Here is a 91,203-nt window from a genome sequence, read left to right as displayed (position 1 = left end):
CGTGCTTCCAGAATTTTTTCCTTTAGTTCCGGAGTAGCCTTATCTGCATCTAAATATGCAAATTCGCTCGCGCTCTCCAAAATCTCTTCCTGCACTTCTGCTTCCGAGTTCGAATCTGATTCTTTGTCAACGGCAAACGCAGGAACAGCAAGGGCCATCAACATAATAAGCGTCATGGTCATGGATAAAAATTTTTTCATGAAAATACGCTCCGTTCACATTCATCCGATTGATTTTAGGTTCTGTTGTCAGGATCTTAGCTTTCATAGTACATCGGTCTCACCACCAATCCGGAGTGTTTATAATAAGGTCGAATACTGTCTGGCATTCAACTCTTATCCCAAGGGGATGTATCCCCTTGGGTCTGCATATGCAGACCCGTCTTTGCCCTTCTTCATGGGCAGGTTGCCGTAACCGATGCGGATGGTTCCGACACTCCATTGATTGAATATGTCAGTTTAAGAACATAGCTCTTTCCACTCTTCACCGCACAATCCTCGGAAATGTAAGCTTTGCCCTTTCCTGATGCGCTCCAAGAATCCACATAAGTACTCCCTTGATACAGGGTCAGCGTTGCTTTGACTTCATCGGTATTCTTACAGTTCTGAAAATTCATCCTTCACATCAATACTTGCAAGGCAGAATTTTCAAAATACATGTCATGTATCAACACTTGTGTCATACCAAGATTCATCATTGAGAACCCACTCTAATGCATGGTATCGCCATTTCACACAGGTTCCAAGCATATACTTTTCCTTTGGAGTTAAATTGTAAAAAGGTATTCCTCGAACAGCAAAATCCCCCTTCATTCTCCGAATTCTTTTTGCGCACATAACTTCTTGTTGTGTAAATGTTGAAGCAATTGCGTCAACCACGGACATTCCTTTGGTCGTGTCAAATTTTCGCTCGATCTTACTTCTCCAATACCAAAGCATAAGAATATCACGCTGGCTGGCAATCTCTTCTTCATTCCGCAATCTTCCAGTTTGGGAAAGATAGTCTTTAGATTGTCCTATTAAGAGCGCATGAAAATCAGACTGCATGAACTTTCCAATTGGAGTTAGTTTTTCCACGAATGAACAAGCCCATAAAATAGGTTCAATGGATTCACATTCAAATGAACGTTGACCTCGGATGGTAGTTTCAACAGTCTCAATTTCTTGGTTCAATAATTGCATATCTCTACGACTCATTACTGTGTCAAGGCCGTGGGAAACAATCCATGATGCTTCTAGACATTGCTGTTGCTTCCGCTCTTCAATACTGTGAAAACGCCCTTCCGAATATCCGTTTTCCCAAATCAATCGGTCATTGAAGACAAGTTGGATTTGGGCACGTTCTACGAGTTCCTGCACCGACTTTATATGCTCACCTTCTTTAATTAGTTTTTAAAATATGTTGAATACCCACCAATATTATTGGGATGCATTACATCCTGAAACAGGCTAGACATATGCTGACTCTTTTCAACCAGTTGAATTACGTTTGAGTTATCAACGGGATGATGCCATTGCAGGTCGGGTGACGGATTCAGATAGTGACTGGGAGAACGTGTTCCTCCACTACTCATATAATCCAAAACATCATATCCCAACATTTTGTCATAGGCTTGCTTCAAATCCGGATTTTGAGAAATAGCATTGAGGTCATTATACTGCCAGCTATCCTCTTCGCCCTTGGTCGGACCGCTCTGCTTGAGCAGGTTGCCTAGCGTGTCATAGCTGTAGGTATAGGAAAGCGTATCGTAGGGGTAGATTTCCAGCTTGCGGGTGCTGCCGGTGAGCCGGTTAAGGGCATCGTAGGTATATGTCGTGCGGCTCTTGAGGTTTTCCGTAGCATCGCTGTCCCGCTGGAACTCCGTCAGTTGGTTTTTTCCTCCTTTATTTGCATTTGAGAATCAAAAATTGATATGCGACAAAATAAGGGGCAGGATGAGTGATTTTGCCCCTTATTTTGTCAATGTCACATTAGCAAAAAGCGTAAAGAACCAAAAACATTCCTAATGCTATCACGCTGGCAAGTATAGTTACAATCCAAACTCGCCAGATTCTTTTTTCTCGCACGCCACGAACTCCCCATAAACTCAATTCTGCTATGCCACACAAGAGAAGATACTCTGCAAACAGTAATACATTTAGTTCCTGAATATTTGCTGTTTTCAGGAAGTATAGCGCAGAAAAAAGCACGGATGAGAATGCCGAATATATTCGCAGGAGCAAGCTGCCTAATCTGACGGTTAAGGGACGAACCATTGGATATAACAAAGTACTTGCTGCTTTGGGAATTACCACTTGTAGTTCACCCATGGTATCCCTGTTTATTTCAGATATTATCCACGCACACGCACTTCCGCTATATATGGAAAGCAAAGACATGTAACATTTCTCCTTTTAATGCGTGCAAGCAACCTTCATGAAATAGTTATTGTTTGTGGCATTGGAATTAGTAACGCTTGCTTTCTTTGCATCTGTGAGATTAACCGCAGATACTTCAGAGAACTTTTTAATAACATTAGATGAAATTGCAGCATTGATAGGTGCAATAATTGCCGTCTTCACCACTCCCATAGCAAAGTTCTTCGAGATAACACGCTGTGTTGGCTGGGTAATAAACGATTTTACAGTACCCATACCAAATTGTTGGTTAACCATTTTGATTCCCGTTCTTGTTATAGGGGCTTTTGCTCCCGGTCCCCCAATTAAACCTGCAGTCACCCCGCTTACAACTCCCGAAACAATTGCATTCGTTGCCATCTGCCATTTAGAAATTTTCCCGCCATTCGAGTTATCAATTTTGTCTCTTGCGACCGAAGCAGCAGCGGCAGTCACACCGCTAATTACGCCAACGGCAACTGCCCCAAGATTACTTCCCAATGTTGCACCAGTAATTGCCCCTTCCACAAAACTAACCGCAGTTTTTGAGATACTGATATGTCCAGTTTCTTTCTTCGATTGATATGCAGTTACCGCCGCGTTAATGATGCCTCCAGCAAGTGCGCCGACTGCCATAAGCGGAATACGCCCTGTTGGATCAACCTGATTTACCGCGTTATCCTCGACATACAAGTACTGCACTAACGTCGTTGGATCAGCGATGAAGCCCTTTACTGGATCAACCGCATCAAACCGCTTGTTCTCCGCATCGTACATTCTGGCCTTTGCGTAGAACTGGTTCAGGACATCATCATACTCATGGGTGGCGTAGGTAATCTCCGGCAGTAGTCTGCGGAAGCCGCCGTCCACGGTGATGTCTGTGTAACGGCGCACCTCGCCCCAATCGGTGTAGTCTGCCCGTGCGGTCACACGGCCATACTGATCGGAGAGATTCACCACGCTGCCAAGGCGGTCGGTGTGGACGTAGGCCATATTGACGCATTTCTTGATGCTCTGCCCCCACCAGTTGCTGCCTTCGCCAATCGTCATGACCTGCAGCTTGTCCAAACCGTAGGTGTAGAAGAAATCGTAGCCGTCCTGCTCGGACTTCATCAGCACCCGCTGGTCGATGTCCAGTCTGGTATAGTCAATGACATAATCCGTCTTGACCACTTCCGGCTTTTCAATGCCCGTCTCCACGCTGGGCGTCTGGCAGTGGAAGTCCGTGTAGCCGTGGCTGTTGTCCTCAAGAATCTGCTCTGTGCCGACCCGCACGCCGAGACCGTTGAAGGTATATGCGCTGACCTCGCCGGTCTTGTTGGTACCCCGCACCATGCGGTTCGTCTCGTCATAGAGATAGGTCGCAACGGTGATATTCTTGAACTACGCTCGCTTTAAACCGAGCAATTTCAATCTTGTACATTGCTTTTAGTTGAGCGGTCAGCATATATCCTTACCACTTGGTAAGGATATTCCCGCAACAAATGTCACACCAAATTTGCTGGCGTATCCTTCCTTTCAAATTCTGCAGATTTATATGGCGTTTTAACTTTTCTCCAGCGTCTTTCAATTTCTCACTATTCTTTATTTGGCGGGGAGATTAATGATATACCTCCCTCCCCGCCAAATCGCAGTTCATGCCTCACATCTTACTTTATCAACCACGCAAATAATTAATAAAGGTTATGAGCCATGACATCGCTATAAATATTATAATGGCAGTTAAATAGATTCGGATGGTTTTCTTTCTTTCCTTTGGTTTCTTAGGTAGTATTCTTTTTCGCGGAATGTCATGGATAATACTTAAAGCTTCATTTTTCCAGTTCATAACATTCACCTTAGCCGTAGTCATAGATGCGGGTGATCTTCTGCTCGTAGCCGCACACATGCTTGCTCACCATCTGGTTGAGGTCGTTATACTGGTAGGTATCCTCTTCGCCCTTAGTGGGGCCGCTCTGCTTCAGCAGGTTGCCGACAGCGTCATAGGCGTAGGAAACCGTATTGCCCTTGTGGTCCGTCATCTTCTGGAGGCGGCCAAGGAGGTCCAGTTCAAAGGTATTGGTTCCGGTCCAGTCATTCATCTGCACCAGTTCGCCAACCTTGTTGTACTGATAGGAAGCCTCTTTTGCCCCATTGTAGTTGATTTTCTTCACCAAATCAAGGGCTGTGTAGGAATACTGCGTCACATAACCGTCTGCATCGGTCTTGGAAACCATGTTTCCATTCCCATCGTAGACATAGATGGTGCTGTCACCCAGGGCATTAACTTCGCGGGTAACGAGGTTCCGACCATCATACTCATACAGCGTAATTTCGTGAGAGTCCACACCATTGAGCGTATCCACGCGGTGGAGGTCAGTAGACACCAACTGGTCGTTTTTATTGTAGCTGAACACAGACTCCGTTCCCAGTGCGTCAATTCAGAGTTTACGATAGAAAACATGTATTGGTTAAGCATCCGCTGTCAACACAATCTGTCTTGTCACTTCAAAATCGCACACATGAACGCTTTCGTAGGGATGATACCGGACTGTCAGGTAAACGGCAGTCCGGCTGGCCGGACGGAGTTCTGCTGAAGCAATGCTTTCCAACAGGCTCTTCTCGGTGGGAAACTGCTCCACAGGCAGATACCGGGCCAGCGTGTCCGGGTTTGCCAGCAAATCGTCCCAACTCTTTCCACCGTCATTTGTCCTCATCAGGACGCAGGCGTTCTCTTCGCTGCTTCCCAGAAGAATTCCCTCCTGCTCACTAAAGAAAAACAGTCCAGAAACTGTGCACGCAAGCGGACAGCCGACCTTGTCCCAGTTTTTTCCGCCGTTCGTGGTGTGGAAAAGCTGGCCCTCAGAAGCTGCCCAGCCATCAGACTCGCTGCTGAAATGATATGCGCTGGTGTTTTGGGGTACGGAATCCATCTTAGGCACAGCAGCATCGTCCTTCAGCACGCCTGCTGCCTCCAGAACATTCGCACAAGCCCAATGGCTCTCTGCCAAATCTGAAAAGGGATTTTCGACAGTCAGCAGTTCCGTCACAGATTCATCCCGTCCGAGCATCCGGTTGATGGCTGTGACAGCTTCAGCGCGGGTGATCTCACGTTCCGGGTGGAACAGCCCATCGGCACCGCCCTGTAACCAGCCCAGAATCTTCGTGCTGTATATGTACGTTTCGGCCCAGTAATCAGCAGGAACATCTGCAAACACAAATTCTTCCCCATACTGCCCCACAGGTGCCGCAAACTGACAGCGATGCAGCAGAACGGCGAACGCGGCCCTGCTGATCGGCGCATCCGGGCGGAAGGTTCCGTCCGCATAGCCGGTGAGAATACCGTAGCTGGCAAGATATGCAACCGCCTGGGCGCAGTCTTTTCCTGCTGTGTCTGAGAACGGGGCTCGGTAACTGTCGGCCTTATTGCCAGCGTCCAGCAGGGTGTATAGCATCTGTGCCAATTCGCCGCGTGTCAAGGGGGCGTTAGGACGCGCAAGCCCACCGCTCACGGGCAGGTATGCCAGATGCCTCGTTGTTTGGAGCTTCGGCCATTCATCCGGCTGAGCCGGGGCCAAGCCTTTCCGCAAATTCTCCATGGAAAAGGCGGAGGATACCCGTCGAAAGGCATCCAGAAAATCTCCGCCGGTGGGAGCGCCTCCTCCTGGCGTCTTCCATAGAAATACCTGGTTCTTTCCCATGGCGATGATCTGGTACGCCATATCATCGTAGTGTCCGGAGAAGAAATCAGACCGTGGGGAAACCACTACAATGGAGCCGATCTCTCCCCCGTATTTTTCACGGGAGGGAACGTGATAAAAGTTCACGCCGGTATCGGTTTCCTCGGCAATGGCCTCGCCCTGACGAACGCCGGGAACCGTGATGGAAAATCCAAGCTGGCTGCTTTGATACTGGAATAATGCAGGGGCGGCTGCTTGGGCCGGGATGCCCAGCAGCAGGCTTATTGCCAGTAAAATAGAGATCCGTTTCATTTACAGCAATTCCTCCTTTGAGAATTGTCACACATGGTGACCTTGTTCCCATGGAATGATCTCAGTTCCCCGGTTCAATTACAAAATCGCCATCACCGAGGTCATACCGTGTGCTTCCATCCGGTAGAGTTTCACCCTGCATATCCTCAAGATACACCTCTTTGGGTTTTCCCTTAAATCCGGTTATACAAAACACCGCAACAGTAACAACCAACACCATCACCAAAATACCTACGGCCCTACTTTTCATAAAGAATCCTCCTTATTGTTTTTTTCATGGGTAGGTTCTGGCTCTCTATTATCAAGACGCAGATGGCAGGGGCTTTCTTACACGTTTTTGCAGGTTTTCTTTATTTTTCTGTTTTCACCAAGGAAACGCTTTCGGCCATGTGCAAAATATCCTCAGCGCCAAGAGCTGCGCTAACGGCAAACAACATGTTTTCATCTGGAACAATCCAAGTAATAGTACTATCTGCCCCCTCCGTATCTCTGGTGAGATATAGCTGTCCTTCTAAACCATTCACAGTAACAGGAATGATATCTGCGTTTTCTATTCCAAAATTACTGCTTGCTCCCTGTTGCATATAGATATATTGCAGGTAAATCCACGAAGCGTTTTCATCATTTACATTCTGATATATAATACTTACATAAGAGGGCCACTCCACACGTTCGGTCTCAGCATATCCTTCTGGCAAATCTGTAACCTCATATTGGGGCATTTCATCGGCAATCTGTTCTCCCGAAAATCTATACACCACATGGGTTTCATACCATTCCGTGACCCAGCGCACCACTGCGGCCCGGACCGTGGGACTGACTGCCATCAGGCTCCCCAGGCTCAGCGAGAACACCAGCAGGATCACGGCAATCTTTTGCGCCACATTCTTCCACAGGGGCCGTGCCCGCTTTTGAGCCCACTTCAACGGATCTGATAACATCGCCGCTATTTGCCGCTGATAATGGCGCGTTGGTTTGAAAGCAGGCACATCATCGGTTTCTTTTTCACAATCCCGCTTGATTGCATCCAGCAGGACATGCTGCATCATCCTGTCCAGTTCTCGGTCCGTCATACGCAAAATCCCTCCTTCTCAACAATTTCGCGCAGCAGTGTGCGCCCCCGCGTTGCACGGGAACTAACAGCTGTTTCGGAGATACCCACCCTCTTGGCGATCTCCTTATCCGTGTAGCCATGGAGCATCTTCAGTTCCAACACAGAGCGGTACGTTTCCGGCAGCCGCGTAAACAGATCTATCAGTTCCGTATACCCAGATATATCGTTGATATCCTCCGTAAGTCTGTCCCAGTCTTCCAAAGAAACCGTCCGGCTGTTCTTCCGAAGAATGGCCCGCGCTTCATTCTTCACTATAGAAATGATCCAGAAAGGCAATTCCTCACATGGAATCTCGAAAATTTTCTCAAAATGCCGGATCATCTGCATGAATGCGTTTTGTACCGCATCCTCAACATCACGCTGCTCTTTCAAAATGCGCATCGCTGCCCGTTCCATTTGGACATGATATTTCTCATAGATCTCAATAAATTTTTGCTTATCTGCATCGCTCTCTAACGCAGCTAACAGAACTGCCAGCATAATAACACCACCTCATTCTTTATGAAAAAGTGCGTATACCCACCATTTTATAAATGCATTTGAACCGCGATTTCTCACATTGTTTTCAAATATTTTTAGAAAATTTTTTTAAGCTGTTGCCAGTATAACATGGTGTGCCTAAAATCGCTACAGTCACTACTGCTGTATATAGGTCGTTCAATACAATTATACTGTTGCTATAAAAAGGCACAGGCTGGAGATAAATCTCCAGCCTGTATCTTCGTTCATAATTCTATAAAGCATTTGCGCATGGACATGGCAAGTTTACTCCGCCCATACACTTGCATTACAGGTCACTTTTCTAATTGTTCTATGCAAACAATGACATTTGCATTCGTCATCGGATTGTGAACATATGAAATTCTAATATTTTTGGAAGTATCTGATATAATTCCATGGTCAAAAATTGTATCATGATAGCCAAATGAAATATCAGAATAACCATATTCAAACCAAACGCCATTAACGCTAAATGCCTCACGCTTATTATATATGTTTGTGGGCGCACTAAACTCTTCAACATTACCTTCAACGACACTATAATGCCCCATGTAATATGGGAGAAGTTGCGTTGCAAAAGCATAAATGTGTCCGACAAGCATAATACATTGAATTATTGCAAAAACCTTAAGTCCTCGTACAGATCTCACAAAACATAGTTTTTCTTTTATTGCCGGAATAAAAGAAAGCATAAGCAGTGAAAAGAATAACATTATCGGCCAGAGAAACCATACGGGTCTAAAGTCACGCAGGCTCGCAGAGAACAATACAACGTTCATTTAAAGTGACACTCCTAATGTATAGCTAAGAATATTCCGTACAGTAGTACAGGTAACCGTTTTAAAATAGTCCCTTATAGTGTTGTAGTACGAATCAAATCCGAAGATTTTTTGCACAGATGTATGGGAGATCAAAAAATGCAATTCCGCCGCACTTCCCGCACTACTTAAAGTTGGCAACAATTGTGAGACTTTGCTACCCACCTTTGAACCGCGAATTCTCACATCGTCTTTTAATATTTTTCAAATAAATTCTTTGAGCTGTTGCCAGTATAACATGATATGCCACAAATCTCTACATCCTCATGTACCATGTGGAATGTTTAATGACTACGCTGTTACGGAAAGAAGCAGACCGAAGATAAATCTTCAGCCTGCTTCTCCCTGCATAACTCCACAAATGTTTTCTTCCTGTGCCAGTCACCAGATTGCTTCTTTTGTCATAGTCACAGGATATCCCTTTAATCATTGCTGTATAACATGATGCATCCAAAATCACTATAGTCACCACTGCCGTATAGATCGTTCAATGCGATTACACTAACTCTATAAAAAGACACAGATTGGCGATAAATCTCCGATCTGTGTCTTCTTGATGCGTCCGGCAACGGTAATGCCATTTCAAAGGTGTATAAATTTTTTATCTCACATTATAAAAGTCTAAATAAATTTTTCTTTGATTGCATTGATTGCATTTCTGTTATGGATTTCATTATTTCTAATGTGTGCTTCTATCGCTTTATAATTTTCGTCATCTATCATCGCCAATAAATCTTCTAACTGCTCATTGACTTGTAATTCTACTGGCGTAGGTAGTAAACCGGTCGCCGCTGCTCGAGCAGAGAGGGCAGACTTCCGCTGAGATAATAATAACTGTATTTGTTGTGATGCATAGTCCCAGTTTTTTGCTTCTAATGCCATATACATTATGTTTGCGTTTGGACGCAGTGGGGCTTTCCCGCAAATTCTTCTTTCTACTTCTAGAATATTGGGAAGAGCCGATTCGCATGATTCCGACTTCTGGAAGAACGGGTACAACCAAGAAACATATTTATTTTTTAATTGGATAATACATTTGTCAATTTCTGGACGCTCCCGAGGGGTATACGGTTCTCCGGGATCTATTCTTTCTTTCAGTTGATACACAGAGTAGGTTTCAAATCCAATATCAGAAAAGTTGGAGAAAGGGCTACATATTGGTATGATGTCGAACCTTAATGTGGCAGTGTGCCCGGTAGATGAGCGATATAGTTCAAACCCCTGCATTACATCATTGACTATTCGAATATATCCATGAGGATATCTTTCAAATCCGGCTGGTTTGACGATGCAGTCAAAAGATTGAAAGAACTGTTTTCCCATGTAATCCATATTACATCTCCTTATAAGGAGGGGCGCTCTCTAAGGAGCGCCCCCTCCTATGCACTTTGTTTTAGACAAGACCGAGAGCGATTGCCGTTTTAGGTGCCGCTGCAGGCATAAAATAGCAAACACCCCCAACTACGACAAGTATACCGGCCATTTTTAAATCTGCTAGTATTTTCTCCGTCTTCAGATGATACGTGTACTCATAAGTAATGATACCATTCTGGTAATATCCGTAGCTCACATCATATTCAACATATTGCGTGTCATAATAGAAACACCCATATACTTGTGCCAGAGATATTGGGGAGCATTTTTGCTCTTCCATCAAAAGAGAAACCAGCAATAGCAGAGGATTGATATCCGGTTTTCAGATCGAGTACCGCAACGCTTTGATCCGCGTTCACCAAAAGCGCATAGCGAGTACCTACATCTACGAGCCCGGCTGTTTTGCCATCTTGTGTTCTGATGGAAAGGTTATTTGCAGTCTCTGTTACACTCCCGGTTTTGACATCGCAACTCCAAGCAGAAAAACAGTTTTCTTTTTGCATCGTTAGAATTACGGTAATATGTGCTTATTTTGATTACTCATTTGCCAGCAAGGACAATACTTCCTGTAGGGCTTCTTCCGATAGAACCGCGCTAACCCCGCTGATGCCAAAAATCTGTCCCGATTGCGAGTTCATATGGTATGATTGTCCATCTACGATAAAAACGAGATCAACAGGAAAACTTGCATCTTCAATGTCATATTTTTGTGTCTTAATTATCTGTGAAATACTTGTTGAAGCAGCTTCATCAAGTACCACCGTCTTAACTACATCTTGTCCGTCAGGTGTCATTTCACCAAGATATTTAACATAAACTGTGCCTTTTACCCAGTTTGTCTGATTCAAGCTATTGTCGGTAAGCCAGTCTGAAAGAAGAATTTTTATTTGTGGTATGCTGTCATATAAAGAAAGGTACTCATCGGCAATTTTGGCATTCCCAGAATCATATTGCACATCAGATGCCAATACCAAACGAAATGTATGCGTGGCCGTTGTGGCAATCGTATACCCTGGTTGAGCATAGGAAAAATCCATCGGGAATTGTCCATCAATACATTCAACCCAAAATAGAGAGCCCTTCAAATTCGTTCCGTTATCAGTTTCTTCCTCTCTCGCTGCAAGGCTATATACTTTGATATCACCATCATCTAAAATATCATAGCCGTATTTTCCAGACCATTCGTCAGGTAATATCAGCGAAATTCCAAAATCACTAATATCAATAATCTCTTGGTTTTTTTCAACATAAATCTTCTCAGAAAAGGCCAATGCTCCTACGCTAAAGCTACAAACCATTAGGGCGATAACGGCAGCAATCGTTGCAAGCTGCCGGATACTTCTTCTCCGGTGTCCCCGTCTATAATTTGGTATCTGTTCAGCTTGCCGGATCAGTTTATCGTTCACATTTCCGATTCTGTCAGAAAACTGCTTTTCATTCATAGGTCAACACCCTCGCTTTCTAAATAGCTTCGCAACTTTTTCCGTATGTTGAACAGCATAGATTTAATTTTACTCTGGCTATACCCTGTGCATCTGCAAATCTCCTCAATCGAATCAAAATACCAGTATCGGCATAAAAAAATGTTGCGCTTTTCTTCCCCTATCTGACAAAGGAATGTGTCGATAAGCTGCTCGATGCGCCGATTTTCTGCTTCACTTTCAACATACTCCTTGCCAGAAACACAGTCACCAAGTTCTTCAAATGAACAAATCGCCTCTGGCTTTCGCTTTTCTGCGGAGAGGTATTCATACTTTTTCAGGGCAAGATTTCTGGTAATTCTACTTGCGAATACGGAAAACGGTGACGGCCTTTCTTTGGGAATGGCATTCCATAAGCCTAAATATGTATCGTTCACACATTCCTCGCTGTCCTCATGGTTTAGTAGGATATTACTGGCAATGCGAAAAAAGAGCTTTCCGTATTTTGAGGAGGTTTCTGTAATGGCATCCTCGTTCCTCTCCCAATATAGCCCAATGATTTTTTCATCTTCCATAGGCGACCTCCATTGTGGTACCGCGGTCTAAAAGCGCTTTCACTACCGTCTATATCCTGGGCGATATGGCCATGCGGGGTAAGAACAGTGCACTACTCGCGCTGGTTGCCCAGTTGAAGGGCAAGAAGATTTTGTTTCGCGGTAACCACGATGACCTGTCCGACTATCGCTATCAGCGGCTCTTTGAGGAAATCACTGACTACCGGGAGATTGCCGATTCCTTTGATGGAAAGACATACAAGCTCTGCTTGATGCACTATCCCATCCTGATGTGGAACGGCCAGCATCGCGGATCGATTCTTCTCTACGCCCATACTCATAATACTGTGGAAGAGGCATTCTTCCAGAAATGCGTCAAAGAGCTCAACGAGAACAAGAAACTGAATGTTCAACAAGGAAAGCCCATTCGCGCCATCAATGTCGGCTGCATGATGCCTTACATGGGCTACGAGCCGAGAACGCTGAAAGAAATCCTATCCGCGCATGAATAAGAAAGGAGTGCTGCCTGTGCTGCCAAAAGCACTGTTTTTGAGCACGATTGAGAAGATACGCCAGCAGGAGGCTCGTATTGATGAGTTCGATAAGGCCCTCAGTAAAATGTGCGATGGTTTTCCTGCCTTCGACAAGGACAATCTCTACCTGCTCGCACTGCGCGATTTGCTGAAGTACACTATGCAAGACCAGTATGACAATATCGGCTGGTGGTTATACGAAGCGCCGGATGCCGGTTACACCGTATCCTGGGAAGAAGCCGGCAAGGAAGTCTCTGTTGATTTGACTGAGGCCGGCGCCCTCGAAGTAAAGAAGTCGGGATGCGAGTTTTTAATTTATAAACAAAATGACGATAATTTAAATCGAAACCAAAGAAAAATCGAATATAACAAAACGAATACTCAAAAATAGCAGGAAAGTGTGAACAAAGATCGCTGATTTTGTAAACGTTGGCACTCGTATATTGACATTGCTAAAAACGGGGTTATAATGAACACGATCTTAGGGAGAGGGATAAAGAGATCCCCCCCAAGAAATCAAATCAAATTATAAATACTCAAGCTCCGGACCGGGAGCTTCTCCCGGAACCGAGAGCGGGAATTGAATGGAGGAACAATTTATGTTACCCAGTATTTTTAGTGAGAACCTGTTTGATGATTTCTTTAATAGCGCAATGTTCCCGAAGGCCGAACATGAGCTGTACGGCAAGCATGCGAAGAACCTGATGAACACCGATGTGCGGGAGGTCGAGAACGGTTACGAGATCGACATGAACCTGCCCGGTTTTAAGAAGGACGAGGTAGAGATCCAGCTGCAGGACGGCTGCCTGACCGTCGGCGCCGCCAAGGGACTGGACAAGGACGAGGAGGATAAGAAGGGCCGTTATATCCGCCAGGAGCGTTACGCCGGTTCCCTCAGCCGCAGCTTCTATGTGGGCGAGGATGTGGAGCCTCAGGATGTGAAGGCCAAGTATGAGAACGGCGTTCTGAAGCTGTTCGTCCCCAAGGCCGAGGTCAAGCAGGTGCCTGCTCAGACCGCTATCGCCATTGAGTGACCAAATGGCCGGGGCCCGCAAGGACGGGTCCCGGCCGGTTTCTTTTAACGGCGGTCCTGCGTCGTATTTCCGTCCGGGTTCCGGGCGGGGATACGAAACAAGATCGAATGGATCGACGGGAGGAAAGTTGGATCCCCCTCTTTTTCCTTAGGAGGCATGATGTATGAATAAAACCGTTTCCCGCGTGCTGTGGATCGTGGCAGGTGTGCTGCTGATCGTGGCGGGTGGTGCGTGTATGCTCCATCCCGGCGCTACCCTGAGCGGGCTGTCCTTCCTGTTAGGAATGGCCATGTTATTTTCCGGTGTGGTAGATATTATGATTTTTGCCACGGCGGGCAGCAGTATTTACGGTTCCGGATGGTTTTTGGTGGATGGCATCCTTACGGTGCTGCTGTCCATCTTCCTGCTGTGCAACCAGATGTTCACCATGATGACTCTGCCCTATATTCTGGGTATGTGGCTGTTGTTCTCCGGCATCACGAAATTTGTAAACTCCTTTGATCTGCGCCGGTTTGGAGTGCGGGGATGGGGCTGGGTGACAGCCTTCGGCCTGCTGATGGCGGCGGCTGGATTCCTCTCCTTTATGGACCCCTTGGCTGCGGCGGTGACGCTGTCCGTTCTGGCGGGGCTGTTCCTGATGATCCAGGGCGTGGTTTCCATCGCGTTCGGGTGTCTGTCCGGACGGTTCTGGATGTAAAGCTTAACAACAAAAATCCACGGTCGCACAGGCTGACTATCTTGTTGAAGAGGTTGCGCATAGAGATGCCTTGAAGGCAGTGCACGGCAGTCATGACTCATGGGAGGAAACACAATGAGTACGCAATATGAATTTATGAAACGACAGGTCGTTGAAGAAGTGGCTGCTCTTCAGGAAAAGCTAATCGCAATCCAGGCGGATTGCATCAACCGGATCAAAGAAATCCCCGTCACTTCTGACCTGGAGGACACCATGGATGAACTGCTTAATAAAATCTCAAATCAGTTCCTCTTTCAGATTGAGGAACCGGAAAGTGCGTCCGTCGTGATCGGCACAGCAAGAGCCGGTCATTTTTCCTGGAGAGTCGAGAATGGGTTTCGAGACATTTTCTCCGTAGAGCAGTGGCTCCGCGACAATCCCGAGTTCAGCATCTATGATGAATACGGTACAGCTATTACATGGGAGCAATTCAAAGAGGCTGTAGCCTGGTGTAATGGGTGAAAACTGCACTTGAAACGGTTTGTGCATTCTGACATATTGGGACCGCATTTTTTTGTACAAGGAGTCGATGACCATGGAGTACAGGGGCCTTTATGTTTCTGCAACACCAGATTGTGAGCCTAATGAAGGCGGATACTATTGTCAGGTATATGCCGACGAGGATTATGGCGACCAGATCGACGACTTTTGTATCCATCCAGATGAGCTTGAAGAGAATGATGATATTAAGCACTGGGGCAAGGTCAATATCGACGGCAGCTACCGATACTATGTTGAGAATGGTGTCATCTCTCCAGAAAACAGCGATATTTAACCACAAGTTGAATGACAAACCGAAAGAGTTGTGGTATAGTACAGTCAGAAACCAAGAACAAATCTCTACAGAAAGGACGCAGAACTATGAAGACTATTTCTTCCGCTATCTTCTATATGAGCGAATGGCAGGCTATCTTCCAGTGCGAGGAATATAGCTTTTGCGAAGCACGCCCATATCAAGATAAGCAGAAGAATATGATCGGATTGAGTACCTGTTGACCTGAAAGAATCGGTCTATCAGGATCTCCTTCTCTGAATTATTGAAGCCGCTTGTCTTGAGTGCAGACAAGCGGCTTTTTCATGCCCATGAGGCCAAATAATTCAGATAGGAGGTGTATTTGAGAATGAACATTCCAACGATCAACCTTGCTCGCACAGGCACCAATATTGTGATGCTTCGCAAAGCAGCGGGGCTGACGGTGCATGACCTACAAATGGCATTCGGCTTCAATTCCCCGCAGGCCATTTACAAGTGGCAAAACGGCACTGCGCTGCCGACTGTAGATAATCTTATCGCCCTTGCTGCACTGCTGCATGTGCGTATTGATGATATCCTCATTACCGATCACTCGGTTGCTTAATATGCAGGGAGAACTTCTCCCTGCCATACGGTCCGCTCGTCTAAATGGTTAGGACACAGCCCTTTCACGGCTGCAATGACCGGTTCGAGTCCGGCGCGGATCTCCATAATACTGGGATATTGCTAAGCGGCTAAGGCACCGGCCTTTGATGCCGGCCACTGTTGGTTTGAATCCAACTATCCCAGCCATGATACGGTACTCAAGAGGTTGAAGAGGACAGCCTGCAAAGCTGTTAATCGTCGGTTCGAATCCGACCCGTATCTCCATCTGGTGCCTTCGTCTAATTGGTTAGGACGCAAGCCTCTCAAGCTTGTAATGCTGGGTTCAAATCCCGCAGGCATCACCATCATCATACAGGGGTATAGTTTAACCGGAAGAACAGCGGTCCCCAAAACCGCCCGTGGGTGTTCGAGTCGCCCTATCCCTGCCAATATACTGGGGTGTCGCCAAATGGTCAAGGCACCGGTCTCTGACACCGGCATTTGTTGGTTCAAGTCCAGCCACCCCAGCCATATTTGGAGAGTGAACCCGGAAGGCCCGGGGACCGCCCGCTAAGCGGATCGTATCAGAAGTGATATCAGATTCGAGTTCTGCGCTCTCCGCCATATGGGTCAGTGCGCGTAGTTGGCGATCGCAGCGGTCTGTAAAACCGTGACATCTGAAACATCGTTGGTTCAATTCCAACCTGACCCACCAAAATAGAGGGGTACCCGCTTCTGGGTGCCCCTCTTTCATAATGGTCACATCATTGGCCGGGTGGTCGTAAAACAGTAAAATGAAAAAATGGTGAAAACCTTGAGTTTTCAAAGGGTGCGGCGTGACTTCGGTCACGCCGTTTCCTCTTTCATCAGCTCATTCAGCGGGATGAAGCCCAGCCCATCGTACTGGATGTGAATGTGCTGCACACGCTTCCCGCTGGATTTGTCCGGTGCGTCCACATAGATGGCGGACACCAGTTCCCGCAGAGCGTAGCCGTCCAGCTTATCGATGCCCACATACTTGTGCGCCGTCTGAATGAACTTCTCAACGTTTTCGTTCTGTCGTTCCTGTACTTCAATTTCCTGTCGCAAAGTTACGCACTCGGTCTCCAACTGCTTCTGCTCCGTTTCATAGGTCAGGCTCAGCATATCGAAGCGCTCATCACTCAGCCGTCCGCAGGCGTTGTCCTCGTAAATCCGGATGAACAGCCGTTTCAGTTCAGCGATGCGGTTTTCGTTCCGTTCCAGCCGTTTCCTTCGGATGCGGATCTGCTCACTGCTTTCCAGCCGGAGTTGTTCCTCCATCACTGCACGGAAATGTGCCTCATGCCGCAGAATGTAGCCCGTCACAGCCTGAATGTGTTTCAGGACTATGTGGCTGAGTACGGTTTCCCGGATGTAATGAGTACCGCACTTGTCCTTGTGCTTCTAATGGAGAGAACAGTCAAAGAACGCGCCCTCCGGTCAGTAATTGTTCGTCGCCCCTTAATACAGCTTCTCACCGCAGTCGGCACAGTACACCAGCCCGGAAAAGATGCTGCTTCGGCCTGTACGGGTATTGCGATGCCGCTGCTGGCGCACCTGCTGTACCTTCTCAAACACGGCTTCCTCGATGATGACCTCATGTGTATTGGGGAAGATGGCTTGCTTCTCAAGGGGATTGTCCCGCTGCTTCTTGTCCCAGATGGAGTTGGTATAGGTCTTGAAGTTCACCGTACAGCCCGTGTACTCCCGCCGTTCCAGAATCGCCACAACGGTACTGCTGTGCCAGTCGCAGGGGTCCTCCGGTTTCTTGTTTGGGGTCTTGATGCCCTGCAAGGCCCTGTATGCGCTGGGCGTTAGCACCTTGTCCGCTTTCAGTTGGTTGGCGATCTGCATGGGACCACGGCCCTTCATACACAGGTCGAAGATGCGTTTCACCACATCAGCGGCTACCGGGTCAACCACCCAGCGGCGGGGGTTCTCCAGGTCTTTTACATAGCCATAGGGCACATTGGTGGTCAGGGGTACGCCTCGCTCACCCTTGGCTTTCTGGACGGCTCTGATCTTGCGGCTGGTGTCCCGGGCATAGAACTCGTTGAACCAGTTTTTGATGCCCGCAAAATCGTTGTCCACACGGTTAGGGTCAATGGTGTCGTAGTTGTCGTTGATGGCGATGAAACGAACACCGTTCTGCGGAAAGGTGAAGTTGGTGTAAAGCCCGGTCAGCGCGGAGTTGCGGCCCAGTCTGGAAAGGTCTTTGGCGATCGCCACGGCCACCCGTCCCGCCTCGATTTCGGCCAGCATGGCCTGAAAGCCGGGACGGTCATAGGTCACACCGCTTACACCGTCATCCACGAAAAAGGTTGGGTTGGGGAAGTGATGCTCCCTGGCATACTGCAAAAGCATGGCCTTCTGAGACGAGATTTGTCAAGGTTATTTTCTCCCGCTGAATACAAATGTCCAACTTTACTGTGAATAGCTCAGATATAATAAACACAGAGCCGCAGAATGGCCAGGGTTGCCATCACCGCCGCAATGATTAGGATGGTGTTTCGGTTTTCTCCGGCCACTCCGATGTCAATCATACTGGCCAGGGCAGTAGGCAGCAGCATGGCTGTCACAGCGGAGAGCAGCATCAGCGCCAAGAGGGCGGCCACATGCTTTCCGCTGAGTTTTACACGGGAAAAAATCGTACCCATAGTTTTCCTTTCTGCTCGTCGTACTCGCATTTTAGCTTGACAGGGCAAATAGCAAATGATAGTATAAATGAAACGATAGTATCATAGATGCTATGAATATCACAGAAGCAGGCGTTGTCAATAGTCCGAGCGAAAGTGGAACAAATGACAATCCTTGTTTCAATGATACGCAATTAAAGGAGACGTTTCTTATGCGAAGGACAACGGCTACAACAGACTATCTGAAAGAATGTATGGGTACAGCGTTGCTGGAACTAATGAAAGAAAAACCCATTGAAAAAATCAGTATTGAGGAGATGACTGCCAAGGCAGATGTAGGTCGCTCCACTTATTTCCGTTATTTCAAAAGTAAAGATGAAGTTCTGTCTTTCAAAATCACATGTCTGTGGAAGCGCTTTTCCGACGAACACGGTGCTACCAACTTCGCCACTGGTAGTTATGACGGCATCAGGCTGTTTTTTGAATTTTGCCTTTCCACTCGTCCTATTTGTGATCTGCTCTACTCAGCTGATCGCCAATATGTGATTCTAAACTTCTATTTACAAGAAGCGGCATCCATTGTCGCTAATGCCGATGCCAAAACGCACTACTTTATCCAATTTATTACATATGGATTGTTTGGGCTTATGAATGCGTGGGTATTACGAGGCTATAAAGAAACCCCACAGGAAATGGCACAAATAGTTTGCGATTGGGAAGCATCTTCGGAGGAGAAATAACATAGAGGGGGGTAAACATATGGGAAAAATCATTCGACGCATTCTAACAATTATTCCAGCGGTGGCTTTACAATCGCTCTGGCTTTTGCTGTTGATGAAATGGCTGACCCCTTACGCACCGATTATTGTGTCACTGCTTTCCGTTGCAGCGTTTTTCTTGGTGGTATTTATTATTATAAAGAGAGATGAAACCGCTTATAAATTGCTTTGGCTGCTGGTTATTCTGTCACTACCTTTGGTAGGAGCGTTACTATATCTGCTCTTTGGAAATAAACGGACGGCCCGCCCTCTAAAAAGGCGCTTGCAGCAAGTTCAAAAGAGTTGCAATCCGCAGCCTCTTCCAATAAAAGAAGCGCCCTTTGACGGCGAAAAACGCATGGGGCAAACAGTGCGGTGGCTGGAAGAAAAAACGCAATATCCGATGTGTGCAGTTGAGCAGGTTCGTTACTATCCGTTGGGCGATAATATGTTCCCTGATATGCTTGCCGATTTGAAAAATGCAAGAAACTCGATTTACGTAGAATACTTCATTATTGAGCCGGGGCATATGTGGGACGCAATCGTGAACGAACTGGAAGTAAAAATGGAGCAGGGCGTTGATGTACGTGTGATATACGATGATCTTGGCAGTATTTCTTCGTTCAATTTCAGTAATGTCCGTGAACTGAAAAAGAAAGGCATTCCATGTATTCCTTTTAATCCTTTCCTTGCCTTAAAAGGAACTGCAAACTATCGCGATCATCGCAAAATGCTGATTATTGACAACGAAGTTGCTTATAGCGGAGGTATCAACTTATCAGATCGGTATATCAATTTGGAACATCCCTATGGACACTGGAAGGACACAGGCTTTCGGATTACTGGTGAGCCAGTAAAAAATTTTACCCATATGTTCTTGACCTTTTGGAACGCATTTTCGCTGGAAAAAGAAGCAGGACAGCTTGCAATGCCCACATATCCCAAAAGGTATCCTGCGCCGCCGCACACATTTGATGGTTATGTGCTTAGTTACTACGATTCGCCCCTTAACCATGAAGCTACCAGTAATCAGCTCTTTATTGACTTGCTTTCTCAAAGCACGGATTACGCATGGTTTTTTACACCGTATCTTATGCTTGGCGATGACTTGATGGATGCAATGATTTCCGCTGCTCAACGTGGTGTAGACGTGCGGATCATTATGCCCGGCATCCCTGATAAGAAGCTGATTTTCCGTATGTCTCGGAGCTTTTATCAGGTGTTGCTGACTGGCGGCATCAAGATTTATGAGTATACTCCCGGCTTCGTTCATGCAAAGAGCTTTGTATCAGACGACAAAGTTGCGACGATAGGAACTGTCAATCTGGACTACCGCAGTCTCTTTCTCCACTTTGAAAACAATTCGTTCTTTTATCGTTCCAGTATTATTGCAGCAATAAAGGACGATTTCATCGCTACACAGGCAAAATGTAAAGAGGTAAAGCCATATGATATGAAACATTATTCGCGCCGCTGGGTCGTAGATGGTGTCCTTCGTATTTTCGCACCGCTATGTTGAGGTTTTTATGAAGCATTTTCTTATGTGTCTGCTATATATCGCGGCGTTAGGGGTTCTCTCCTTTGTAGTGGGGCGCTTGATCCCGAAGCATTGGTTTCACGCCGATCGTTTTCCTTGGGTCTGCCACCCGGCAGAGCAAAAACTATGGAAGCGGCTTCATGTTCGGAAATGGCAGGCAAAGATCCCCGATATGAGCCGCATATTCGTTAAAATCATGCCGGAAAAGAAACTGACAAAGGAAAACTATGAGAACTTGCCGCGCATGATAGAAGAAACTTGCGTGGCAGAGTGGACACATATTCTGTTGTCTATCGCCGGTCTTGGACTGCTGAAAATATGGTCCGGTGTTGGCGGGGTATGTATAACGATTATCTACATTGTGCTGGGTAATTTGCCGTTTATTGTTGTCCAGCGCTATAATCGCCCACGCCTGCAAAAGCTGTTTGCTATGCAGCAAAGGAAAAAATAGGAGATTCAAATGCAAACACTAATTCTAAGCTGCAACACTGGCGCAGGGCATAACTCCTGTGCGCAAGCAGTTCAGGAAGCCTACCACTCTCGCGGAGAAATCTGCAATATTACAGATTCTTTGCAGTTTATTTCAGAAAAAGCATCCACGTTTATTTCTAATTGGCATACCCGAATTTACCGCCATGCTCCAAGGCTTTTTGATGCTGGGTATCAGCGTGCGGAATCTCACGAAGATATTTTTTGTGAGGGAACGCCGATCTATAAGCTACTTTCCTCCGGCGCAGAGCGGATGTATCAATACATCCGCTCTGCAGGCTACGATAATATTATCTGTACTCATGTATTCCCAGCCTTGGCGTTGACAGAAATGCGCCGACAGCACCCATGCTTACAGCTTGTAACGAGCCACATTTCTACAGACTATACCTGCGCTCCCTGCACAGCGGATTCTGCGCTGGACTGGTATTTCATTCCGTCCACTTCGCTGTTAGGTGAGTTTGAACAATGTGGACTTCAACCTCAAAAGCTGATCGCCAGTGGAATCCCTGTGCGGCAGCAATTCTACCAGCGTGTGTCACAAGAAGCAGGAAAAGCCAACGCCGGAATCTCTCCTGCTCATCAGCATATTTTAATGATGTGCGGTAGCATGGGCTGCGGTCCAATGGAGGAGATTATATCGTATCTCTGCCCTTACCTCACAACAGAACAAGAACTTAGTGTTGTATGCGGCACAAATGATGATTTACGCAAAAAACTCCAAAAAAGAACAGAAAAGTATTCTCAAGTTCATGTTCTGGGAACCGTCAATAATGTGCCGCAGCTCATGCAAGCCTCAGACCTATTCCTGACAAAGCCCGGAGGTCTAAGTACATCTGAGGCAATGGCGGCAGAGTTACCAATGGTGCTTATCGATGCAGTGGCTGGCTGCGAGACACATAATCTGAATTTTTTTCTGCGTAATGGAATGGCCGTCACAGCCAATACGCCAAAAGCAATCGCAGACACCACAATAAAAACGCTAAATGCCCCAGTGCTTCTTTCTAAAATGCGCGCGGCAATGCGGTCGCAGACGGAATGTACGGCAGCCGATAAAATCTATGAATGGATATACAGTCATGCAAAGTAATCATATAAAGCCGGAAGTTAATTACCGTGAGTTCCGCATCCATAAACTTAATACACCTGAATTTTCTCACGTCAGGCTATTGCTTTACTGGCCAATTTTCGGCTTGCTGTTTTTGTTTCTTGAGCGGTTGCAACCGCAACGAAATTACTATCCCGTCTATTGTGGACTCGATGATATAATACCATTTTGTGAATGGGCGTTGATTCCGTATCTATTTTGGTTTGTCTTTCTAATCGGTACGTTGGTTTATACTTTTTTCGTCGATGTACCTGCATTTCGGCGTATGATGTATTTTGTGATAGTCACCTATACGATCACGGTTTTGATTTACCTGTTCTTTCCAACCTGCCAAAATTTGCGGCCAGAAGCATTTGTACGCAATAATCTACTTACACGCTTTATTGAATTATTCTATAGTTTCGATACCAATACAAATGTTTGCCCCTCACTTCATGTAATAGGCTCTGTTGCCGCGATGTTTGGGTTATGGGATTGCAAGGCGCTCCAAAGCGTCGGATGGAAAATCGCTGCTACATCAATCGCCGTGTGTATCAGTCTCTCCACCGTTTTTATGAAACAGCATTCTATCATGGATGTTCTCGCTGCATTGCCAGTCTGTTTCTTTGGTTGGTGGATTGCCTATAAGATACTCCCCAATAATAAAACAAACCGATTTCTTGCGAGGATGTAATCATGGATAAATCCTACAAAAAGCCGCTTCTACTAATCACGTTTGGGGTGATCTTATTTGCGGCATTCAACAATCTAAACTATGTTGCCAACTTTCTAAAATCGTGTATTGGCTTGCTCGCTCCGATTTTATCAGGCCTTTTGCTGGCCTTTGTTCTGAGTGTACCCGTGCGCGGACTGGCAAAGAGGCTTCGACGAAAGCTGACTAAAGCTACAGATCGGCAAATAGACATGATAAGCCTGTTACTGACGCTGATATGTGTTATTGCGATTATTGCTCTTCTGTGTGTAATTGCGATTCCACAGCTCACTGCATCTGTAAAAAGCATTGCTGCTCTTGTTCAAGAAAAATGGCCTGACTGGGTCGGCTTATTGCAAAGATACGGCATTGACACAGAGAAACTGTCGGCACATTTTGCTGCGCTCGATTGGAAATCTATTCTGCAAAGCATTTCGAGCGAAATGAACACAGTGATTTCCTCAGTTGCCAATGTTGCTGGCTCTACGGTATCTGCGATTGCTGATGTTGCAATTTCACTTGTGATCACATTCTATGTGCTAATTGGATGGCGTGAATTGAGCAGTCAAAGCAAACGGGCACTGTATGCCTACTGTAAGGAATCCGTTGCAGATAGAATTTGCCATATTTCGAAACTTGCACATGACACCTATGCGAAGTTTCTTTCTGGTCAGTGTGTCGAGGTTATGATTCTTGGAACATTGATCTTTCTTTCGTTTTCTGTTGCAGGGATTCCATATGCGGGGCTAACAGCCGTTTTAACTGCCGCCTTTGCATTCGTTCCTTATATTGGAGGATTTCTCTCCTGCGCTTTCGGCATTTTATTTACTTTATTGGCGGCTCCGAACAAGGCGCTCCTATGCTTGATCGTCTATCAGGCAACTCAGTTTGTTGAAAATCAGTTCATCTATCCGCACGTCGTGGGAAACAGTGTAGGGCTATCCCCGTTCTGGACGTTGTTGGCGGTTTTGCTGGGCGGTAAACTGTTCGGTGTCCTTGGCATGATCTTCTTTATTCCGTTAATGGCTCTTGTATCTCAGCTTCTACACGAATCAATCGAACGGCGGCTGCATACCCGCAAACCGGAGCTGTCCAATGTACAAAGCAACTCAGACGAGAATACAGACATATCTCAATGATGTAGCAGGCGTTCGAATAGTTTGTGCGTTTATTGACGATAATCGTCTGGATGAACAGATCCGCCAGGCAGTTCTTTCATTGGAAACAAAATGGACAGAAAAAGAAATTGGTTTTCAGGTAGAATTGGAGGAAGTTAAATATACTGCGAATGAAGGACTTTTTATGCATATCTGGATAAATCTTTTAGATAATGCGATTAAGTTCAGCCCTTCAAAGGGGACAATTGCGATGTTTCTGAAACAAGAACAGGATTCTGTTAAGTTCATTCTGGAAGATGAAGGACCAGGAATAGAGGATGATGTAAAATCCAGAATATTTGACAAGTTCTATCAGGTAGATGGATCTCATAAAGCAGAAGGAAATGGCCTAGGTCTTGCACTTGTAAAACGGATTGTAGATAGTGCCGGAGGAACAATCAAAGCAGAAAACCGTGAATATGGTGGATGCAGATTTGTTATAGAGCTGCCAAAGCAGAAAGATGAGATTATCTAGTTTTAAGATAAATTAGAAGATGGGAGTATTTATATGACATTTTATCAGGAGTTGCAGTTAAATCAGGCAGGTTCTAAAAACCTGTTGAAAAAGAGTGAAACACTAAAAGAAAAACTATATCATATGTGGGTATATCTGGTGAAGATAGCTGCTACAATGGCATTTTGTTTTTTCTTTGTTAGTATTTTCAGCATCCTATTTGGAAATGAGAACAGCATTGTAGGTGTAGTAGTCTTATTATGTCTCATGGTGTTTAGGAATGCGGATCTGGGGATCCACACCGGACAATCTACGATGCTTTTGGCTTTGTTCTTTGTAATTATGACTGTATGTCCGCATTTAGCAAATCAGTTTTCACCGGTATTGGGAATGCTGTTAAATATTGCGGCACTGGCTGTGTTGATTCTGTTCGGATGCCATAATCCATCCATGTTTAATCAATCTACATTGGTTCTTGGGTATCTGCTGCTATATGGTTATGATGTTACGGGAAAAAGCTATCAGATGCGATTAGTCGGAATGGCTTTAGGTGCAGCACTTACCTGCTTCGTATTTTATCGAAATCATAAAAACAGAACTTATAAAAGAAATCTGAAAGATCTGATACAAGAATTTGATATCACTTCTTCCAGAACAAAATGGCAGATATGTCAGATTTTATGCGTACCGATTGTCCTTTGCATTGCAGAACTTTGTAATATGCCACGTGCAATGTGGGCTGGTATTGCGGCCATGTCCGTGATTTTGCCGTCTATGGAAGATATGCACTACAGAGTCCGTAAAAGGATTGTCGGAAATATTGCAGGTGTTATATGTTTTACAGTATTATATTTTCTGCTTCCTTCGTCAATCTATGCATATATAGGAATTCTTGGTGGAATCGGTGTAGGATTTTCAGCACAATATGGCTGGCAGGCAGTATTTAACACATTTGGTGCTTTAGCCATTGCTGCAGAGACATATGGACTACAAGGAGCGGTTAGTCTTAGAGTGAGTCAAAATGTTTTTGGTGTTGTGTTTGCTTTAGCATTTTGTGTTATATTTTATTGGTTTATGCCTAAAAAAAAGGAAAGTGAGGTGACCGTACATGCAGAGTGAAGTGAATCAGAAAGAAAATTTGAATAGAATTATTACGGTTCCTAATCTTCTTTCTTTTTTCGGCTTTGTCTGATTCCGGTAATTATATGGAGTTATTGTGTAAAGAAAAATCCTCGAATGAATGCAGGGAAGTGACCGAAAAGTACCGCACAGGACGGAGTGCATATTTATGGCTCGGACAGTTGTTTATGAGATTGTTTGCAGGACTATTATAGCAGAAAGAAGAGGTGTTCGATATGTGTACAGCAGCAACTTACAAAACAAAAGATTTTTATATGGGCAGAACGCTTGATTATGAATTTTCCTATGGGGAACAGATCACGATAACGCCAAGAAATTACGAATTTGATTTCCGGTTTGCCGGGAAGATAAAAAGCCATTATGCTTTGATCGGAATGGCATTTGTTGCAGGAGGTTATCCGCTTTATTATGATGCTGTTAATGAAAAAGGCCTTGGAATGGCAGGTCTTAATTTTGTCGGCAATGCGGCATATGAAGAAGCTTTGCCGGAAGATGAAACAGAAGTCAGCCAGGTGGCACAGTTCGAGTTCATCCCATGGATCCTTACACAGTGTGCTACTGTAGCAGAGGCGAGAGAGAAGCTGGCAGCAATGAGACTGACAGGCACAGCATTCAGTGAACAGCTGCCGACAGCACAGCTTCACTGGATCATTGCAGACAAAGACTCCTGTATCGTTGTTGAGTCTATGAAAGATGGGCTGCATGTATATGATAATCCGGTAGGAGTGCTTACCAATAATCCACCATTCCCGAGTCAGATGTTTGCACTGAATAATTATGCCGGAGTATCCAGAAAACAGCCGGAGAGTACTTTTGCAGGAGTATTACAGCTTGATGCATATAGCAGAGGAATGGGTGGAATGGGAATACCTGGAGATCTTTCCAGCCAGTCAAGATTTGTGAAAGTTGCCTTTACAAAATTAAATTCGATCTCCGGTGAAGAAGAGGATGAGAGTGTAAGCCAGTTCTTCCATATCTTAGGATCCGTAGATCAGCAGCGTGGATGCTGTGAGGTGACAGAAGGCAAATATGAGATCACGATATACACGTCCTGTTGTAATACAGCAAAAGGTATTTATTATTATACGACTTATGATAATCATCAGATCACAGCGGTTGACATGCATGCGGAAAATCTGGATTCAGATCAACTGATCTGTTATCCGCTTCTGTCCAAGGGCGAAGTCAGATGGCAGAATAAATAATACGAAAATGCACGGAGAAAGCATAACGCAGAACAACAGGAGGACAATATCGAGATTGTATGGAATGCAGATGTTAGGTTGATAATTGTGCAAGCACCGCCTGCACAATTTGTGCAACAAAAAAGAGGAGCCAGTCCAGACTCCTCAAAGGTACGTTATTTCAAAAAGTTGCTCTTGTGTTCCAGCGCGTACAGATTATGATAGTCCTCATAAATAAGTCAATTTTGCAGATAAAATTAGCAACTCAGGAAAAAATGATTTGCTTGGAGAAATCGAAACGATAAGCTGAGATAATGGTTTCTCTTCTTTAGTGAGCCTATGAAATTTTTTCTGTAAAATAACCTAAGTAAGGTCCTTCTATGATACAATAAATATCATTAGGAGGGCCTTTTACTATGGCAAAACAAAAGAAACCTGTTCACAGAGTTGAAATGACTGAAGGAAAAAGGAACATCATCCGCCAGCTTCTCGAAGAATACGATATTCATTCAAAATGGAAATCTTAAATCCGAACTTCAGTATCTCATGGATCAGACGGAACAGGCAAAAGAAACCCATAGGATGGAAATTGTAAATGACATCTACAAAAAGCTACATGATCTGGATTATTTTTTGCTGCGATATGGTCCTAAAGATGTCGCTAAGTATGTCGAAGATGATTCTACGGTATCTAAATACTACGGCACCCTTCCTTTCTATTAACCTTTCCTCGCAAAGAACTCCGACATGGTAATGCCCAACCCATCGCAGATCCGCTCTATCGTGTCGACAGATAATTGTCCGCCGCGGCGTTCGCTGTTTTTCAGGGTCGAATGAGATACATCGCATATCTGAGACAGCTTAAAAAACGTAAGACTCCGCTCATCTGCCAACTCTCTCACTATTGCAATCGTGTTCATCAAATCCCCGCCTTTCAGCATTTTAATTTTCAAAGCTTCTTACAGCACACGCCCAATGACTCGAAATCCTCGTTCCGGGCTGATGATCCTATCAGAATAGTCTTTGTTATACGAAATCAGAACCGGCTGCATGTGGAGCCTTCCGTAGCTGTCCGTAAATGCGTCACGGTCGCTCTCGTCAGGCTCCCGCTCCCCATAGGATTTTAAATAGCCTTCACCGTCATAGACGAACACACCGACCTGGCCTATCGAGAGTGTCTCGCACCGCTCTACCCAGACGATCTGCCCGTCATGGTAGACCGGCTCCATGCTGTTGCCGGATACTCTAACGCCAAAATCCGCTTCCGCCGGGACCGCGTTTTCCGGAAAGCTGACCATCTCAAAGTTGTCCTCATCCAAGAAACTGCCTGTACCGGCTGAGACTCTGAGATTGCTGACGGGCTTATCGATATAGCGGATCGTATTCGTGGGCGTTGGCACGGGATTGTATTTACCGGTAGCAATCAGGTCCTCTCGGTAAGCACGAACCTTTTCCGCACCCACTTCGTTGAGCAGAGGCGTGTGTTCTCCGGTAAAGGCAACAAGGCCATCCTCAAGATCCAGCGCATAGCAGATCGCCAGCAGTTGGTATGCATTGGGAACAGTCAGGCCATTCGTCCACTTCCCCAGCGCGGATTGGCTTACATCTACACCAAAGTCCTTCAATGTTGTGCAGAATTCTTTTTTACTCAGCTTTCGGTTTTTGAGTTCTTCCGAAAGCCTTGTACCAATTACATTGTTCCGCTTCTCAGTCTCAGCACTGTATCTCACACCGTTCTTTGAAGGAGCCGGAAACGGGATAACCGTTGTTTTATGACTGTTCATAAAGAAACCCTCCGTCTTAGGATGATCCCATTATACACGGGAATAGCTATTCTTGTCAATCGCAAATAGCTTGTTGCGCTACAAATGCGACATTGACATAGCTTTATAAGATTGTTATGATGGAGCCATAGCCAAGGGAACACCTTCCCTTCCATGACAGCTAAGATGTGAGGAGGAACGCGGATGCCGATTTTATCTCGGAAAGATCTTGAACGGATATCCCGCAGAGTGCTGTTCCGCTATCTGACGCTGTCAGACCGCAAAATGGATCGCATCGACCCGGTCGACTTTGCGGAAAAGATCTGCGGACTTCATTTCGCGTTTGCGGATATGAGCATAACGGGCTCGATCCTTGGACTAACCTCCTATAGTGACGTCGATCTCACCATATCCGTTCCCCGTGGAAACGGGTCAGTCCAGGAATTTCACTTGAACGGCAATATCGCCTATGTGGATCAAAACCTCGCAAATGCGGGATCGGTGGGGCGGTTGAATTTCACTCTGGTACATGAAGCCGCGCATCAGATCCTCGGTATGCTTTACCCGGAGGAATATAATCCAAGCGCGCAGCCGTTCATCTGCCGCCTTGCGGATGAACGCTGCACATACCCCATCACCGATTGGGTAGAATGGCAAACGAATGTGCTGACGGCGTATCTCCTACTCCCCCGTGAGCTGATCGACCGCTACATGGATGAGCTTGGCCTTGGCCGGCAGATCAAACTCCTGAACAAAGTGTTTGCCACCAAGGAATATGCTCTGTTTTCTGAAATGGCAAAGCGTTTAGGCGTCTCGAAAACAGCATTATCCATTCGTCTGGACAATCTTGGCATGATCGGCCGAAATGATTTTAGTAATCCGTATGCGCCCATCCATATTTATGCGGATGACTTTGACACAGCATAGGAGGTAGTTGTTATTATGGCAAAAATCAATTCCAAAGCGCTTGACCCGCAGCGGTATGCCTGCATCCAAGCCGAGCAGCGGGAGCTTGAGCAGCAGTACTCCACCCATATCACCATGGCACGGCTTTGCCCGTATTGTAAGCTGCGGCTTGAAACGCTCTGCAAAGGGGCCCACGGCGCGACATACCTGAAGTGCCCGCAATGCGGAGAGGCGGTTTTCTTCCCGCCTGTTGTATTCCGCATCGCATAACCGCAAATAATCGATCTGTCCCCAACAATTAAATACCAAGTATGAGCCTCGGAGCCGCTTGATGCGTGACCATCCCATGTGCCGCTTGATTTGTAACTATCGTTCCTTTTAGGAACATAGTTCTGTCAACGCGGCCAATGGTCAGACAAATCAAGCGGCTCTTTTTTTGCGCATGCAGCTCCGGAAAAGGAGTTTGCAATGCGCTTTTTTCATATCCTCCCCCTTTCAGCATGGGAGCCGTATATCGCTGAATACCCCTGATCTCCCGATTTTTTGAACCTCACCAAATTCAGAAAATCACAAAGGAGATCAGGAGTATGACTGAAAAGAATTATTTTCTCAACATTTACAACACCATGACCGGCGAATTTGAGCTCGTCCAGGTCACAAAAGAAGTCTTCCAGACCTACAGGCGGACGAAATGGCACATTGAAGACAGCACGGAACGCTTTTACAAGCACGAAACGCAGATGAGTTCTCTGATCGGCGGTGAAAATGACGGATACGAGCGGTTCCATGAATTTATTGATTATGACAACACCCCTGAAAATCAGGCAATTGAGGAGATGGTGCGCCAGTCCCTGCGTAATATTCTGGATCTGCTCCCGCCGAAGGATTATGAGCTGATCTACGAGCTTTACTTCAAAAACCGCTCCGAAAAGGAATACGCACAGATGCTTGGGGTCTCTCAGCAGGCCATTCATGTGCGGAAAAAGCGCATCCTGAAAAAAATTAAAAATAATTTGGATGAGCAGGGTTGTTAAGATGCCAGTTTTTTCCCGTATACATACGAGAAGAAAAGAATCTTCTTGTGAACATTGAAAACTGAATATCCGGTGACGAATAACGTCAGTTGACGGTCCCCCGGCGAGGGGGAACAGCGATGCGGCGAATGCGCGAAGACCACCTGCATCGGAATTACTCCGATGTCAATGAACGGCCAATAAGGTGCAGAGCGAAACTCATTCAGCCAAAAGCGGGCATGGCAGCCCGTCTCGCAATGATCCCGTCAGCCTATAATGGTACATTCTGTCCAGCCACAGCCGCAAGCAATGGGGGCAGCTCGGAGAGATCCTCTGAGGGGTTAGATTCCCGATGGGCGCTGCCAGGCGCCGGTTCGTTCAACCGCCCGACAGTCCGGGAAGTAGTGTCGAATAGGACTGAGCAAAAGAACTAAAAAAATATAATGAGGGCCGCTCCATATCCGGGTATAGCAATATGCTTCCAACCAAGACAGGAGTGGCCCTCTGTTTTATTTCTGAGCTAAAAGGTGTGTTTTCAAAAGCACATTCTCTAAGGCTCTATGATCTTCATGTAACTGCCACCAACAGGGCTTCAGAAAGCAGAGAACATTCTCCGCCCATCGGTAGTCCTCTGGCTGCAGCGTTTCCGTTGCAGCGCCAAGCTGGAATGCCGCGTTGCGTCTCCGCACAGAGACATCAACGCTGGCCCGATCCAGATATAAGTTCAGAAAGCCGCAGACGATGGCGGCTTCTTCCGTTGTATAGAACATGTTTTCCCTCCCATTCCGCAAACAGGCATCATTGTAACACGGCGCCCTTGTTTTGAAAATGGGCTGTTTCCACAAGTTTCCTCTCAAAAGTTTGTCACAAACACTTGTTCGATTTACGGTGGCATGATATACTGATAGACACTAAGGACGAGGAGGCGCGCTATGCAGCAGAGCGGACGGACATATATCGCCATTGACCTGAAAGCTTTCTACGCCTCCGTAGAATGCATGGAGCGTGGGCTCGACCCTCTGACCACCAATCTGGTGGTGGCTGACGCCAGCCGGACAGAGAAAACCATCTGCCTTGCCGTGACTCCCTCCCTGAAGGCATACGGCATCTCCGGCAGAGCGAGGCTTTTTGAAGTGGTGGAGCGTGTCAAGCAAGTCAACGCGGAACGGCGGCGCAAAGCTGGCTGCCTTTCCGAAAAGAGCTTCAACGCCAATGAACTGGCGGCTGACCCATCCAGAGAGGTAGATTATCTCATTGCCCCTCCTCGGATGGCAAAATACATCCAGGTCAGCACTCAGGTCTACAACGTATACCTGAAATACATCGCCCCGGAGGACATCCATGTCTATTCCATCGACGAGGTGATGATGGATGTGACGAACTATCTGCAAACTTACCACATGACCGCCCGTGAGTTGGCAAAGGTTATGATCTCGGACGTCCTGCACACCACAGGCATCACGGCCACGGCGGGCATCGGCAGCAACCTCTATCTCTGCAAGGTCGCTATGGACATTATGGCGAAGCACGTCCAGCCAGACAAAGATGGCGTCCGCATTGCGGAGCTTGACGAAATGAGCTACCGTGAGCAGCTTTGGGCGCACCGCCCGCTGACAGATTTCTGGCGCGTTGGGCGCGGTTATGCAAAGAAGTTGGAAGCCATCGGCATCTACACCATGGGCGATGTTGCAAGATGCTCCATCGGCAAGCCGAACGAATACTACAATGAAGAACTGCTCTATCGGATGTTCGGCATCAACGCTGAGCTCCTCATCGACCACGCATGGGGCTGGGAGCCGTGCCGGATGCAGGATATCAAGGCATACCGGCCGGAAACGAACAGCATCTGCTCCGGGCAGGTTTTGCAGTGCCCCTATTCCTTTGAGAAAGCACGGTTGGTTGTACGTGAGATGGCGGAAGCCGTCGCGCTGGATCTGTTGGAAAAGAAACTGGTAACGGATCAGTTGACTCTGACGGTGGGGTATGACATTGAAAACACAGCAGGCGGCAGTTACCACGGCGAGATCGTGACAGACCGCTATGGCAGAAAGATCCCCAAGCACACCCACGGAACAGCAAACCTGCCGAGAAAGACATCTTCGGCCCGGAGCATCACGGACGCCGTTCTTGGCGTTTATGACGCAAAGGTCAATTCGAAGCTGTCTATTCGGAGACTTACCATCACCGCCAATCGGTTGGTGGGCGAAGATACGGCACAGCAGGAGCCGGAAGCCCCGGTGCAGTTCAATCTGTTTGACAACGTTGAAGTGCAGGAGCAGCGGCTGCAGGAGGAAGAAGCTAAACTGAAACGGGAGCGCAAAATTCAGGAAGCCATGCTCGACATTAAAAAGAAGTTCGGCAAAAACGCCATTTTGAATGGCGGAAGCTATCTGGAAGGCGCTACCGCCAAGGAGCGGAATAAGCAGATCGGAGGGCATAAGGCTTGAGCGGACAATACGATGACATCATTCGTCTGCCCCATCCGGATTCGCCAAAACATCCGCGAATGTCCCTCTATGACCGTGCGGCGCAGTTTTCACCCTTTGCCGCCCTGACCGGCCACAGCGCAGCCATTGCGGAAACCGGGCGGCTGACGGACCAGCGCATGGAACTGGACGAATACGAAATGACACGGGTTGACGCGGAATTGCAGCACCTACAGGAGCTGCTCCCAGGCAGGCCCACGGCGTCCATCACCTACTTTGTGCCGGATGAACGGAAGAACGGCGGCAGCTATCAAACTGTCACCGGAGAGGTCAAACGGATCGACGCGGTCAACGGCGTGATCCAGATGACGGACCGGCAGTGTATTCCCATCGCGGATGTTTTTAGCATCGAAATCATCCCATAAAGACACCATAACGAAAACTCCCAAACCCATTTGTGAAAGTGGGCTTGGGAGTTTTCATTATCATTCAAATTAAATCAAAAAAGGAGGAATCCGAATGAATCCAAACGCAGATTATCTCGGCATCGTCACCATGCTTCGCAGCCTGAGGGAGCAGGGTCTCGTCAGCGGCAGCGAAGCCAAAAAAATCGCCGCGCGGCTGAGGGTACAGCTTGGCGCGGACATCATTATTTCTCTTTGATTTTTTCGCTTTTAGGATAGCTATTGCGGATGTTATATGGTATTGTGTGTTGCTGACGAAGGAGGTGGCAGAGGAATGAGTGATAAGGAGAAAACCAACGGTTCTCTGGCGATGGCTCCGCGGGTCATTACGATCCCGGCAGCAAATCAGGAAACCGCACGAAAACTCCGCGTGGCAGCGTATACCCGTGTCAGTTCCAACTCCAAGGATCAAGAACACTCCTTTGCCGCGCAGAATGCCTACTTCTCCAAACTCATCACAGACAACCCTGATTGGGAGTTGGCAGACATATATGCCGACCAGGGCATCACCGGCACGTCCATAGACAAGCGGGATGACTTCCTACGGATGATGGAGGACTGCCGAAAAGGGCGCATCGACCGCATCCTTGTGAAATCTTCCTCCCGCTTCGCCCGGAATACCAAGGAAAGTCTGGCGGCTGTACGGGAACTGAAGTCTCTCAACATCAGCGTCTACTTTGAGGAGCAAAACATTGACACCGCGCAGGTGTCCGGCGAAGTTCTTATTGCCATGTTCGCGGCACTGGCCCAGCGGGAGAGCGAGGCTATCTCCGAACGGGTGCGGTGGAGCTACAGAGTCCGAATGAGCAAAGGGAGATTTTCCACCTGCAAAGCGCCCTATGGCTATCGGCTCGTTAAAGATCATTTGGAGATTCAAGAGGATGAAGCGTCAATCATCCGACATATCTTCGACCGTTACCTTGCAGGTGTCAGTATGGAGAATATTGCAAAGGAAATCACGGCGCTGGGCTGTCCAACGCGGGACGGCACTCAATATTGGCAGTTGACCTCCATCCAGTACATACTGCAAAACGAAAAATACGCCGGAGATTCTCTGTCTCAAAAGAAATATACCACCCGCAGCTTTCCTCGGCAGCAAAAAATCAACCACGGCGAACGAAAACAGTATCTTGTGATAGATTCTCATCCCGCAATCATCAGTAGAGAGATTTTTCAAAAGGTGCAGGAACTTCTGACACAGAGAAGTGCCGCGATTCATCCACGGTCAGATGTCCCCCACGCTTTCGCGCGTAAAGTCGTGTGCGGTCATTGCGGCACACTCTGCAAAAGGAAAAATTGTGGTGGCTCTGTAAATTGGGCGTGTCGCAGACACGACAAGTCTATCACCGCCTGCCCCAATACGCAGGTTCCAGAGGAACAGATGAAAAACGCATTCCTCCATGTATATTACAATCTTAAACATTATGGAACGAACATTCTCACCCAACTCATCTCTGACCTCTACGCCGCCAGAACCGGCAGTCTCCTCTGGAGCGAAAACATCGTGGAGATCAACAAACAAATATCGGATATCGCCAGTCAGGAACGACTTCTGGCCCAGCTCAAGCAGCAGGGAGTGGTCGATCCTGACATTTTTATATCCCGCAGCAATCAGCTTGCGGAACGCCGCCGGGAACTGAAACTCCAAAAGGAGCGCATCCTGCGGTCTGAGGAGGATCACACCATCCAGCAAACACAGGATCTGCTGGATCTCCTCGAAAGCGGACCGGACTGGCTGGATGACTTCGATGAGCAGCTATTCAGCGATATGGTCGAGAAAATCGTGGTCGTGGACAATGAAACACTGCGCTTCCGCCTTCTCAATGGACTGGAGGTCACAGAAAAAATAGAAAGGACACGGAGATAATGGGAAAACGAAAGCAGCCCTTCGGCTATAAAGTGAAGCTCGGCGAGATCGTGCCGCAGCCGCAGGAGGCGGAAACGGTGCGGAGCATCTACCTGCAATACCTTGCTGGTGCCTCCTTCAAGCAGCTTGCCGAACAGCTTCAGACAGAGGATGTTCCCTACGATGAGGACAAGTCCTGGAACAAAAATATGGTGGCGCGAATTCTGGAGGATGACCGGTATATCGGTGAGAAAGAATTCCCGGCGCTCATCCCAACGAAGCAATTCCACGCCGCCCAGGAACGCAGGAAAGAGATGCGCCCCGAGTATAAGCAGACACCTGCGCAAAAGGAGTTACGCAAGCTGTGCGGCGGCACCGTACCCGACAGCGTTGCACGAAAAGTCCTCAAGATACTGAATCAGATGGTCGACGATCCGCAGATCATCAAGATAGAAACATCCGGTGTTCCCACCACAGAAGATATCCGGCGGCTCCAGCAGAAACTTGACACGCTGCTACAGACACCACCTGTAGATGCGGACACCGCGCGGCAAATAGCCTTGGAGGTCGCGTCTCTAAAGCTGGCGAGTGTCAAAACGGAGGAATATGAATCACACCGGCTCCGCCGCATCTTTGGTTCGCAGGCAAAGCTGTGGGAGCTGGACGCAAACCTCCTGCGGCAGAGCATCCGAAAAATCACCTATGACAGTAAGACAGTCAAAGTCCTGCTGAAAAACAATCAAGTCTTAGAGGAGTGTGATGATACATGACGCAGTCCCGCCCTGAACCGAAGGTCATCGTGATTCCCGCAAAGGAGGAATCGCCGCAGGATCAGGAAAAGAAGAAAAATCTCCGGGTAGCCGCATACTGCCGCGTGTCCACGAAAAAGGACGAGCAGCTCAACAGCTACGAAAACCAGAAAGCATACTACACGGAAAAAATCATGGCAAACTCCGACTGGACGATGGCGGATATTTTTGCGGATGAAGGCATCACAGGCACTTCCGCCTGCAAGCGCAAGGATTTTCTTCGCATGATCCGCCAGTGCAGGCAGGGCAAAATCGACATGATCCTTGCCAAATCCGTCTCCCGCTTCGCCCGTAATACCGTGGACACGCTGAACTATACCCGCGAACTGCGCGGCATGGGCATCCCGGTCATCTTTGAGGAGCAGAATATCAACTCCATCTACCCAGAAAGCGAGTTCCTGATCACTATCCACGGTGCCTTCGCACAGTCCGAAAGTGAGGGCATCTCCTCCCGTGTTAAGTGGGGCAAGCATCAGGCGATGCGGACGGGAAAGGCGAATATCCAGTATAAGACCCTGCTGGGCTATGAAAAGAACCCTGACGGTGAGATGGTGGTGAATGCGGAGCAGGCGGAAACGGTCCGAAGAATTTATGAGATGTACTTATCCGGCCAGACGCTGCGCAGCATCAAGGAAGCCTTGGAATCCGGCGGCTTCAAGAATTCGGCAGGAACAATGGAATGGACAACTTCTAATCTGCGGACGATCCTCTCTGACGAAAAATACTGCGGTGACGTCCTGCTCCAGAAAACATTCATTCAGGATTGTATCAGTAAAAAGGTTATCAAAAATACCGGACAGCTTCCCATGTATCTGATTCAGAACCACCATGAAGCCATTATCCCACGGGACCGATTCGATGCCGTGCAGGTGGAATTGGCACGACGTAAAACATTGACAAGCAGCACGAAAAAGAGCGCTCCGACCGGCATGAGCCGTTACAGCGGCAAATACGCACTCAGCGGTCTGCTGTTCTGCGGCGAGTGCGGTACGGCGTACCGCAGAGTGGTGTGGACACAGCACGGTGAGAAACGAGCCGTGTGGCGCTGCAGCAGCCGCTTGGACTATGGAAAGAAATACTGCAAAGAATCTCCGACGCTGGACGAATCGCCGCTTCAGCAGGCGGTGCTGGCAGCCATCAATGCATCCATGTCAGGGTGCAAGGTTCTGGCAGATCAGCTTGTAGATGCGATGGAGCAGGAATTGGCGCCGATTCCCGGTGAGAGCATGAGCCTTGGAGATATCGACCGAGCGGTCACAGAGTTGGGCAAACAATTCGATACGCTTCTGGCAGAAGCGGCAAATGGTGACGCGGACGAATACGCCGAGCGCTTTCGTACCATCTCCACCACGATGGAGGAACTGAAGCGCCGCAAGGCGGCAATCCTCAGTATCCGGCAGGAACAGGAGCAGATCGGCCGCCGTATCCATGCGGCAGCCTCGGCAATGACCGCGGTGACCATGGGAATTACAGAGTGGGACGATGGCGTAGTCTATCAGATACTGGAAAAGGTCACCGTTCTGGCAGGCAACCGCATCAAGGTCACTTTCCGCAACGGCGTAGAAATCGAACAGACCGTAGACCAACCTAAGAGGAGGAAATTCATATGATTTATGTGACCGGCGATTGCCACGGAAATTTTGCAAGGTTTGAGCAAAAACACTTCCCGGAACAAGCGAACATGACGAAGGATGACACGGTCATCATCACCGGAGACTGCGGCGGCGTGTGGTTTGGTGACAGCCGCGACGATGAAACGCTGGACTGGCTGGAACGCCTGCCCTTCACGCTTGCCTTCGTCTGCGGCAACCATGAAAACTATGACGCGCTGGAACGATACCCTGTGGCGGAGTGGCACGGCGGCAAGGTACACCGTATTCGTCCCCATGTTCTGCACCTGATGCGCGGCCAGATCTTCGAGCTGGAGGGCTTCCGCTTCTTCACCATGGGCGGTGCCAAAAGCCATGACATCGAGGATGGAATTTTGGAGCCGGATACCCCGGATTTTGAGCGAAGGCTCATGACGCTCCAGCGCAAGCCCAGAGCGAGATACCGCATCAACCATATCTCGTGGTGGGCGCAGGAACTGCCCTCAGATGAGGAATATGATGAAGCGCGGCAAAGCCTTGACGCGGTCGGCTGGCAGGTGGACTACATCATCACCCACTGCGCTCCCACCAGCATCGCCCTCATGGGAAGCCGCCACAACGAGGCGGACCGGCTCACGGACTTCCTGCAAGAGGTACGGGAAAGAGCAAGATACCACTACTGGCTGTTCGGCCACTACCATGACAACAAAGCCATTGATGAAAAGCACATCCTGCTCTGGGAACAGATCGTGCGGATCATCTGAAGCAGGTCAAAGCAGAGGAAAACACGGTGACACCGCCGTGCTTTTCTCTGCTTTGAGCGTTAATCAGGCGCACCGCGCCGGAAAGGAGAAAGCCCATGAACATTCGCAAACCCACAGATTACGTCACCATGTTCACCACACTGGACACGCTTATGGCGGCGCAGCTCCCGCAGATGGAATTGTACTGCGAGATTGGCCGAGTGGTCAGCGGCAGAGCAGAGAAAGGAGCGGCTGTCGCGGCGTCGGAATACCTGCAAGCGGCCTATCCCGCGGCCGAGGGCTTCTCTCCCCGCAATCTGCGCCGTATGCGGGCGTTTTACGCAGCCTACGAGAAAACTCCTGAAATCATGCGGCTGGCGATACACCTCGGCTGGACGCGGAATGTGGCGATTTTAGAGGGATGTGGCAGCAGCGAGGAACGGGCGTGGTACATCCGAGCCGCTCTGCGTTTTGGATGGAAAAAAACGAAATTATTGGAATCGATCAAAACGCAGGCGTGGCTGTATTCTTCTCTCGACGAACAGGCGGTTTCCTGCTATACTGGTGAAAATGAAGTAACGCAGGAGTGCGAGAGCGATAAAGAAGATACTCTTTGTGTGTCATGGAAATATCTGCCGCAGCCCCATGGCCGAGTTCGTGATGAAGGACTTGGTGAAGAAAGCGGGGCTGGTGTCAGAGTTCCATATCGAATCGGCGGCCACCAGCCGGGAGGAGATCGGCAACCCGGTCTATCCCCCGGTGCGGCGCAAGCTGGCGGAGCATGGAATCTCCTGCGACGGCCATGCGGCGCGGCAGCTCACCAATGCCGACTACGAAAAATACGATCTCCTAATCGGCATGGACAGCGCAAACCTGCGGAATATGCACTGCATCTGCGGCGGCGATTTTGCCGGAAAACTGCACCTCCTGATGGACTATACCGACCATCCCTGCGATGTAGCCGACCCGTGGTACACCGGCGATTTCGAGGCGACGTGGCAGGATGTGCTGGCGGGATGTCAGGGGTTGCTGCGTGAAATAACCGGCCATCATCATACGAGGGAATGAACACGAAAAAAACAGAAAAGCCATTCGTAACAGTACAGTCGATTTCCTCGTTTTCACTAAGGATGCCGGTGACGACAGTATTGAAGTCCGTGTGCAGGATGGCGAGGTCTGGCTGACTCAGGATGGGATCGCACAGCTTTTTGATGTAGACCGAAGCGTAGTGACCAAGCACCTCAAGAACATCTTTCAGGATGGGGAGCTGGCAGAAAAAGAAACTCGTGCAAAATTTACACAAGTTGCTGACAACGGAAAACCTATCAATATCATTCAGGACAAAAATTATCAGAGTGACTTCGACCGATTGATGGCGGAAACGGCTGAAACAAAATATCCGAATTGAAGCCACTTGCCAGTGAAAGTGCTTTATTTGTTCTCAAATAAAGCACTTTCACTTTTTTGCAGCAGTTTTTGTACTTAAAAAGTTCCGTTTTAGAGTAGTGTTCAAAACGATTACCCCTAAGTTTACCCCTAAAGCACATTTCTACGAAAAATTCTGTCAGGGAAATTTTTCTGGTGGAATTTTTTTATGCCTTCTGCCTTCTTTTACAAAAAATCATGCGTAATCTATTGCGGAAATTCGCATTTCTGTCTCGTTTATTCTTTTATATTTCTGCTTTCTGTATAATCGTGATTACTTCGTTTTGGGGGAATTTACTTTTCAAAAAGAACTTTTATTAAGACAACAGCGGGAGTGTTTTTGCACTCCCGCTGTCATTTATAGTCTTTGGTCGTTCGGCCTGCCGCTGTGCTTTCCACTCGATATATTCCCTCTACCTCGTAACGGAGTATCCCTATGTCACAGTCAATGGGCTTCTTTCTACGCAGCACGGCGGCAACGCACCGCGACGCGGCTTCTGCCTCCCGGTGTGCAGGTGAGCAGCGTCAGCCCCGGCTCCGACAATGCCTCGGTATCGCCGGGGCGCAGCCGCTCCTGCCGTTCCACAATGTAAAGCGTCCGCATCCCCGCCATATCCGTAAAATAGACCTCCGCCCCCGGCTCCAACTCCCACAGTCTTCCGAAATGGGCCGGGTAATTATGGGCAATGATGACAAAGCTCACCTCCCCTGCCGTGCCGCTGTACCGGCACGGCGTCCGTTTCAGCGCGGGATAGCTCCACTCCGCCGCCACAGGCAGGGTCAGGCTCAAGGTCGGCAGTTCTAAAAGCCCCAGATAGTCAGTGCTCTCTGCTTCCGCCTCCGGCGGTGCTTCGCTTTGCGGCTCCGGTTCCGCTTCTCTCGCGGTCCTTCGCCGCGAAATTTCCTCCGTCAGCTTCGCCGCCGTTTCGCCGGAAAAGTGCTCCGCCTGACGGGCTTCCCGCAGATTGTGCACCGTCAGCACAAGGGCAGCCAGCAAAAGCAGCACCCCCACTGTGCCGCTCCATTTTCCGCGCCCCATCACTTCCGCCGCCGGAGCCTAAAGGCTCTCAGTAGCAGCAAAAGTCCCAGCGCCGCCAATAGGATTGCGGGCCACCAGAGCTGCCCGGTCTGGGGCAGCAGGCCCCCCAGCGGCGCAGGCTCCTCGCCTGCCGCTTCCCCGGAGTTGGTCACGGTGAACAGCTCCCTCTGCCGGGACACGGACACGGTGTACCCCTCCGACACCTCCGGCTCCGTTACCTGCCAGCGATGTCCCGGCTCCAAGCCATTCCATGTCCGGCACCAGTGGTCATCCTCCGTTAAAATCACCTGCTCCCACAGGGCTCCGTCCCGCAGCAGCCAAAGCTCCACAGAGGATGGCCTCTCGGCCGGATCATCCCCCAGCCAGCGCTTCTCCACTCGCAGGGAAATTCTGCTTTCACTGCCTCCGCCGCCGGGTTCGTCACCGTCATCGTCCCATTCCCACTTTACATCGGCCCCGGCGCTTCCCCCACCGGTGACCTCCTCCAGCAAAATAACCGGGATATACGTTTTTCCATTCAGTGTGTGGCAGTCCCCCACTGCCAGATGCAGTCCGGGCTCCAGTCCCGCAAACGTGACTTGCCCGCCGTGGGTAACGCCCCGGGCTGTCGGCTGCTTTCCGGCGGCATACCCGGCCAGCGTTTCCGCCGCGTCCTTCCAGACGGAGGCACCGTCCTCCGGTCGGGGCAGCCGCACCCGGCAGTCATCAAAGGGCCCTGTCAGCGCGTAGCCCGCCGCCGTTGGTTCCGCCACACGGTAGATGGAAAAGGCCACACCGTCAAAGGCATAGCGCAGCGTCAGCGTTCCTCCGGCGGCATGGACGGTGCCGCAGAGCAGCAGCCAGACGGTCATCCACAGCACAGCGCAGCGCCAAAGCCGCCGTTTCTGTCTGTTCATACCGTCTGTCTCCTTTCATTTCTGCCGTTTCATGCGGCGCAGCAGCCACAAAATTGGGAATACCGCAGCGACCGGAATGCTCCACCATGCGAAGGACCTTTCCGTGTCGGCCTCCTCCGCCTCTACCCGATGTCCCCGCACCAGCAGCCGATGGCTGTTGACGCCGTAGGGCGTACAGGTATACAGTGTGACAAGGTCCTCTCCGGGAACGATTCGCAGCGGCGCCAGCTCCTCCGGCTCCGTCACTAAAATCTGGTCCACCTCATAATTCATATCCCGGTCCAGAATGTGCAGCGTAAAGCGGTCCCCGGTCTCCAGTCGGTCAAGGTCCGTAAAGAGCTTTGCTTTCGTCAGTCCGGTGTGAGCCGTGATGACGCAGTGGGTCCCGGAACCGCCGGTAGGCAGCGAGGTCCCCGGCCACCAGCCACAGCCGGATTGGAGCTGCTGCTCCTCCGTGCCCTGATAGATGGGCAGGTTCACATCGATTTTCGGAATCTCAATAGAACCCATCATGCCGGTCCCCAGCGGATTGAGACAGGCGGCAACCTGCTCCCGCTCCTCCGCAGTCAGGGCAAACTGCTCCGCCTTTTCCGCCAGCGCCATGTTATAGGCTTCTGCCGCCTGCCACAGCGCCGCGTTCTCCGCTTCGGACTGTCCCTGTGCGAATGTCTCCGCCGCCTGCGCGTATTGCCGCTGATAGTAGCGGTTGGACAGGGCGGGGTACAGCAGTACCACCGCCCCCGCCGCCAAAAGCAGAGCGGCCAGCCAACCCAGCGCACGGTCGCGAAGGCTCCGGGTCCGTTTTCGCCGCATCATGCCCTCTTTCCTTCAGTCCTTAGTTTTCAGCGTCCTCTTTCCTGCGGCGCAGCACCATAAGACCGGCAGCGCCGCCCAGCAGCGCCATGCCCGCCACGGTGAAGATCATGGTGCCGGGGCCGCCGGTGTGAGGTGTATCCACCACCGTACCGATCACCGTGCTGATACTGCTGGAGCCTTCGAGGGATCTTACATAAGCATCATTGCGGAGCAGATCGCCATTTATGGCATCGTCAACCACCTTCGCCGTATAGGATACCACAATGGGCGTCTTGCCAAGGTCATCCTTTGTGATTTTCCCGGCGTTGTAAAGCGCCGCTAAGTCCAGCGTGACGTTCAGGGTCTCGCCGCCGGAAAGGCCGGTGGTCGCCACCGTGTAATCTGCCGGGTCCAGAACCATGGTGTCGATGGTGACTTTGAGGTCATTATAATCGGACTCCAGCTTTTCGTTCATTTTATCGTGGAATACCAGCGTGTAGGGGTTCACCAGCTCCATGTCGCCGGCGGTGTTCATGCGGAGCAGGTCGGAGGGCACCGTGGAGTTCAGGGTAAACACCATGGTATCGCCGGGCTTTCTTTCACCGATGGAGGTCTGCCCGTCCGCCAGCTTCACCATGCCGGGCTGGCTGGACTTATCGTTGCAGACCGCCTTGAAGGTCACGCCGGTAACACCAGCTGCCAGCGCCCATAGCTGCGATTCCTTGTTGTATTGCAGCGTAACGCTGCGGTCGGTCTCCCCCTCCGCCGGAGTATGCACCTTGCGGGTGTCCGTACCGAAGGCTTCGACATAATTGGTCAGCTTCAGCGTCAGATTCACGGTGTAGCCGGAGGCATCGTCCCCCTGCACCGCGCCCAGCGTATAGCCGCCGGTCAAAAGGCCATAAGTTCCGTCATGGTGTTCATCCGGGAGGGTCTCACAGGTGACTGTGACAAAATCCGTACCGAGGATATCTTGAAGCTGGCTTTCCGTGGGGCCAGCGGGGCCGCTGCTGCGCTTGGGGCAGCAGCTACTCGGGTGCTTGCAACCGGACACGGTGCAGTAGCCCTCTGTGTCCTTGACGTGCATACATTCGTTGTCGTCATCGCAGAAACCATCGTCATCGGTATCATTATGATGGTGATTCTGCTTCCACACCGCGTAAATCGTCTTGTCTGCACTCACGGTAATCGTACCGCCGCCGTGATAAGCGGCAGCCGCTGCATCGGCAGAATCCGCCCAGCCTAAAAAGGTATGGTCATCCCAAGTCGGCACACTGGTGGAAATCGTAAATGTGGCCGAGCCGGTACTGCTTTTTGCTGTCTGTGCCGCAGGTGCGCCGCTGCCGCCATTGGCGTTATAGGTAAGAGTGTAGGTCACCTCTGCCGAGGCGGGCCGCTTCGCCACAAGGTAAATGGTATAGGTTGTCTGCGTGGCAGTTGTGCCGGTGTAAGTGGTAAGGACCGTCGGATTCGGTTTTGCTTCCTTGGCCCATCCAACGATTTCCCAGCCAGAATCCACCTTTGCTTTTGCGGTCTCTACCTGTTCTCTGATTTTGGAACAGGCTATGGAATGGTTATAGCCGCTGTGGCCTTCACTATACTGGCAGGTATATGGTTCGTCCCAACTAATGCCATAGCTGTATCCAGCGCCAAACGAAGAATCCACATACAAAATCTGAAATTTGCAGGTTTGCTGTTCGTGGGACTCCAGTGCCGCCAGCGCGGACACCGACAGCAGCGAGCATACCATCACCGCTGTCAGGAAAAGGGACAGGAATTTTGCCATCCGTTTTCTCATAAAACCTTGACCTCCTTCAATTTTCGTGCGTTTCCGGCAGGGCTGTGCACCTGTCCCGCCTCTCATCGTGAGTATAATCTCCCCTGCCTGTCAAATGCTGGAAAAACGTGTCGCCGCGCTTTTGTTTTTTTGTAATTTTTAAAGTAAAAATCGTCTACTTTCATCACATTTCAAGCATTTCCCGTCACTTTTCTGTTTTTCGCCAAAAAGAGGCACGGAGCGAATGCTCCGTGCCCGAGATTACCTATAGAGTGATGAACTTTCTGAAAGGGAAAGGAAGGGTGTGCGCGGGAAACCCAAGAGGGGTGTCCTGCGCTATTTAAATTGACCGTTTTCAGAGCTTTTTTAAGTTCTGAAAACTTACTCAGCGGGGAGAAAAAACTTTTCGACACGCTGAGGCACGGAGCGAATGCTCCGTGCCTCTCTTTCCCGTGTTTGATTTTTGTTTACTGCGCTGTCAGCTCGCCGGTCTTCGTGTTAATGACATAGCCCTTGATAACAACATCCTTCGGCATCAAGGGGTGGTTTCGCAGCAGGTCCACCGTCTCCGCCACGGAGCTCTCCACGCAGTCAAAGCCTCGGAGCCACTCCTCAAAGTCGATGCCGCAGTAGCGCATCATGTCGATATGGTCCTGAGACACGCCCCGCTGAATGAGGTGGCGGATCATCATGTCGGCGTTGATGTGAGCCACGCCGCAGTCCGTGTGACCAATGACCATGACCTCCTCTACCCCCAGCTCAACAATACCCACCAGCAGGCTGCGTACCGCGCTGTCAAAGGGGCCGGTAATCATGCCGCCGGCGTTTTTGATCATCTTCACATCGCCGTTGCGGATACCCAGCGCCGCCGGAAGCAGCTCCACCAGCCGGGTGTCCATACAGGTCAGGATGGCGATTTTCTTATCCGGGTACTTGCTGGTCTGAAATTTTTCGTAAGCGCCGCTTTTCACAAATTCCCGGTTGTATTCCAGCAGTTGTTCGATCATAACAAGCTCCTTTGCACGTTTTTTTCATCATATCGGATTTTTTCCGCCATTTCAACCCTTCTGCCGCAATTCGACCCGCGAAATTTCTGGAAGCGTCAATCTTCGTTTTCTGTGGAATTAAATTGACAGAATTTTCACGGACTGTTATAATTTTTTTGTTATGGATTCGTATGAACTGACGGACAGCAGCGCAAAACCGCTGCCGGAATGGAGGACTGTATTTGAACAATCTGCAAACGCTGCTGATCGTGGACGATTCGCAATTGAACCGGGAGCTCCTGATGGAGATTCTGGGTACGGATTACCGCTATCTTCAGGCGGAGGACGGTCAGCAGGCCATTGATATCCTGCGCGGAAATCCCGCCGTTGACCTGATGCTGCTGGACATGGTCATGCCGGGGCTGGATGGCTGCGGCGTTCTGGAGATCATGCAGCGCTATCACTGGCTGGATGAGATTCCCGTGATCGTCATTTCCGCCGACCAGTCCGACGCCTTTATGGACCGGGCCTACAGTCTGGGCGCTACCGACTATATTCACCGCCCGTTCCACACGCTGGTGGTCCGCCGCCGGATAGAGAACACGCTGATGCTCTATGCCAAGCAGCGGCGGCTGACAAGCCTTGTTTCCCAGCAGGTATTGGATAAAGAAAAGCTCAGCAGTATGCTGCTTGGAATTTTTGGCAGCGTGGTAGAAGCCCACAACGGCGAAAATAACCAGCACATTCTCCGCGTCCGCACCATTACGGAGGCTCTGCTGCACCAGCTTGCCAAGGAAACGCCCCGCTACCGGCTGACGGAGGAGGAAATCATCCGCATCGGCATGGCCTCCGCCCTTCATGACATCGGCAAGAGCCGGGTGCCGGAGGCGATTTTGAAAAAGCCCGGTCCACTGACCGCGGAGGAGCGGGCCATCATGGAAACCCACACCACCGTCGGCGCCGCCATCATCAAGGACCTGCCTGCGTGGCAGGATGACCCGCTGGTAAAGACCGCCTACGATATCTGCCGCTGGCACCACGAGCGCTGGGACGGCAACGGCTACCCCGACCATCTCAAGGGCGAGGCCATCCCCATTTCTGCGCAGGCGGTGTCCCTTGCGGATGTGTATTCCGCGCTGACCGCCCAGCGGCCCTATAAGCCTGCCCTGAGCCATGAGACCGCCATACAGATGATTCGGGACGGAAAATGCGGCAGCTTCAATCCCCTGCTTTTAAAATGCCTGACCGACATCTCCCCCCAGCTTGTGAGCCAGCGTGATCTCATGCTGGGTGACCGGAATGATGTGCAGGACTCCCTGCGCCTTTCCAACGAGCTTTTGAAGAGCGATGGAGAGGACAACATTCTCTCCGGCGGCAAATCGCTTCTCCAGCAGACGCTGGAGGCAGAGCGGGAAAAGACCGCCTTTTACGCGGCTCAGTGCGGCGGCGTTCAGTTTGACTATAACATTCCCAGCAGACAGGTCCGTGTGGTGGATTGGTTCCAGCCGCCGGACAGCCGGGAGCGGACTTTCAGTATTGACGCGCCGGACCTTCAGGACCTCATGTCGCTGGAGGACCTGCACAAGCTGTGGACACTTGCCAAGGAGGCCACACCCGAGGACCCGGAGCGCAGCATGGACGTCTATCTCACTGTGCGGCTGACCCGGTGCCTGTTCCGCCTGACCGCCCGTGTTATCTGGTCCCATGGTGCGGACCCGCAGCCCCTGAGCGTTATCGTGCAGTTCTCCGACCTCAAGGGCGAGGCTGTCCGCCGGGGTACGCTGTCACTGCGGACGCAGGGCGACGCCTTCAATATCGTGAGCACCACGCTGCGTGAGCTGAAGGATGTTTTCGATATCGTCCGGCTGGTGGACCCCGCCAATAACTGTGTCCTGCGGCTCAATGAGGATGGCAGTCTCTCCCCCGGCGGCGCCTGCACCTCTATCTGGGGCCGGAACGAGGTCTGTGAAAACTGCATTTCCGCCAAGGCCATGAAGCTCAAGACCCGGCTGTGCCGGCTGGAATTTACGGAAACGGACATTTTCCATGTCACCGCGCAGTATGTGGAGCTCAACGGCCAGCCCTGTGTGCTGGAGCTGATCTCCAAAATAGATAACGGCCGCTGGCTGGATAGCGGCGATAAGCGCCTGCTGCTGGAAAACGCGCAGGCCCCCTCGGATGACAGTGCGCAGACCGATACCCTCACCGGCGTCCGCTCCCGCTACTATCTGGAGCAGACGCTCGGCGGCCAGGTGGAGGTGGACGGTGTGGCCCTCATTGACGCGGACCTGTTCAAATCCGTAAACGATACCTACGGACATCAGGCGGGCGATGCCGCCCTCCGCACCATTGCAAGTGTCATTTCCTCCTGTGTCCGCAGCAGCGATATTCTCATCCGCTACGGCGGGGACGAATTTCTGCTTCTCTTCCCCCGTATTCCAAAAGCCACCTTCCAGCTTCGGCTGGAACAGATTTGCAAGGCGGTCAGTGCCGTCTCCGTGCCGGATTACCCGGAGCTGCGCCTCTCCGTCACTGTCGGCGGGGCCTACGGCGTCAAGCCGCTGGACGAGGCCATCCGGCAGGCGGACCGGCAGATGTATCGCAGAAAAGCACAGCGGGCGCAGCCATGAGCCGCGCCGGAAAGGCGCTTCATGATGGATTTAAAGGAATTTTACGCCCAAATCGGCGGCAGCTTTGACGCGGTGCTCTCCCGTCTTTGCAGCGAGAGCTTCGTCCGCAAATTTGTGCTGCGCTACAAGACCGACCCCACCTTTGAGCAGTTGAAGGCCGCTGTAGCCGTCAAGGATTGGGAGAGCGCCTTCCGCGCCGCCCACACGCTGAAGGGCGTTGCTCAGAATCTGGATTTCGGCGATCTGGGCCGCAGCGCCGCCGCCCTGACGGAAGCCCTGCGGGGACCGAAGCCTTTGGAGGACTACAGCCTGTACGAATCGGTGGTTCAAGCTCAGACCGCGCTGACAAACGCCATTTCCGCGCTGGAAAACGGCTGAACCGCATTTCATAAAATAAAATCCCGGCTGACGAATATCAGCCGGGATTTTGCTATATTCCGTTCAAAATCTGCGTGCGGGATTCATTTTTGCGCTTACGGCGCGTCGATATGCGCCTGAATGCGCTGCATGATCATCTCCAGCGCCACCAGATTGCGCCCGCCCTCCAAAACGATGATGTCGGCGAACTTCCGGCTGGGCTCCACATACTGCTCGTGCATGGGCTTGACGGTGGTGAGGTACTGCGTCACCACGGATTGCAGCGTCCGGCCCCGCTCCTCCACATCCCGCAGAGCGCGACGGAGAATACGGACATCCGCGTCAGTCTCCACGAAAATCTTGATGTCGAACATATCCCGCAGCGTCGGGTTCTGGAAAATCAGAATGCCCTCTACAATGATGACCTTTGTGGGGAATATTTCCACCGTCTCGTCCGTCCGGTTGTGGTCCACAAAGGAATACACCGGGCATTGGATGGACCGCCCCGCCTTCAGCTCCTTCAGGTGCTCAATGAGCAGGTCGGTATCGAATGCGTCGGGGTGATCGTAGTTTACCCTCGTCCGTTCCTCATAGGTCTTGCCGACCTGCCGCTTATAATAGCTGTGGCCGATGACCGTGACCTCCGGGCCAAAGTGCTCCTTCAGGTGCCGGGTCAGGGTTGTTTTACCGGAGCCGGTGCCTCCGGCGATTCCGATCAGAATCGTGCTCATAACGGGACCTCCGTTTTTCCTGTTTTTTTATCATTATAGTAACTCCCCGCCACGAAAGCAAGGAAAAGTATGAAATTCCTGTGAAATCGACAGACCCATACTTGACGAAATGACGAAAAAACAGTATTATGTAAATTAACAAAGAATGAGGAGGCCACCCATGGCGATGAAGCGCTGCCCCGACTGCGGGGAAAAATACTCCGATACATATAAATACTGCCCCTTCTGTGAGGAGGAGGAAATTCTGAAAAAGGGAAAAACCGGAGGGCGCCGCGCCCGACAGGAGCGCAGCTTCAGTCTTCTGACCCCGGTTTTGGTGATTTTGATTCTGCTGATGGCGGGACTTTTGATTTTCCTGCTGCGGGGAGACAAGCAGCCCACCGCGGCCAAGGACCCCATTACGCCCCAGCCCGGCGTGGTCACACCGGTCACACCCGACGAGTCTGACACAGCGGAGCCGGGTACGGACGAGCCCGACACGGAGGACCCCGGCGTAATGCCCGATGAGCCGGATGATACCACCACTACAACAGCGCCGAATACCGGCAGCGAGACTGACGACTATGAAAAGGCCATGGCTCTGCCGGACGGTCTGACCCTCAGCACCTCGGATTTCACCATGAAAAGTGTGGGCGAGACCGCCTCGATCCGGGTCTCCGGCGGCAGCGGCAGCTATACGTGGATCAGTGAGGACGATGGCATTGCCTCTGTGGACAGCACCGGCAAGGTCACGGCCATCTCCAAGGGCACCATCAACATCGTTGTCACGGATGGCAGCAAGAAGGGCGTGTGCATCGTGCGCTGCAATGTCAGCGGCACGGCCGCTCCCGCCGCGCCCACCACAACAACCAACACCGGCAACAGCACCTCCGGCAGTCTGAAAACCGGCAGCGGCGTTGTGACCAATGCCGCAGGCGGCGTGAATGTCCGCCCCAGCGCCGGTACGGACGGTTCCCCCATTGCCTCTTTGAAAAACGGTGACAAGGTGCAGATCGTGTCCAGCGCCGGAAACGGCTGGTATCAGATCACGTTCTCCGGCCCCGGCGGCGCGGACGTCACCGGCTACATGAAGGGCGATTACTTGACCAACAGTTGATAGCTTATACAGCATTCCCGGGTGCAGAGCGCCCGGGAATGTATTTTTTAACGGGCGGCCGCCCTTGCTATTTCCCAAGGGCCGTGGTAAAATGAGGCTCTGCATGAAGGCCTATGGCCCTTATGCAAAAAATCACACGAAGGGAGCCGTAAATGGACAAAAGCAAGCTATTAGACCAGTGCGGCGCTCTTGGTGACGATCGGCTCCTTCTGGCCCGGGTACTGGACCGCGCGCGGCAGGCGTCAGAACGGAACGTTCCCGCCGCCACGGATTTTCTCAGTCCCGCGCAGCAGGCCATGGCAATGGATATGCTCCGAACCGCCGGAATTTCCGACACGGCCTATGTCCGGCTGGGGGGCTACGATGACGCGGAGCGGGCGCTGCTCCTGTTTCTGCCGGACTGGCTGGACGCCGCGGACGCCGAAGGTCAAAGTCCCATCCGCTGTCTGCGGGCGCAGTTCCGGGCGGATGAAAAGCTGACGCATCGAGATTTTTTAGGAAGTCTCATGGGAATGGGCATCATCCGGGAAAAGCTGGGCGATATTCTGGTCAGCCCTGACAGCGCCGACCTCATGGTGCTGGACACCGTGGCGGATTTTCTTCTCCAGAGCTGGAACACGGCGGGCCGCGCCCGGCTGAATGTCTCCGAAATCGAGCCGGGACACCTCCACATTCCGGAGGTCCGGTGCGAGGAGCGGCGGGACACCGTTTCCTCCCTACGGCTGGACGCCGTGTGCGCCACGGGCTTCCGCATGGCCCGGGGTAAGGCGGCGGCGCTGATTGAGAGCGGCCGTGTTCAGCTGAACTGGCGGGAATGTACAAAGCCGGATCGCCAGGTCTCCGCCGGGGATACCGTGTCCGCCCGGGGCTTTGGAAAATTTGAGCTGACGGAGATCGGCGGCCTTACAAAAAAAGGCCGCATCCCCATTACCGTCAAATGCTATCAATAAGCGGGACACCGCGGAACGGAGTCAATATGGAGCAAAAGCAGATCGACCGAATCAATGAACTGGCGAAAAAGGCCAAAAGCCCGGAGGGGCTGACCGAATGGGAGGAAATGGAGCGCGCCGCGCTGCGGCGGGAATACATTGACTCCGTATTGGGTAGTCTGAAGGGCCAACTGGACCATACCTATATTGTAGATAAAAAGGGCAATAAAACAAAGCTGAAGAAAAAAGGAGAATAATTATGGCAGTTTTATCCAATTTAGAGCCGAAGCGGGTCTTTGAAATTTTTGAGTCTCTGACGTCTATCCCCCACGGCTCCCGGAACACCAAGGCCATCAGCGATTGGTGCGTGAAATTCGGTGAGGAGCGCGGACTGGAGTGCCATCAGGACGCTGCCAACAACGTGATTCTCATCGCTCCCGCCACCCCCGGCTATGAAAACGCCCCTGCCGTGATATTGCAGGGCCATCTGGACATGGTGTGCGAAAAGGATCCCGGCTGTGCGAAGAATATGGAGACCGAAGGGCTGGACCTCTTTGTGGAGGGCGATACCGTAGGCGCCCGAGGCACCACGCTGGGCGCGGATGACGGTATTGCCGTTGCCATGGCGCTGGCCGCACTGGAAGATAAGACCCTGCAGCACCCCCGTCTGGAGGCCGTGCTGACCACCGATGAGGAAATCGGTATGCTGGGCGCTATGGTGATGGATGTATCCCCCCTTCAGGGCCGGCAGATGCTGAACATTGACGCTGATACCGAGGGAATGTTCATTGTAGGCTGCGCCGGCGGCTGTCAGGTCACCAACGCCCTGCCGGTCCACCGGGCACATTTTGCGGGCGAGACCCTTGCCATCAAGGTCTCCGGCCTTGTGGGCGGCCACTCCGGCATGGAGATTGGCACCGGCCGCGCCAACGCCAACAAGCTGCAGGGCCGCCTGCTCCGCGCTGCCTGCGGCGCGGCGGACACCCGCCTTGTCTCCGCCGCCGGCGGCGCTAAGGACAACGCCATCTGCGCCGCCTCCGAGACGGTCATCGTCACGGCGGACGCCGCAGCGGTCCGCGCCGCTGTGGAGGAGTTGACCCGTGCGCTGAAGCGGGAGTATCGCGTTTCCGACCCCAACCTCAGCGTGAACGTGGAGACCGCCGAGGCACAGTGGGCCCCTATGGACGCTGAGAGCACCCGGCGCGTTGCGACGCTGCTGACCTGCACGCCCTTCGGCGTGCAGACTATGAGTCAGGATATGCCGGGTCTTGTGCAGACCTCCCTGAACCTTGGCATCATGTACACCGATGAGGACCGTCAGGTGCTCCGGGCCTCCATCCGCAGCAGCGTTGCCACACAGAAAAAGGCCGTGCTGGATCAGCTCATCTGCCTGACGGAGCAGTTGGGCGGCACCACGGAGGCCGAGGGCGACTATCCCGGCTGGGAGTATATGCCCCAGTCCCCCTTGCGGGAGCGCATGGTGGAGGTCTACCAGGAGCAGTACGGCAAGGAACCCACTATCAAGGCCATGCACGCCGGTGTGGAGTGCGGCTTGTTCAGCGAAAAGCTGCCAGGGCTGGACTGCGTTTCCTTCGGTCCGGAGCTGTCCGATATCCATACGCCCAGAGAGCGGATGCACATTGCCTCCGTCCAGCGGACTTGGGAGCTGGTGAAGGAAGTTCTCAAGCGCAGCAAGTAAGCCTCAAAGCCACAGCACGCCCTCGGCAAATTTTGCCGGGGGCTTGCTTTTTTGGTGCCGTTGTGGTATCATATTTGAAAATCATTCTCAAATTGCGAGGAATTTCTGTGAAAAAGCTATTGATTGTTTCTTTACTGCTCTCTCTGCTCACCGGCTGTGCACCAGCATTGGCTCCGACCCCAACAAAGGACACCGGCCGCCTGCAAATCGTGGCTACCGTCTTCCCTGCCTATGATTTTGCCCGTGCCGCCGCCGGAGACCTGGCGGATGTGCAGCTCCTGCTCCCTCCGGGGACGGAGAGCCACTCCTATGAGCCCACCCCGGCGGACATTTTGGCCGTGCAGAGCTGCGACCTGTTCTTGTACCTTGGCGGCGAATCGGACAGTTGGGTGGAAACGATTTTGGACGCAGCGGAGCCCACAGGCACCACGCTTGCCATGGTCGACTGCGTAGAAACGCTGGAGGAGGTCCACGCGGAAGGGATGCAGGAGGAGATCGGCCATCATCACGAGAATGAGGACGCGCATCACCATGAGGACGAAGACCATCTCGGCGGCGTGACGGAAATCGACGAGCACGTTTGGACCTCTCCCGCCAATGCCGCCGCCATCACCCGGCAATTCGGGGAAGCGCTGGCCGCGCTGGACAGCGCCCACGCCGAGCAGTACCGGGCCAACGCCGAGGCTTACGCCTCCCAAATCAACGCGCTGGACGGTGAATTTCATGATTTCTTTGCAGGCCTGCCGGACCGCACCATCGTATTCGGCGACCGCTTCCCGCTGCTGTACTTTGCAGAGGAATTTGATTTGAACTACTACGCCGCCTTCCCCGGCTGCTCCACCCAGACAGAGCCCTCCGCCGCCACAGTGGCTTTCCTGACGGATAAGGTCCGCACGGAGCACATTTCTACCGTCTGGTACATTGAGTTTTCCAATCATCTGGTGGCGGACGCCATTGCCGAAGCGGCGGGTGCCGACACCGCCATGTTCCACACCTGCCATAATGTCACGCCGGAGGAGCTGGCTGGTGGCGAGACCTATGTATCGCTGATGAAACAAAATCTGGAGCGCTTAAAGGCGCACATGGGCTGAGCATTCAAAAAGACCTGAGACCGCAAAAGCAGTCTCAGGCCTTTTTCTATATGTCCGATTCTGACGTGTTCAGCTTTTTCACCTGAAAGTCCATGCCTCCGGCTAACCGCTGTCCCTTTTGGTTACTGATCTCCATGGAGACCGTAAAGAGCCGTGAGTCCTTATTATAAGTCATGGTCAGACTGCTCACTGTAAGGTCCCGTGGGTAGGCACCGGAGCCCAGCAGGCTTTTTCCGCCCAGCATCACTTTTCCGTCCTCCGTAAGCTGAAACGCCTCACCGCTGCCAGTGCCGATACCCTGCGCGAATATTTGGGTGATGGTGCCATCCTCCGCCGTTTCCACTGTTCCGCAATAGCGCAACTTATCACTGATGACTGTTGTCAGCGTGGAGTAGAGGACCTGTGCCTCCGACGCCTCCATATTCGCCCGGTAGGTTGTCAGCGCCAGATTGACGCCCACCAGCACCAGCGCGGTGGACATCATCAAAATCAGCACGGCGCACAGCAGCTCCATAAAGGTCATGCCCCGGCTGCTTTTCAGTCTGCTCATATCCCCGGCCCCCCATCATAATAGAGGTAACCGTTATTTTCGTACAGCGTCACGGTCTGTAAGCCGCTTTTAATGCCATCAAGCGAAACGGAGCCCTGAAGCTCGACCCTTGCATTGTCAGTGCTTTCCGCCTCATACCGAAAAGAGACATCCGTATCCCGCACCTTGGCGTTGAGCCTTGCCGCCGTGGTGGACGCCACGGCCAGAAAGGCAAAGGTCATGGTCAAAATCAGCAAGGAGACCAGCGACTCGATCAGGGTCTCGCCCCGATTGTCCTTCAGCCTGTTCATGCTGTCCCCTCCTGTACCTCTCCGCCCTTGGTGATGACATCATTCTTCCATTCGATCGAAGTGGTCATGATATGCCGCCGCTCCCCCAATTCTACGGAGCCTTTCCACTCCTCGCTCCATGTCCGATAGCCCGTGAGCTTCAGCGTCATGCGGCAGTCATCGCCATCCGGCAGATAAAATACCAGCGTAAAATCGGCGGCAGTTGTGTTCGTGGATATTTCACCCTTGTCCGTCATGGAAAAATCGACCTTCACCGGCCGTAAAACCTCGTCCGTTCCCTGAGGGGTGACCGTAAGCGTAATTGTGTCATGACGCTCGCTCTGCTGCCAGTTTCCGTCCGCCTGAATGCAGGACGCCAGCCATGCACCCATAACGCCCATAGCTTCAGCCTGCGTTGTCACAATCACTGGCTCGCTCTCATGGCTACCGGTCACGTTGCCTCCCTCGTCATAATCATAGGTGTAGGTCACGGTTTCTGTCCGGGTATATTTCGCGCCTTTGAGACCGCTTCGCAGCAGCTCTGCCGCAGAGCTGACCGTCAGGTAGTTCTGCTGGGCCTCCCGGTCGCGGCTCAGGTGCCGAGCCGCGCTGGAAACCGCAGTCAGGATGACCACGCTGACCATCGTTGCCAGCAGGAGCAGCAGGAGGGCCATCAGGAGCGATGCGCCCCGCCTGTCGCGCAGCTTATTCATCATACCCAAGGCCCTCCTTTCTCTCATTTGTAAACAGCCTGAAATATTACGTCACCCGTCAGGGGAAATACAAATCCTGCGGGATATTCCGGGGAATCGGGCGTATCGCCATTGTTCCTGCGCCAGTACAGAAAGCTCTGTATTCCCGCATTGCCTGGCTTCGGAAGTGTGACGGTATCGCCCTTCACAATCACGTTTTCCGTCTTTTCACTTGTCTCCTGCCCCGTGATGTAGGTCACACTATGCAGCAGCGGCGGCCGGATTGTATACTCGACGCCCTCAAATGTAAGGGTCTTGCCGGAGCGCTGGTCCTTCAGCACAACGGACAGCGTAACCTCGCCCTCGCTCTTGCCGAAAAGCTGAAGCGGCAGCACCGTGTAGTCCCCGGAGGTCTGCTTCGCACCGGGCAGTACCCAATACGTACCGTTCGTATTGCCCGGCGCTACCTCCACCGGGGAGGTGCCGCTCTGCACCGTGACACTTTCCACACTGTAGTTTGCAAGGGCCGCGTCCGTGCCCTGTGCGTAGAGGAACAGCGTTTCCTCGCCGCAGGCCGGTGCATTCTCTGCAAATGTTGTCACCTCTGCGGGCTTCTCTGACCAATCAAAACCAGCAAAACCGGTGGCAGTCTCTTTCATCAGCTTGCCCTGCCAATAGCGCCCGTCGGAGGTGACGCCCAGAATACCCTGCATCCGGACGGAAACACTGCGAATCGTGCTGGCACTGAATGTACCGACACCGGGAAGCTCACAGTCCACCTGAAGCGTCAACGCAGCGTCGCCCTCACTGTTTCCCTGAATTTCCACCATTGTATCGTCCTTGATGACGGCAGAGGCCACAGTGGGCGCACTGCTGGTCACGCTCCATTTTGCATAGGGCAGCGACTTCCCCAGCTTGTCCTGCGCCATGAGCTGCATCGTTGCCGCTTCGCCCACGTAGCAGTTAACATCCTCGATGTTCGTGGAAACGGTGATCTCTGCCGTGACCGTTAACAGCAGCCGCGCCTCATAGGTGCTGCCCTGATAGTCGATCTTGGCCGTGACCTCGGTGGCTCCGGGCTTCAGGCCCTTCAGCGTAACGTCATAGCTCTTTTTATCTGCGTTCCATACGGCGGAAACCTGCACAATGGCAGCGTCCGTATACTCGAAGTTCACCTGCGGCACATCCGAAATTCCCAGCTCATAGGGCTTCAGCTCCATCTGAATACTGCTGCCCGCCGCCCTGTCCTTGTAATCGGCGATCAGGTCCATGGAGGCAATGCCCTTGGACCAGAATAATCCGTGCAGCGGCCAAGTGCCGTAGTGCAGGTTCATGGTCTGTCCCTGCTTTTCCTGCCGCAGCACCGTAGGGAAGGGGAAGTCCTGTCCCAGCAACGCGTCCGTGCTGCCGGGAAAACTGTACTTGCCGTGGACCGGGATATTGTTCCCCTGCGCGTCCTGCTCCTCGGTGGTGACCCAATCGTAGGCCGCCTCGCTGCCGGTGCGGCCGTTGTTCAGCGCGTCCTTGAAGCTGCCGAACGTCTTGTTCAGGCCGTTTGCTGTTTGGATATTGGCATCTCCAATTCGCTGGGCCATCTGGTCATAGGTCAGACCCGTCAGGCCCTTGACCTCAGAGCCATACTTGACACTGGTTTCCCACAGGTATCTTGTCAGGTAGCTCATATTGCCTTTGAACATGGCCTCCTGCACATCCGGCTTATTATACAGCAGTGTATACATGGAGTTTGTGTTATTCGGATTATAGGTCTTGGACGCCTTTGCAAAGGATGCCTGATCCTTGATACTCTTGAGGTAATAGCAATTTTCCACAGTATATGTGGTATACTTATAGCGGTCCGCCGTGCTGCCGATAAGAGAGATGGCCGTAATAGTTCCCTCCATATCCGGCAGATTGATATAGGTATAGCAATTATAGAATTTCGGCGCACCGTCAGCACTGGTATTGTTCACACCCGTGAAGTTCTGGAAATTGGCGGAGAAGCCGCTGCCGCCGATACCGCCGATAAACACGTAGGTCGCCGGGTTGGCATTGCTGCCGTTGCCGGCGATGGGCCATTTGACCTCCACGGCCTCGCTGCCATCGGCAAAGTGCGTATTGTCGCTGCCCCAGGACCCGGTACGCACCCGTTCCTTCAGCGTTTCCTTGGAAACGGTAATCTTACCGCCGGTGTAGCAGTCCGTGGCCTTGTCCCGCAGGCCGCCCACAAGGCCGCCCACGCGGATAAAGTTGCCGTACCTCGCCGCGTTCAGACCACTGTCATTTCTCCAGATATGGGTGCAGTTGACCTGAATATCCACCACGGCGGAACACTGCTTCAAATCCAGATTGGACACACCGATGAGGCCGCCCACCACCGCCTCGCCCAAGCGCAGGAGATTTTTACTGTTGTCCTGAATGACATAGCCCGCAATAGCGCAATTGGTGATCACGCTGCCGGGGTCATTATGGTAGCGATACGCAATCCCCACAAGACCACCCATGGCATATGCGCACTGGTAGCGCATAATGTCGCTCTCGCCCCCGGAGTTTCCCCAGTCCGACTGCTCCGTGCGTCGCTGAATCACAGCGTTATTATCGCTGTAGAGCACGATGTTGCGGATATCCGCACCGGCGGTGGTGCCGAACAGGCCCACATTGTAGCAGGGAGATTCGATGTTCAGGTTCTTGATATAGTAGTTCCCACCGTCATAGCTACCGCCGAACCAGTTATAGAGCACCATGCTGTAGGAGTTGTTTGTTGTGATATGGTCTACGGCGCCGGCAATGGGATAGAACTGCCGGTTGTTTTCCTGCTTTTCGGCCTTCCCCGCTTCTTGGTTCGCGCCGTTGAGGTCATGGGTCTGCTGCCAGCTCTGAGCCGGGCGGTTCCGCTCCGCGTCCGTCCGCGTCTGCTTGGCCGTGCCGGTGCTGTTGGTATATTGCAGATACGGAAACAGCTTGTAATTGTTCTTTGTGACAAGGCGGGTGGCCGAGCCTGTGCCATCCACATAGCTCCAGTTGATGAATTGGAGCTGGTCCGCAGAGCGGATTTGATAGGCAAGCCCCTTTCCGTCCGTCTCCGGCGTACCGGGTTGGATATTGTCCTCCGCGCCGGACGTGCCGGTTCCGCTCATGTAGTTGAAGGCATTGCCAAAGAACGGGCAGACAGAATACCTGTAAGTGTATGTTCCGACAGTGAGCGTCCATTCCGCGTTCCGCTCATCCGCTGAGAGCAGACGCAAACCGTTTTCGCCGCTTTCAAAGGCGGTAAAGGTATAGCCGGGAATCTGCTCCCGCAGCTTTTCGCTGATTTCGGAAACCGCAGTTGTCCCCGCGCAGAATTTACTGGTGGTGAATGCAGGCTTTGTCTGCCCATCCTTCCAGTAATAGCCGTAGCCGAACCGGGTAATGACGCCGCCGTCATCGTGGGTCTCGCAAAGGCTCTCGCCCCGCTTTTCCGCCGAACCATCAAAGCCGATGTAGGAAATGTGATAGCCGTTGTTGGCGCCGCCGGTCTCGTATTCCCAATAGAACACGCCCAGTTTGCCAAGGTCGGATTCCATCACCCAGTCGCCGTAGTGGACATAATCTCCCGCCGCGTTGGTCACGCTGCCGGGGTAGGGGTAATTTTCCTCGTCCGTAGCGGCATGGTCATAGCTGGCGGACACCGTTCCAAAGCCGCCGATTTTCTGCCCGGACAGCTTTTCATCCGTGACCGGCTGCGCCCCCGAGCTGTCCGCTGCGTCATACAGCGCCACGCTGCCCCGGAAGGCGTAGGTTCCTCCGTTTAAGTAATAGCAGTCCCGCACAATGCCGCCCACGGTAAAGCCCCTGGTCTCCGCGCCTGCGGAGATCATGGACACCGCGCAGTAGCTATTTTGAATCGAGCCGCCGTTTTCCGCCGCAAAGCCGGCCAGCGTCACGCCGCCGCCCTTGATTTCCTCAATATTGACCGCGCCGGTGACATAGCTCTGGCGAATCTGGCCGCTGCTGTTGCCGACAAGGCCGCCCACATACAGCTTGGCATAGGTGCTGGCGGCGTACAGCAGCGGAAATTCCGCGCTGCACCCCCGGATGCGTCCGCCCAGATTGCTGCCGACAAGGCCGCCCGCGTACACGGCACTGGCGCTGTACGCCTGCACCTGAAGCTGATACCCGGCCACGGCGCAGTTTGTGATTGTGCCGCTGTTTACACCGGCCAGTACGCCGATGTACGCCGTTTTCATCCGTGCGGACATCCGCAGCATCGGCCCGGACGCATCGGCCGCCACCGCCTGTGTCAGCACGATATCCCGCAGTTGTCCCCGGTTATAGCCGAACAGGCCCATATACGTCCCGTTGTCGGTAAAGCGCACGCCGGTAATGGTGTGGCAGCCTCCATCGTATTCGTGGATAAAGGACAGCGCCTCCGATTCGCCAATGGGCGGCTGGGTAGTGACCAGCGTGCCGAGCGCCATATAGTGCGCCCAGTCATAGGCAGAATAGTCGATATTCAACTCCTGTGCAAAGGAAGCAATCTCGGAGATGGTATCCCGGTAATCGCTGTAATAGCGGCTCAGGTTGTTGAGCTGGCGGGCCGTGCGGATACTGATGGTCTGCTCCGCCGTTTTCTCAATGACTGCCGCGCCCTCCACCGCCGTTTTCGCGAAATGCGGGTTAAAGGAATACGTCCGCTCATTGCCAATGGCGGTGATATAGTAATTGTCCACAGCGCCAGCGGTCTCAAGGTCTTCTTTACTAAAGCGCAAAAGCTGATACGTCCGTCCGTTTGCCTGAACGGTCACGGCATTTGTTCCATTCAGCGTAATCTCTTTTTTCGTCTGAACGCCCTTGACCGTATAGTTCAGCGTCACGGTCAGGCTCGCGGGTGGGACAGTTCCCTCGTAAACGGCGGCATAGCCATCACCCAACACCGCTTTTGTATCCTTCAGAGTGTCGATATTGCCGCCGTAGAAGCCGTAGCTTCCATCCGCATAGTATTCGTAGTAGGCCAGTGCGCCGGACTCAAACTCTGCCTTCCAATCGCCGTAATGCGGCAGATTTTTCAGCCGGGGGAACGTGTAGCTGCTAAGGCCGCTGACCTTCAACTCGTAGCGGACGGTGTTCAGTCCGCTGGTTTCATCGGTAAAGGCATCGCCCAGTTCCGCCGCAGCCTCTGTGCGGTTCGCGCTGGTCCATGTCCGGCTCGCGCCCAAGACAACATTTTCCTCACCGTTGCAGAGATAGTATACCTGACCTGCTGCGCTGCCGCCGGTCACGGTGGAATATGTCAGCTTACCGTCCGTATCGTAGCCGCCCTCCGCCCTTTCCGTCATGAGCGCGCAGGCGGTATACACATTGGTCAAGCTGGCGCGCATTCCCGCAATGCCGGCGGTCTGATCCGCTGTCAGGAAACCGGCGGCATAGGCGTCCTCAACCTTGAGCGTGGCCGTGTCGATGCCCACGCCCACAAGGCCGCCTGCAATACCTTGCGAGCCCTTTTCCAGCGTCAGGTAGCAGTCCGCGTAGCTGTGGGTCACAGACAGCTTACCGTCTACCCGGCCCACAAGACCGCCTACGGACATCACGCCTGCGGCAGTGGTAGCGGCAAAGCTGTTTTGAATCTCCGCGCTGCCGCCCGCTTCAATTCTGCCGACCAATCCGCCGGTATCGCCGCCCTGCAGCCACTGCTTGTTCCGGTTCGCGTCGGGCCCCACATGGCCGTGGCTGCGGCTGAGGTAGACCTGACAGTTCTCCAGCGTCAACGCTCCGTTCACGCACCCCACCAGCGCGCCTACCGCGCTGGAAGTAGCCGTTTTACCTGTCACATTCGCGCCGGAAAGCCGAATATTCTTCAGCAGCAGCATTTTCCCGGCGGAAGCCGACTGAATGAGCCCCGCATCGCTGGCGACGTCCACCGGCAGGTCATAAATCACCGGGTAGACCCCCGTCGCGCTGCCGGTCTCCGCGCCTTCGAGCTGCTCCAGATTACTGTTGCGGACAGGCGTAAAGCCGAGATCGCCGTAAAGCGCTTTCCACTCATCGTCCGCGTCCCCGGCAAAATCAATGTCCCGGGTCTGGACCGCCTTGGTGATATCCTCCGACAGCTCAGATGCCTGATCCAAATTCTGAAGGTGCCGCGCATAGCGCAGCTCCGCCGTATCTCCGTCCTTCAAATCGGCAAACAGACTGTTGGTGGTCACCGTACAGGAGCCCTTGTCCACCAGCGGATTGTCGCTGGTCACAGTCACGGTGATCTTCAGATTTTTGCCCGGTGTCAGTCCATGAAAGCGGGTCTGCTTCGCAAAGCGCATTCCCTCCTCTAAGCTGTCCAGCGTCATGGTGGCCACATAGTTGGGCGCATCCCATTTCACCTCATCGACGGAGAAAGGCACCACCACCGGGTCGCCTGTCTCCGCTCCCGTGGCGTCCAGCTCCCAGATACGCGCCTGGAAGCTCAGCGTCATTCCCTTCAGGGGGCAGATGACCCGGAGCTGCAAATGGTCGGTATTGATGATCTCCGCATACGGCTCCAGTGTGCCGGTGGTCTCTATCTCCACGGTGTCGCCGCTGTAATAGCCCACCTGCGCGCCATCACTGATACGGTAGGCCCGGCTGCGGAGCCGGTCAAATTCCGATGGGCTGTACCGCTGTGCCATGCCGCTGCCGCCGTAAAACACGGCGTAGACGCTGCCGCCCTTGGGATCGTATTCCACCACCCAGTCCGCGTTCCACAGCTCATCGTCCGCCTGTCCCTCCGGGAACAGGTCTGCGGCGGCACAATTTTCTTGCAGTTTGTCCGCCGAGGTCACATAACACAGCGTATTTTCCCCGATGTTGGAGTCCGTGTTGCCCCAAGGCTCCAGCCCCAGCTTGTTAATGCCACGATCTCCATCCCGTGTCCACGCGTACAGTGACTCCATTCCGGCTGCCTGAAGCTGGGTCATGCGGTTCTGCACAGCAGTGAACACCAGCTCCGCCTTGCTGTCCAGCTCCTGCTGGCGGAACTCCTTCTGGTACTTGGAAATAGGAATCATGGCAAGGGCAAACAGAACAACAAGAATCGCCACGGTCAGCATGACCTCTGCCAGCGAAAATCCACGGTTGTCGAATCTGTTTGCCCTTTTCATCGTCATATTCTCCTTGTATCTGTTACTGACGAACCTCAAAATACGTGATGACCATAGCGGTCTTAACGCCGCTCTCTCCCCTTCCCGTTTCCGTCTGAATGCTCAGATTGGAGATCTTGTTCATGTAATCGCTGCCGCTCAGCGCGTCTAAAATGGCGCGGCTTTGAGTGTAGGTCGCTGTGGTATAGCTCAGGGAGATAGGTCGGAGAACGATATAGTCCTCCTCTGTGGTCCCCGCGCTGAAATCCAGAGAATACTCCTGCGCGGAGGCCAGAATCCGGTGCAGCTCCACCATCAGCGCCTTACTGTTGTCATAGGCGGGGATGGGCTTGACGTCACCGCGCTGCCGCAGCTCCGCCACGGCAGACTCCATTTTCTTCAGCTGCTCGGCCCGCACCAGCTCCGTGGTCAGCTCCGTCTGCTCCTGCTCGGTGCTGTCCCGGTAGGCGGCCACCTGATCGTTGATGGGCTCAAGAATGAGCTTATAGTAGCCCAAGGCCATCACCAGTACGCTCAGGATCAGCAACATGACCTTTTCCCGGCCTGTCAGCTCCCGGTTCATTCCTCCACCTCCCTGCACAGCGTAATGCTCACGGAGAAGCTCAGAATCGAAGCGGGATGCTCCTTTTCCGTTTCCGCCATGTTCAGCTCCACATTTTCTACAATGGGACTTTCCCCGATTTTCTGGAACATTTGGGAAATCTGGTCCAGGCTCATGCCGGACATGGCGACCACCGCCTGATTATCCCGAATCAGAACGGAGGTGACTGTCCCCTGTGACTGCATATCCCGCTCGATAAGGTCTAAAACCCGCTGGCGGTCCACGGCGGCATACAGCGCCGCATTGGGACTTTCCGAATCCACGGCGTCATTCATCCAGTCCGTAGAATAGGTGCGGTATTCCGCCAGCACCCGGTCATAATCCTCCAGCGCGGTCTCCACCGCCGTATACTGGCTGTGGACCTGCTCATAGGCCCGCTGGGCCTCCGTGAGCCGCCGGTACTGGTCGATTACGCCGAATTTGGCGGCCGCGCCTGCCAGCACGCAGATGAGCACGCCGCCGATAATGAGCGTAGTCAGTTCCCGGGTGCGGTCCTCCCGCATATTCATATTGATGCCGCTCTTGCGGGGATAACGGCCATGGACCCGGACCGGCTGGGTCCCCTTTTTCTCTTGCTCGTTCATCGTTTTCCTCCCCGGAAGCTCTCAAACACACCCGCAATGGCCCGCAGGTACAGCCATGGCTCCTCCTCCGGGCGCTGCTGCTCCGGCAGCAGGTCTGTTGCCGGATGGACCTCCAGCCGGGTGGTCTCGGCAATGGTCTCCCGCAGCGCCGCGATGCCCGCGCCGCCGCCGCAGAGATACAGCTCCTTCAGCTCCCGGTCCCGGTTGTTGTAATTGTAGAAATTCACGGCCCGGACGATCTCGCCCGCGAGACGGGCATAGAGCTCCTGGGCGTAATCGGATTCCAGCACGCCGTTATAGTCGCTGTTCTTATAGCTGTGGGCCACATGGACGTCCACGCCGCAGTGGTCGGCAATGAGGCTGTCCAGCTCCGCGCCGCCGACCTCCACGCCCCGGCGGCTGTCAAAGCGGCTGCCGTGGAAAATGTAGAGATATGTACTGCGGTGACCAAGGCTCACGATGCAGCGGTCGGTATCCTCACCGCCGTGATGGGCGATGTGCTCCTCCAGCAGCGCGCTGTAAGCGCTCTCGTCCGGCGTCAGCACCCGCTGGCGGAAGCCCGCCCGGCGGAACATGGCCCGGTATTCCTCCACGGAGGATTTCAGCATGGCGCAGGCGAACAGCTCCATCTTTTCCGGCTGCCCGTCCGAGCCGTTCAAAATACCCTGCATGGAATAATCAAAAAAGTAGCGGTTCTTTTCCTCCGTCAGAAAATCCCGGAATTCATAGGGCAGGTTGTAGCGGAGCTGCTGCTCCGTCATCAGCGGCAGCGTCACGGAGCGCACAAAGCGGTCGCCGGTGTTCAGCACCATGGCGGCGTTCGTCAGGGGGATGCCGTGGCCCTTGGCCATGTCCCGGATAAAATCTGCCATGGCGTCCATGGACAAAATTCTCCCGTTTGAGACCATGGCGTCCGGCAGCTCCGCCGTAATGGCGCGCTTGAGCTCCCTGCCGGAGAAATATACCATTTTTACGCTGTTTTCGCCAATGTCAAAGCCAACGAGCTTCCCCATATATCAACCTCTCACATTCCAAAAAGACTCAGATACCATTGGAGGACCCTGTCCCCCGTCAGCAGCGTGACCCACGCCGCCGCCGCGATGGACGGTCCCCACGGAATCGGCGCATCCCTCCGGCCGGAGGCCAGCCCCGCGCAGATGCCCAGCACACAGGCCAGCAGCAGGCATAGAAGATTTCCCATCCAGCCGAGATACAGCCCCGTCAGGGCCAGCAGCTTCAAATCGCCGCCGCCCATGGCCTCCCGGCCCATGCGCTTTTCCATCATGAGCACCACCGCCAGCAGCGCTCCCGGCACGGCAAGGCCGCCCAGCGCGCCCTGTATCAGCCGGTGCAGCGGCTCCGGCTCCCACACAAGGAACACGATAAACACCCCGGCGCCGAACAGTAAAAATCGGTCGGGTATGATGTACCCCTCCAGATCCGCGAACGCGCAGGCCAGCAGCACGCAGGCCAGCAGCCACGCCTCAAGGACTTGGAGCGAAATATCATACTTCAATAGAGCGCTGACAAACATCGCGCCCCCTGCCACTTCCCCCCACACATGGCGGGCGGAGAGCTTTGCGCCGCAGTAGCGGCATTTTCCCCCGGAGCACACATAGCTCAGCACCGGCACAAGGTCCCGCACCCCCAGCACATGGCCGCAGACGTCGCAGTGGGACCGGCCCCGGAGCACGCTTTCGCCGTGGAGCATCCGCCACGCCAGACAGTTCAAAAAGCTGCCCATGCACGCGCCCAGAAGCGCGGCCATTGCGCAGCAGTAAACAGTGATTGGCAGGGACAGACGCAGCATAGGTTCTCCTTTTCCATGCCTTTACCCGGGGCATGGCCGCCAACCCCCGGCCGCGCCCCGGATCAAGGAGCTGTTCCGGCGGGAGCGGGTCGGTGCCCCCGCCGGAGAAATAGTACAAAAATCAGGTGCTCGGAGTAATGCTCTTAACCGTACCGTCGGCACCAATCACATAACTGATGGACTTATCCTTGCTCCAAGTAACTCCGCCGTCACCTACAGAAAACTTGCCGCCAATCGTAGCGGAGGTATCTGCATCTGAAGATTTTCCCTTAGTCATGTAAAGATTGCCATTTGTGGTATCAACACTCCCATCGGGATGCAGATACAGCGTCTCGTCAGCAGTACGAGTCTTGGTAATGGCTTCCAGCTGCGCGGCAGCATAGCCGGAACGGATGTTGGCAAGGTCAGTGCCGGCCTTGGCCTTATTCAATGCAGAGGTGAAGGTGGGAATTGCCACTGCCACCAGCACGGCGATGATAGCCACCACAATGAGCATTTCCATCAGGGTAAAGCCCTTTTTGTTGTTCAATTTCTTGAGCATAAATCTTTTCTCCTTTGTGTTTTTCTTTTTATATCGCCCTGCCCGGGTTGCAGGCAGGGAGGATACCGTATTACGCCATGGAACCGTACATACTGAACATTGGCAGATACACCGCCAGCAGCAGCACCATAACAATGACCGCAAGGCCGATGGTGATGACCGGCTCCAGCACCGCCAGCAGGCGGTTTGTGATGGTCTCCACCTCGCTGTTGAAATACTGGGCCACAACGTCCAGCGTGTCCACCAGCGTGCCGGAGCTTTCGCCCACGCCGATCATTTCCCGCAGCATGGGGGGAAACAGCTTCACCTCGCCCATGCCCTCGGCCACGGTGCGGCCCCGCTCCACGCTCTGCCGCACCTTACCGGCGGCCAGCGCGAACATATAATTGCCGGAGACCTCACCGGCCACCGACAGCGCCTTCGGCATCGGCAGACCGGCGGAAAGCATAGCGGACAGGGCGGCGGCAAACTGGCCGGAGGCGCTCATGGTCCGCAGCCGCCGCAGGGGCGAGCGGGTCAGTGCGTAGTTCGCCAGCACGATGCGGCCCCGCTCCGTGCGGCGGAAGCTGTAATAGCCGATGCCCGCCGCGGCCACCAGCAGCACCAGCACCCACCACCACTTGACAAAAAAGCCGCTGACAGCCATAAGGCCCTTGGTAATGGCGGGAATGTCCGAGCCAAGCTCGGCAAATGTATTCGTAAAGGCCGGAACGGCCTTTACCATCACGATGATGACAACGATAATCGCCGTGATGATGACCATAGCCGGATAGGTCATGGCGCTGACCACCTTGGCCCTGGCCGTGGAGGAGCGCTCATAGTAGCCCTGCAGCCGCTTCAGACACGCCTCCAGCGAGCCGGACTGCTCACCGGCCCGGACGGTCTCCACAAACGTGGCGGGAAAGCGCACCTCCCGGCTGCTTTCGAGGCTGTCCGCCATGGAGCGGCCCGCGCCCACCTCCTCCGCCGCCTTTTCCAGCGCGCGGCGGAGCTGCTTGTTCCGGGTCTGGGCGGCCACCATTTGCAGACACCGCAGCGCGGTCAGGCCCGAGGAGAGCAGAATGGAGAGCTGGGAACAGAGCATCGCCAGCTCCTTTTCCCTGATGCGGGTATTGACGGGGCGGGTAAGCGGATTGCCCTGTTTTTCCTTTACCGGCTCGATTTTGGTGATGAATGCGCAGCGGTCCCGCAGTTGGGACACCGCCTCAAATTCGTCATAAGCCCGAATGACGCCGGTGACCTTCGCCCCGTCAAGGCTCTGGCCCCGGTAGCGATAAGTGGTCATATCCGCTCCCTCCTTTCCCGGTTATGCTTTGGTTTCTTTAATCCTCCGCCGTGCTGGTAATAACGCGGGCGGCCTCCTCCACTGTGGTGATGCCGCTCAGCACCAGATGCTGGCAGCTCTCCCGCATGGTGACAAAGCCGTTTTCCCTTGCGGCGGCGGACAACTCCTCCGTCTCCGCGCCCCGGCCGATCAAATGCCCCAGCTTGCTGTTCACCACAAGGATTTCCAACGCCGCCCGGCGGCCGATGTAGCCGGTGTGATGGCACTCCGGACAGCCCTCGCCCCGGTAGAAGACGGTGCTGTCATCCTGCGGCAGACCGAGGGCCTCCAGCTCCTCAATAGGCGGCTTGTAGGCCCGCTTGCAGTGGGGACAGATCTTCCGCACCAATCGCTGGGAGATGACGCCCCGCAGCGCGCCGGAAATGAGCCACGGCTCCACGCCCATGTCCCGCAAACGGGTCACGGCGGAAATAGCGTCATTGGTATGCAGAGTGCTCAGCACCAGATGGCCGGTGATGGCGGCCCGGATGGCAATATGGGCGGTTTCGCTGTCGCGAATCTCGCCCACGGCGATGATGTCCGGGTCCTGACGCAAAATGGAGCGCAGGCCGCTGGCAAAGGTCATGCCGGTCTTTTCGTTGATCTGGCACTGGTTCACGCCGGGGATGTAATACTCCACCGGATCCTCCAGCGTCACGATGTTGACCTCCTCCCGGTCCAGGTCCTGCAGCATCACGCACATGGTGGTGGACTTACCGGAGCCGGTGGGGCCCACCAGCAGAATAACACCGCCGCTGTTTTTCAGCAATGCCTCGTATTTTTCAAGGTCACGGCCCTCAAAGCCGAGGCCGGTTTTGGTGAGGTTCTGGGAGGACTTGTCCAAAAGGCGCAGCACCAGCTTTTCGCCGTACACCGTGGGAATTGTGGAAATACGCAGGTCTATCACATGGCCCCGCACCTGCACGGTGGTGTGTCCGTCCTGCGGCACACGGCGCTCGGCAATGTCCATGCTGCCCATGATCTTCAGGCGGGAAACCACCATGTTCTTCAAATCGGCGGGAACGGTGAGCATCTGGTGCAGCAGACCGTCCACGCGCATCCGCACCACCATTTCCTCTGCCTGCGGCTCCAGATGGATGTCGCTGGCCCGCTCGTCAAAGGCCCGCTCGATGAGGGCGTTGACAAACTGGATGGTGGGGGCGGAGTTGCCCTCCTGCTGCTCCCGCGCGGCGGGCCGGGGCGCGGCATCAATGTCCACACCTACCTCGCGCTTCATTTCCTCCACGATTTTCGCCGTGCCCTCATTGCTGTAGAGCCGGCCGATGGCCTGCTCCACTGCCTTGCGGGTGGCAATCATGGGAATGACTCGCTTCCGGGAGGCGGCCTTGACCTCCTCCTGCGCCATGAAGTCCAGCGGGTCGCTCATGGCAAGGTACAGCGTATCCGCCGCCGCCCGCACCGGCACCACGCAGAAGCGCCGGGCGATGTTCTTCGGCACGAATTTCGCCAGCTCTATCGGAAGAGATACCTTCGTCAGGTCAATAAATTCAATGCCGAGCTGAATTTTCAGCGCGTCAATCAGCCTTTTCTCCGTAATGAAGCCATTTTGAATCAGTACATCGCCCAGACGCTGCTTTGTCCCCTTCTGCAGCTCCAACGCCTGCTCCAGCTGTTCCCGGGAGATGGCGCCGGTGCTGATCAGCAAGTCTCCCAAACGCATATAGGCCATATCCACACCCCCCAGAAAATACCGGCACATCGCAAAAAGACAGACTGCCGCTTTGCCTCAGAAAAAAGCTGCGGCCAGTCTGTCATGTGAACGGCTCCGTTCATTTAGACACTATAGCTTTGCGTCCCTGCCTTTCGGCAGGTATGCCGAATATATACACATATCAAACGGAAGTGTTTCCGTTTCTTAATAGTAGTTATTGTAAAACAAACTGTCCCTTCCGTCAAGCAAAAATCGTGAATTTGCGCCAAAAAATCCGCTTTTTCGCTTCTCAGTCCAAAAGCGCGGCCACATGGCTCTCCCCGTACACGGGAATGCCGTTTTTCCTCAGCAGCTCCGCCGTGACCCCATCCCCGGCGGTCAGGGTGCCGGAAAAACTGCCGTCATAGATTTCGCCGCAGCCACAGGAGGGGCTTCGCTCCTTCAAAATCGCCGCCTCGCAGCCCGTCAGGCGGCACAGCCGCAGCGCGGCCTCCGCGCCCCGGCGGTACTGCTCCGTCACATCCGCGCCGGTGTTCATCACCACACGGTCCCCCCGCCGCTCCGAGGGTGTCCGGGGCGTTGGCAGTCCGCCCAACTGCTCCGGGCACACCGGTACAAGGTCATGCCTGCCCGCCAGCGCCTCCGCCCACGGCTGGGGCTTGGCTTTTCCGTCATACCGGCAGGGGATTCCCAAAAGGCAGGCGGAAATCAGGATTTTCATTTTACCGTCCTCCCATGGTCCGGCGCTCCCGCTCCAGCTCCCGGTAAAGCCGTTCCGGCGTCCATGTGCGGTTATTCGGCGTCAGCACCGCCTTCAGACAAACGATACCCGCCTGCCGCAGCGACACCAGAAGGGCGTCCAGTTCCCGGTCCAGTCCGCAGAATACCAGCATTTTCCCTATCGGCACACTCGATGCCCCACCGGTTTTCCCTTGGGACAGCGCCTCCAGCGTCAGAGTGCAGCTCTCCCGGCCCACCGGCTGAAGCTCCGCGCCGCAGCGCTCTGCCGCCGCCGCAATTTTCATGATCTCGCCTAAATCCCGAAATCCGAACATCAAAATTTTCTTCATGCCTCAACCTCCAAGGGCTTTCCGTTCAGCACCGCCGACAGCAGCCGCTCCCCGTCATAGCACAGCTTCAGCGAGAAAAACGGCTCGTTGGAATCCAGCAGCCGCAGAAAAATGCGGTCTCCCGCCCACATGGGCAGCTTCCTCAGCTCCGCCTTGGGAATCCATTCCAGCTCCCCCTCGTCGCAGGGATGGGGCGTTCCCATCCAGCCGGTTGCCGTGAACAGGTGCATATATTCCGTGGGCCACTGCGTATTCACAAAGGTCACAAGGCCCCGGTAGCGGTACTCCGTCAGCGTCAGGCCCGTTTCCTCCCAACATTCCCGCACAAGGCAGTCCTCCGGGCTTTCCTTGTCCTCAAACTTTCCGCCGACGCCGATCCACTTATCCCGGTTGGCGTCCTGCTCCTTTTTTACGCGGTGGAGCATCAGATATGCTCCGCCCCGTTCCAGATAGCACAGCGTTGATTGCAGCATGAGCCCACATCCTTTCTTCCTTATTATATAGGAAAGCACCGAAAATGAAAAGGCCCAACCAACCATTTTGCCCTCCGTCTTGCGGTTTTGGCAGCGCTGTGGTATTATTGCCCTTGAAAACAGGAGGCTTGGCCATGAGCGGTTTTATTTTTCAGTGCTTTTATGACATCGTTTGCCATATCCCCGCCGGGACCGTGGCCACCTACGGACAGGTCGCGCGCCTTGCGGGGATGCCCCGCTGCGCCCGGACCGTAGGCTACGCCATGGCCGCCAACCGTGACCCCTCTGTTCCCTGTCATCGGGTGGTGGACCGCTTCGGCGGCACAAAATCCTGCTTTGACCTCTACGGCCCCGGCACTCAGCGGGCGCTGCTGGAGGCGGAGGGCGTTGTCTTTACCCCGGAGGGAACGGTAGACCTTGCCCGCTGCCAGTGGAATGGTCTCTTTTAAGCAAAAAAACACCGGCTGACAGGTGCGGCGCACGCCGTCTCCGTCAGTCGGTGTTTTCATATTACCTCAGTCCGGCAGCAGACAATCCACCGCCGCCCGGTCCGTCCGAATGGATTTGCACAGCGCGGAGACCGCCTTGTGCCGGGGATCGTTTTTGTAGCGCTCCAGCGCCTCCCGATTCTCAAACTCCGAAATGAGCACGGCGTCATAATCGCTGCCCTCCATGCCCCGGAGGACCCGGCAGCTCTTCAGCTCCGGAATCACGCCATAGAGGCCCTGAAGCCCCGTGAGAAACAGGTCCCGCTCCGCCTCGGTCCCCGGACGGAACTTCCACATTACGATATGCCGCAGCATTTTTACACGCCCCTTTTCCTGTTGTAGGCCGCGATGCCCCGGCCCAGCAGTTCAATGGCCCGGCGCAGATACTCGCAGTTATGGACATAGGCAATGCGAACCTCACAGCGGCCATCGTCCGGGTCGGCATAGAAGCCGCTGCCGGGGGCGTACATCACGGTCTCGCCGTTATCCTCAAATTCCTCCAGCAGAAAATACTGGAGCTTTTCCGCATCGTCCACCGGCAGCGTCACCATCATGTAGAACGCGCCGTCGGGAACATCGAACTTCACGCCGGGGAGCTTACCAAGCTCCTCCACCACGGTGTCCCGCCGCTTCTTGTATTCGTCCCGCACCGCCTTGAAGTAGTCCGGCGTCACAGAGCGGTACATGGCGGCGGCGCCCACCTGATCGATGGTGGCGCTGCAAAGACGTCCCTGACACAGCTTCAGCGCCTCGGCCATGAACTCCTTATTCCGGCAGATAATGGAGCCCACCCGCGCGCCGCAGGCGGAGAAGCGCTTGGAAACGGAGTCCACCAAAATCACACGGTCCTTCACATCCTCCAGCTCGCCGAAGGAGCCCATAGGCTCATCGTCATAGATGAACTCCCGGTACACCTCGTCCGCCACAAGGAACAAATCGTGCTCCTTTACGATGTCCGCGATGAGGCGCATTTCCTCCCGGGTGAGCACCACGCCGGTGGGGTTGCCGGGATTGGAAATCAAAATACCCCGGGTGTGGGCGTTGATGTGCGGCTCAATGAGGGAGCGCTCCGCGTAATGGTAGCCGTTTTCGGCGGAGGTGGGGATGGGATGAATTTTGCCGCCGGCCATGTAGGCAAAAGTATTGTAGTTAGCGTAATAGGGTTCCGGCACCAGCAGCTCGTCCCCCTCGTCCAGAATGCAGGCGAGGATGAACTCCAGCGCCTCGCCGCCGCCGGAGGTTGCCAGAATGTCATCCTTATCCAGCTTCACGCCCAGCTTTGCGTAATACGCCTGCACCGCCTCGATGTGTGCCGGCAGGCCGGGAGCGGGCGCATATTCCAGCGTTTCGGCCTTGAAATCACGGATCGCCTCGTAAAAGGCCTCCGGCGTTTTCACATCCGGCTGGCCGATATTCAGATGATAGATCATCCGGCCCTGTGCCGCCGCTGCCTCGGCGCAGGGATTAAACTTACGCACGGGGGACAACTGGCATTTCTGCACTTTACTGGAAAATCTCATGGGAAAACTCCTCCTTACAAGCTGAAAAGCTAAAATAAAATCGCCCCTGACAACTGTCAGGGGCGAAAAATATCCACGGTACCACCCTGATCTATCCCCGCTGCGCGCACGGCGGGAATATCTCATGTCATCTCGTAACGGGGATGAACCGTCCCGCTCCTCGCGGGCTGCTCCAAAGCGGCGCGCTGCCTTTCCTGCACTGAGGGCTTCCACTGTCCCCTCTCGCTTGCCGTGCGGTGTTAAGCAGCTGACTTTGTCATAGCCTTTATCGGTTTGAACCTATTATAGCGGCTTTGCGCCATTTGTCAACAACAATTTTCAGCAAATGCCGCTCCGGCGCTTATTTACCCTGCCAATCGTAGGACAGCCGCTCCACGGTCCAGTCCCGAATAAGCTCACTGTACCACCGGCAGACAGCCCGGCCGGTCTCCACGTCCAGATTGATGTAATTTCCGCATTCAATGGGGCTTTTTCCGGGCATTTCCCCCTCAAAGGCCGCCGCCTCGGCAAAGGCCTTTTTCATCAGCGCCACCGCGCCCTCCAACGTGAGCTTCCGCTCATCGAACAGGAAGAAAAATCCAGTCTGACAGCCCATGGGGCCAAAGTAGATCACGGCCTCTTTTGCCTCTCCGTTCCGCAGCGCTGTGGCCACCAGATGCTCCGTGGAGTGCAGCTCGCTGTTGGACAGCAGGTCCCCCATGTTGGGCTTTTTGAACCGCAGGTCAAGGGTCACGATGTCCCCGTCCCGGCGGGCAAGGTACATTCCCGGCTGCAGCCGGTTGTGGTCGATGGTAAAGCTGGCGATCTGTTCCATATCAGGCTTCCTCCTTCAGCTTTCGGGCCAGCGGCAGCACGATAGTGCCCATGTTTTCCAGTGCCTCGCCGAAATTGAAATATTCCTCCTGCTGGTTTTCGGAGAACAGGTGGTCGGAAATGGACTTCACCGCCACGAAGCGCACGCCGTTGCGAAGGCATACCTGCGCGATGGCGCCGCCCTCCTGCTCCGTCAGAACAGGACGGAACGTATCCCGGATGAACTCCGCCCGCTTACAGTTCACGGCAAACCAGTCGCCTGTGGCCACCCGACCCGTAACGGCGTGAATCCCCATGTCCGCCAGCAGCTTCACGCACCGCTCCGGCTCCCATGTGGGGAACTCCACCCGGTTTACCGTGGACACAAGGCCGATGGGGTCGCCGACTGCGGTGGTGTCCACATCATGCTGCACGAATTCCGACGCCACCACAAGGCTCCCGGTAGGCAGATCCGTCAGGCAGCCCGCCACGCCCGCGTTCAGAATAAGGTCCACGCCGTATTTCAGGCAGAGAATCTCCGCCGCCATAGCGGCGTTCACCTTGCTGACGCCCCCGGCGCAGGCGATAATGTCCGGCTCCACCCGGTAAAAGGGAACGCCGGATACCGTTTCAAAGGGCTCCATGTCCTTTGCCCCCGGCATGGCGTGAAATTCCGAGGGCATGGCAAATTGCAGTGCGATCTTCATATTGTTTCCTCCTGCCGCAGCATTGCGCCGCGTTCAAAATGTATTTTCAGCCGCTTGTCCCGATGGGCGCTTACAGCTTTTTCATATGTTTGCCGGCGGATTTGAGCATCAGTTTTTTCGTGCCGCTCTCAAAGGCCACCTCCGCCAGAGCGTCACCGCCCATAGGCTTTACCGACACCACGCTGCCCTTGCCGAAAGCGGTGTGCTCCACCTGATCTCCCGGATGAAGCTGCAGCAGCTCCACCGCCGGCGCGGCGGGTGCACTGCCCCGGCTGCTGGTGCGGAGGGTCTGGGGCGCGGGCTTTGCGCTTTTATAGGTATGCACGCCGCCGCTGACATAGCCCCCGGAGCGGCCCGTCCCGGCACTGCCGTAGCCCCCTGCGGAGCGTTGCGCGCCATAGCCGCCATAAGAGGAACTGCCCATCGTATCGTCCCAGCGGCTACCGCCGAAGCCCTCCTCGTTGGCCGCGCCGAAGCGAGGCTCCGGCTTGCTCTCCCAGTGCATATCCTCCTCGGGAATCTCCTCCAGGAACCGGCTGGCCTTATTGGCGCTGGTGCGGCCATAGAGCATTCTCTGCCGGGCGTTGGTCATGACCAGCTTTTCCCTTGCCCGGGTCATGGCCACGTAGCACAGCCGCCGCTCCTCCTCCAGTTCTTCCTCATCGTACATGGCGGAGGAGCCGGGGAAGATTCCCTCCTCCATGCCCACCACATACACCACCGGGAATTCCAGTCCCTTTGCGGAGTGAATGGTCATCATGGTCACGCAGTTATCGTCCGCCTCCACGCTGTCGAGGTCCGTGTAGAGGGCGATCTCATTCAGGAAGCCGGAAAGAGTAGCGTCCTCCGGGTCCTGCTCCAAAAAGCCGAGGATGTTGGACTTCAGCTCCTGCACGTTTTCAATGCGGCCCCGGCTCTCCATATCGTTTTTGTCCTCCAGCGCCTTGACATAGCCGGTCTGGTTCAAAACCTCATCGTAAAATTCCGGCAGAGCCAGCGTACCGCCTGCCTTTCTCAAATTGTCGATCAGGTCGGCAAACTTCACCAGCTTGGCAGAGGCCGTTTTCAGCGCCGGGAATAAATCGGCGTTCCGCACGATCTCGTAGAGGGACGCCCCCTGCTCCGCCGCCAGCTCCGCCACCTTGTCCATGGTGGTTGCGCCGATGCCCCGGGCCGGGGTATTGATGATGCGGCGCAGCCGCAGATCGTCCATAGGGTTATTCAGTACGCACAAATACGCCAGCATATCCTTGACCTCGGCGCGGTCAAAGAACTTCATGCCGCCCACCACCTTATAGGGGATGGCGTTGCGCTTCAGGGCATATTCCAGCGCGTTGGACTGTGCGTTCATGCGGTAGAGAATGGCGGTATCCCGGAACCTGCGCCCCCGGTTCACGCCCATGAGGATGTCCCCGGCCACGTAGTTGGCCTCGTCCCCCTCGTTGAAGTTTGTTTTCACCGTCACGGTGTCGCCGCTGCCGTTGTCCGTCCAGAGGGTCTTGCCCTTGCGTCCGGCGTTGTTTTTGATGACGGCGTTGGCGGCATCCAGAATGTGCTGGGTGGAGCGGTAATTCTGCTCCAGGCGGATGACCCGGGCATCCTTGTACTGCTTTTCAAAATTCAGGATATTCTCGATATTGGCCCCCCGGAAGCGGTAGATGGACTGATCGTCATCGCCCACCACGCAGAGGTTCCGACAGCCCCCCGCCAGCAGGCCTGTGAGCAGATACTGCAAATGGTTTGTGTCCTGATACTCGTCCACCAGCACGTAGCGGAACTTTTTCTGGTAATAGTCCAGCACCTCCGGCTCCTTTTGCAGCAGCGTTACAGTGTGGTAGATGATGTCATCAAAGTCCAGCGCGTTGGCCGTGCTGAGTTTTTGCTGATAGGCGGCGTAAATTTTGGCGATGCGGGTCATGCGCCAGTCATTGGCGGCCTCCGCCTTTTTACGGAACACCTCCGGCCCCTCGTAGCGGTCCTTGGAGGCGCTGATGGCCGAGAGCACACTGCGGATGGGGAACGTTTTCTCGTCCAGATTCTGCTCCTTGAGAATGTCTTTCACCACCCGCTTGGCATCGTCGGTATCGTAAATGGTGAAATCCTTGTCGAAGCCGATGCGGTCAATGTCCCGCCGCAGGATGCGGACGCAGGCGGAGTGGAACGTGGAGGCCCAGACATCGTTGGCGGCAGGCCCCAGCCGGGCCGCCAGACGCTCCTTCAGCTCCCCCGCCGCCTTGTTGGTAAACGTGATGGCAATGATCTCCCATGGGCGGGGCACAGCCACGGCGCAAAGCCGGTGGGCCCGCTCCACCTCCGCCTCGCTGGGCCGCTCCGGGAACTGCTCCAAAAACGCGAGGTCCTCCTCCGTGGCCCAATCCGGCACCTCGTCGCTGTCGCTGCCCCGGCCATAGGTCAAAAGGTTGTAAACCCGCTGGATGAGCACGGTGGTCTTACCGCTGCCGGCGCCTGCCAGCAGCAGCAGCGGCCCCTCCGTGGTCATGGCCCCCTGCCGCTGCATGGGGTTCAGCCGGGCCAGATCCCGGGTGATGACCGCCTTTCTGGCCACCGCGTAGCGTTGTTCAAAATCAGTCATGGCGTTCTCCTCTGATGTTTTTCATTCGGCTATTTATTTTACGGCAAATTTCGCTTTCGGTCAACGGTGGCAGAGCAAAAGTTTTGCCATGGGCCGCCAAAATATTTCCGTTTCCGGCTGTTTCTTTTTGTAACCAAATTTTGGTTGACATTTGTCTACCTTTCTGCTACGCTGGGGCCACAGAAGGTAGACAACCGTATACCAAGCGAGGTGCGCTATGAAAATTGATCTTTCCAACAGCGAATGGAAGCTGATGAACCGCCTGTGGCAGAACGCCCCTATGACCATAACGGAGCTGACCGCCGCACTGCGGGAGGACACCGGCTGGTCGAAAAACACCGTCATCACCATGCTCTCCCGGCTGGAGGGCAAGAACGCTGTCCGGCACGAGGAGGGCCGGCGGGCCAAGCTGTATTTCCCCGCCGTAGTCCGGGAGGACGCCATCGAGGCGGAAGCGGAAACGTTTCTGGATAAGGTGGGCGGCCTCGGCCTGCTCATGAGCGCCATGGTGGAGAAAAACGCCCTGACAGAGCACGATATTGCGGAGCTGTCCGCCATTTTGGAGAAAGCGGGTGGAAAAACATGAAGGAAATTCTGCTGACCTCATCGGTTCTCATTCTATCGCTGCTGCTTTTGCGGCGGTTGTTCCGAAAAGCCATCTCCCGCCGGGTGCAGTACGCCCTGTGGGGACTGGTGGCGCTGCGGCTGCTGGTGCCGGTCAGTTTGCCCGCCATGGAGCACAACGTCCTGACCGCAGCGGAGCCGGTGACAGAGCGAATCACCGCCCCGGCGCTGTACACCACCCCCTACCGGGAGACCATTGTCTACGCCCCGCAGGGCGCGCTCCAGACGCCCGGCCCCTATCAGCCGTTTCGAATCGACAGCGCCTCAGCCGACAACATCGTAACGTATACTGACGGGAAAAACGTGGTCCACGCCGTTGAATACAAAAAGCAGCTCCCTCTTGGGCCGCTGCTCCTGGGTGTCTGGTACGCCGGAATGGCGGTGATGGCCGCATGGTTCCTGCTGGCAAATCTCCGCTTTGCACGAAGGCTCCGCCGGAACCGGACGCCCTACCCTGCGGAGGACTGCCGTTACCCGGTGTATCTTGCAGAGGGGCTGCCCTCCCCCTGCCTGTTCGGGCTGCTTCGCCCCGCCGTTTACCTGACCCCCGCCGCCGTGGAATCCCCGGAGACCCTGCGGCACGTTCTGGCTCACGAAACCACCCATGCCCGCCATTTGGACCCGCTGTGGAGCCTGCTGCGATGCGTGTGTCTTGTGGTCTACTGGTTCGACCCTCTGGTGTGGATCGCCGCCATCGTCTCCCGGCGGGACTGCGAGCTGGCCTGTGACGAGGGCGCGCTGCGGCGGCTGGGCGAGGCGGAGCGCCTCCCCTACGGCCAAACGCTGCTGCGGCTCATTCCCGTGGCCCGCCGCCCGGGAAATCCCATGCTCTCCGCCACCACCATGACCGCCGGAAAGCACGCCCTGAAGGAGCGCATCACCCGCATTGCAGAAAACCGCCGCACTGTGGGCGCGGCGCTGCTGGCGGCGGTCACGGCCGCTGCGCTGCTCTGCGCCGCGACCTTTACCGGTGCAAAGACGCCCGATGCCCTCGCTGGCCGCGATCCGGCGGCGGAGCCGGTTCTGACCCCTGCGGAGCTGAACACCTATACCGAGGTTTTCAATTCCAAGGATATGTGGACGGACGCCAGTGGGAACACCTGTGTTTTCAGTCCCGCCGCATTTTTGCTCTCCGTCTATGACCGGCCCGAGGACGTTGACCTCTTTCAGCTTTTCTATAACGGCGCCAACGGATATTCTCCCGCTCAGGAGACGCCGCAGGCCGAGCGTCAGGCTGTGGCGGACGCCTATTTTGACGGTGAGGACTGGCAGGTGGACCTCACCCGAACCACCACAAAGCAGGCGGATGATATTCTTGAGAAGTGGATGGGTCTGACGCTGGCGCAGACGAACAAGGTCTCGCTGGAGGACCTTCAGTACCTCCCGGACTATGACGCCTATTACCACTACCACGGGGACACCAATATTCCCCACTCCGTCCGCTTTTACGCCGGGGAGCGAAGCGAGGAAACAGATGTCCTCTATTACCAGCTCCCAAGCTACGTGCTGGACCCTGCCAGCAATTCCACGGCGGACGCCTGGGCCTGCGTCACGGTAGAGCCTCAGTCGGACGGGGGCTTCCATATCCGCTCCAACAAGCCCTGTGACCGCCCCGACGCACTGCTGGAGCCGCAGCCCATCTCCGGTGACGAGCTGGCCTTTTTCAACGAGGAATTTTTCAATGTAGCTTCCACGGATTCAAGTGCCGACGAGATCACCAAGCTCCACAACCAGTTCCTCTCCTGCCTGTATGCGCGCCCGGAGGAGATCGACCTCTTTTCCCTGCTCTATAACGGCGCCGGCAGAAACGATAAGATGACAGAGGGCGAGCGGCAGCAGGTAGCCCTGCTGGATGCCAATGGGCAGGAAATCTGTCCCACGCTGAAAATGTCCACTGCCTCCATTGACGCTTTTCTGCTGGAAACCACCGGCCTGACGCTGGCGCAGACCAACCGCGTAGGTTTAGATGACTTCAAATATCTCCCGCAGTATGACGCATACTATCTTTCCAGGGGCGATACGAATTACCGCTCTGTCACCTTTACCGGCGGTGTGCGGGAGGGCATTTATGTCCGCCTCTACTGGAAGGACTTCTATTACGGCGGCAGAACCGACGAATGCGTCACCCTGCTGGACCGGGGCAACGGCAATTACTGGTTCGTGTCCCACCTGCTGGTAGACGGGGAACCGGCCGACACCCTTGCCTATCCGAAGGGTGAGCCGGAGCTGATGGTCCCGCTGGGGGATATCGCCCCCTATGAGCCACAGAGAGTAGCGACCCGCCGTGTCGATTACACGGATAGCACCGGCGACCGGGGCAGAGCCATTTCGGTGGACACCATCGATATCGACAGCGACAGCTTTACAGTCTGTCCCTATCTTTCCAAGGATGGCCATGTCCACGCTGTCCTCCTGCGGGACTCCGAGACTCAAGGGGCTTCGCCAGCCATGTGGGAGGGAGACGAATTTTTCGTATTCCCATATGACAGCAGCATCAAAAATGATCTGGACGCTGTCCGTCTTTCCTACTATTACGATCTGTTGGGTCACAGCGGCTTCTCCATGACCTACTTTGATTATCTGAACGGTGATTCGGAGCAGGAGGTTGTCTCCGTGACCGACTATTACTATCTGGACCCTGATGGCACGCCCTATCTGCTGGCCCGCGCCATGGGCGATGACCCGCAGATCGTCGATTTGGACGGTGACGGGAGCAATGAGCTGTGCGCGGCCTCTCCGTACAGCGCCCAACTGTTCTTCCGCCGGGAGGGTCGGCTCTACGCGGCGGACGTCAGGGCGCTGATGCAGTCCGCTTGGCCCGAAATAGGCCCATGGGACGCGGCAGCGTGGGACTTCAACCACCGCCGCCTGACCGTTTCCGGCGCCGTCAATGAAGCGGGCGCCGCCTCTTTCACCCGCTATGTCTATTTCGACGGAAGCGCCCTCCAAATCTACACGCCGGAGCAGGCTGACACCGCCTCCTGACGCATTTGTTCATCCCCAGTTCATAATTTTTCGGCAGGGCTGTGCTATGCTGATCAAAATATCCGCCGCCCGCCTGAGTGCGGGCGGCGGCCCCGAAAGGAAGGATTCTCTATGAAACAGCTTCTCCGCCGCTTCGGCGTTCCTTTCACCATGCTGATTTTCTGTGCGCTGCTCTGCGTTTATATTTACCGCCTGCCGAAGGCTGTCCGTGAGCCGCTGCCGGTGCTGATGTATCACCATCTGGTAGAGGACGGGCAGGACTGCAATGACATGACGGTGACCCCCTCCAAGCTCCGCTCCGATTTAGAGACCATTTTAGCCCTTGGCTACACGCCGGTGCTGCCCCGGGAACTGGCAGCGGGCGGCCCGCTGCCGGAAAAGCCCATTCTCATCACCTTTGATGACGGCTACCGCAGCAACTATAAGCTCCTCTACCCCATTTTGCAGAAATACAACGTCAAGGCCTGCATTTCCATCATCGTCCTCATGCCGGACCTCCCGGCGGACAATTTCTGCTTCTGGTCGGAGCTTCAGGAGATGACGGACTCCGGGCTGGTGGAGATCGGCTCCCACAGCTATCGGCTCCACAATTTAGGCGAGGATTCGGGCAATTATGACGCCCAGGGCGCCAACGGCGTGGAGCGCCGCGCAGGCGAGTCCGACGCGGATTTCAAGGCCCGGGTGCTGGATGACATTCAGCTCAGCCATGACCGCATTGTGGAAAAGCTGGGCGGCGTCACCTGCTTTGCCTATCCCTTCGGCTGCTCCGACCCGGACGCAAAGGCGCTGGTGGACGCGCTGTTTCCGGTATCGCTGATGACAACGCCCCGATGCGCCGACCTTGCGGACGGTCTTCATGACCTGCCCCGGTACACCGTCACCATGAAAACGGACCTTACAAAGCTCCTGAAATAAAAAGCATCGGCTGAAGCGCTCGCTTCAGCCGGTGCTTTTTCTATCGCAGTGTTGAAAGCCCCACGGTGCTTCAGCCCTCCTCGGCAATTTTGCGGCCCATGAGCACACCCATGACGGAGGCCATCATCAGTCCCCGGGTCCAGCCGGAGCTGTCGCCCAGACAGTGAAGGCCCTGCAGACTGGTATTGAAATCCGTGTCCATCTTCACCCGGTTGGAATAGAACTTCAGCTCCGGGGAATACAGCAGCGTTTCGTAGGCCGCAAAGCCCGGCACCACATAGTCCATGGCCTGAATGAAGTTGATGATGTTGATCATGGCCCGGTAGGGCATGGCGGCGGTGATGTCGCCGGCCACGGCGTCCGGCAGGGTGGGCCGGATATTTGACTGGGCCAGCTCCTTCTGCCATGTCCGCTTCCCGTCCAGAATATCGCCGAAGCGCTGGACCAGAATTTGTCCGTTTGCCAGCATGTTGGTCAGCTCGCCCACCTTCTGAGCGTAGGCAATGGGCTGGTTAAAGGGCACGGAGAAGTTGTGGGAGCAGAGAATAGAGAGGTTCGTGTTGTCGCTCTTTTTCTCCTTGTAGGAGTGTCCGTTCACCACGGCCAGATTGTTATCGTAATTCTCCTGACTGACAAAGCCGCCGGGGTTCTGGCAGAACGTGCGAACCTTGTTCTTAAAGGGCCGGGGATAGCCCACCAGCTTAGATTCGTAGAGCACCCGGTTCACGGTCTCCATGACCTCGTTGCGGACCTCCACGCGAACGCCGATGTCCACAGTACCGGGGGCGTGAGCGATGTTGTGCTCCGCGCAGAGCTTTTCCAGCCAGTCCGCGCCCCGGCGGCCGGTGGCCACCACGGTGTGCTTGGCGTAAATTTCCAAATCGACCTTGCCGTTGGACACGGAAACGCCCCGGCAGACGTCCTGCTCCAAAATCAGGTTGCTGCACTCATAGCCGAAGTACATCTCCACGCCGTTTTCCTGCAGATACTTCTCAATGGCATAGTAAATACCCTGCGCCTTTTCCGTACCCATGTGGCGGATAGGGCAGTCCACCAGCTTCAAGCCTGCCTGAATGGCGTGCTTGCGGATCTCCTTGCGCTCCTCGTCATTACCGAGACCCTCAATGTGCGCGTCCGCACCGAAATCCAGATAGATCTGGTCTGCATAGTTGATGGTCTCCTGGGCCAGTTCCGGCGTGATGAGAGTCGGCAGGTCGCCGCCCACCTCGTAGCTCAGGGACAGCTTACCGTCCGAGAAAGCGCCCGCGCCGGAAAAGCCGGTGGTGATGTGGCAGTACGGCTTGCAGTTCACGCACTTTTTCGTCTTGTCCTTGGGGCAGTGGCGGTTCTCCACCGCCTGCCCCTTTTCCACCATGATGATTTTCTGATGGCTTCCCTTTTTAATCATTTCAAGGGCGGTAAAAATACCGGCAGGGCCGGCGCCGATGATGACAACATCTGCGTTCATAGCGTTTCCCCTTCTCTTTCCGAATTTATTTTGCCGACAGCTCCACCTGATGCCGCACCAGTGTCATGGGGGGCACATGGCAGGGCAGCTTGAGCTTCAAAAGCATCTGCGGGTTCCGGGGCTCCTCCACCACCGTGCCACTCTCGTCCCGCATTTCCGGAACGGTCACGGAAAACGGCCGCAGATCGGGGCCTACCAGCTCCACGGTGTCCCCGGTGCGGAATTTGTTCCGCAAAGAGATCACGGCGTTGCCCGCCGCGTCGCACTCCGTTACCAGCGCCACCACCTGCCACTCCCGGATGTAGCGGGAGTTTTCATAATACTGGCCGGGGTAGCCGTAATAAAAGCCGGTGGAATAGGGCCGGTGGCTCACATGCTCCACCTCGTCCCGCCACACCGGGTCGATGGGGCGGCCCGCGGCGGCATCATCCAAGCAGTGCCGGTACGCGCCGGTGACAACAGCGGCATAGTAGGCTGACTTGGCCCGTCCCTCGATCTTCAGACTGGAAAGGCCCACGTCCAGCAGATCGTCCAGATGGTCGATCATACACATATCCCGGGAATTTAAGATGTAACTGCCCTTTTCATCCTCCTCAATGGGGAAATATTCGCCGGGGCGCTTTTCCTCCATCAAGGCATAGTGATAGCGGCAGGGCTGGGCACAGGCGCCGCGGCTGGCGTCCCGCCCCGTCATATAATTGCTCAGCAGGCACCGCCCGGAATAGCTGACACACATGGCGCCGTGTACGAAGGCTTCGATCTCCAGCTCTGGGGGTGTCTTTTCCCGGATGGTGCGAATCTCCTCCAAACTCAGCTCCCGAGCCAAAATCACCCGGGAGGCACCCAAATCATACCAGGCGTTGGCGGTCACGAAATTAGAAATGCTGGCCTGTGTGGAAATGTGCCGCTGGCAGTGGGGCGCATATTTTCCCGCCAGCGTGAAAGCGCCCAAATCCGCCACAATCAGTGCGTCCACCCCGGCGTCATCCAGCCGTTCCAGATGCTCCGGCAGGCGGACGATCTCGTTCCCCCGGGGCATGGTGTTGATGGTGCAGTGGACCCGGACGCCATGGCCGTGGGCATAGGCCACGGCCTCCTTCAGCTCCTCCGGGGAAAAGTTTCCGGCAAAGGCCCGCATTCCGAAATCCGTACCGGCCAGATAGACAGCGTCCGCGCCGTAGAGCACGGACATTTTCAGCCGCTCCATATCCCCTGCCGGAGCCAGCAGCTCCGGCAGCTTTCTTTTTTTATCCGGCATACTCACTGCTCCCCACAAAGGCGTTGTGTTCTGCCAGCGTGGCAGAGAAGTGATGCTTTCCGTCCTTCCCCAGCGCATAGTAGTAATAGGCGGTGTCATTGGGGTTCATGGCCGCGCTCAGCGCCGTGCTGCCGGGGTTTGCAATGGGCGTGGGCGGCAGGCCCTTGTGGATATACAGGTTATAAGGCGTGTCCACCGCTTTGTCCGCGTTGGTAATGGTGCCGGTGTGGTCCGGCAGGCCGTACAGCAGCGCCGCGTCGATCTGCAATAGTCCCGCCGTTTCGCCGGGCTTTTGCAGACGGTTATAGATAACGGAGGCAATATCGGCCTGATCGCTGCCATCCGTCTCTTTTTCGATGAGAGACGCGATGATGACAACCTGTTTCATGCTGTAGCCCATGGCCTTGGCCTTGGACTCGCTGTAGGCGTCCTCATCGATATGCTCGGCAAAGGTGTCAATGAGCTTCCCCAGTGCGCTCTTGGCGTTGTGGTTCTTATAGAACTCATAGGTATCCGGGAACAGGTAGCCCTCCAGACGGGAAATGTCCTCGGATTTATTGTCGATGAAGCTGTAGTCATACGTGGCCGTTTTCGCGGCCTCTAACAGATTTTCCCCGGTGTTCACGCCCTTTTCCGCCAAAAGCCGGATGGTCTGCATCACCGTGTAGCCCTCCGGAATGGTGACGGTAACGGTCTCCGCCGTCATGTTGCCGGAGGCGTTGTGCATCCCGAGAATCAGCGCCCGGTAGTCCATTTCCGTGTTCAGCTCATACGTGCCGATGCCAATTTTCTTATCGGCGTGAGCAAGGCCCGCAAAGAGCTTGAAGAACCATTTGTACTTGATCAGCCCCGCGTCCTGCAGCTTATCCGCCACCGTTGCCACGGTGTCATCCGCCGTTACCTCGATCGTGGCGGTGGTCAGCGCGCCCCGGTTAAAGGCGCACAGGTCGGAGCCGAGCATCCAGCCCACGCCTGCCAGCAGCGCGGAGAGCACCAGCACGCATACAAGATATCCGCCCACAGCCAGCACGGGATTGCGCCGCCGACGGCGACGATGGCGGTACGTCTGCGGATGGTTCTCCTCTCTGTGGGCCGCAGCCTCCCGGACCTGCCGGGTATCCCAACTGGCGGTTTCGTCTTTTCGATAGTCGGACATGAGTTCCTCCTTGCGCGGCCGCCATTGCAAAGCGGCCAAAATTTCAAAAATCAGCTCTTTTTTCGGCGGTCAGGCCCGGTTCTGCGCCTGCGCCGCATAGAATAGTCTAAAACCGAGAGCGAGGTGGTAGCATCGTGTGCTGCAATGACAACAGCAATTCCTGTCTTTGGCTCATCCTCATCGTCATTTTGCTTTTCGTCTGCTGCGGAAACGGCAGCGGCTGCGGCAACAACTGCAGCTGCGGCAATTCCTGTTGCTGACGCTCCGGCGGGCACCTCCCGCCGCCATGGACAGGCCCTACAGCAGGGCCCGCACTCGCCGGTATACCTCATTATGGATATCCTCCGGCGTCCGGGGCGCGCCGTTTTCGGCGCAGTCGATGACCTGCCAGCCGCAGCGGCGCACAATGGCCCGGGCATTCTCCCGGCACGCCTTCAGATACGCCTCATCCTGCTCATGAATATCGGCATGTGTCCCGGCGGCCTGCTCCCGCTGCCGCAGCATTTTCTCCGTGATTTCCGTTGGCATATCCAGATACAGCACCAGATCCGGCTCTGGCAGTCCCAACAGCCGGTATTCCAAATCGAACAGCCAGTCCAAAAATGCCTCCCGCTCCCCCTCCGGCAGCTTGGACGCCTGATGCACCGCGTTGGAGGTGGTATAGCGGTCCGCGATCACCAGCCCGCCGCTTTCGTAAAATGCGCCCCAGTCCTGCTTATAGGAGGCATAGCGGTCCATGGAAAACATCAGTGACGCCGCATAAGCGTTCACATCGCCGGGATGGCGGCCCAGCTTCCCGTCCAGATACTCCTGCACCATAGCGGCAGAGGGCTTTCCGTACCGGGGAAAGTCGATATTTTTATAGGCAACGCCCTCACGCGTCAGCCGCTCGCACAGCAGCCGGGACTGCGTGGCCTTGCCGGAACCGTCCGTCCCCTCGAATACGATGAGCTTCCCTTTCATTTTCTGCTCCTTTTCTCCTGCCGCACATGGACGAGGAACAGCGGCAGGCGCAGCATCCGTCCGAGGCGCTTGGGCTCCTTACACAGCCGGTAGAACCACTCCAACCCATGATCGGACCAGAACTTCGGCGCCCGCTCCACGGTGCCGGCGAAGACATCCATGCTTCCGCCGAGGCCGCACAGCAGCCGCGCCCCGGTGGCGGGGCCGTTCTTTTCCATCCACAGCTCCTGCTTCGGCGCGCCAAGACACACGAACACGCAGTCCGCGCCGCTTTCCCGAATTGCTTCGACAACAGGCGCATCCTCTTTAAAGTATCCATCATGGGTCCCGGCAATTTTCAGTCCGGGATATTGGGCCTTCAGACGCGCTGCCGCCTGCTCCGCCACGCCGGGCTTTGCTCCCAGCAGATAAAGGGATTTCCCCCGCTCCGCCATTTTACCCATGAGCCCCATGGCAAATTCAATGCCGGGGGTCTTTTCCTTCAGGGGCGTTCCCAGCATGGCCGCGCCCTTGATGACGCCGATTCCGTCCGGCAGCACCAGCGCCGCGCCGTTGACCGCCCGCATGGCCTCCGGGTTTTCCCGGCAGACCTCCACGATCTCCGGGTTGGGCGTCACCACATAGTGACAGCCCGCCTCGTCCAGCAGCGCCGCGCCCCGGTCAATGGCCTCCCGCAGCGTCAAATTATCAAAGCCAACGCCCAATACGTTGATTCGCATACGCTCCACCTTTCATGCCGTCCATTGACAGGTGTCTATGCACCTGTCAACAGATGATACCGTACTCCCGAATGGCAGCCAGTACCATAGTAATACAGGATAAAGTATACCACACCGCCCCACCGTTTTTCAAGAGGGCAGCCCCCCTCTCCGCGCAGAAAAACAGCGAAGCCCTTCGGCTTCGCTGTCTAAAATGGTCCTTTGCGGTCACACCGCCGCCTTTTTCTTTTCCGGGAGCTGGGCCAGCACCACTGCCGCCAGCATTACCGCACAGCCGAAATACTCCCGGCCGCTGAGGCGGTCCCCCAAAATCACGGCGCCGGAGATGGCGGCAAACACGGATTCAAGACTCAGCAGCAGCGAGATGACCGCAGGGTCGGAATCCTTCTGCGCCATGATCTGAAGCGTGTAGGCAACGCCGCTGGACAAAATTCCCACATACAAAATCTGCCCCATGGCGCCCTGAATCCCCGCCCATGTGGGCGTCTCAAAGAGCAGCGTCCCTGCCAGCGAAAAAATGGTCATAAAGAAAAACTGGGCGCAGGAGAGCTCCACTCCGTCCACATATTTTGCAAAATGGTCCACAAAGAGAATCTGTCCCGTGAACACAAAGGCGCACAGCAGCACGCAGAGATCGCCGGAGGAAATGGTAAAGCTCTCCGTAACGCACAGGCAGTACAAGCCCACCACCGCCAGCGCCACGCTGAGCCAGATGGTGCGGGGCACCCGCTTTTTCATAAAAAGGCCGGCAATGGGTATCAGCACAATGTAAAGCGTTGTAATAAAGCTCGCCTTGCCGGAGGTAGTGGTCTCCAAGCCCTTTTGCTGAAGATAGGTGGCAAGGCCCATGGCAACGCCGCAGCAAAGGCCTCCCAGCAGCAGGTCCTTTTTCGACCGGGTGGTGCTGACGGGCTTGCCCTGCCGCCTGCGGACTGCCCGCAGAACCACGCACAGCACCAGCAAAAAAGCAAAGGCAATGACCGCCCGGGACGCGTTGAACGCAAAGGAGGGCACGGCCCCAGCCGCCATGCTCTGCGCCACAAAGGCCGTTCCCCAGATCAGCGCCGCCAAAACGGCGTAGGAGGACTGCCGCAGGGAATTGTGCTTCATAAAACTTGCTCCCCTTCAAAAGATATGATAAAATAAAAAAAATTTGATTGTTCGATTATAGTAAAAATCGGCCCGCTCCGCAAGGGGGCTGTCCTCACTTTTCTGCGGACTGCAAAAGCCGCCGGGGATTTTCCGCCGCTTTTGTGGATTTTTACAACATTTTTGCCGCTTTTTATTGGGAGATGCGCTATGGCAAAGCTGACCCGCGATTTTTTTGACCGGGACACTCTGACGGTGGCCCCTGCTCTGCTGGGAAAATATCTGGTGCGAAGCTATGGCGGCACGCTGCTGGCGGGCCGCATCACGGAGACGGAGGCGTACATCGGTCGGTGCGACAAGGCGTGCCACGCCTACAATTACCGCCGCACCGCCCGGACGGAAACGCTGTTTATGGCCCCCGGCCACGCCTATATCTATTTCATCTACGGGATGTACCACTGCCTGAACTTCGTCACGGAGCCGGAGGGCGAGCCTGCCGCCGTTTTGCTGCGGGCGCTGGAGGGCACGGCAGGGGGTGACGTCATGCGGCGTCTGCGCTATGGGGACGCCCCCATGAACGCTTACCGCCGGAAAAACTTTCTCAACGGCCCCGGCAAGATCTGCAAAGCGCTGGACCTCACCACGGCGCAGAACCGGCTGGACCTGACGGGGGACACGCTGTTCCTCTGCGATTCCCTTGCAGACATCGGCCTTGCGGAGCCGCCCCACGAACCGGAGCGGCTTTGCACCGGGCCGCGCATCGGTGTGGACTACGCGGAGGAGGCAAAGGATTTCCCATGGCGGTTCTGGCTTGAAAAGGAGCAATGATATGTATTTATTCGATATGGACGGTACGCTGATCGACTCCAACGGCGTATGGAAGGACGTGGACCGGGAATTTTTAGCCCGCCGGGGTCTGCCCTATACCCGCGCCTACTACGAGGGCGTGGCCCACACCATTTTCCCCCTTGCCGCCAAGTTCACCAAGGAATTCTGCCATCTCCCGGAAAGCGAGGAGGCCATCATGGCGGAGTGGATGGAGCTTGCCAAGGACGCCTACGCCCATGTGACGGTAAAGCCCGGTGTTCGGGCATTTTTGAAGCAGTGCCGCATGGAAAACCGCCGGATGGCGCTGGTGACCTCCAGCGTGCCGGTGCACTGCCGCACCGCCATGGAAAAGCTGGGGCTGATGAAATATTTCGAGTCCGTCACCTTCGCGCAGGAGCTTGGCCTCGAAAAAAAGGACAAGCAGCTCTGGCTCACCGTGGCCCGGCAACTTGGTGTGGAGCCGGAAAGCTGCACGCTGTTTGATGACAGCCTTGCCGCCTGCCGGGGCGCCCGCAGCGCAAAAATGCGGGTGGTGGGCGTTTACGATGACTTTTTCGCCGGAGACGAAAAGGAAATGCGCGCCTTCTGTGATGTCTATATCACCGGCTTTGAAGAGCTCCTGTGGAGGCCGGAGGCTCGTACCGTATAAAAGTACACAAAAAATCGCGGCACCGGAGATTTCCGGCGCCGCGATTTTTGTTGCTCCCGTTTTTCAGCCAAGTTCCTTCGTGCGCTTGCAGGCCGCCTCCACGGCGGCGATGCAGGCCCCCCGGAAACCACGGTCCTCCAGTGCCGCCACACCGGCAATGGTGCTGCCGCCGGGGCTGCACACCTCGTCCTTCAAAAGCTCCGGGTGCTTGCCGGACTGGAGCACCAGCGCCGCGCTGCCGCGAAGCATCTGCGCGGCGTAGCGGATAGCCTTGCTCCGGGGCAGGCCGCACTTCACGCCTCCGTCCGCCAGCGCCTCGATAAAGAGATACGCATAGGCCGGCCCGCAGCCGGACACGGCGCTGGCCGCATCAATGAGGTGCTCCGGCAGCTCGTCCAGCTCGCCCGCCGCGCGCATCAGTCCCCGGAAGGCGTCCAGCTCCTCCCCGCTTACGCGGTCATTGGCGGCGTAGAGAATCAGTCCCTCCTCCACGGTACAGGGGGTGTTGGGCATGATGCGGATGATTTTCTTGTCCGCACCCAGAAGGTCTGCCAGTCTTTCCAGCGTGACCCCCGCCAGCATGGAGACAAGCACCGCCTCTGAGGACGCCACCGCCTCTGTCAGCCCCGCCAAAACACCGCTCACCGCCTGCGGCTTTACGCCGAGGAAAACGAACCGGCTGTTTGCCAGAATGTTTTCCGCCGTTTCCGGGCGGCAGTCCAGCCGAGCCGCCGTGCTTGCAGTGTGCTCCGGAGTGGAACAGGTCACGGCGACCCGCGCTCCGCCAACCTGCTTAACAGCGGCCACCGCCAGTGCGCCGCCCATATTGCCTGCGCCGATAAAACCGGCCTCATAGCTTGCCATGTTGCTCTCTCCTTATCTGATCTGTCCGCTGCCGCGGATAATATACTTATAGGTACTCAGCTCATCCAGCCCCATAGGGCCCCGGGCGTGGAGCTTCTGTGTGGAAATCCCCATCTCGCAGCCGAGACCGAACTCCCCTCCGTCCGTAAAGCGGGTGGAGGCGTTGACATATACCGCCGCGCTGTCCGTCCCGTTGACAAAGCGTTCCGCGTTTTCCTCGTTTTCCGTAATGATGGCCTCGCTGTGGTGGGTGGAGTGCTTCAGGATGTGGGCCACCGCCTCGTCCACGCTGTCCACCACCTTCACCGCTAAAATGTAGTCCAGAAATTCCGTGTCGAAATCCATGGGCCCCGCCGGCGTTCCGGGGATGATGGCCGCCGCCCGTTCATCCAGCCGCAGCTCCACCGGCGCAGGGCTTGACACCTGTGCAGACACCTGCACACTCCCTGTCAGAGCCGCGTGCAGCATCGGCAAAAACCGTTCCGCCACGGCACTGTGCACCAGACACACCTCCTCAGCGTTGCACACGGAGGGGCGGCTGGTCTTGGCATTGACAATGATCTTCAAGGCCATGTCCAAATCGGCGTATTCGTCCACATATACATGGCAGATACCGGTACCGGTCTGGATGCAGGGCACCGTGGCGTGCTCCACGCAGGCCCGAATCAGCCCCGCGCCGCCACGGGGAATCAGCAGATCCACCAGACCGTCCGCTGTCATGAGGACGTTGGCACTTTCATGGCTGGTGTCCTCTAAAATATTCACGATATCCGGGTTCGCACCAGCCTGCCGGATGCCCCGCTTCAGGGCCGCCACAATGGCCGTGGAGGTTCGGATGGCCTCCCGCCCACTGCGGAGCACGCAGACATTGCCGCTTTTGACGCACAGCGCCGCCGCATCGGAGGTCACGTTGGGGCGGCTCTCGTAAATAATGG

93 protein-coding genes, 7 tRNA genes, 4 pseudogenes and 1 riboswitch (1 of these 105 running past the window's edge) are annotated in these 91,203 nt (G+C 54.2%); of the genes and pseudogenes, 51 read left to right on the top strand and 53 right to left on the bottom strand.

The features are described 5' to 3' along the window. The 13 genes from PY311_RS04325 to PY311_RS04265 form a co-directional block, all read right to left on the bottom strand. A partial coding sequence (locus tag PY311_RS04325; protein ID WP_286147421.1) for a hypothetical protein occupies positions 1-200 on the bottom strand: 200 nt, incomplete at its 3' end. 459 nt (positions 201-659) lie between these two features. Continuing rightward, entirely contained in the window at positions 660-1,358 is a 699-nt protein-coding gene (locus PY311_RS04320) for a hypothetical protein (protein ID WP_286147420.1), read from the bottom strand. 612 nt (positions 1,359-1,970) lie between these two features. Further along, positions 1,971-2,378, bottom strand: a complete 408-nt coding sequence (locus tag PY311_RS04315; protein WP_215688145.1) for a hypothetical protein — start codon at positions 2,376-2,378, stop codon at positions 1,971-1,973. Positions 2,379-2,393: 15 nt separating this feature from the next. Continuing rightward, the gene (locus tag PY311_RS04310) at positions 2,394-3,710 is read right to left on the bottom strand and encodes an RHS repeat domain-containing protein (protein WP_286147419.1); all 1,317 of its coding nucleotides are present in this window, start codon (positions 3,708-3,710) and stop codon (positions 2,394-2,396) included. 503 nt (positions 3,711-4,213) lie between these two features. Then, the gene (locus PY311_RS04305) at positions 4,214-4,771 is read right to left on the bottom strand and encodes a hypothetical protein (protein WP_286147418.1); all 558 of its coding nucleotides are present in this window, start codon (positions 4,769-4,771) and stop codon (positions 4,214-4,216) included. 54 nt (positions 4,772-4,825) lie between these two features. Beyond that, entirely contained in the window at positions 4,826-6,346 is a 1,521-nt protein-coding gene (locus tag PY311_RS04300) for an S-layer homology domain-containing protein (protein WP_286147417.1), read from the bottom strand. A gap of 61 nt (positions 6,347-6,407) precedes the next feature. Further along, positions 6,408-6,596, bottom strand: coding sequence for a hypothetical protein (locus PY311_RS04295; protein WP_286147416.1), 189 nt, complete (start codon positions 6,594-6,596; stop codon positions 6,408-6,410). Positions 6,597-6,696: 100 nt separating this feature from the next. Then, on the bottom strand, positions 6,697-7,419 hold the full coding sequence (locus PY311_RS04290; protein WP_286147415.1) for a DUF4367 domain-containing protein: 723 nt from the start codon (positions 7,417-7,419) through the stop codon (positions 6,697-6,699). Continuing rightward, complete coding sequence (locus PY311_RS04285; RefSeq protein ID WP_286147414.1) at positions 7,416-7,940, bottom strand: RNA polymerase sigma factor; 525 nt, start codon at positions 7,938-7,940, stop codon at positions 7,416-7,418. The genes PY311_RS04290 and PY311_RS04285 overlap by 4 nt, the downstream gene beginning before the upstream one ends. Before the next feature lie 314 nt (positions 7,941-8,254). Continuing rightward, positions 8,255-8,740 carry a hypothetical protein gene (locus PY311_RS04280; RefSeq protein ID WP_215688147.1) on the bottom strand — a complete coding sequence of 162 codons (486 nt, stop codon included), beginning with the start codon at positions 8,738-8,740 and terminating at the stop codon, positions 8,255-8,257. A gap of 660 nt (positions 8,741-9,400) precedes the next feature. After that, a complete protein-coding gene (locus tag PY311_RS04275) occupies positions 9,401-10,111 on the bottom strand; it encodes a hypothetical protein (protein ID WP_286147413.1) in 711 nt (236 codons plus the stop codon). A 578-nt stretch (positions 10,112-10,689) separates the two neighbouring features. After that, positions 10,690-11,595, bottom strand: a complete 906-nt coding sequence (locus PY311_RS04270; protein ID WP_286147412.1) for a hypothetical protein — start codon at positions 11,593-11,595, stop codon at positions 10,690-10,692. Further along, positions 11,592-12,149, bottom strand: a complete 558-nt coding sequence (locus PY311_RS04265) for an RNA polymerase sigma factor (protein ID WP_286147411.1) — start codon at positions 12,147-12,149, stop codon at positions 11,592-11,594. The genes PY311_RS04270 and PY311_RS04265 overlap by 4 nt, the downstream gene beginning before the upstream one ends. Before the next feature lie 14 nt (positions 12,150-12,163). On the opposite strand from PY311_RS04265, the gene PY311_RS04260 reads away from it, so the two are divergent. From PY311_RS04260 to PY311_RS04195, 14 genes are all read left to right on the top strand, one after another. Further along, a complete protein-coding gene (locus PY311_RS04260) occupies positions 12,164-12,640 on the top strand; it encodes a metallophosphoesterase (RefSeq protein ID WP_119310992.1) in 477 nt (158 codons plus the stop codon). Between the two features lie 16 nt (positions 12,641-12,656). Continuing rightward, positions 12,657-13,052 carry a hypothetical protein gene (locus PY311_RS04255; RefSeq protein WP_119310991.1) on the top strand — a complete coding sequence of 132 codons (396 nt, stop codon included), beginning with the start codon at positions 12,657-12,659 and terminating at the stop codon, positions 13,050-13,052. Between the two features lie 208 nt (positions 13,053-13,260). Beyond that, positions 13,261-13,695 carry an Hsp20/alpha crystallin family protein gene (locus PY311_RS04250; protein ID WP_286147410.1) on the top strand — a complete coding sequence of 145 codons (435 nt, stop codon included), beginning with the start codon at positions 13,261-13,263 and terminating at the stop codon, positions 13,693-13,695. Positions 13,696-13,858: 163 nt separating this feature from the next. Beyond that, the gene (locus PY311_RS04245; protein WP_119310990.1) at positions 13,859-14,392 is read left to right on the top strand and encodes an HdeD family acid-resistance protein; all 534 of its coding nucleotides are present in this window, start codon (positions 13,859-13,861) and stop codon (positions 14,390-14,392) included. Positions 14,393-14,506: 114 nt separating this feature from the next. Next, positions 14,507-14,893 (top strand): hypothetical protein, encoded by a 387-nt coding sequence (locus tag PY311_RS04240; protein WP_108979727.1) that lies wholly within the window; start codon positions 14,507-14,509, stop codon positions 14,891-14,893. Positions 14,894-14,966: 73 nt separating this feature from the next. Continuing rightward, the gene (locus tag PY311_RS04235) at positions 14,967-15,206 is read left to right on the top strand and encodes a hypothetical protein (protein WP_162497703.1); all 240 of its coding nucleotides are present in this window, start codon (positions 14,967-14,969) and stop codon (positions 15,204-15,206) included. Between the two features lie 346 nt (positions 15,207-15,552). Next, positions 15,553-15,789 carry a helix-turn-helix domain-containing protein gene (locus tag PY311_RS04230; RefSeq protein ID WP_108979729.1) on the top strand — a complete coding sequence of 79 codons (237 nt, stop codon included), beginning with the start codon at positions 15,553-15,555 and terminating at the stop codon, positions 15,787-15,789. A gap of 29 nt (positions 15,790-15,818) precedes the next feature. Next, positions 15,819-15,895: transfer RNA gene (locus PY311_RS04225), tRNA-Glu, on the top strand. A 6-nt stretch (positions 15,896-15,901) separates the two neighbouring features. Continuing rightward, positions 15,902-15,977: transfer RNA gene (locus tag PY311_RS04220), tRNA-Gln, on the top strand. Between the two features lies 1 nt (position 15,978). Further along, a tRNA-Cys gene (locus tag PY311_RS04215) sits at positions 15,979-16,055 on the top strand. 3 nt (positions 16,056-16,058) lie between these two features. Next, positions 16,059-16,135, top strand: a tRNA-Glu gene (locus PY311_RS04210). A 9-nt stretch (positions 16,136-16,144) separates the two neighbouring features. Continuing rightward, positions 16,145-16,219: transfer RNA gene (locus PY311_RS04205), tRNA-Trp, on the top strand. Positions 16,220-16,225: 6 nt separating this feature from the next. Next, positions 16,226-16,301 (top strand) — tRNA-Gln (locus tag PY311_RS04200). Positions 16,302-16,397: 96 nt separating this feature from the next. Beyond that, positions 16,398-16,485: transfer RNA gene (locus PY311_RS04195), tRNA-Tyr, on the top strand. A gap of 131 nt (positions 16,486-16,616) precedes the next feature. On the opposite strand, the gene PY311_RS04190 is transcribed toward PY311_RS04195, so the two are convergent. The 3 genes from PY311_RS04190 to PY311_RS04180 all read right to left on the bottom strand — a co-directional run bounded on the left by PY311_RS04190 (position 16,617) and on the right by PY311_RS04180 (position 18,448). Beyond that, the gene (locus PY311_RS04190) at positions 16,617-17,072 is read right to left on the bottom strand and encodes a DUF4368 domain-containing protein (RefSeq protein WP_227145533.1); all 456 of its coding nucleotides are present in this window, start codon (positions 17,070-17,072) and stop codon (positions 16,617-16,619) included. 180 nt (positions 17,073-17,252) lie between these two features. Next, positions 17,253-18,173: a recombinase family protein gene (locus tag PY311_RS04185; protein WP_286147429.1), complete on the bottom strand. Its 921-nt coding sequence runs from the start codon at positions 18,171-18,173 to the stop codon at positions 17,253-17,255. 56 nt (positions 18,174-18,229) lie between these two features. Next, positions 18,230-18,448 carry a hypothetical protein gene (locus PY311_RS04180; protein WP_008978047.1) on the bottom strand — a complete coding sequence of 73 codons (219 nt, stop codon included), beginning with the start codon at positions 18,446-18,448 and terminating at the stop codon, positions 18,230-18,232. A gap of 191 nt (positions 18,449-18,639) precedes the next feature. On the opposite strand from PY311_RS04180, the gene PY311_RS04175 reads away from it, so the two are divergent. From PY311_RS04175 to bsh, 10 genes and pseudogenes are all read left to right on the top strand, one after another. After that, positions 18,640-19,167, top strand: coding sequence for a TetR/AcrR family transcriptional regulator (locus PY311_RS04175; RefSeq protein ID WP_071430984.1), 528 nt, complete (start codon positions 18,640-18,642; stop codon positions 19,165-19,167). A gap of 19 nt (positions 19,168-19,186) precedes the next feature. Beyond that, positions 19,187-20,704: a cardiolipin synthase gene (gene cls / locus PY311_RS04170; RefSeq protein ID WP_008978049.1), complete on the top strand. Its 1,518-nt coding sequence runs from the start codon at positions 19,187-19,189 to the stop codon at positions 20,702-20,704. Positions 20,705-20,711: 7 nt separating this feature from the next. Beyond that, positions 20,712-21,173, top strand: a complete 462-nt coding sequence (locus PY311_RS04165) for a glycosyl-4,4'-diaponeurosporenoate acyltransferase CrtO family protein (RefSeq protein ID WP_009295644.1) — start codon at positions 20,712-20,714, stop codon at positions 21,171-21,173. Between the two features lie 9 nt (positions 21,174-21,182). After that, on the top strand, positions 21,183-22,301 hold the full coding sequence (locus PY311_RS04160) for an MGDG synthase family glycosyltransferase (RefSeq protein ID WP_008978051.1): 1,119 nt from the start codon (positions 21,183-21,185) through the stop codon (positions 22,299-22,301). After that, on the top strand, positions 22,291-22,992 hold the full coding sequence (locus tag PY311_RS04155) for a phosphatase PAP2 family protein (RefSeq protein WP_286147409.1): 702 nt from the start codon (positions 22,291-22,293) through the stop codon (positions 22,990-22,992). The genes PY311_RS04160 and PY311_RS04155 overlap by 11 nt, the downstream gene beginning before the upstream one ends. 2 nt (positions 22,993-22,994) lie before the next feature. Continuing rightward, positions 22,995-24,149 carry an AI-2E family transporter gene (locus PY311_RS04150; RefSeq protein ID WP_071430986.1) on the top strand — a complete coding sequence of 385 codons (1,155 nt, stop codon included), beginning with the start codon at positions 22,995-22,997 and terminating at the stop codon, positions 24,147-24,149. 43 nt (positions 24,150-24,192) lie between these two features. Further along, positions 24,193-24,642: pseudogene (locus tag PY311_RS04145) on the top strand (sensor histidine kinase); the annotation flags it as partial. A gap of 33 nt (positions 24,643-24,675) precedes the next feature. Further along, positions 24,676-25,740, top strand: coding sequence for an FUSC family protein (locus PY311_RS04140; protein WP_005946426.1), 1,065 nt, complete (start codon positions 24,676-24,678; stop codon positions 25,738-25,740). Next, positions 25,730-25,854: pseudogene (locus tag PY311_RS04135) on the top strand (CDP-alcohol phosphatidyltransferase family protein); the annotation flags it as partial. The gene PY311_RS04140 and the pseudogene PY311_RS04135, both read left to right, overlap by 11 nt. Before the next feature lie 122 nt (positions 25,855-25,976). Next, positions 25,977-26,966 (top strand): choloylglycine hydrolase, encoded by a 990-nt coding sequence (bsh, locus tag PY311_RS04130; protein WP_009295645.1) that lies wholly within the window; start codon positions 25,977-25,979, stop codon positions 26,964-26,966. A gap of 698 nt (positions 26,967-27,664) precedes the next feature. Here bsh and PY311_RS04125 read toward each other — a convergent pair. Both PY311_RS04125 and PY311_RS04120 read right to left on the bottom strand, forming a co-directional pair. Continuing rightward, positions 27,665-27,865, bottom strand: coding sequence for a helix-turn-helix domain-containing protein (locus PY311_RS04125; protein ID WP_252267274.1), 201 nt, complete (start codon positions 27,863-27,865; stop codon positions 27,665-27,667). 39 nt (positions 27,866-27,904) lie between these two features. Continuing rightward, positions 27,905-28,729 (bottom strand): XRE family transcriptional regulator, encoded by an 825-nt coding sequence (locus PY311_RS04120; RefSeq protein WP_286147408.1) that lies wholly within the window; start codon positions 28,727-28,729, stop codon positions 27,905-27,907. A 183-nt stretch (positions 28,730-28,912) separates the two neighbouring features. Between PY311_RS04120 and PY311_RS04115 the strand changes: the two genes are divergently transcribed. The 3 genes from PY311_RS04115 (at position 28,913) to PY311_RS04105 (ending at position 30,648) form a co-directional block, all read left to right on the top strand. Continuing rightward, entirely contained in the window at positions 28,913-29,635 is a 723-nt protein-coding gene (locus PY311_RS04115) for an ImmA/IrrE family metallo-endopeptidase (RefSeq protein WP_286147407.1), read from the top strand. Between the two features lie 15 nt (positions 29,636-29,650). Then, positions 29,651-29,884, top strand: coding sequence for a hypothetical protein (locus tag PY311_RS04110; protein ID WP_119310983.1), 234 nt, complete (start codon positions 29,651-29,653; stop codon positions 29,882-29,884). A gap of 317 nt (positions 29,885-30,201) precedes the next feature. Further along, positions 30,202-30,648 (top strand): sigma-70 family RNA polymerase sigma factor, encoded by a 447-nt coding sequence (locus tag PY311_RS04105; protein ID WP_286147406.1) that lies wholly within the window; start codon positions 30,202-30,204, stop codon positions 30,646-30,648. 488 nt (positions 30,649-31,136) lie between these two features. Here PY311_RS04105 and PY311_RS04100 read toward each other — a convergent pair whose 3' ends face one another. Then, on the bottom strand, positions 31,137-31,397 hold the full coding sequence (locus PY311_RS04100; protein WP_286147405.1) for a hypothetical protein: 261 nt from the start codon (positions 31,395-31,397) through the stop codon (positions 31,137-31,139). Between the two features lie 162 nt (positions 31,398-31,559). Between PY311_RS04100 and PY311_RS04095 the strand changes: the two genes are divergently transcribed. The 11 genes and pseudogenes from PY311_RS04095 to PY311_RS04055 all read left to right on the top strand — a co-directional run bounded on the left by PY311_RS04095 (position 31,560) and on the right by PY311_RS04055 (position 39,912). Then, positions 31,560-33,074 carry a Y-family DNA polymerase gene (locus PY311_RS04095; RefSeq protein ID WP_286147404.1) on the top strand — a complete coding sequence of 505 codons (1,515 nt, stop codon included), beginning with the start codon at positions 31,560-31,562 and terminating at the stop codon, positions 33,072-33,074. After that, entirely contained in the window at positions 33,071-33,478 is a 408-nt protein-coding gene (locus tag PY311_RS04090; RefSeq protein ID WP_286147403.1) for a YolD-like family protein, read from the top strand. Before PY311_RS04095 ends, PY311_RS04090 begins: the two co-directional genes overlap by 4 nt. 94 nt (positions 33,479-33,572) lie before the next feature. Continuing rightward, positions 33,573-33,716, top strand: a complete 144-nt coding sequence (locus PY311_RS04085; protein WP_174232995.1) for a hypothetical protein — start codon at positions 33,573-33,575, stop codon at positions 33,714-33,716. A gap of 75 nt (positions 33,717-33,791) precedes the next feature. After that, positions 33,792-35,384, top strand: coding sequence for a recombinase family protein (locus tag PY311_RS04080; RefSeq protein WP_286147402.1), 1,593 nt, complete (start codon positions 33,792-33,794; stop codon positions 35,382-35,384). Further along, the gene (locus PY311_RS04075; RefSeq protein ID WP_286147401.1) at positions 35,384-36,133 is read left to right on the top strand and encodes a recombinase family protein; all 750 of its coding nucleotides are present in this window, start codon (positions 35,384-35,386) and stop codon (positions 36,131-36,133) included. Before PY311_RS04080 ends, PY311_RS04075 begins: the two co-directional genes overlap by 1 nt. Continuing rightward, a pseudogene (locus tag PY311_RS12745) lies at positions 36,130-36,672 on the top strand (recombinase family protein); the annotation flags it as partial. The gene PY311_RS04075 and the pseudogene PY311_RS12745, both read left to right, overlap by 4 nt. Then, entirely contained in the window at positions 36,652-37,782 is a 1,131-nt protein-coding gene (locus PY311_RS04070; RefSeq protein ID WP_434059928.1) for a recombinase family protein, read from the top strand. The pseudogene PY311_RS12745 and the gene PY311_RS04070, both read left to right, overlap by 21 nt. Then, positions 37,779-38,525, top strand: coding sequence for a metallophosphoesterase family protein (locus tag PY311_RS04065; RefSeq protein ID WP_286147399.1), 747 nt, complete (start codon positions 37,779-37,781; stop codon positions 38,523-38,525). Before PY311_RS04070 ends, PY311_RS04065 begins: the two co-directional genes overlap by 4 nt. Before the next feature lie 95 nt (positions 38,526-38,620). Next, positions 38,621-39,013: pseudogene (locus PY311_RS12615) on the top strand (DUF1016 N-terminal domain-containing protein); the annotation flags it as partial. An 88-nt stretch (positions 39,014-39,101) separates the two neighbouring features. After that, the gene (locus PY311_RS04060) at positions 39,102-39,572 is read left to right on the top strand and encodes a low molecular weight protein-tyrosine-phosphatase (RefSeq protein ID WP_286147428.1); all 471 of its coding nucleotides are present in this window, start codon (positions 39,102-39,104) and stop codon (positions 39,570-39,572) included. A 91-nt stretch (positions 39,573-39,663) separates the two neighbouring features. Next, positions 39,664-39,912, top strand: a complete 249-nt coding sequence (locus tag PY311_RS04055) for a virulence RhuM family protein (RefSeq protein WP_286147398.1) — start codon at positions 39,664-39,666, stop codon at positions 39,910-39,912. A gap of 477 nt (positions 39,913-40,389) precedes the next feature. On the opposite strand, the gene PY311_RS04050 is transcribed toward PY311_RS04055, so the two are convergent. From PY311_RS04050 to PY311_RS04030, 5 genes are all read right to left on the bottom strand, one after another. Continuing rightward, complete coding sequence (locus PY311_RS04050; RefSeq protein WP_286147397.1) at positions 40,390-40,968, bottom strand: sortase; 579 nt, start codon at positions 40,966-40,968, stop codon at positions 40,390-40,392. Then, on the bottom strand, positions 40,968-41,864 hold the full coding sequence (locus tag PY311_RS04045) for a Cna B-type domain-containing protein (RefSeq protein WP_286147396.1): 897 nt from the start codon (positions 41,862-41,864) through the stop codon (positions 40,968-40,970). The genes PY311_RS04050 and PY311_RS04045 overlap by 1 nt, the downstream gene beginning before the upstream one ends. A gap of 15 nt (positions 41,865-41,879) precedes the next feature. Further along, positions 41,880-42,680 (bottom strand): class C sortase, encoded by an 801-nt coding sequence (locus PY311_RS04040; RefSeq protein WP_286147395.1) that lies wholly within the window; start codon positions 42,678-42,680, stop codon positions 41,880-41,882. Between the two features lie 19 nt (positions 42,681-42,699). After that, positions 42,700-44,457, bottom strand: a complete 1,758-nt coding sequence (locus tag PY311_RS04035) for an isopeptide-forming domain-containing fimbrial protein (RefSeq protein ID WP_286147394.1) — start codon at positions 44,455-44,457, stop codon at positions 42,700-42,702. A 446-nt stretch (positions 44,458-44,903) separates the two neighbouring features. Further along, entirely contained in the window at positions 44,904-45,443 is a 540-nt protein-coding gene (locus tag PY311_RS04030) for a beta-class carbonic anhydrase (protein ID WP_286147393.1), read from the bottom strand. Positions 45,444-45,664: 221 nt separating this feature from the next. On the opposite strand from PY311_RS04030, the gene PY311_RS04025 reads away from it, so the two are divergent. After that, a complete protein-coding gene (locus PY311_RS04025; RefSeq protein WP_286147392.1) occupies positions 45,665-48,052 on the top strand; it encodes a diguanylate cyclase domain-containing protein in 2,388 nt (795 codons plus the stop codon). Between the two features lie 21 nt (positions 48,053-48,073). Then, entirely contained in the window at positions 48,074-48,430 is a 357-nt protein-coding gene (locus PY311_RS04020; RefSeq protein ID WP_286147391.1) for an Hpt domain-containing protein, read from the top strand. Positions 48,431-48,525: 95 nt separating this feature from the next. Here the strand turns inward: PY311_RS04020 and udk are convergent, their stop codons facing one another. Continuing rightward, positions 48,526-49,140, bottom strand: coding sequence for a uridine kinase (gene udk, locus PY311_RS04015; RefSeq protein ID WP_286147390.1), 615 nt, complete (start codon positions 49,138-49,140; stop codon positions 48,526-48,528). Positions 49,141-49,300: 160 nt separating this feature from the next. Here udk and PY311_RS04010 point away from each other — a divergent pair, with 160 nt between their 5' ends. The 5 genes from PY311_RS04010 to PY311_RS03990 all read left to right on the top strand — a co-directional run bounded on the left by PY311_RS04010 (position 49,301) and on the right by PY311_RS03990 (position 53,955). Then, a complete protein-coding gene (locus tag PY311_RS04010; RefSeq protein ID WP_286147389.1) occupies positions 49,301-50,236 on the top strand; it encodes an SH3 domain-containing protein in 936 nt (311 codons plus the stop codon). A 152-nt stretch (positions 50,237-50,388) separates the two neighbouring features. Further along, a complete protein-coding gene (locus PY311_RS04005) occupies positions 50,389-51,186 on the top strand; it encodes a YlmH family RNA-binding protein (RefSeq protein WP_286147388.1) in 798 nt (265 codons plus the stop codon). A 26-nt stretch (positions 51,187-51,212) separates the two neighbouring features. After that, positions 51,213-51,422: a DUF896 domain-containing protein gene (locus PY311_RS04000; RefSeq protein ID WP_286147387.1), complete on the top strand. Its 210-nt coding sequence runs from the start codon at positions 51,213-51,215 to the stop codon at positions 51,420-51,422. A 2-nt stretch (positions 51,423-51,424) separates the two neighbouring features. Next, positions 51,425-52,864: an aminoacyl-histidine dipeptidase gene (locus PY311_RS03995; protein WP_286147386.1), complete on the top strand. Its 1,440-nt coding sequence runs from the start codon at positions 51,425-51,427 to the stop codon at positions 52,862-52,864. A gap of 107 nt (positions 52,865-52,971) precedes the next feature. Beyond that, positions 52,972-53,955 (top strand): metal ABC transporter substrate-binding protein, encoded by a 984-nt coding sequence (locus tag PY311_RS03990; protein WP_286147385.1) that lies wholly within the window; start codon positions 52,972-52,974, stop codon positions 53,953-53,955. A gap of 46 nt (positions 53,956-54,001) precedes the next feature. Here the strand turns inward: PY311_RS03990 and PY311_RS03985 are convergent, their stop codons facing one another. The 14 genes from PY311_RS03985 to PY311_RS03920 form a co-directional block, all read right to left on the bottom strand. Continuing rightward, the gene (locus tag PY311_RS03985) at positions 54,002-54,505 is read right to left on the bottom strand and encodes a type II secretion system protein (RefSeq protein ID WP_286147384.1); all 504 of its coding nucleotides are present in this window, start codon (positions 54,503-54,505) and stop codon (positions 54,002-54,004) included. Further along, complete coding sequence (locus PY311_RS03980) at positions 54,502-54,795, bottom strand: type II secretion system protein (protein ID WP_286147383.1); 294 nt, start codon at positions 54,793-54,795, stop codon at positions 54,502-54,504. Before PY311_RS03980 ends, PY311_RS03985 begins: the two co-directional genes overlap by 4 nt. After that, positions 54,792-55,490 carry a hypothetical protein gene (locus PY311_RS03975; RefSeq protein ID WP_286147382.1) on the bottom strand — a complete coding sequence of 233 codons (699 nt, stop codon included), beginning with the start codon at positions 55,488-55,490 and terminating at the stop codon, positions 54,792-54,794. Before PY311_RS03975 ends, PY311_RS03980 begins: the two co-directional genes overlap by 4 nt. A gap of 20 nt (positions 55,491-55,510) precedes the next feature. After that, positions 55,511-62,575 (bottom strand): pilus assembly FimT family protein, encoded by a 7,065-nt coding sequence (locus PY311_RS03970; RefSeq protein ID WP_286147381.1) that lies wholly within the window; start codon positions 62,573-62,575, stop codon positions 55,511-55,513. Positions 62,576-62,597: 22 nt separating this feature from the next. Beyond that, entirely contained in the window at positions 62,598-63,137 is a 540-nt protein-coding gene (locus tag PY311_RS03965; protein WP_286147380.1) for a type II secretion system protein M, read from the bottom strand. Then, on the bottom strand, positions 63,134-63,760 hold the full coding sequence (locus PY311_RS03960) for a hypothetical protein (protein ID WP_286147379.1): 627 nt from the start codon (positions 63,758-63,760) through the stop codon (positions 63,134-63,136). Before PY311_RS03960 ends, PY311_RS03965 begins: the two co-directional genes overlap by 4 nt. Continuing rightward, on the bottom strand, positions 63,757-64,773 hold the full coding sequence (gene pilM / locus PY311_RS03955; protein ID WP_286147378.1) for a pilus assembly protein PilM: 1,017 nt from the start codon (positions 64,771-64,773) through the stop codon (positions 63,757-63,759). Before pilM ends, PY311_RS03960 begins: the two co-directional genes overlap by 4 nt. A gap of 11 nt (positions 64,774-64,784) precedes the next feature. Then, a complete protein-coding gene (locus PY311_RS03950) occupies positions 64,785-65,570 on the bottom strand; it encodes a prepilin peptidase (RefSeq protein ID WP_286147377.1) in 786 nt (261 codons plus the stop codon). 121 nt (positions 65,571-65,691) lie between these two features. Next, positions 65,692-66,111, bottom strand: a complete 420-nt coding sequence (locus tag PY311_RS03945) for a type II secretion system protein (RefSeq protein WP_286147376.1) — start codon at positions 66,109-66,111, stop codon at positions 65,692-65,694. Between the two features lie 70 nt (positions 66,112-66,181). Beyond that, positions 66,182-67,396 carry a type II secretion system F family protein gene (locus PY311_RS03940; RefSeq protein WP_286147375.1) on the bottom strand — a complete coding sequence of 405 codons (1,215 nt, stop codon included), beginning with the start codon at positions 67,394-67,396 and terminating at the stop codon, positions 66,182-66,184. A gap of 37 nt (positions 67,397-67,433) precedes the next feature. Next, entirely contained in the window at positions 67,434-69,125 is a 1,692-nt protein-coding gene (locus tag PY311_RS03935) for a GspE/PulE family protein (RefSeq protein ID WP_286147374.1), read from the bottom strand. Positions 69,126-69,191: 66 nt separating this feature from the next. After that, positions 69,192-69,283: riboswitch (cyclic di-GMP riboswitch) on the bottom strand. 113 nt (positions 69,284-69,396) lie between these two features. Further along, entirely contained in the window at positions 69,397-69,828 is a 432-nt protein-coding gene (locus tag PY311_RS03930) for a 2-thiouracil desulfurase family protein (RefSeq protein ID WP_286147373.1), read from the bottom strand. 1 nt (position 69,829) lies between these two features. After that, entirely contained in the window at positions 69,830-70,177 is a 348-nt protein-coding gene (locus PY311_RS03925) for a DUF3783 domain-containing protein (RefSeq protein ID WP_286147372.1), read from the bottom strand. Next, entirely contained in the window at positions 70,174-70,650 is a 477-nt protein-coding gene (locus PY311_RS03920) for an NUDIX hydrolase (RefSeq protein WP_286147371.1), read from the bottom strand. Before PY311_RS03920 ends, PY311_RS03925 begins: the two co-directional genes overlap by 4 nt. 134 nt (positions 70,651-70,784) lie before the next feature. On the opposite strand from PY311_RS03920, the gene PY311_RS03915 reads away from it, so the two are divergent. Continuing rightward, complete coding sequence (locus PY311_RS03915; protein ID WP_286147370.1) at positions 70,785-71,099, top strand: MGMT family protein; 315 nt, start codon at positions 70,785-70,787, stop codon at positions 71,097-71,099. Positions 71,100-71,165: 66 nt separating this feature from the next. Here PY311_RS03915 and PY311_RS03910 read toward each other — a convergent pair whose 3' ends face one another. The 6 genes from PY311_RS03910 to PY311_RS03885 all read right to left on the bottom strand — a co-directional run bounded on the left by PY311_RS03910 (position 71,166) and on the right by PY311_RS03885 (position 76,901). Next, positions 71,166-71,453 (bottom strand): Dabb family protein, encoded by a 288-nt coding sequence (locus PY311_RS03910; protein WP_286147369.1) that lies wholly within the window; start codon positions 71,451-71,453, stop codon positions 71,166-71,168. Positions 71,454-71,455: 2 nt separating this feature from the next. Next, positions 71,456-72,658, bottom strand: coding sequence for a pyridoxal phosphate-dependent aminotransferase (locus tag PY311_RS03905; protein ID WP_286147368.1), 1,203 nt, complete (start codon positions 72,656-72,658; stop codon positions 71,456-71,458). A 340-nt stretch (positions 72,659-72,998) separates the two neighbouring features. Then, entirely contained in the window at positions 72,999-73,472 is a 474-nt protein-coding gene (locus tag PY311_RS03900; RefSeq protein WP_286147367.1) for an S-ribosylhomocysteine lyase, read from the bottom strand. A gap of 1 nt (position 73,473) precedes the next feature. Continuing rightward, positions 73,474-74,157 (bottom strand): 5'-methylthioadenosine/S-adenosylhomocysteine nucleosidase, encoded by a 684-nt coding sequence (locus PY311_RS03895; protein ID WP_286147366.1) that lies wholly within the window; start codon positions 74,155-74,157, stop codon positions 73,474-73,476. Between the two features lie 70 nt (positions 74,158-74,227). Further along, positions 74,228-76,750, bottom strand: a complete 2,523-nt coding sequence (locus PY311_RS03890; RefSeq protein WP_286147365.1) for an ATP-dependent helicase — start codon at positions 76,748-76,750, stop codon at positions 74,228-74,230. After that, positions 76,743-76,901 carry a hypothetical protein gene (locus PY311_RS03885; protein ID WP_286147364.1) on the bottom strand — a complete coding sequence of 53 codons (159 nt, stop codon included), beginning with the start codon at positions 76,899-76,901 and terminating at the stop codon, positions 76,743-76,745. The genes PY311_RS03890 and PY311_RS03885 overlap by 8 nt, the downstream gene beginning before the upstream one ends. 66 nt (positions 76,902-76,967) lie before the next feature. Here PY311_RS03885 and PY311_RS03880 point away from each other — a divergent pair, with 66 nt between their 5' ends. The 3 genes from PY311_RS03880 (at position 76,968) to PY311_RS03870 (ending at position 81,274) form a co-directional block, all read left to right on the top strand. Continuing rightward, the gene (locus tag PY311_RS03880) at positions 76,968-77,336 is read left to right on the top strand and encodes a BlaI/MecI/CopY family transcriptional regulator (RefSeq protein WP_286147363.1); all 369 of its coding nucleotides are present in this window, start codon (positions 76,968-76,970) and stop codon (positions 77,334-77,336) included. After that, on the top strand, positions 77,333-80,359 hold the full coding sequence (locus PY311_RS03875) for a M56 family metallopeptidase (RefSeq protein ID WP_286147362.1): 3,027 nt from the start codon (positions 77,333-77,335) through the stop codon (positions 80,357-80,359). Before PY311_RS03880 ends, PY311_RS03875 begins: the two co-directional genes overlap by 4 nt. Before the next feature lie 111 nt (positions 80,360-80,470). Next, positions 80,471-81,274, top strand: a complete 804-nt coding sequence (locus tag PY311_RS03870; RefSeq protein ID WP_286147361.1) for a polysaccharide deacetylase family protein — start codon at positions 80,471-80,473, stop codon at positions 81,272-81,274. Positions 81,275-81,344: 70 nt separating this feature from the next. Here the strand turns inward: PY311_RS03870 and PY311_RS03865 are convergent, their stop codons facing one another. The 6 genes from PY311_RS03865 to PY311_RS03840 all read right to left on the bottom strand — a co-directional run bounded on the left by PY311_RS03865 (position 81,345) and on the right by PY311_RS03840 (position 87,948). Continuing rightward, positions 81,345-82,742, bottom strand: a complete 1,398-nt coding sequence (locus tag PY311_RS03865) for an NAD(P)/FAD-dependent oxidoreductase (RefSeq protein ID WP_286147360.1) — start codon at positions 82,740-82,742, stop codon at positions 81,345-81,347. A gap of 25 nt (positions 82,743-82,767) precedes the next feature. Then, entirely contained in the window at positions 82,768-84,000 is a 1,233-nt protein-coding gene (locus PY311_RS03860; RefSeq protein WP_286147359.1) for a peptidase U32 family protein, read from the bottom strand. After that, on the bottom strand, positions 83,990-85,156 hold the full coding sequence (gene mltG, locus PY311_RS03855; RefSeq protein WP_286147358.1) for an endolytic transglycosylase MltG: 1,167 nt from the start codon (positions 85,154-85,156) through the stop codon (positions 83,990-83,992). Before mltG ends, PY311_RS03860 begins: the two co-directional genes overlap by 11 nt. Before the next feature lie 297 nt (positions 85,157-85,453). Beyond that, positions 85,454-86,119: a dTMP kinase gene (locus tag PY311_RS03850; protein WP_286147357.1), complete on the bottom strand. Its 666-nt coding sequence runs from the start codon at positions 86,117-86,119 to the stop codon at positions 85,454-85,456. Continuing rightward, complete coding sequence (locus PY311_RS03845) at positions 86,116-86,838, bottom strand: WecB/TagA/CpsF family glycosyltransferase (protein WP_286147356.1); 723 nt, start codon at positions 86,836-86,838, stop codon at positions 86,116-86,118. The genes PY311_RS03850 and PY311_RS03845 overlap by 4 nt, the downstream gene beginning before the upstream one ends. Positions 86,839-87,045: 207 nt before the next feature. After that, complete coding sequence (locus PY311_RS03840) at positions 87,046-87,948, bottom strand: DMT family transporter (protein ID WP_286147355.1); 903 nt, start codon at positions 87,946-87,948, stop codon at positions 87,046-87,048. A gap of 189 nt (positions 87,949-88,137) precedes the next feature. Here PY311_RS03840 and PY311_RS03835 point away from each other — a divergent pair, with 189 nt between their 5' ends. Further along, the gene (locus tag PY311_RS03835) at positions 88,138-88,755 is read left to right on the top strand and encodes a DNA-3-methyladenine glycosylase (protein WP_286147354.1); all 618 of its coding nucleotides are present in this window, start codon (positions 88,138-88,140) and stop codon (positions 88,753-88,755) included. 1 nt (position 88,756) lies between these two features. After that, positions 88,757-89,404, top strand: coding sequence for an HAD family hydrolase (locus tag PY311_RS03830; RefSeq protein WP_286147353.1), 648 nt, complete (start codon positions 88,757-88,759; stop codon positions 89,402-89,404). A gap of 63 nt (positions 89,405-89,467) precedes the next feature. Here PY311_RS03830 and proC read toward each other — a convergent pair whose 3' ends face one another. Both proC and PY311_RS03820 read right to left on the bottom strand, forming a co-directional pair. Then, positions 89,468-90,268 carry a pyrroline-5-carboxylate reductase gene (gene proC / locus PY311_RS03825; protein ID WP_286147352.1) on the bottom strand — a complete coding sequence of 267 codons (801 nt, stop codon included), beginning with the start codon at positions 90,266-90,268 and terminating at the stop codon, positions 89,468-89,470. A 12-nt stretch (positions 90,269-90,280) separates the two neighbouring features. Then, positions 90,281-91,203, bottom strand: partial view of a glutamate-5-semialdehyde dehydrogenase gene (locus tag PY311_RS03820; RefSeq protein WP_286147351.1) — the 3' portion only. It continues 346 nt past the right edge of the window; 923 of the gene's 1,269 nt are visible here — the last part of the coding sequence; its start codon lies beyond the right edge, outside the window; the stop codon is at positions 90,281-90,283.

Source organism: Neopoerus faecalis (genome assembly GCF_029218125.1).
Lineage (GTDB): Bacteria > Bacillota > Clostridia > Oscillospirales > Oscillospiraceae > Oscillibacter > Oscillibacter faecalis_A.
The sequence above is the reverse complement of the archived record's forward strand: the minus strand, read 5'-3'. Positions and strand labels throughout refer to the sequence as shown.

What these genes read in the sequence shown, in the direction of transcription:
- PY311_RS04275 (WP_286147413.1), bottom strand. Translation starts at nt 10,111, where the DNA reads ATGGATTACATGGGAAAACAGTTCTTTCAATCTTTTGACTGCATCGTC.
- PY311_RS04190 (WP_227145533.1), bottom strand. Translation starts at nt 17,072, where the DNA reads ATGGAGGAACAACTCCGGCTGGAAAGCAGTGAGCAGATCCGCATCCGA.
- PY311_RS03980 (WP_286147383.1), bottom strand. Translation starts at nt 54,795, where the DNA reads ATGAACAGGCTGAAGGACAATCGGGGCGAGACCCTGATCGAGTCGCTG.
- PY311_RS03930 (WP_286147373.1), bottom strand. Translation starts at nt 69,828, where the DNA reads ATGAAAATCCTGATTTCCGCCTGCCTTTTGGGAATCCCCTGCCGGTAT.
- PY311_RS04085 (WP_174232995.1), top strand. Translation starts at nt 33,573, where the DNA reads ATGAATCCAAACGCAGATTATCTCGGCATCGTCACCATGCTTCGCAGC.
- proC (WP_286147352.1), bottom strand. Translation starts at nt 90,268, where the DNA reads ATGGCAAGCTATGAGGCCGGTTTTATCGGCGCAGGCAATATGGGCGGC.
- PY311_RS04160 (WP_008978051.1), top strand. Translation starts at nt 21,183, where the DNA reads ATGCAAACACTAATTCTAAGCTGCAACACTGGCGCAGGGCATAACTCC.
- PY311_RS03925 (WP_286147372.1), bottom strand. Translation starts at nt 70,177, where the DNA reads ATGAAGAAAATTTTGATGTTCGGATTTCGGGATTTAGGCGAGATCATG.
- PY311_RS04290 (WP_286147415.1), bottom strand. Translation starts at nt 7,419, where the DNA reads ATGACGGACCGAGAACTGGACAGGATGATGCAGCATGTCCTGCTGGAT.
- PY311_RS03950 (WP_286147377.1), bottom strand. Translation starts at nt 65,570, where the DNA reads ATGCTGCGTCTGTCCCTGCCAATCACTGTTTACTGCTGCGCAATGGCC.
- PY311_RS04045 (WP_286147396.1), bottom strand. Translation starts at nt 41,864, where the DNA reads ATGAACAGACAGAAACGGCGGCTTTGGCGCTGCGCTGTGCTGTGGATG.
- PY311_RS04140 (WP_005946426.1), top strand. Translation starts at nt 24,676, where the DNA reads ATGACATTTTATCAGGAGTTGCAGTTAAATCAGGCAGGTTCTAAAAAC.
- PY311_RS04125 (WP_252267274.1), bottom strand. Translation starts at nt 27,865, where the DNA reads ATGAACACGATTGCAATAGTGAGAGAGTTGGCAGATGAGCGGAGTCTT.
- PY311_RS03960 (WP_286147379.1), bottom strand. Translation starts at nt 63,760, where the DNA reads ATGAACGAGCAAGAGAAAAAGGGGACCCAGCCGGTCCGGGTCCATGGC.
- PY311_RS03920 (WP_286147371.1), bottom strand. Translation starts at nt 70,650, where the DNA reads ATGCTGCAATCAACGCTGTGCTATCTGGAACGGGGCGGAGCATATCTG.
- PY311_RS04050 (WP_286147397.1), bottom strand. Translation starts at nt 40,968, where the DNA reads ATGGGGCGCGGAAAATGGAGCGGCACAGTGGGGGTGCTGCTTTTGCTG.
- PY311_RS04270 (WP_286147412.1), bottom strand. Translation starts at nt 11,595, where the DNA reads ATGAATGAAAAGCAGTTTTCTGACAGAATCGGAAATGTGAACGATAAA.
- PY311_RS03945 (WP_286147376.1), bottom strand. Translation starts at nt 66,111, where the DNA reads ATGCTCAAGAAATTGAACAACAAAAAGGGCTTTACCCTGATGGAAATG.
- PY311_RS03910 (WP_286147369.1), bottom strand. Translation starts at nt 71,453, where the DNA reads ATGCTGCGGCATATCGTAATGTGGAAGTTCCGTCCGGGGACCGAGGCG.
- PY311_RS04120 (WP_286147408.1), bottom strand. Translation starts at nt 28,729, where the DNA reads ATGAACAGTCATAAAACAACGGTTATCCCGTTTCCGGCTCCTTCAAAG.
- PY311_RS03845 (WP_286147356.1), bottom strand. Translation starts at nt 86,838, where the DNA reads ATGCGAATCAACGTATTGGGCGTTGGCTTTGATAATTTGACGCTGCGG.
- PY311_RS03895 (WP_286147366.1), bottom strand. Translation starts at nt 74,157, where the DNA reads ATGAAGATCGCACTGCAATTTGCCATGCCCTCGGAATTTCACGCCATG.
- PY311_RS03865 (WP_286147360.1), bottom strand. Translation starts at nt 82,742, where the DNA reads ATGAACGCAGATGTTGTCATCATCGGCGCCGGCCCTGCCGGTATTTTT.
- PY311_RS04265 (WP_286147411.1), bottom strand. Translation starts at nt 12,149, where the DNA reads ATGGAAGATGAAAAAATCATTGGGCTATATTGGGAGAGGAACGAGGAT.
- PY311_RS04005 (WP_286147388.1), top strand. Translation starts at nt 50,389, where the DNA reads ATGGACAAAAGCAAGCTATTAGACCAGTGCGGCGCTCTTGGTGACGAT.
- cls (WP_008978049.1), top strand. Translation starts at nt 19,187, where the DNA reads ATGGGAAAAATCATTCGACGCATTCTAACAATTATTCCAGCGGTGGCT.
- PY311_RS04105 (WP_286147406.1), top strand. Translation starts at nt 30,202, where the DNA reads ATGACTGAAAAGAATTATTTTCTCAACATTTACAACACCATGACCGGC.
- PY311_RS03995 (WP_286147386.1), top strand. Translation starts at nt 51,425, where the DNA reads ATGGCAGTTTTATCCAATTTAGAGCCGAAGCGGGTCTTTGAAATTTTT.
- PY311_RS03940 (WP_286147375.1), bottom strand. Translation starts at nt 67,396, where the DNA reads ATGACCACTTATCGCTACCGGGGCCAGAGCCTTGACGGGGCGAAGGTC.
- pilM (WP_286147378.1), bottom strand. Translation starts at nt 64,773, where the DNA reads ATGGGGAAGCTCGTTGGCTTTGACATTGGCGAAAACAGCGTAAAAATG.
- PY311_RS04080 (WP_286147402.1), top strand. Translation starts at nt 33,792, where the DNA reads ATGAGTGATAAGGAGAAAACCAACGGTTCTCTGGCGATGGCTCCGCGG.
- PY311_RS03875 (WP_286147362.1), top strand. Translation starts at nt 77,333, where the DNA reads ATGAAGGAAATTCTGCTGACCTCATCGGTTCTCATTCTATCGCTGCTG.
- PY311_RS04240 (WP_108979727.1), top strand. Translation starts at nt 14,507, where the DNA reads ATGAGTACGCAATATGAATTTATGAAACGACAGGTCGTTGAAGAAGTG.
- PY311_RS04310 (WP_286147419.1), bottom strand. Translation starts at nt 3,710, where the DNA reads ATGGTGCGGGGTACCAACAAGACCGGCGAGGTCAGCGCATATACCTTC.
- PY311_RS04070 (WP_434059928.1), top strand. Translation starts at nt 36,652, where the DNA reads ATGCGGACGGGAAAGGCGAATATCCAGTATAAGACCCTGCTGGGCTAT.
- PY311_RS03885 (WP_286147364.1), bottom strand. Translation starts at nt 76,901, where the DNA reads ATGTCAACCAAAATTTGGTTACAAAAAGAAACAGCCGGAAACGGAAAT.
- PY311_RS04245 (WP_119310990.1), top strand. Translation starts at nt 13,859, where the DNA reads ATGAATAAAACCGTTTCCCGCGTGCTGTGGATCGTGGCAGGTGTGCTG.
- PY311_RS04295 (WP_286147416.1), bottom strand. Translation starts at nt 6,596, where the DNA reads ATGAAAAGTAGGGCCGTAGGTATTTTGGTGATGGTGTTGGTTGTTACT.
- PY311_RS03870 (WP_286147361.1), top strand. Translation starts at nt 80,471, where the DNA reads ATGAAACAGCTTCTCCGCCGCTTCGGCGTTCCTTTCACCATGCTGATT.
- PY311_RS03880 (WP_286147363.1), top strand. Translation starts at nt 76,968, where the DNA reads ATGAAAATTGATCTTTCCAACAGCGAATGGAAGCTGATGAACCGCCTG.
- PY311_RS03975 (WP_286147382.1), bottom strand. Translation starts at nt 55,490, where the DNA reads ATGATGAATAAGCTGCGCGACAGGCGGGGCGCATCGCTCCTGATGGCC.
- PY311_RS04100 (WP_286147405.1), bottom strand. Translation starts at nt 31,397, where the DNA reads ATGTTCTATACAACGGAAGAAGCCGCCATCGTCTGCGGCTTTCTGAAC.
- PY311_RS04000 (WP_286147387.1), top strand. Translation starts at nt 51,213, where the DNA reads ATGGAGCAAAAGCAGATCGACCGAATCAATGAACTGGCGAAAAAGGCC.
- PY311_RS04035 (WP_286147394.1), bottom strand. Translation starts at nt 44,457, where the DNA reads ATGAGAAAACGGATGGCAAAATTCCTGTCCCTTTTCCTGACAGCGGTG.
- PY311_RS03935 (WP_286147374.1), bottom strand. Translation starts at nt 69,125, where the DNA reads ATGGCCTATATGCGTTTGGGAGACTTGCTGATCAGCACCGGCGCCATC.
- PY311_RS04110 (WP_119310983.1), top strand. Translation starts at nt 29,651, where the DNA reads ATGGCAAAAATCAATTCCAAAGCGCTTGACCCGCAGCGGTATGCCTGC.
- PY311_RS03860 (WP_286147359.1), bottom strand. Translation starts at nt 84,000, where the DNA reads ATGCCGGATAAAAAAAGAAAGCTGCCGGAGCTGCTGGCTCCGGCAGGG.
- PY311_RS04075 (WP_286147401.1), top strand. Translation starts at nt 35,384, where the DNA reads ATGGGAAAACGAAAGCAGCCCTTCGGCTATAAAGTGAAGCTCGGCGAG.
- PY311_RS04250 (WP_286147410.1), top strand. Translation starts at nt 13,261, where the DNA reads ATGTTACCCAGTATTTTTAGTGAGAACCTGTTTGATGATTTCTTTAAT.
- PY311_RS03985 (WP_286147384.1), bottom strand. Translation starts at nt 54,505, where the DNA reads ATGAGCAGACTGAAAAGCAGCCGGGGCATGACCTTTATGGAGCTGCTG.
- PY311_RS04285 (WP_286147414.1), bottom strand. Translation starts at nt 7,940, where the DNA reads ATGCTGGCAGTTCTGTTAGCTGCGTTAGAGAGCGATGCAGATAAGCAA.
- PY311_RS03850 (WP_286147357.1), bottom strand. Translation starts at nt 86,119, where the DNA reads ATGAAAGGGAAGCTCATCGTATTCGAGGGGACGGACGGTTCCGGCAAG.
- PY311_RS04030 (WP_286147393.1), bottom strand. Translation starts at nt 45,443, where the DNA reads ATGATCGAACAACTGCTGGAATACAACCGGGAATTTGTGAAAAGCGGC.
- PY311_RS03835 (WP_286147354.1), top strand. Translation starts at nt 88,138, where the DNA reads ATGGCAAAGCTGACCCGCGATTTTTTTGACCGGGACACTCTGACGGTG.
- PY311_RS04175 (WP_071430984.1), top strand. Translation starts at nt 18,640, where the DNA reads ATGCGAAGGACAACGGCTACAACAGACTATCTGAAAGAATGTATGGGT.
- PY311_RS04280 (WP_215688147.1), bottom strand. Translation starts at nt 8,740, where the DNA reads ATGAACGTTGTATTGTTCTCTGCGAGCCTGCGTGACTTTAGACCCGTA.
- PY311_RS04230 (WP_108979729.1), top strand. Translation starts at nt 15,553, where the DNA reads ATGAACATTCCAACGATCAACCTTGCTCGCACAGGCACCAATATTGTG.
- PY311_RS04065 (WP_286147399.1), top strand. Translation starts at nt 37,779, where the DNA reads ATGATTTATGTGACCGGCGATTGCCACGGAAATTTTGCAAGGTTTGAG.
- PY311_RS04040 (WP_286147395.1), bottom strand. Translation starts at nt 42,680, where the DNA reads ATGATGCGGCGAAAACGGACCCGGAGCCTTCGCGACCGTGCGCTGGGT.
- PY311_RS04235 (WP_162497703.1), top strand. Translation starts at nt 14,967, where the DNA reads ATGGAGTACAGGGGCCTTTATGTTTCTGCAACACCAGATTGTGAGCCT.
- PY311_RS03905 (WP_286147368.1), bottom strand. Translation starts at nt 72,658, where the DNA reads ATGAGATTTTCCAGTAAAGTGCAGAAATGCCAGTTGTCCCCCGTGCGT.
- mltG (WP_286147358.1), bottom strand. Translation starts at nt 85,156, where the DNA reads ATGTCCGACTATCGAAAAGACGAAACCGCCAGTTGGGATACCCGGCAG.
- PY311_RS03840 (WP_286147355.1), bottom strand. Translation starts at nt 87,948, where the DNA reads ATGAAGCACAATTCCCTGCGGCAGTCCTCCTACGCCGTTTTGGCGGCG.
- PY311_RS03830 (WP_286147353.1), top strand. Translation starts at nt 88,757, where the DNA reads ATGTATTTATTCGATATGGACGGTACGCTGATCGACTCCAACGGCGTA.
- PY311_RS04165 (WP_009295644.1), top strand. Translation starts at nt 20,712, where the DNA reads ATGAAGCATTTTCTTATGTGTCTGCTATATATCGCGGCGTTAGGGGTT.
- PY311_RS04180 (WP_008978047.1), bottom strand. Translation starts at nt 18,448, where the DNA reads ATGGGTACGATTTTTTCCCGTGTAAAACTCAGCGGAAAGCATGTGGCC.
- PY311_RS03970 (WP_286147381.1), bottom strand. Translation starts at nt 62,575, where the DNA reads ATGAAAAGGGCAAACAGATTCGACAACCGTGGATTTTCGCTGGCAGAG.
- PY311_RS04150 (WP_071430986.1), top strand. Translation starts at nt 22,995, where the DNA reads ATGGATAAATCCTACAAAAAGCCGCTTCTACTAATCACGTTTGGGGTG.
- PY311_RS04115 (WP_286147407.1), top strand. Translation starts at nt 28,913, where the DNA reads ATGCCGATTTTATCTCGGAAAGATCTTGAACGGATATCCCGCAGAGTG.
- PY311_RS04020 (WP_286147391.1), top strand. Translation starts at nt 48,074, where the DNA reads ATGATGGATTTAAAGGAATTTTACGCCCAAATCGGCGGCAGCTTTGAC.
- PY311_RS04010 (WP_286147389.1), top strand. Translation starts at nt 49,301, where the DNA reads ATGGCGATGAAGCGCTGCCCCGACTGCGGGGAAAAATACTCCGATACA.
- PY311_RS03890 (WP_286147365.1), bottom strand. Translation starts at nt 76,750, where the DNA reads ATGACTGATTTTGAACAACGCTACGCGGTGGCCAGAAAGGCGGTCATC.
- PY311_RS04300 (WP_286147417.1), bottom strand. Translation starts at nt 6,346, where the DNA reads ATGAAACGGATCTCTATTTTACTGGCAATAAGCCTGCTGCTGGGCATC.
- bsh (WP_009295645.1), top strand. Translation starts at nt 25,977, where the DNA reads ATGTGTACAGCAGCAACTTACAAAACAAAAGATTTTTATATGGGCAGA.
- PY311_RS03900 (WP_286147367.1), bottom strand. Translation starts at nt 73,472, where the DNA reads ATGGAACAGATCGCCAGCTTTACCATCGACCACAACCGGCTGCAGCCG.
- PY311_RS04155 (WP_286147409.1), top strand. Translation starts at nt 22,291, where the DNA reads ATGCAAAGTAATCATATAAAGCCGGAAGTTAATTACCGTGAGTTCCGC.
- PY311_RS04315 (WP_215688145.1), bottom strand. Translation starts at nt 2,378, where the DNA reads ATGTCTTTGCTTTCCATATATAGCGGAAGTGCGTGTGCGTGGATAATA.
- PY311_RS03915 (WP_286147370.1), top strand. Translation starts at nt 70,785, where the DNA reads ATGAGCGGTTTTATTTTTCAGTGCTTTTATGACATCGTTTGCCATATC.
- PY311_RS04095 (WP_286147404.1), top strand. Translation starts at nt 31,560, where the DNA reads ATGCAGCAGAGCGGACGGACATATATCGCCATTGACCTGAAAGCTTTC.
- udk (WP_286147390.1), bottom strand. Translation starts at nt 49,140, where the DNA reads ATGAGCACGATTCTGATCGGAATCGCCGGAGGCACCGGCTCCGGTAAA.
- PY311_RS03965 (WP_286147380.1), bottom strand. Translation starts at nt 63,137, where the DNA reads ATGAACCGGGAGCTGACAGGCCGGGAAAAGGTCATGTTGCTGATCCTG.